This is a genomic window from Porphyromonas sp. oral taxon 279 str. F0450, from assembly GCF_000292995.1.
GTDB classification, from domain to species: Bacteria; Bacteroidota; Bacteroidia; order Bacteroidales; family Porphyromonadaceae; genus Porphyromonas; species Porphyromonas pasteri.
In genome coordinates this window covers 1-115,343 of record NZ_ALKJ01000013.1, presented here as the reverse complement: position 1 = coordinate 115,343, position 115,343 = coordinate 1, and the positions used below count along the sequence as shown (strand labels likewise).

The window sequence follows — 115,343 nt, the reverse complement described above, 5'->3', positions numbered from 1 at the left end:
TGGATCTTATCCGAGTGCTTACGCAGGGGGATGGAGTCGGTGAAGATCATTTCCTTGAGCGCCGAAGCATTGATACGCTCGGTAGCAGGATCACTCAGTACTGCGTGGCTGGCTACAGCGCGGACGCTACGAGCGCCATTCTGCATCATCAGGTCAGCCGCCTTACAGATCGTCCCTGCCGTATCAACGATATCGTCCACGAGGATGACGTCCTTATCCGTGACATCCCCGATGATCGTCATCTCAGCGACTTCGTTGGCCTTAGCACGGCTCTTGTGGCAGATGACCATGGGCACGCCGAGGAACTTAGCATAGGAGTTAGCACGCTTAGCACCACCGACGTCTGGCGTAGCGATGACCGTGCGCTCAAGATCAGACGTCTGGCGCAGGTAGTCGATGAAGACCATAGAGGCGTAGAGGTGATCCACAGGCACGTTGAAGAAGCCCTGGATCTGGTCAGCGTGCAGGTCCATAGTGATGACGCGCGTGACCCCTGCCGTGCTCAGCAGGTCTGCCATGAGCTTCGCCCCGATAGATACACGGGGCTTGTCCTTACGGTCCTGACGAGCCCATCCGAAGTAAGGGATGACCGCAGCGATGTAGTGTGCGGAAGCACGCTTAGCAGCATCGACCATCAGGAGGAGCTCCATGATGTTGTCCGAAGAGGGATAGGTGGACTGTACGAGGAAGACATCCTTACCACGGATACTGTCCTTGTAGTAGACAGAGAATTCGCCGTCAGCGAAATGCTCTACCTGCATATCACCGAGGTTAATACCCAGGGCTTCGGCGATCTTTCCTGCCAGTTCCAGCGAAGCAGAGCCTGCGAAGATGGCGATGTTCTTTGTGTTGATACTCATTTGACGTGTAAGTTGATTGGGGCTCACCACTATGGAGAGTCATTTAATTGTTTGTGTTACGCTTGATCACGAGAGCCGTACGTGCGGGGAGGTAGAGGCGCAGCGGAGCCAGAGCTGGACAGGCTGCAGTCCCAGCCTTCTCGGCAGGCTGCGTGGCATAGATGAGACTGTCGTCAATAAGGCCATAGCCACCAAAGGCCTTGCAGTCGGTATCAATGACGACGGTGTATGCGCCCTCAGGGACATTGATAGGATAGTCGACGTGAGAGCGTGTGGGGTGGAAATTGAAGACGAAGAGATAGTCCCCACGCCCGAAGGCCAGAGTCTTATCCTCCTCATGGATGTGATATTGCTCAATATGGAGCGAGTTGAAGGTCTTCACCGAGTCGATGAAGCGAACCATCGCACGGTCGAACTCCTGCAGGTCGTGGTAGAGGAGATCTGCATTATCTGCGAGGCTCCACTGACGGCGGGCGTAGTGGTAAGACCAGCCATTACCTTCGCGTGGGAAGTCAATCCATTCGGGGTGACCGAACTCATTCCCCATGAAGTTGAGGTATCCACCATTCATCGTGGTGGCAGTAGCAAGACGAATAAGCTTATCCAAGGCGATAGCGCGGTCCGTGATGAGCGTGCGACTTGAGCGGCTCATATGCCAGTACATATCGGCGTCAGCGAGGCGGAAGATGAGCGTCTTGTCGCCCACGAGTGCCTGGTCATGGCTCTCAGCATAGCTGATGGTCTTCTCATCTTCACGACGATTCGTGAGCTCATGCCAGATCGCACCTGGGCTCCACTCCTCGTCGGGGTGATCCGTGATGAGCTTCGTCCAGAAGTCGGGGATATTCATCGAGAGGCGATAGTCAAAGCCAAAGCCTCCGTCCTCGATAGGAGCAGCGAGACCAGGCATACCACTCACCTCTTCGGCGATCGTGATCGCATCGGGGTAGACGCTATGGATCAGCTTATTAGCCAGCGTGAGGTACGCCATAGCATCGGCATCCTGATGACCATTGAAGTAGTCGGAGTACGAGGTGAAGCACTCGCCGAGGCCGTGGTTGTAGTACAGCATCGAGGAGACGCCGTCGAAGCGGAAGCCGTCAAATTTGAAGACCTCCAGCCAATACTTACAGTTGGAGAGGAGGAAGTGGATGACATTGTTGCGCCCATAGTCGAAGCACAGCGAGTCCCAAGCGGGATGATCACCACGAGGACCTTCGTGGAAGAAGAGCGTGCGCGAGCCGTCATAGCATGCCAGCCCTTCGACCTCATTGCGCACGGCATGGCTGTGCACGAGATCCATAATGACCTTGATACCAGATGCGTGAGCTGCGTCAATGAGCGCCTTCAGTTCGTCGGGCGTACCGAAGCGGCTACTGGGTGCAAAGAAGCTTGAGACATGGTAGCCAAAGGAGCCATAGTAAGGATGCTCCTGGATGGCCATAATCTGAATGGCATTATACCCGAGGTCAATAATACGGGGAAGGACCGTCTCTTGGAACTCACGATAGCTACTTACCTTGCCTTCCTCTGACGACATACCGATGTGGCACTCATAGATCATGAGGGGCTCTTCGGTACGAGCTGGACGTGCGTGACGGAAGGTATAGCTATCCTCGGGTGCCCAGACCTGGGCGCTGAAGATACCCGTTGAAGGGTCTTGTACTACACGAGTAGCCCAGGCAGGGATGCGCTCACCACTCCCATAGCCCCAGTGGACAAAGAGGCGATAGAAGTCACCGTGACGCATTGCCTTGTCTGAGATACAGATCTCCCAGTTGCCATAGTCATCGACACGCTTGAGCTTCCACACCGACATCGTCTGCCAGTTGTTGAATGAGCCAATAAGGTGCACACTCTGAGCTCCAGGGAGGAACTCACGGAGGATCCAGCATCCCTTCTCCTTATCATGGTGTAGGCCATAGTGAAGATAGCCGTCGGCAAACTGCTCCAAGGGAATATCTCCACCTTGAGTGATCGAGCGCTCACGGGCATGAGTGAACTCCATGCGGCGGCGGATACGCTCTTCGTAGGGCTTAAGCCATGGGTCATTTGCTGCTAACTTCGTCATAGTCTTTGTGCGTTGAGGCCAGTTGCTGGCGTGAAGTGATGAGGAGTGGACCTATTTGAGATTGAGTATCAAGGTGGAGGGAAGCTGTGCAAGGAGCTCTTCACAAGTATCAAAGGACTCCTGCCAATAGGTGTAGCTGACGACCACGAGGTCACACTCGGCGGGGACAGAGCAGAGCTTATCTGTTGTGATAATCTCTTCTCCTGGATGAGAATTGAGGCTCTCACGTGCGACTCCGGTGGAGAGGACAATGCGCAGTGTAGCCTGATTATTTTCGGCCATCGTGCGGGCATAGGGCAAGAGACGCAGGTCGCTGGCGCTACGCACATACACGAGGATATGCTTCGGTGAATCAAAGGAACGGCTCAGCAGGATACCTACTGAGCAGGGGGCACGGTGCACGAAGAAGGCCATCTTGTCGCGCAGCATACTATGGATGGAGAGGAGGCTCTCCGTGGTGCGCATCGGCAGCGAGCCCATGAAGCGGCTCATCTGCTGACGCATCGAGCTGGCCTCACGGTCATCTTCATCCGAGGAGAGACGTACGCCAGCCCCTACGATCAGGAGGTTGTAGCGCTCCGAAGTGAGCTTATTCAGCACGGCACTCTCTACCTCATCAGCTACGATATAGTCGGTCTCGAGAGGCTGCTCCAGCTCTTCGGCAGCACGGAGGATGGGGCGGAAGCTGTCTTGGTAGAACTTATCTGCCTCGATGGGATTGATATCCTTGTCGGTAGTGATGTGCAGGGCCGTCACATTGGGGTGAGCGCCACCACGGCGTAGGAGCTGATTCGTCAGATGCAACAGCGTAGCCCCCGAGGAAGGACGACCAAAGGAGAGGAGCACCTTAGCTCCTGCCTGCTTATCAATAGTCTCGATGTGGTCACGCTTACGCTCCCTCATGCGGATGAAGACATTGATCAGGCGCACCATCGGCATCGTCATCACTGTCGTGATCACCGTCATCAGCACCAGTACCGCATAGATCGTCGGGGGAAGGATCTTCATCTCATAGCCGATACCCAAGACGACGAGCTCCATCAGCCCACGCGTATTCATAAAGGCCCCGAGATAGATGCTGCTCTTAGGGCTTTCGCCAGAGAAGCGTGCAGAGACATAGGTACCACCGACCTTCCCGATGACAGCGACAAGTGTGAAGAGCCCGAGGAGCACCCAGGTAGCAGGGCTATCGATGAGTCCCAGCTCGGTCTGCAAGCCGCTCGACACGAAGAAGAGCGGAAGGAAGAGCATCAGCGAGACGTCCTCAATCTTGTCGGTGAGAATCTTGCGGAAGGAGAGATCCTCTGGCATGACGAGCCCGAGCATGAAGGCCCCGAAGAGGGCGTGCATACTCAGCAGCTCGGTGATGTAGGAGGAGAGCAGGAGGAGGATGAAGATCACCCCGACCATACCATGGCTGATGACCTCCGTATTGTTGTACACCTTCCCCGCTACACGGAAGAGCGGGCGGATGATGCCAAACATCACCAGCAGGTATACAATGAGGAAGAGTAGGTTGTAGCCTGTGCTCAAGATACTCCCACTCTGTGAGATCGCGATGATCGCAGCGAGCATGAGCCAAGCGGTGATATCGCCAGCAGCAGCCGTAGAGAGGGAGAGCTTCCCGAGGTGCGTGCGCTGTAGATGGTTCTCCTGGATGATACGTGCCAGTACAGGGAAGGCCGTGATACTCATGGAGATCCCGATAAAGAGAGCAAAGGGCGTGAAGTCCGTTAGGCTCGAGGCATACTCCGTATATATAGCGTAGCTGAGTGGTAGGGAGAGTGCAAATGGGATGAAGATCCCAGCATGGCTGATGATAAGGCTACTCTTGAGCTGACGGCGGATATCCCCTAAGCGAAGCTCCATACCGATGGCAAACATAAAGAGAATCAGCCCAAAGTTGCTTAGCAACTGGATATTAGGAAGGCTCTCCGCTGGGAAGAGTGCACCAAAGAGCTCGGGAGACACACGCCCGAAGAGCGATGGCCCTAAGAGAATCCCTGCGACGATCTCCCCGATGACGGCAGGCTGACGCATCTTGCGGAAGACCCACCCCATAATACGGGCGGCCAGGAGGATAATAAGGATCTGGAGGAGGAGCACCCCGATGGTAGAGTGTATATGGTGCGTGACGCTGGCGCTGAAGTCTCCGAAGGCAGAGGAGAGCGTCGCGACTTCTTCTGCGGGACGCAATGCCGTAGGGGTAAGTGCCTCACCTAACTGGAGCGTCCCCCAAAGGGCAGCCACAGAGGCAAGCAGTATCACGATGTAGAAGACATAGGGAAGGGCTCCCCGTTCTTTAGGCATGCTGTTCCGTTGTGTTGTAAGCGCGAGCTGCGGCAGATGGAGGGTACTCGTCCTCATCAGCCAAGCCCATACGCACCGCCAAAGATACAAATTCTTTAGGAGGTAGGCAGTAGGTCACATACCTCCAGAGGGGGATCTTACCTACGGTACATCCTCCTACTCAGACACGCATAGCACACATTTCTCAGCACACCTTCATAAGCATTATATATACGTCCATAGAAAGGGCTAGTGATTAAGGTTGCATTTTATGATTATCTTTGCAAGAGATTACAATTAATACTTAGAACGTAAAGCAAAACAAGCAATGGGAAAGTTCATCCAAGAGTTTAAGGAGTTCGCCCTCAAGGGTAATGTCATGGATATGGCTGTGGGTATCATCATCGGTGGTGCCTTCGGTAAGATCATCACTTCGCTGGTCAATGACATCATCATGCCTCCTATCGGCCTCATCACGGGCAGCAGCTTCAGCGATGCTAAGGTCGTCCTGCGTCCCGCAGAACTCGATGCTGCTGGTGAGACTGTCAAGGAAGCAATTGAGCTGAACTGGGGTAACTTCGTCCAGACGACTGTGGACTTCTTCATCATCGCCTTCTGTATCTTCCTTATGATTAAGGCTATGAACGCCTTCCGCAAGAAGGAAGAAGAGCAGCCCGAAGCTCCTGCAGCTACGCCTGAAGATATCGAGCTCCTCCGCGAAATCCGCGACGAGCTGAAGCGCCGCGGCTAAGCTTCCCTTCCGCCCTCTGTGGCTGGTACAGCATCAAGCCCTTCTCTGAGCACATCGCTCGGAGAAGGGCTTTTCACTTTCCTCCCCTAAGCTGGCAAGTTAGCGACTAAGAGTAGAGCATACACGAGGCAATATAAGTGGAGGATGTAAACCACTATTCGTATGGAGGGCGAACCAATAGTGGTACAGCATACAAACCAATAGTGGTCGATGAGTGAACCAATAGTGGTCACGACGTCGACCAGTATTGGTCCGAAAGCGAACCTATATTGGTCGGAGCGGTGACTAATATGAGACTGTTCCTTAGAGTCCTGTCCTCTATTTAGAGTGCTAAGGCTTCGCACACCCAGCTCCCCGATATGCCTCTCTGAAGTGGCCGAGCAAGCCCTCCGCCTTATCGTGAGTATTCCTCTTATCCAGCGAAGGGAAAAGCATAATTCTCATGAAGAAAAAGGCGCCTTCACGTAGTGGTTTTCATCTATGCACGTAGTCTTAAAGACCAGGTACGTAAATCCAAATATCCACGTACGTAGATATTAGAGCCACGTACGTAGTCCAAACTTTTCTGCCACTCATCCATAAGTTTTATCCCTACGCGGAGCAACAACCTAATATAGATCACGTCACAAAGCTATATAGCTTTCTTCGCCATACCTATATAGGTCAACTCACGCAGCCATATACCTATATGAGAACATTGCGCAAGACGAGCTCTTCATTACTCGTACCTTCTCACCTCGAAAATTGGAGGCTTTAGGCTGAGAAGTTCGAAGGAGGAAAGTGCAAGCTGTGAAGAAATGGCCTTGGCAATGGTCTCCATATAGGTTAATCTCCCTCCCTTCGGAAGTATGCTCTATGGCCTACCCAAATGGAAGCCTCCTTGATCACAACTCGAGGAGCGAACTATCTGAGGATAACCTCCCAATCAACAGAGTCCAAAAAAGTTGGCGTATCTTTGATAATCCACTCCTCTCCTCTCCTCATGGGGAGAGGCACTCATCTGAAGGCGTCTCGCCTCCCTACCCTACCAAGAATACTTATGAGTAATAAGCGTACCATCCCCACCTCTGAGCTCATCATCAATGGTGACGGCTCTGTCTTCCACCTTCATCTGCGTCCCGAGCAGCTCGCTGACCGCGTCTTCCTCGTCGGGGACCCCGCACGAGTTGACATGGTCGCTTCACGCTTCGACTCCATCGAGTGCAATGTATCGAGCCGTGAGTTCCACACCATCACAGGCTCTTACAAGGGCAAGCGCATCTCCATCGTCAGCCACGGCATCGGCACGGACAATATCGACATTGTCCTCAATGAGCTGGATGCCCTGGCGAACATCGACTTCGAGACCCGCCAAGAGAAGGACACCTTCCGTCAGCTCACCCTCGTACGTGTCGGCACCTCGGGCGGACTGCAGGACGAGACTCCTATCGGCACCTACGTTGCAGCCGAGCACTCCATCGGCTTCGATGGTGTGATCTACTTCTACTCGGATACGGCACGCATCCGCAATCGCGCCTTCGAAGAAGCTCTCATCAGTCAGCTCGACTGGAAGATCGAAGGCCTGCGCCCCTACGTCGTCGCTGCAGACAAGAGCCTCATCCAGCAGATCTGTCAGGACGACGTCCTGCGAGGAAACACCATCGCTGCTAATGGCTTCTACGGCCCCCAAGGTCGTCAGCTGCGCCTCCCTCTACAAGATCCCAAGCTCAATGAGAAGATTCAGGGCTTCAACTTCGAGGGCTACCGTCTGACGAACTATGAGATGGAGAGCTCCTCTCTCGCTGGGCTTGCTGCTCTCATGGGGCACCGTGCTATGACTGTCTGCTGTATCATCGCTGGGCGTAAGGCACAAAATATGAATACCGACTACAAGGGCAGCATCGAGGGGCTTATCGACCTCGTCCTCGAGCGTATCTAAGCCCCTTCACTGCTAAAATGGAGGCACTTTCTCTCAAGGCCCTATTATACATCTTCATCGGAGGAGGCTCAGGGAGCCTCCTCCGTTACCTTATTGGCTGGGGGACAGCACAGCTCCTCGGACGGCCTACCCCATGGGCGACCTGGGGTATCAACCTCTTGGGCTCCCTTCTCATCGGGCTACTCTTGGGGCTGATGATGCGCCCTACGGGGCTCAGCTCTGACTACCGCCCGCTGCTCATCATCGGATTCTGCGGCGGCTTCACGACCTTCTCTACCCTCTCGGCTGACCTCGTGAACTACCTACGTAGCGGGGAGCTTCTCACAGCTCTCGCCTACCTCAGCCTTAGCCTCATCGGGGGCGTCTTACTGGCTTACCTCGGCCTTCGCTGGGGGCGCACCCTCTGATAGTATCCTCATCCTACGCTATGCATAGATCTCTACGCTTTCTCACCCTACTCCTTTCCCTCACAGCTCTCACAGAGAGTGCCCTTGCTAAACCCATCGACCAAGCGACAGCCTCGCAGCTGGCACGCCAAGTCCTCCGCGTCAGCAATACCTCCGCACGCAGCCTTCAGCACCTTCAGCTCACCGAGCGCCCTACCTACTACATATATAATGTAGGGGGAGGTGGAGGCTTTGCACTCATCGCCAAGGACGATACAGGGGGAGCTATCATCGGCTACAGCGACCGTGGGAGCTTTGACCTGGAGCACATGCCCCAGGAGCTCAGAGCACTTTTCTCTACTCTTGACCAACCTCAGCCCGCCGCACAAGACAAGAGCGAAGCACGCGCCTTTGCCTATCCACCCAAGCACGGGAAGGTAATAGCCCCCTTAGTTAGCTCGCGCTGGGGGCAAGGCCATCCCTATAGCCTCGGCACCCCGACCTATACCGACAGCGATGGCGACCAGCAGCACATGTATGCTGGGTGTGTAGCCGTGGCTATGGCTCAGGTGATGTCCTATCATCAGTGGCCTGCTCAAGGCACTGGATCCAAGACGCACAATCAGCTCGGCTATCGCGACTTCTCCGCAAGCCACTACCGCTGGGGCGATATGCGCCCCGTCTATGGGAACGATGAGCGCTACATCGGCTCGGGGAACAATCGTCGTGTACGCCCCGATGATGATCCGATCTTCACCTCGGTAGCCCAACTCATGTCCGACCTCGGAGTCGCCGTATCTATGGGCTACACCCAGTACGCCAGTAGCACCTCCTCCGAGCAGGCTGCCGCAGCACTCTCGACCTACTTCAGCTATGATGCTACGCCTGCTCTATCGGCCTCGGTCCTTGGGATGAGTACCATTGAGCGTCTTCTGAAAGAAGAGCTTGAAGCGGGCTTCCCCATCTACGTCAGTGGGATGAATCGGAGTGGAGGCAAGCTCTATGGTCACGCTTGGGTCGTGGACGGAGTAGATGCCGACGGGCTCTTTCACATGAACTTTGGCTGGGACGGGCAAAGCGATGGCTACTATTCGCTCCGACGTATTGCCCCTGGGCAAGCAGGGAATGAGTTTGCTGGTCGCAAGGTCGACTTCTCCCAAGGGATACAAGTCATCTTAGCCCGTCCCAAGCGCACGGGTACAGCTCCACTCTCTGATGAGGTGAAGGGCATGGGATCAGGATTAGCAAGTCACTACTCAGCCTTCCTCCGCCTGCATGGAGCTGGAGGCATGAAGCGTGCTCGCAAGAAGGGCATCGATGTAGACCTCGCTGGCTTCATCAACAAGGGGCTTCCCTTCAAGGGTGACTACGGCTATGGACTCTACGATAGCGAAGGGCATCTCCTGCGTATCTATCCCTCCAAGTACCACAGTGCAGGGGGCTTCACCAAGGTCAAGCTCTATGGACAGATGGTCGATGGGCAGTACATCAGTGAGGAGATGGCCGAGACGGACCGCTTAGCTATCGAGGGCCTCTCAGCGGGTATCTATGCCCTGCGTCCGATGAGTTCACGCCTCCAAGAGGATGGAAGCTGGACTCCCTGGCAGCTCATCCTGGATGCCCCCACCCTGGGTCTTCGTCTCACTGATAGTGAGGTGGAGGTCATCGAGGAGGACGGCTTCGACCGAGGCTTCCAGATCATGGAGCCCCTGCAGCAGCCCGCACTCTATCCTGGTGATGAGGTCCGTCTTCCCCTCGTCATCAAGCATCTCGCTGCCACCAGCCGCGACACCCAGCTCGTCCTTCGTCTCTATGACGAAGCAGGCAAGCTCGTCAAGGGCTTCCAAGAAGCAGCACCGCTTGAGCTGGAGTTCACGCCTATGGAGACACGTCTTGTCTACCTACCTCTCACCCTCCCTGCTGGGATACAAGCAGGGCGCTATCGTCTCTCGCTTGAGGTAAAGCACGGTGATGGCAGCAGCACCTATCCGACACAGCGCTACCAGCTTCGTGAGGAGACCTATCTCACGGTATCAGCTCCCATCACGGGACGCGTACAGGCCGTAGGAGCTCTAATCACAGACGCCGCAGGGCAAGAACTCAAGAGCTATCCAGTAGACCTCACTACAGGTAGTAGCTCATACCTTGCTGTCAGCGTGAAGACTCCTTCATCTAATACGTCTCTCGGCACGATACGCCTCTACCTCGAGGATCCCACGACAGGGAGCCGTACACTCTGTGCAACACGTACCCTCACTCACTCGAGCTTCTACACGATGACCAACATCATCAAGAGCGATGCCCTCACCCAGCAGCTTCTCGGCAACCTCATCACAGGTAGAGCCTACCGCGTCGTGGCAGAGGTCACACAGGGTGAGACGGTGTACAGCGCTTGGGCACCTAACGAGCCTGCCGTCTACGTGACCTTCATCACAGGACGAAGCCCAGAGACGCCACCGACAGCTGAGGTCCGTCCAGCCGAACCCGCAACTGATGAGCAACCTGAGCCTGAGCCAGCACCTACACCTACTCCGACACCTCAGCCACAGCCTCAGCCACAGCCTACGCCCCAACCGACTCCGAAGCCGACGCCTCAGCCCGTGCCTGACCCCAAGCCAGAGCCTAAGCCGATACCGACACCAAAAGAAGAGGAGCATCAGGAAGGGCAACTTCGCTACTTCCCCAGCGAAAGCCGTGTCGAGGTCATCGGCAAGCAGCTCCTTCGTCTGGAGGTCTTTGACCTGGCGGGTAAGCGTCTTATCCTCCATACCCTCACAGGTACGACGCAGGCAAACCTCTCGCTTAGCACCCTGCCACGCGGGCTCTACCTCGTCCGTGTGCTGGATGGGACGAGCTACTCGACGCACCGTATCGCCCGATGATCAGGCGAGCGGTATTGGCTACAACGGATATTATCACTACCTTTGCCACACAATTACAGAAGCCTTGCCCATGGGCAACATGCTTCACACAGGCGGCTGTGGTGTAATTGGTAGCCACGTCAGACTTAGGATCTGATGCCGCGAGGCGTGGGGGTTCGAGTCCCTTCAGCCGCACTGAAAGCAGGCGATCTACTCTATCGATGAGTAAGACCGCCTGCTTCTCTTTTATACATGGGACGCTATTTGTTTGGTAAATGCCCTACCTTGGCTTACCTTTGCGCCCGAAAGAACTAAGGACAAAGGGGTGCTCACCGCACATGATGGTGAGCTGAGATGATACCCTCAAGACCTGACCCAGATCATGCTGGCGTAGGGATTGTTCATCGACCATTATCTACCCTTTCCCCTTCAGCTCTGCATTACTATGCAAATGAATAAGTATTGTATGATGAAGAGAAAAACAACGCTCCTCTCCACCGTGGTCCTCTCGGCCACAGCTACCTTCCTAGCCTCTCCCTCCGTAGCTACAGCTACACAGCTCGCAGATAGTCTCAGCACGCACCGCCTCGAGGAAGTGCAGGTAACCGCTACACGCGCTTCGGCAAAGACGCCTATGTCTTTCTCCAACGTCTCGAAGGGCCAGCTGCTGAAGTCAAACCTTGGGCAAGACGTCCCCTACCTCCTTCTGCAGACACCTTCCGTCGTAGCGACGAGCGAGCCTGGTATCGGTATCGGCTACACCTACCTGCGAGTACGTGGGGTTGATGCAGCCGGCATCAATATCATGACCAATGGCGTGCCACTCAATGACTCAGAGAGCCAAGGGGTCTTCTGGGCAAATATGCCGAACTTCTCCTCCAGCATCCAGGATGCTCAGCTCCAGCGTGGCGTCGGGACATCATCTAATGGCTCTGCTGCGTTCGGTGCCAGCCTCAACCTCCGCACCGACCACTTCTCCATGACGCCGACCGCCTCCCTCACCCTCCTCGGTGGGTCTTACAACACCTTCCGACGTGACGTCCATGCCTCTACAGGGCGCATCGCAGGGCATTGGGCCTTAGAAGCTCGCCTGGGGAAGACGACCACGGATGGCTACATCGACCGCAGTGGTACGGAGGGCACCTCGTACTTCCTGCAGGGAGGCTACTTCGGAGAGAATACCATCCTCAAGCTCCTCTCCTTCGGTGGCAAGCAACGGACGGGGATCGCTTGGAACGGACTTAGCCCCGAGAAAGAAGCCGTCTACGGCCGACGCTACAACTCCGCTGGGCACATGAATCCTGGTAGCACGCCTCAAGATGCTCGCTACCGATATAATACGGACAACTATGAGCAGTACCACTATCAGGCGCAGCTCACCCAGCGTCTGAGCGAGGGCTTGATACTCAATCTCACGGCACACTATACCAAGGGCTACGGCTTCACCGACGAGTACCGCACGGGACGTGAGCTCAAGGAATACGGCCTGAAGGAATTCATCCTCCGTGATGAGAATGGCGCTGCTATCCTCGACAAGAATGGCAAGGAGCAGAAGATCAAGAAGATCACGCTACTTCGCACCAAGTACCTCGACAATGATTTCGCAGGGGGTATCGCGACGCTCGACTATAAGTCCGATCGTCTGGAGCTCACCGCTGGGCTATCAGCCAACCACTATACGGGCGACCACTACGGCGAGCGCCTTCCCGTCACTCCCTACCCTTACCTCGTAGAGCCTAATGAGCGCTACTACGAAGACAAGGCCAATAAGACCGATCTCTCAGGCTTCGTCAAGGCGAACTATGAGGTAGTGACTGGCCTCAACCTCTTTGCCGACCTCCAGTACCGCTTCATCGACTACCGCATCGCAGGTACTATTGACCACTTCGTGAAGAATAGCCAGGGAGCGATGGTAGCGCAAGAGATCGACCTCAAGAAGACCTTCAACTTCCTCAATCCAAAGGCAGGGCTCTTCTATCAGTTCGCTCCCCAGCATCACGTCTATGGCTCGGTCGCAGTAGCTCACCGAGAGCCCAATCGTAAGAACTACACCGAAGTCAGCCCCAAGGACTACCCCCGTGCTGAGCGCCTCACGGACTACGAAGTCGGCTACGGCTTCCGCAGTCGCACCTTCACCGCTGGGCTCAACCTATACTATATGGACTACCACGATCAGCTTGTGCTCAATGGTAAGCAGAGCGATGTCGGCGGTAAGCTCAGCGAGAACGTAGCCAGCAGCCACCGCATGGGTGCCGAGCTCAATGCCTCATGGAAGATCTGCCCTGTGCTTCGCTGGGATCTGGCTGGTGCCGTCAGTAAGAACCAAATCAAGCAGTACCACCTCTACGCTTGGAGTGATCAGGCAGGGGCCGAAGTGCTCACGACCTACGACCGCACTCCTATCGCTTACTCACCCCAGCTGGTCCTAAGCAATACGCTGACCTTCGCGCATCGTGCCTTCGAAGCGGCCCTAACCTCGCAGTACGTCGGTATGCAGTACCTCGACAATACGGGGAGCCGTGAGCGTAGTCTCCCCGCCTATCACGTAGCGAGCTTACGCCTTGGCTATGAGCTCCCCGTACACTTCGTGCGTAGCTGGAGCATCAGTCTGCAGATCAACAATCTCTTCGATGCACGCTACTCCAGCAATGGAGGTGCAGGCTACACCTTCGACAAGAATGGTGCGATCAGCAGCTACACGTGGACCTATCCTCAGGCTGGTATCCACGCCTTCCTCGGCACAACCATCACAATATAATCTCTACCTTTACGGTCTATGGATCTGACCGCTCTCCTCTCCTTCCTCTCCTCGCACGTCCTGGAGCTCGTCACGCTCGTCGTGTCACTCATCTGGCTGTACCTTGAGTACCGCGCCAGTATCTGGCTCTGGCCCGTAGGTATCATCCTGCCCTTGCTATGGATACCGATCTGCTATCAGAGTCATCTCTACGGCATGCTCGCTATCAATATCTACTACCTCGTGACCAGCATCATCGGCTGGATAGCGTGGCTACGTAAGGGCAATGCCGAGGGAGAAGAAGTCCCCATCTCTAATATTCCAGCGAAGGCTGGGGCGATCTACCTCGCCCTGGCCTTCGTGGGTTACATCGCGCTGCTCTTCCTCCATCCCTTCATTCCCGAGTGGAAGCTCCCTTGGGCGGACGGACTCATGACGATAGCCTCGGTCATCGGCATGCTTTGGATGGCACGAAAGTGGCGTCAGCACTGGCTCTGCTGGATCATCGCGAATGCAGCAGGCTTCATCGCCCTTTACGGAGCCGAGGACTACATCTCCTCCTTCGTCTACGTCGTGAACTTCGTCACCGCCTTCTTCGGCTACAGCAAGTGGGGGCAGCTGATGAAGCAGCCCGACAAGCACACCGTCTAAGTAGTCCCCCGTACCATGCGCACCTACCCTCGCTTCACTCAGGAGACCCTCCCGCAGACACTCGTCCTCGCGAACGGGGCCTTCCCCACCGCCCCCACGCCCCTTGCGCTCATCGACGACTGGATACTGGGCAAGGAGGGCTACAGCCTCACCTGCTGTGACGGAGCCGTCAATAAGCTCCGTCGCTATACCGACCGCCTTCCCGACGCTGTCATCGGGGACCTCGACTCGGTATCCCCTGCGCTCAAGGATCTCCTGGCGGGGCGTATCCAGCACTTCCCAGATCAGGAAACCAACGACCTGACGAAGACCTTTACCTATCTCCATTCGCGCTACGGGAAGCAGGCCATCACCCTCCTCGGTGCCAGTGGCGGACGCGAAGACCACATCCTTGCGAACCTCGCACTCCTCCCGACCTATGCGCCCCTTGTCAGGGACCTCGTGATGCTCACCGACGAAGGCTACTTCCTCCTCATCACCGAGCCCTCCACGATTGATATCTTGATCGGGCAGCAGATATCGATCTTCAACTTCCAGCGGACGCCCATCAGCCTCGGTGGCGTGCGCTGGCCCCTTGTGGAGGCTACGCTCCCAGCACTATGGTGTGGCTCACTGAACTGCGCCATCGAGAATCAGATCACCGTCCACACCACCGCCCCCATCCTCATCTATCTGGCCAATGTCTGAGCAGGAAGCCCTCACCATCGTCCTCGGTGCGCTGGATCAGCTCACGCCACGGCGCACCGATCCGCCCACACTGATGGAGCTGACTCTATGCCTTGGTTATAGTGAGTCTGAGCTGGACGAAGCCTTCACGACCCTCTTTGCCTGCCGTGCAGACGAAGCTCTCGCGCTCTTCTCTCAAGAAGCACTTCGTCTGCGCCCCACGGAGCTCCTCTCCGACTACTCCACCCGCTTGACCCTCGATAGTAGCTACACGGGGCCCGTCTCCTACTGCTTCTTCCCCTACCACTTCGGTGAACTACTTTTAGCCACTACGCCACTCGGGCTATGCTACAGCAGCTTCACTCTCGGTGACTGGCAGGGGGCTTACGCTGAGCTACGCCAGCTCTACCCCCAAGCTACGCATGACCTCAAGGTCGAGCACGAATACCTCCAGCAGGCTATTCGCTACCTCAAAGCCCCGACGACGGAGGCTCTTCCCCCACTCCACCTCATCGGCACGCTCTTCCAGCGGAGCGTCTGGATGAGTATGCTCCTCATCCCTGAGGGGAGCCACACCAGCTACCAAGGCCTCGGCGAGACCTTCGGCATGCCTCAGGCGGCCCACGCTGTCGGGTCAGCCGTAGGAGCCAATCCCTTAGCTCCCTTCATTCCCTGCCACCGCGTCCTGCCGAAGGAGCACACCATCGGCCACTATCACTGGGGTGTAGCGCGCAAGGCAATCCTCCTCTTACCCGAGCTTCTCACACCGCAGGCATAGTCCTCTGCTCCCTTATCACGCAAAGCCCCCGCATCGGTTGCCCAAGATGAGCACGATGCGGGGGCTAACTATTTATATCCAGTCCACGAACAAGGAAATCGCACATGGTAAACTATCTGATGCTTAGGCGTGTTCTCCTATTGCCTATTTATTTAAGTATTTAGTAATATACCCCGATGAGTATCAATCTACCTCCATCTTCTCTTCCCCGCGTCGTCATCGCTGGCGGGGGCTTTGCTGGTCTCAAGCTGGCACAAGCCCTTGACTCTTCGCTCTTCCAGATCATCCTCATAGATCACCACAACTACCACCAGTTCCCCCCGCTCATCTATCAGGTAGCCTCATCGGGTCTGGAGCCCAGCTCCATCGCCTTCCCCTTCCGTGCTGCCTTCAAGCGCAAGAAGAACTTTATCTTCCGCCTGGCGAACGTCATCGGTGTTGAGCCCGAGCAGAAGCAGCTCATCACCTCGGTGGGCGAAGTGCCCTACGACTACCTCGTCTTGGCATGCGGTGGTACGACGAACTACTTCGGCAATGAGCAGGTCGCCAAGCATAGCCTGCCGATGAAGACCCTCTACGAATCGATGAATCTGCGCAACGTCCTCCTGCAGAACATCGAGAAGGCACTCGTCTCCGACAATCCCCAGACCCGCGAAGCCCTCCTCACGGTAGTGATCGTCGGTGGCGGTCCTTCAGGCGTAGAGATCGCAGGGGCGCTGGCAGAGATGAAGCGCTATGTTCTACCGAAGGACTACCCTTACATGGAGACGGACCAGTTCAAGATCCACCTCATCGACGCTTCACCCCGCCTCCTGCAGGCGATGAGTGAGAAGAGCTCTCGCACCGCCGCCGAAGGCCTTACCTCTCTTGGCGTCGAGATCCACCACAACATGATGGTCACCGACTACGATGGCCGCGTGCTCACCCTCGGTGATGGGACGAAGATGAATACCCGCACAGTCATCTGGGTCAGCGGTATCGTCGCCAACACCGTCGAGGGGATCCAGGCCGACTCTCTCGGTCGTGGCAAGCGCATCCTCGTCGATGGCTACAACGAACTGCAGGGCGTACCCGACGTCTTTGCTCTCGGTGACCAGTGCCTCATGACAGCTGACCCAGCCTACCCTCAGGGACACCCACAGATGGCTCAGGTCGCTATCCAGCAAGCAGCCCTGCTGGCAAAGAACCTCAAGGCACGCCTCACGGGAGGAAAGCAGCAGACCTTCCGCTACAAAGACCTTGGCTCGATGGCGACCATTGGCCGAAATCGTGCTGTCGCTGAGATTGGCAAGGCCAAGTGGGGTGGCTTCACCGCCTGGCTCCTCTGGCTCGTCGTCCACCTGCGCTCCATCCTCTCGGTGCGCAACAAGGTCATCGTCCTCCTCAACTGGATCTGGAACTATACGACCTACGACCGCTCGCTCCGCCTCATCCTCAAGCGCAACGTACCCGTCGATCCCTACCAAGCCCGCCAAGAGCGTCTCGCCAACCGAGACACCCATGTAGAGTAGGTAGCTGGCATTCCCTCTTACTGATAAGGCCCACCCTGTACGCTACAGGGTGGGCCTTATTGCACGATGTCACCACAACCAACACAAGTCAGCAGGCGAAGCCACATAGGTTGCGAAGTCAAGCCATATAAGACTGTTGCCGAGAGTCCTATCCCCGATATACCGCTCCGAAGTGGTACGCAAGCCCTTCGCCTTATCGCGCGTATTCCTCTTATCCAGCGGAGGGAAAAGCATCGTCCTCGCGAAGAAAAAAGTGCCTTCACGTAGTGGTCTTCCTCTGTCCACGCACGTAGTCTTAAAGACCAGGCACGTCAGTCCAAATATCCACGTACGTAGATATTAGAGCCACGTACGTAGTCCAAACTTATCTGCCACTCATCCACAACTTTTATCTATACACGGAGCAACAACCTGATATAGGTTCACACCTCACACCTCTACTCATTCACTCCACACACCGCTATTCGTTCTTGCTCTTCGCCTTCATCAGATGGTGGTACCCATGGCTACGCCTTGCATCTACCCCTCATAGAGCCACGCTCTCGAGTCCACGCTCTTTACCAGCTTGTCCCAAGCGTAGCACGGACACTTACCCCATCAGGGATGGAGCGAAAAATATGGGGCGCATTCCCTTGGAAAGTCGTATCTTTGCCCGCGAGGCTCAATATATAAGAAGGAATTGGGCTGTGATGAGATATTACATATGATCAAAAGACTTTGTTTGGCTTGTGCAGGGCTCCTGCTCCTCTCTTCATGTGGTGAGTACTACCGCGTGCAGAAGTCCACGGACCTCGGGGAGCGCTACTCCTTCGCCAAGAAAAGCTATAATGAGAAGAAATATGGGCGTGTCGTGAGCCTCCTCGAAGACATAGTCCCCCAGCTCGTCGGTACGAACGAGGGGCCTCAGAGTACCTATCTCTTGGCCGATGCCTACCTCCAGCGGGGCGATGAGAGCGAAGCTTCACGCTACTTCCAGAACTACTATACGAGCTACCCCAAGGGACCCATGGTCGAGGAAGCCCGCTTCAAGGCTGGCTACTGCCTCTTCCAAGCATCGCCTGACCCACGACTGGATCAGAGCGCTACCATCGGGGCGATCAAGGAGCTCCAGTCCTACCTCGACTTCTACCCCAAGGGCAAGCATAGCTCAGAGGTCGAACTGATGCTCTTCGAGCTGCAGGACAAGCTCGCCTATAAGGAGTTCCTCGCTGCCAAGCTCTACTACAACCTTGGCCTCTACCTCGGCAACAACTACGAGTCGTGCATCATCACGGCGCAGAATGCTCTGAAGGATTACCCCTTCACCAAGCACAAGGAAGACCTGACCTTCCTCATCCTGCGTGCCAAGGCCGAGATGGCTGACCTCAGCGTCCCCGAGAAGCTGCAGGAGCGTCTCCGCGACGTCATCGACACCTACTATGCCTACCTCAATGACTTCCCCAACGGGACGTACACGAAGCAGGCACAGAAGATCTTTGACCGCATGAACAGCAAGAAGGTCAGCGAATAACCCACCCACGAAGTATCATAGAGAATAAAGAATATGCCTAAGTACAAAAAGAATGTACCGACCAACACGATTAGCCGTGACATGGTCAGCCTCAGCAAGGACACGGAGAACATCTACGAGACCGTGATGATCATCGCCAAGCGTGCCAACCAGATCGCTCAGGAGACGAAGCAAGAGCTCGAAGCTAAGCTGCAGGAGTTCGCAGTCTACACCGACGATCAGCAGGAGATGGTCGAGAACGAAGAGCAGATCGAGATCTCCCGTCAGTATGAGCGCATGCCCAAGCCTACGCTCATCGCTGCTAAGGAGTACGAAGACGGCGAGCTCTACCACAACATCGCTGGGCGCACCAAGAAGTAAGTCCCGACAAGCTCTCTACCGCTATGTGGCAACGCATACAGACCGTATGGCTCCTCCTCGTGGGGCTCATCATGATCACCTTTGCCCTGCAGGACGTCGCGGTCTTCACCCTCCCCGAGGGGCAGGCTTGCGTCCTCGACAACTGGCGCATCTATAGCGCTGTCGACAGCACGACGCTGCACAGCACCTGGGCCATCGGTGTACTCAGCATCCTGACGGGCTGCGCATCACTCGGACTGATCTTCCTCTACAAGCGAAGAATCCTGCAGATGCGCCTGACGATCCTGACGATGCTGGTCATTATCGGCGAACTCGTCTACATCGCTTGGGCCAGCTATCAGTTCTGCTCAGCGAACGGGGCGACCTTCGCCATCCGCTTCCCCCTGGCTCTGCCGATCATCTGCCTGCCTCTGCTCTACTTAGCCTCCCGCCGTATGATCTACGACGAGACGCTTATCCGAGCCTCACAGCGCCTACGATAATCCCACCAGCGAAGCACCTCCCTCTACATATGTGAGACGGGAGGTGCTTCGTTGCTTTCTCCCCCTTCCCCTCCTATCACATCTATTACTCTGCAATCATGCAATTCGATTCGCTACAAGCTATCTCCCCTATCGATGGGCGCTACCGCGGCCAAGTAGAGGCACTCGCCTCTTACTTCTCTGAGGAAGCCCTCATCCGCTACCGCGTACGTGTAGAGATCCTCTACTTCATCGCCCTCTGCGAAGAGCTCCCCCACCTCCGTGGTATCCTCAGCAAGGACCGCACAGACCGCCTCCACGATATCTATCTGAGCTTCACCACCGAGGATGCCCTCCGAATCAAGGAGATCGAGCGCGTGACGAATCACGACGTCAAGGCCGTCGAGTACTTCATCAAGGAGAAGTTCGATGCCCTCGGCCTGAGCGATGAGAAGGAGTTCGTCCACTTCGGGCTCACCTCCCAGGACATCAACAATACGTCCTTCCCTCTGATGATCCGCGAAGCTGTCGAGCACGTCTTCTTGCCTGAGTTCGGTGGGCTGGTCGATCAGCTCCAGTTCTATGCTACGGAGTGGGAGCACGTATCGATGCTGGCACGTACTCACGGGCAGCCAGCCTCCCCCACGCGCCTCGGCAAGGAAATCGAGGTCTACGTCTACCGCCTGCAGGAGCAGCTCAAGACGCTCGAAGCACTGCCTCACACAGCGAAGTTCGGCGGAGCTACGGGGAACTTCAACGCCCATGCCGTAGCTTACCCTCAGCATGACTGGAAGCGCTTCGCAGCAGACTTTGTCCGCAGCCTCGGCCTCGAGCGTGAAGCCTTCACCACGCAGATCTCTAACTACGACCAGATGGCAGCCCTCTTCGATGTGCTGACGCGTATCAACGTCATCCTCATCGACCTGGCGCGCGACTTCTGGATGTATATCTCGATGGACTACTTCAAGCAGCAGATCCGTGCTGGCGAAGTGGGCTCATCGGCCATGCCTCATAAAGTCAACCCCATTGACTTCGAGAATGCAGAGGGTAACCTCGGCATCGCAAACTCCATCTATGGCTTCCTCGCTCGCAAGCTCCCCATCTCGCGCCTGCAGCGTGACCTCACCGACTCCACGGTACTGCGCAATGTCGGTGTACCCTTGGCACACAGCCTCATCGCCCTGAAGAGCCTGCGCAAGGGTCTCGGGAAGGTACTCCTCAACAAGGATGCCCTCTACCAGGATCTCGAGCACAACTGGGCCGTCGTAGCCGAAGCTCTTCAGACGATCCTCCGTCGCGAGGGCTACCCCAAGCCCTACGAAGCGCTGAAGGTGCTCACGCGTACCAACGCTGCCATCACGGAGAAGTCCATCTACGACTTCATCGAAGGCCTCGCTGTCAGCGACGCGATCAAGGAAGAGATGCACCGCATCTCTCCCCACAACTACACGGGGCTTTAAGCACCCACCCAGCTTCAGCAGACGCCCCCGCCCGCTGAGCTCATAAGACAAGTGTGCCCCCGAGCAGCTCTATCGCTACTCGAGGGCACACTTTTATATAATGTAGAGGGCCGTCTTCGAGCCCCAACCTACTAAAAACGAATAGGGACTGTCTCCCGACAGCCCCTACTCTCTGTTAACCTTAAATCTAATACCATGAAAAACACACTACAAAGGTACGACATTTTTTTATACTACCAAACAAATCTATAAAATTGATTAAACTTCTTTGGTGAAGGACTACCATTACCACGTAGACATAGCGCATTCTTCACGTGTGCATATAGAGACTACGCTTTGTATATCAACAGATTGCATCAGAAGAACAAGGAAAACCCATCTCCATACGAGGAGATAATACCTTCACAGATGAGCACAGAAAATTTTTCTTGATAACGAGAAAGAGTACCGAATCCCTCCCTTTTTCCTGCGTTGCTCCCCCTATCAGCGGACGATTTTCTTCACTTCTGAGGTAATAGAACGTATAAAAGCACCACAGGCCTACGGCTAAAAGAGCGATCCCCACTATGGTCTGGTGATCATAGTGGGGAGCGCTTCATTGTACCCAGAGCCGGGATCGAACCGGCACGAACTTTCGTCCATTGGTGTTTGAGACCAACGCGTCTACCGATTCCGCCATCTGGGCTTATCGGATCGGCTGCAAAGATACGACAATTATTAGAAGTAGCCGATACAGATTCATTGCACTACACTATGCGGAGCATTCCACTACGGCTCCATGCGCGAAGCACTATTGCTTTCCACTCGTAGCACTACTGGTTCACACCGCAAGCAATAGTGGTTCATACCGCATACCACTATTGAGACCATTGCTTTGCGCAGGGATAAAAGCTGTGGACGAGTAGCAGATAAGTTTGGTCTACGTACGTGGCTCTAATATCTACGTACGTGGATACTTGGACTGACGTGCCTGGTCTTTAAGACTACGTGCATAGATCAAAGAAAACCACTACGTGAAGGTGCTTTTTCTTCACGAGGACGATGCTTTTCCCTCCGCTGGATAAGAGGAATATGCGTGATAAGGCGAAGGGCTCATGTATCTCTTCGGAGAGGCATATCGGGGAGATGGGCGTGCGATGCCTTAGCACTCTAAATAGAGGACAGGACTCGCAGCAACAGTATCCTATTGATATGAGTCTGTCTGTATGAGTCTCCGGATAAGCCCTTGTAGCTTATCAAGATAAGCGCGTTCTACTTCACAAGATCCCTACGAGTAGTGTGAGAGCCCCTACAAATATATCGCTTCCGATGCAGCCCCATACCCAAATAGCGATACATCGGATAGACTATTTCCTTATATTTGCAATAGCATACAAGCATACATTTAACAAAGGCGGCCATAATATACGCCACCAACTTACAGAAAAGAACCTAATCAATGAGCAATATTTTCTCAAAAATCGCACAGCTCTTCTCCAGCAACAAGGAAGGGCGGCGCGCACAAAGTACCGAGACACAGGCATCATCTTCTCAAGCAACGGCCTCCCAAGGCGTAGTCTCTTGCTCTCGCCCTGCAATTAACTTGACACACATTGACCTACCCACCGCCCCCTCTTTCGACACACGCAGCCTCGAAGAAGTACGGGCGGCAGCTGAAGCTGGCGATGCCGAAGCACAGTACCTCCTCTTTGACTACTACGCCTCAGGGCATGGGGAAGGTAGCGATCGTCCTGCCTTCGAATGGCTAACTAAGGCTGCAGAGCAAGGCTATCCCTTAGCACTCTATACCAGCGCTCTTATCCAGATCGAAGAAAAGGAAGGAGCAGCTGTACCTCCACAGGCGCTCTTCTATCTCCAAGCCTCTGGAGAGCGAGGCTTCTCCGATGCCTATCTCCAGCTCTATCATCTCTATCGTGATGGGAAGGGTGTCGAGGCCAACGAAGACACAGCTATCAACTATCTCAGAAAGGCTATGGAAGCTGGTTCGGGCACAGCCTATCTGATCGTCGCCAAGGGCTTCCTCCCTGGCAATGGTGGGGGGCCCATTGACTACGATGCTGCCTACTACTATGCAGAGCAAGCAGCGCACCTTGGCTGTCCTGAGGCGGTGGAACTCATCATCCATCTGCTCGAAGAGAACCTTGCCTCTGGCGACCACACGGAGCTCCTGCGCTACTGGCGCCGTCAGCTTCGCCCCACACATTAGCTATAACTCAAGCTCGATGAGCTGACACACTACAAGAACCCCTATACGTGCAAAGGGTACTCTCCACTTAAGGAGAGTACCCTTCTATTTTATTAGTCCCCTGTAGATAGAGGACAAGTAGGCTATATAGTAGAGGGACTTTATTCCTCTGCCTCATCAGGCCACCCTTGAGCACGCAGACGAAGCTCTGCACCATCGGGGGTAACGAGGTAGCAGCCCTGCCCAGGACTGGTCACATGACCGATGATATGGATACCATCCAGCTCCTTCAGGCGATCCAGCTCAGCAAGCGGAATGGTGAAGATGAGCTCAAAGTCTTCGCCGCCATTCATCGCTACCGTCGTCGTCGACATATTCAGCTCCTCAGCCATACGATGCGTCTCGATATCGATCGGCAGACGCTCCTCATAGATACGCACCCCTACACCACTCTCCGTAGCGAGGTGGAGGAGTTCGGAGGCTAAGCCATCCGAGCTATCGATCATCGACGTGGGACGCAGTCCCTTCTCTCGAAGAGCAAGGATGATATCTTGGCGGGCTTCGGGGCGAAGCTGGCGCTCGAGGATGTATTCATGCTCGGCAAAGTCAGGCTCGAAGTCTCCCTTCTCCCCTGCGAAGACGCGCTTCTCACGCTCCAGAAGCTGGAGTCCCATATAGGCGGCACCGAGATTCCCGCTGACGCAGATGAGGTCGGTGGGCTGAGCACCACTACGATAGACGATCTCCTCTTCGCGAGCAGCCCCCAGACAGGTGATGCTGATGCAGAGTCCCGTGAGGCTTGCCGAGGTATCTCCCCCAACTAAGTCTACCCCGTAACGGCTACATGCAAGGCGAATACCGGCATAGAGCTCCTCAAGGTCCTCCACAGCGAAGCGAGCCGAGACACCGACCGAGCAGGTGAGCTGCTGTGGATGCCCGTTCATCGCATAGATATCAGAGAAGCTTGCGACAGCAGCCTTATAGCCTAAGTGTCTGAGCGGAGTATAAGTCAAGTCGAAGTGAATCCCCTCAAGAAGGAGGTCAGTCGTCACGAGCGTCTGCAGTCCTTCGGGGTAAGCGATGACGGCAGCATCATCGCCCACACCACGGCGGGTGCTCTCATGCTGTATGGGGAAGTCTCGGGTCAGGCGCTTGATGAGCGCAAATTCGCCGAGCGAAGAGATCTCTGTTCGTTGCATATAGATATAGAATACTTGGGATAGGCACCGCAAGCGCAGCACCTTCGATGGGAGAGGAAAAGCTCCTTAGCGCAGCCCTTGCAGGGAGGGTGGTAGGGAGTTAGCCGCCTTGCATATCATCTCACGAAACTCCTGCGGCTTGTAGAGTATCTGCGTCTCGATCGGGAGGAAGTACAGCTGCTTGACCAGCTCTTCAGGGAGTTCTCCAAGGCTATCGGTGAAGCGTACCGCATCCTTCTCCGTACAGACGATGTAGACAGGACGCCCCGAGTGCTGCTCACACAGCTCCTGCCAGCGCTCAGTGATAGCAGTGAAGTCCTTGGGGCGAAACTGATGATGATCGGGGTAGACAAGCTGGTCAATCAGCTCATACCGCTCACCTAGGTAGGTAAAGAAAAGCCCTGGCGAAGCAATCCCAGAGAGGGCGATGATGAGTGCATCCTTAGGAAGCGGACTACCAATATCTCCGAGAAGGGTACGCACTGCGCGTGGATGCTGATAGTGGATGCGTGAGAAGAAGATCTCCTGATGCGCATAGAGATCAAGGTTGCGCTGCATTATACGTAGCTTGATCGGCTGCATATCATGTGGGCACTTCGTCAGGATGATGCAGTCAGCACGATAGCGTGCCGTAGCAGGCTCGCGCAAGCCTCCGAGGGGGAGAAGCTCATCATCATGCAGCTCACGCTGGGCATCGATGAGCAGGATATTGAAGGAGGGCTGCACGTAGCGGTGCTGGAAGCCATCATCGAGGAGGACCACCTCGGGGCGCTCTTCCTCATGGAGTGCCAGTAGGTAGCGCATAGCACGGCGACGATTGCCATCGACAATGAAGCGCACCTCGGGATACTTCTGCTTGATTTGCTTGGGCTCATCTCCGACTTCTTCAGCTGTCGAGGTCAGGGTCACCTCCCTCAAGCCACGGCTCTTTCGCTTGTAGCCACGACTGATGACAGCGATACGATATTGCTTATGAAGGATCGAGATGAGTAGCTCGACATGGGGCGTCTTCCCTGTCCCTCCGACGGTGATATTACCGACACAGATCAAGGGAATGGGATAAGCCTGCTGCTTGAGTATACCTTGGTTGAAGAGAAAGTTGCGCAGGCCTACCCCCAGACCGTAGAGCCAGGAGAGCGGATAGAGGAGCGGATTATTACTTTTCTTCATTACACCGAGGTGAGGAGAGGGAGGGTGCGAGCGATGCTTGTGCCCTCCCTGTGATTAGTAGGATGTATATTCGTAGGGCAGACGTGCGAGGATCCCCGTATAGCGGTAGCCTTCGCGGAAGAACTCACGGATCTTCTTCTCTTCGTCTGTCATAAAGAAGTCACGTAAACGTGCAGTGAAGCGCTCGGAGGTCTTTGAGGCAAAGAGCTCTTCAAGGAAGCTTGTAGACGTGGTGCCGTAGTCTACGGCATAGCCCTCATGAAGGCCTGCGAGGCGTGCAGCAAGGCGGATAGCCGTCTCCAGCCCCCCAAGCTCATCGACAAGCCCAAGCTCCTTCGCCTTAGCACCGAGCCACACGCGACCCTGACCGACGGAGTCTACTGCTTCAACAGACATATCACGGCCGATAGCGACGCGGGAGAGGAAGGTCTTATATCCACGCTCTACCTCCATTTGGATCAGCTGTCCCTTCTCAGGAGTCAGCGGACGCAGAAGCATAGCCATCGGATCACTCATACTCATATCTGCATAGGGCGAAGTCTGCACGACATCAATGCTTACCCCGACCTTACGTCCAAGCTCAGACGCATCGGGCAGGATACCGAAGATCCCGATAGACCCTGTGAGCGTCACGGGACTGGCGACGATAGCATCAGCTGCCGAAGCAATGTAGTAGCCACCCGACGCCGCTACGTCCCCCATGGAGACGACGACCGTGCGCGACTGACTCAGCTCACGTACCTCATGCCAGATCTGCTCCGAGAGGAAGGCACTCCCCCCTGGCGAATTGATGCGCAGGACGACAGCCTTAGCCGTAGGGTCATCACGCAGCGCACGAAGGTCACGTGCCAAGTCGCTCGTGATACCATCGCTACTAAGCGGACTCTCTGTGATCTCCCCTTCTGCGAAGAGTACCTTCACAGCATTGTCCTTATCGGTACGTCCCTTGTCCAGCGGATCAGGCTCCATAAGGAAGTCCGACAACGTCACCACAGGGATATCATCAGCCGAGGCGACATCGAGGCGCTGCGCCATGAGGTCTTCTACATCGAGGCGATAAGCCAAGGTATCGACGAGGTGAGCACGCACGAAGGTCTCAGCCTCACCGAAAGCGCGACCGCTATCAGCGAAGGCACGCAGGCTATCGACGGGCACCGAGCGCGAAGCCGAGATCTCACGAAGCATGAAGTCCCACAGCCCGTTGAGGTAGACCGAGATCTGCTCACGATTGGGCTCACTAAGCTTATCGAGCATGAAGGGTTCTACAGCCCCCTTATAAGTACCGACCTTAAAGATATGCGCCTTGACCCCGAGCTTATCCAAAGCCTGACGGTAGAAGGTAGGCGCTGAAGCCAGCCCGACAAGCCCCACCATACCCTGAGGGTTGAGGATGACCTGGTTCGCTACAGATGAGAGGTAATAGGCCTTCTGGTCATAGGAGTCAGCGTAGGAGATGATGAACTTCCCCGAGGAGCGGAAGTCCTTGAGTGCCTCACGCAGATCTGCCGTCGAAGCCATACCCCCACTATAGCCCTCGACATTGAGGTAGATACCTCGTATGCGAGAGTCCGACTTCGCCTTACGGATGCTGGCGAGGGCCTGCGAGAGTGAGATCGGCTTCTCGTCCGAGGCCATCCCAGGGATGAAGCTTGAGAGTTCGTCCGTAGTGACGATCTCGGAGATCGAGCTAAGATCGATCTTCAGCACGCTTCCATCACGGATCTCGGTCGGAGTAGAGCCTGAGGCCAAAGCACCTACGACGATGACGATGAATAGGAAAAAGGCGAAGATCGAGCAAAGGATATTTGCTGCGATGAAGCCAACGAAGGAGGCCAAGACGGTCTTCCAGAAGCCCAAGGGCTTTTTGGGTTGTAAGGGTTCTTCCATTGGGGTGTGAAGCCAGAGTGGGAGGTGATAGATAGTGCAGGGAGTGCACTTAGGCACTTACCCCTTTAGGACAAATATAGTGAATCCTCACTATTTGACTGTCGGAGCGCCAGAGCCTGCACATCAAAGTCAGAGGGGCATATTGAGGATATCTGAGGGACTATCTACCAGCACGGAGCAAATCCTTCAGCAAAATCCACCCTGTCAGGAGCCCCCTGTACTTCTCATCTTTATACCATACGCGCAATATGCAAGCTCCAAATTAATAGTACCCAGGCACGCCCAGCTCCCCGATATTTCCCTCCGAAGTGATACACAAGCCCTTCGCTTTATCGCGAGTATTCCTCTTATCCAACGGAGGGAAAAGTGTCCTTCTCGTGAAGAAAAAGCGCCTTCACGTAGTGCTTTTCCTCTGTCTACGCACGTAGCCTTAAAGACCAGATACGTAAATCCTAAAATCCACGTACGTAGATATTAGAGCCACGTACGTAATCCAAACTTATCTGCTACTCGTCCACAAGTTTTATCCCTACGCGGAGCAACAACCCAATAGAGGTCACTTCACAAAGCTATATAGCTTCACACCGAAAGCTATATAGGAATCCAAGCAAAGCTATATAGGAATCAGTCCAAAGCTATATAGCTTTCTTCGCCATCCTATATAGCTCTACCCACGTACTCATATAACAATATGAGACCATTGATACGGTTAGCCTACGGAACCCCTTGTATATTTCACGCTCCCAAGAGATAGAAAATCACCAGTCCACGACCTGACGGCTGAGAAGAAGGATCGCTATAAAAGTGGTACTTTTGCCCTAGCTAAGCCCTTGTGAATGGGCGAAGCTCCCCAAGACTTCAGTACATTATAATGCAAGCTCTCTATTCGTGGCTACACGATGTCTTCATCAGCCCCTCGGTGCTGGAGACCCTTGTATGGCTCACCCTCGTCTCTGCCGTAGGCATCCTGCTCGGCAAGCTACGCGTGGGTAAGATATCGCTCGGCATCACCTTTGTATTCTTCGTCGGGATCCTCTCCGCTCACTTCGGCGTGCGAGTTGACCCCGAGATGAATAGCTTTGCCCAGACCCTTGGCTTAGCACTCTTCGTCTACGCCCTCGGTGTCGAGGTGGGGCCGTCCTTCTTCCCTTCGCTCAAGAGTCAGGGTGTGCTATATAATACGTTAGGCCTTATGGTCATCGGCCTCGGCCTCACCGTCGTGGTCGCCCTACATTATATATTCGGTATTTCGATGCCGAATATGCTCGGGATCATGGCTGGCGCTGTGACGAATACACCGATGCTCGCAGCCGTACAGAGCACGATGCAGGACGCTCTCGGCTCAGCTGGTGCCCGCCAAGTCGCTGACCTTGCGCTCGGCTGCGCCCTGACCTACCCTCTCGGCGTCGTCGGGATGATCCTCGCCATACTGACCCTCAATATCCTTGATCCGAAGCGCCACAAGCGTAATGAGGAGGAGAACTCCCGCAACACTTATATCACCGAGCTGGAGCTCACGAACGAAGCTCTCTTCGGTAAAACCATCCTCGAAGCCGTACGCCTTGAGGAAAAGCACTTCATCATCTCGCGTATCTGGCGTGGTGATACGCTGATCATTCCCTCCTCACAGACGGTACTCCACGAGGGTGACCACCTCTTGGTCTTGGTACACCCTGAGGACGTCGAGGAGATGGAGCAGTTCTTCGGTCGCCGTGCTGAGAGCCGCGACTGGAATCGCCCCGACATCGACTGGGACGCTATCGACTCCCAGCTCGTCAGCAAGCGCATCATCATCACAAACTCCAAGGTCAATGGCGCTAAGCTCGGTGCTCTACGCCTGCGCAACCAGTACGGGATCAACATCACCCGTATCGATCGTGCTGGTATCGAGATCCTCGCTACGCCCGACCTACACTTGCAGCTCGGTGACCGTCTCTCGGTGGTAGGCGAAGCGCAGGAGATCGAGCGTGCCTCGAAGTTCCTCGGGGACTCGATCAACGTCCTCGACAAGCCGAAGCTCTTCAGCTTCTTCTTCGGCCTCGCCGTAGGCTGTATCCTCGGCTCGATCCCCTTGGCTATCCCTGGACTGAGCATGCCGATCAAGCTCGGGCTCGCTGGTGGGCCTATCATCGTGGGTATCCTGATGGGTGCCTTCGGTGCACGCCTACGCATCGCTACCTACATGAGCAATAGTGCCACGCAGCTCATCAAGCAGCTCGGCATCATCCTCTATCTCGCAGGGCTGGGTCTGGCCAGTGGTGAGCACTTCTTCGAGATGATCATCCACGGAGATGGCCTGCTCTGGATTGGCTTAGGCTTCCTCATCACCTACCTCCCGACGATGGCTGTCGGGCTTCTCTCGCTCTTCGGCTATAAGAAGACGCATGCCGAGACTGTAGGGATGCTCTGCGGCGTGATGGCGAACTCCATGGCGCTGGACTATGCGATGTCCATCAACGAGTCACGCTCCAGCTCCGTAGCCTATGCTATCGTCTATCCCGTGGGGATGTTCGTACGTATCATATCTGCTCAGATCCTCCTGAGCTTCTTCCTCTAACTTCGACTATATGCCTCAGCAAGACGGACTCATCGTCCTCTCGGGAGGGATGGACAGCGTCACCCTCCTCTACGAATATCAGGCGAATATCGCGCTGGCCATATCCTTCGACTACGGGTCGAAGCACAACGCACAGGAGATCCCCTACGCCCGCCTGCACTGCGAGCGCCTTGGTATCGAGCACTTGACGATCCCTCTCGGCTTCATGGGTCAGTACTTCCGCAGCGCCCTTCTTCAGGGTGGCGGTGACATCCCTAAGGGGAGCTATGACGAGGAAAATATGGCTGCGACGGTCGTCCCCTTCCGCAATGGCATCATGCTCTCCATCGCTGCTGGTCTCGCTGAGAGCCGAGGCCTAAAGCGCGTATATATCGCCAATCACTTCGGTGACCACGCTATCTATCCCGACTGCCGTGCCTCCTTCATCCGCCCGATGCACGAGGCTATCGCAGCCGGTACGAGCAATGGCGTCGAGGTCACAGCCCCCTATACCGATATAAATAAGGGTGAGATCGCTCGCCATGGCAAGGCACTCGGCATCAACTACGCCGAGACCTGGAGCTGCTACGAAGATGGCGACGTGCAGTGTGGCCAGTGTGGCACCTGTATCGAGCGCCGTGAGGCCATGCTCGAGGCTGGCATCGAAGACCCCACCACCTACAAAGACTAATCACAAAGAACTCCTATCCGAATGAAGTTCATCTCCTGGAATGTCAACGGCCTGCGCGCCGTCTTCACCAAGGGTTTTCCCGATATCATCAAAGAATTAGATGCTGACTTCGTCTGCCTACAAGAGACGAAGATGCAGGCGGGTCAGCTTGATGCCGACCTGCCCAGCTACATTAGCTACTGGAACTATGCCGTGAAGAAAGGTTATTCTGGTACCGCTATCTACACCCGCCACGAGCCTCTCAGCGTCAGCTACGGCATCGGTATCGAGGAGCACGACCAAGAGGGTCGCGTCATCACCCTCGAGTATCCCGAATTCTTCCTCGTTACGGTCTACACACCGAATTCGCAGGACGACCTCCGTCGCCTCGACTACCGCATGACCTGGGAGGATGCCTTCCGCTCGTACCTCAAGGGGCTGGATGCGAAGAAGCCCGTCATCATCTGCGGCGACCTCAATGTAGCGCACAAGGAGATCGACCTGAAGAACCCCAAGTCCAACCGCCGCAATGCGGGCTTCACTGACGAAGAGCGCGGCAAGCTACAGGAGCTCCTCGACGCAGGCTTCATCGATACCTTCCGCTACTTCTACCCCGACCAAGCGGACATCTACTCGTGGTGGTCGTACCGCTTCAAGGCCCGTGAGCGCAACTCAGGCTGGCGTATCGACTACTTCGTCGCCTCCGAGCGCCTCGCTCCCCGCCTGCAGGGTGCCGCCATCCATACGGAGATCTACGGCTCTGACCACTGCCCCGTAGAGCTCATCCTCGACTAATCTACCCAGAGATAGATCCACTATCCCCTATGATCCTTTGTATAGAGACCTCCACGACAAAGTGCAGTGCCGCCCTCGGTCGTGGTAAAGAAATACTCGCTTCACGCGAAGCTGAGTCCCCCGAAGGTGGGCACGCTGCAGCCCTTGCCCCCATCGTCGACGAGCTACTTGAGGTACTCCGCAGTCACGAAGGAGCTTCTCTCTCGGCTATCGCCGTGAGTGCAGGCCCTGGTAGCTACACGGGACTGCGCATCGGGGCTTCGCTTGCCAAGGGCCTCTGCCTCGGCTATCGCGTCCCCCTCATCGCTATTGACACGCTGGAGCTGCTGGCACATCAAGCACAGTGCGCACTCCCCGAGGGGCGTACCGCTACGCTCTTCCCTCTGCTGGATGCCCGACGAATGGAGGTCTATGCTACAGAGTTCACCCACACGGGGGAGCGCAAGCAGGATGACTTCGCAGCGATCCTCTCCCCCGAAGCACCTATCTTCGGCACTGCCTCAGACCCTATACTCATCGGTAATGGCGCGACGAAGGCCCGTGATCTGTGGCCAGAGCACAGCTATGAAGTATGGGACGAAGGCTTTGCCCCCACGGCGAAGGCCATGGTCGCCCTTGCCACGGCATCCTTCGAGCGTGAGGAGTTTGTCGACACAGCCTACTGGACGCCCAACTACCTCAAGGACTACGTCGCTGTCATCGCGAAGAACAAGGTCCTCAACCGCTAAGCACTCATGCCCCAACTCCCCCCGACCAATCAAGTCATCCTCACGGGTGAGCTCACCGAAGAGCCGAGCGTACACTATCTGGCGCCCGACTTCCCCGAGGTGCGCCTGCGCCTCAAGACCGAGGAGGAGGTCACGGGGCGCGAAGGTGGCCGTCCCTACCTCCAGCGACTCTACCATAGGGTCATCGCTCGCGGTCAAGCAGGGATAGCGCTGGAGCATCTGCACACTGGAGCACACATCTCCATCGCTGGTCGTATCGAGTACGTGCGTGAGACTGACCGCGAAGGGCGAGTAAGCACCAGCACGGAGATCGTGGCGCTCAGGGTACGCATCCATCAGACGTGCCCCGCTCCCGACCACCAGGGAGGAGCAAAACCAACCGTCCCCTCTTTCGATGCCCAGCGCTACAAGCCCACCGAAGATGAGGATCCGCTGAGCTAATCACTCCCACACAAGATAAGAGGCACACCAAGGTATAGGTCAGATGACCAGCCTTGGTGTGCCTCTTTTTCGTAGATGGATATACCACATAGGATACTCACCATTCTCCATTCACCCAGGCAGATACTACACTCTAATTATCATATATATAGGACACCTCCATAGAGCTATCCCCTTCGCGAACATACGAGGGGCAGATGTGAACCTATATTGGTCGGCGAGCTGACCTATATTGGTTGCGTTGGTGACCTATATTGGTTGCACCGATGACCTATATAGGTCAGCTCGCCGACCAATATAGGTTTCCTTACCTTCTTCGATAGGGATGAATTTCCCCCTACCGAAAATCATTCCAGACTGCACCTCGGAGGTAGGATGCCCCTTCCCTTTTCCTATGTCTATCCCCACCCCTAATAGGCGGGCCGAATTCCCTAAATTAAACCCAGACAACGCAGCCATTTCCTTAAATTATATAGGATATAAGCAGCTATCGAAAAGGAATACAACGTATTCTCTTTTTATTTACATTTGCTATTGCACCTCACCCCAGCCCTATTCTTTATATAAAGGGAGTGAGATGCACTGAAGCACTAACCTACCAATGTCTCTACAGATTATGGGAACCCAGCTACGTAACCTCATCGTGAGTCTGATGCTACTCATCGGCTCCGTGACGGCCGTTTGTGCCCAGACGATCCTTGTCCAAGGGAAGGTACTTGACTCCAGAGGTACGCCTCTGCCGAAGGTATCTGTCACGGTCAAGCTCGACAACTCCAAGCACACGACGACCGACAAGGAAGGGAAGTTCTCCCTCCAAGTCCCGGAGAAATCCGTCCTCGTCTTCACCCTCGCGGGCAAGAAGACCACCGAAGCCCCTGCTACAACTACCCCCCTCGAGATTACCCTCGAGGATGGTGAAGAGCAGCAGAAGGGCTCTACGGTGACGACCATGCGTCAGACGACCTCTATCCAGACCAAGTACTATCCGCTCTGGGTCATCGATGGTGTCGTCTATAAGCAAGACAGCACGTTCAACACCGCTGACCTCGCCTCCACCGACGCCAAGCGCCTCATCGCCGCGGCTCTCCCTGGGCTCTCCGAGCGCGATATCGAGAGCTTCACTGTCATCACCGATGCCTCGGCGACGGCTCTCTATGGGAACCAAGCTACCGGTGGTGTGATCTCCGTGCGCACCCGCCATGCAGGCCAAGGCATCAACCGCTTCACCTATACCTCACAGCTTACCTACCGCTTCATTCCCTCCTACCGCGAGTTTAACATCCTCAACTCGCAGGACCAGATGTCGGTACTCAAGGAGCTTGAGGGTGGTGGTAGCCTCTCTCCCGAGACCGTGCTCTACCAGACGCGCTACGGGGTCTACGGGCTGATGTACGACAACGCGATCAAGTATAAGAATAAGGAGTACCTACAAGACAACACCCTCGAGGGCCGCACCCGCTACCTACAAGAAGCAGAGATGCGCAATACCGATTGGTTCAAGGAGCTCTTCCAGCACAGCATCCGTCATCAGCACACCGTCTCGCTGGCATCTGGCGGACAGGTATCGAACTTCTACGCCTCCCTCGGCGCTACGATCGACCCAGGGTGGGCTAAGGTACAGTCGGAGAATACCTACTTCTTCAACCTCAACGCCACCTTCAAGCCCCACAAGTACTGGACCTTCGGGACGATCGTCAATGCATCCTACACCCGCGATCATGACGGTGGGGACTTCACGCCCCTCTCGGTAGCACAGACGCTCTCCCGTACGATGGATCCCACACAGTACTACCTCTATGAGTTCGCTCCCTACAACATCAAGGAGGAGATGAACCAGAACTACCGCGATGTCGATGCTGTGAACGTCCGTCTGCAGGCCTCGATAGCCTACCGCCCCTCGACGAAGTTCAACGCTTCGCTCCTCGGTTCGATCCAGTATTACAATGACCTGACGGAATTCATCCGCACCGAGAAGTCCAACGCCTCTGAGCGCTTCCGTGCGATGAATAAGCGTCTCATCCGCGACCGCAATAGCTACCTCTACAAGCCTGCCGATGATGTCTATGCCGTACCACGGGTCGTCATGCCTCATGGGGGCTACCGCACCATCCAGGAGTACGCTTCACGCCGCTTCGACCTGCAGGCCCGTGCTACCTATACCGACACCTTCGCTGAGGGCAAGCATGCTCTGACGCTCGTCGGGGGTACAGACCTCTACGATTACCTCGAGCGTAATGGTTGGCACAATGAGTATGGGGTAAACTTCGAGATCGGTCAGCTGAGCACCTTCGACCCGATGCTCTTCCACTGGCTCCATGATCGTCGAAACAACTACTACTCGCGCTCGACGACGATCTATCGTAATGTCTCCTTCCTCGGGAACCTCTCTTATAGCTACCTCGGTCGCTATACCCTCGATGGCTCCTTCCGCTACGAAGGGACGAACCGCTTCGGGAAGTCTCGTCTGGTACGCTGGATCCCCACTTGGAACGTAGCCCTCGGCTGGGACGTCTCAAGCGAATCCTTCTTCCCCAGCCTCAGCCCCCTCTCCTCACTCTCCACGCGTCTCTCCTACGGGATGACTGGGACACTCCCCTCTGTCTACAACTCCTACCAGCGTATCAAGGGCTACCTACCTTTCCGCCCAGGCGACCACAGCTCCCCCTCGCTCTATATCAGTGAGCCCGCTAACCACGACCTCACCTATGAGAAGATGTATGAGCTGAACTGGAACCTCAACTTCGGACTCCTGAAGGACCGCATCGGCGTATCGCTCAGCCTCTTCTCACGTCAGGGCCGTGACCTCGTAGACATCTCCTACAATCAGGGTACGGGTGGCTTCTTCAAGCCCTACGGCAACGTGGCCTCCATGGAAGCTAAGGGTGTCGAGCTCTCGCTGACGACGCAGAACGTCAAGACGCAGAACTTCTCTTGGACGACGTCCTTCTCCTACGCTCGCAATACGAATAAGGTGACGAAGCTCCTCTCGCAGTCAGACGTCTCCACGCTGGTAAGCTCCTCAAGTGGTGCTGCCCGCGAAGGCTATCCTCTGGCATCGGTCTTCTCTATCCCCTTCTACAAGCTGTCAAGCGAAGGCTTCCCCCTCTTCTACAATAGCAAGGGGCAGATCGAGCGTGACCACATCAACTTCAGCGCGACGGAGGATCTTGACTACCTCAAGTACTCGGGTACACTCACACCTACCGACCAAGGTGGTCTCAACAACAGCTTCCGCATCGGCAACTTCACGCTGAGCGCCTATATCCTCTACTCCTTCGGTAGTATCAAGCGCCTGCCAGCTGAGTTCAGCACCACGTACTACGACTACGAGGTCCTCGGGCATGAGTTCAACCGCCGCTGGAAGTCCCCTGGTGATGAAGAGCACACCAACGTCCCCTCCATCCCCACGGCAGATCAGCGTAACCGCTACCCCAATCTCTCGCAGGCCTACACGACCTACGACTACTCCGACGTGCGTATCGCTCGCTGCGACTACATCCAGCTGCGTGACGTATCACTCGGCTACTCTATCCCCAAGAGCCTCCTCACGAAGAGCTTCCTCTCCTCTGTCGATCTGAAGCTGCAGGCCTCCAACCTCTTCCTCATCTACTCGGATAAGAAGCTCAACGGTGCGCTCCCCTACGCCTATACTCCACACTCGCTCATCTTCACCTGCACGGTGGGTATGTAGTCATCGAAATACTTAGAAGCTATGAAGCCAATCACGATTCTAAGCCTTGGTGTCACGCTCGTCCTGTCGATGACATCATGCAACAAGTTCCTCGATGAGAACCCCTACTCCTCGCTCGTCGAGCCCGACAATGCGAGCAAGATAGAGAAGCTCCTTGGTAGCGCTTACTCTACCTCTTCGATTGCGTACCTCACGGAGCTCTCCTCCGACAACATCCAGGATGACGGGGTGAATAACCCTTACACGAATCAGTTCTGTGAGAAAGCCGCCTACTGGGAAACCATTGTGAACTCCGATGGGCTCTATGATGCGCCCTACCTCATCTGGCAGAATACCTATAACTCCATAGCGCATGCCAACGAAGCGCTGGAGGATATAGAGGCTCTCGGGGGGGATAAAGAGGAGCTACAGGGTATCAAGGGGGAGGCTCTCTTGGCTCGTGCCTATGGACACTTCTGTCTGGCCAACCTCTTCTGCCTGCCCTACGACCCCTCGTCCAGCTCCACGGATCCTGGCATTCCCTACATCAAGAAGCGCGTAGTCAACCTCCAGCCCAACTACCCTCGCGGTACGATGGCGGAGACCTATGAGCAGATCGCTGCTGACCTTGAGGCAGGGATTCCACTTCTGGAGAAGTATTCGAACTATACGGACAAGGAGAAGAAGTTCCACTTCACCGCAGCCTCTGCCCATGCCTTCGCCGCACGCTTCTTCCTCTACTATCAGAAGTGGACGGAGGCGATAGCACATGCAGACAAGGTGCTGGGCCCCGATCCTAAGCTCGTCCTACGCAACTGGAAGGCCTTCTACAGCATCCCTCGTACCGATGCCTCCTTCGCACTGGCCTACTACGACATCAGCAACCCTGCGAACCTGCTTACCGTCCCCACCTACAGCTACTACCCATGGCTCGTGACAGGCGGGACGGCCTACTACAATACACGCTTCACGCAGTCGCAGGAGCTGACGCTCACCGAGACCCTCTTCGCGAAGAACATCTGGGGTACTAAGGATCCCTACTGGTTCCAGCCCTTCATCTACACCGAAGGGAATATCAACAAGACGGTCCAGCCGAAGCTCCCCACCTTCCCCAGCAATAGCATCCAGACAATAGAGACACCCTTCACCACCGACGAGACGCTGCTGGTACGTGCCGAAGCTAAGCTCCATCTGGGTAGCAGTCACTACGCCTCTGCTATCGAGGATATGAACCTCTGGACGACGAACTACCTCAACGACGGGGAGAACAACTCACGTCAAAAGACCTTCACCCAGCAGGAGATCGTCGCCTTCTACTCTGCTCTCCCCATCGACTCCGAAGGGAAGGCCTCAATCCGCAAGGCGTTCAATGCGCACTTCACAATCGCTTCGGATGAGGAGAATGCCCTCCTGCAGCACCTCCTGCAGTGCCGCCGCATCCTCACCATGCACGAAGGTCTGCGCTGGCAAGATATCAAGCGCTTCGGTATCCCCATCTACCGCCGCCTCAATAATGGCTACCGCTACATCGTCCAGGACAAGCTCCCTGGTCGCGATCCTCGCCACGCCATCCAGCTTCCCAGCCAGGCGACGAAGGGCGCTATCACTCCCAATCCGACTACCAACTAATTGACTACGCGCTATGAAGAAGCTATTTCTCCCCCTTGCAGCCCTCGCACTCACAGGGCTCACGGGTTGCGACGCTGATATAGACTCTGTACAACCCAGTCGGCAGGTCGTCGCGAACACGACGGTCAGTAGCTTGCCTCGCCTCGACCGCTATATCCAGCAGGCCTTCGCGAAGAAGTACAATGTCGATATCGCCTACCGCTACGATGACAAGGTCACAGACCGCCGCTATCTCCTCGCTCCAGTCAAGGAAGAGAAGGCGCTGGAGTACCTCAACCTCATCGAGTATATGTTCTTCCAGGTCTACGAAGCCTCTACTCCCGAGGGCTATCTACAGACCCATACGATCAAGTATCTGAACCTCTTCGGCTCCTCAGGCTACGCCATCGACCGCCGTATGGCTGGTGCAGCTCCACAGGGGATGATCTGGATCTACAACATCAATGAGCTGAATACGCAGTACACAGGTACCGTGCGTGCGGACTACATCAGCGTACTCTTCCACGAGTCGGCTCACACGCTCCACGAAGAGCGAGCTTACCCACCTGAGTTCGATAAGCTCTCCGCTCTTGAGTACCAGAAGCAGGATGCCTTCAGCTACTGGTGGCGTACGGGGCAGAATGCGAGCTACGCGGGCTTCGTCAGTGACTACGCCAGTACCGATGCCGACGAAGACTTCGCCGAACTCTTCGCCTACTACATCCTCGACAGCGACAGCGAGTGGGCAGATCGTCTCAAGGGTGCCGAAGGCAAGAACCGCTCCGACGCCAAGTATACCGGTCGCGAGATCATCGAGAAGAAGGTGGCTATTATGAAGGAGTACCTCCGCTCCGAGTACTCTGCCGACCTCGATAAGATACGTGCCGAGGCTCAGAAGCGCCTTCCTCTGGTCGCATCAATGGACTTCACCAAATATCCTAACGGCTACTAACTATGCGCTACTACCATATCTTGGCCTTAGGCCTCTTCACGCTCTTCACATCCTGCCGGATGTACGAGGACATGCCCAGTGGTGATAACTACGTCTCGACAGCTATCGCCAGGGACACCCAGAGCCTACGTCAGCTCCTACGCTCCAGTGAGCATGGCTGGATGCTGACGCTCGTCCCGGGAAAGGGACAATACGGTGGGCTCAACCTCAGCCTCAAGTTCACCTCCGACAACGAGGTCACGATCTTCTCCGAAGAGTCGCAGACTCCTGCTACCTCCAGCTACCATTTCTCTCAGAATGGTGGGGTACGCTTGACTTTCGACACCTTCAATGATGCTCTGCACCAGTACTCCAACCCTCAGTGGGGGATCCCTGTAGCTTACGATGGCGACTTTGACTTCACAGTCCTACGCGTCAGCGAAGATGGGCGGACGATCACCCTACGCGGTGGACATACGCAGGGAGAGATGCAGCTGACGCGCGTCGATGAGAATCCTAATAGCTACTTCACCAAGATCACCGAGAGCCAGCAGGCTCTGAAGGGTAAGGCACTTGCTCCTCTTCAGCTCGGAGGCAAGGAAGTCGCTGTATCGATCTTCGGCTTTGCACGCCAGCTCTGGGTACGCTATGACAATGAGCAGAAGCTGCTACCCTTCGCCTTCACAGACAAGGGGCTACGCCTGCTGACGCCCTTCACCATCGGCTCAGACACCCTCCGCACACTGGAGCTCAATGCTGATAAGACGGCCGTCACGACGCAGGATGGCAAGCAGACCTCCAGCCTCTACACAGGGACGTATGACCTCTCGGAGCAGTACACCATCCTCTCCTATGCGAGCTCTACGACAGCTGGTACCGACGCGCTGAACCTCTTCACTCAGGTGCAGGAGACGCAGCAGGGTGACGTGTACCCTGGTAGCTTCGGTACGGACGTGTACTTCGGTCGCACGAGTGCCATGATGCCGAAGATCTCGCTCTTCTTCCAGATCACCTACTGGCTGGATAAGAGTTGGGGGAGCTACTACATGGACTTCACGTCGATCTACGGACAGCCCTCGCAGTTCCATACGACGCGCATCATCCAGAAGGATATCTCTTGGCTCTTCGGTCACCGCGCCTTCGACTGGTACTTGCAGTCTGTCACGAGACACTCGCCCTATTCCATCGAGCCGATCTCGGGTGATGCAGACCATGTGCGCATCAGCTCGGTAGCCTCACCCTCGACCTACTGGATGCAAGCAAGTGTCCCCACGCCCCACTACTAATCAGTAGAGACGCCTTCACATAAAAAGCCGAGGCGGTGCCCCATGTGTGGGGCACCGCCTCAGTGCTTTTTAGAGAGTCAGGAAAGGACTACTTGAAGGGCACAACCTTGTAGATCGAAGCTTTATTCTCAAGAAGCTCTTTGACCCCCTTCTCTATATCTTCTGCAGTACCATATGTATCTTCGGGATCAAAATCCTTACAGCCAGCGAGGAAGTCATCGAAGTAAGCATTCCAGTCTGCATACTTGGCCTGTGCCAGAGGTACGAGCGAAGAGATGTAAGCATCGACTTCTTCGCGAGTCGTGTAGCCAGCACGCAGACCAGCCCATGCGATATAGACGCCACGCCCCCAGTCCCAAGCCTTGTGTTCACCTTCTGAAGATTTAAGGTTCTCCAGCAGCTCCTTTAGGCCTACGCTATCGGTGACGCCCCAGTCTTTGTGTAGCATCGTGACGACAGAGTCGGCACTTTGACCTTTATATGGGTTGATAAAGTATTCCTTATAGCCTTCAAGCTTGCTGAGAGCTTCACTCTTGATCTGCGCATCGAAAGCATCTACACCATCGTGATCACTATAGAAGTACACACCGCCCAGCAGCGTGGGACGCAGTGCATCGTAATCAGCTGTGTTGTTGCTACACGAAGCGAGACCACAGACAGCGGCTACAGCCAGGAGGGCTAACTTGAAGAAATTCTTGAGCATACGCAAAATAGCATGAGTGTTATTTTGGCTATCTCCACCTTGGAAATAGCTCTACATAGAGGAACAAAATTAATACTAACGGCGGCACTTAGATATTTCTCCTCTCAGGAGGGGCGGCTTGAGGGAGAACCCTAAGCATACATAGAGTTCTATTCCTTGTGATCAAGGAGACGCCCTGCACAGCCCTGCACCCTACTCCAATCAGTAGAGACGCATTCACATAAAAAGCACTGAGGCGATGCCCCATGTGTGGGGTACCGCCTCGGTGCTTTTAGAGAGTCAGGGAAGGACTACTTGAAGGGCACGACCTTGTAGATCGAAGCTTCTTTGTCGAGAAGATCCTTGACAACCTCTTCAAATTGTTCAGCACCACCGTATTCATCCTGGGGATCCCATGCCTTACGACCAGCGAGGAAGTCCTTGAAGTAAGCATTCCAGTCTGCATACTTAGCCTGAGCCAGAGGGACCAAAGATGCATTGTAAGCATCGACCTCTTCACGGGTTATGTAGCCAGCACGAAGACCAGCCCATGCGATGTTTACGCCACGAGCCCAGTCCCAAGCCTTGTACTCACCTTCGCCAGACTTCAGCTTTTCGAGCCATTCCTTGAGACATATCCCACAGCGTCTTCTGCGTATAGGTCAGCATCAGGTAGGAGTGAAAGGGTAGCGAGCCCTTGAGCATACGATAGCGGATACTCAGCTGGAACTTCGCATCGGCCGTCTTACTCGTGATCGGCCTGTCAAAAGGTAGCCCCATGATGAAGTAGTTACCACGATACATGCCGAAGTTATCCTCGAGATCCAGCTGGCGATCGATCTCCTCCTGAGTCATCTCTAGGTGCTCTGGGCGGAGAATAGCAGTCGTATCCTGAGAAGAGGTCCAAAGCTGCTGCGTGTAGCCACTCTGTGCTCAAGTAGAGAGGGAGAGAGAGAGCAGCAGGAGAGAGGAGTAGAATAGTCGTTTCATCATATAACCCACTGATTTTTCCGCATCTATAGGAGTCAAAGAGAAGTCGAGATACCGATACATGATGTATGCGGTATCTCGACTTCTTCAGTTAGGGAGGGGGAGCGAGTTGGAGGCCAGAGCCTTACTCGCCGTAGTACTTAGCCTTGAGCTCAGCGACCGTAGGATCGACGATGTAGTCATCGTAGTCCATGATCTTGTCGATGATGCCACCAGGAGTGAGCTCGATGATGCGGTTAGCTACCGTCTGGATGAACTCATGGTCATGGCTGGTGAAGAGGACGTTGCCCTTGAAGGTCTTGAGCGTATTATTGAACGCCTGGATCGACTCCAGGTCAAGGTGGTTCGTGGGGCTATCGAGGACGAGCACATTCGCATTCTTGAGCATCATGCGCGAGATCATACAGCGCATCTTCTCACCCCCAGAGAGGACTGAGGCGCTCTTGAGAATCTCTTCGCCAGAGAAGAGCATACGCCCAAGGAAGCCCTTGAGGTAAACTTCGTTGGTGTCGGCTGCGAACTGAGAGAGCCACTCGACGAGGTTCATATCCGTATTGAAGTACTCCGAGTTATCCAGTGGCAGATAGGCTTCGGTGATGGTCTGCCCCCATTCGTAGGTCCCTTCGCTGGCCTTCTCTACCCCATTGATGATCTGGAAGAGGGCAGTCATCGCACGAGGGTCACGGCTGATGAAGACGATCTTGTCGTCCTTCTCTACGTTGAAGTTCAGATCACGGAAGAGCAGCGTGCCATCATCGGCATAAGCCGTGAGGCCCTTGACTTCAAGGATCTTGTTCCCTGGGTCACGGTCTGGCGTGAAGATGATACCTGGATAGCGACGGCTACTGGCCTTGATCTCTTCGATGTTGAGCTTCTCGAGCATCTTCTTACGGCTCGTGGTCTGCTTGCTCTTAGCGACGTTGGCACTGAAGCGGCGGATGAATTCTTCGAGTTCCTTCTTCTTTTCCTCAGCCTTCTTATTCTGCTGCTGTTGCTGACGCAGAGCGAGCTGGCTGGACTCGTACCAGAAGCTGTAGTTACCAGCGAACTGCTGGACGCGGCCGAAGTCAATGTCCACCGTGTGCGTGCAGACCGAGTCGAGGAAGTGACGGTCGTGGCTGACGACAAGCACCGTCTGCTCATACTCGGAGAGGTAGTTCTCCAGCCAAGTGACCGTCTCCAGGTCAAGGTCATTGGTAGGCTCGTCGAGGAGGAGGTTGTCGGGCTTACCATAGAGTGCGCGTGCCAGGAGGACACGCACCTTCTCCTTACCGCTAAGCTCCTTCATGAGCTTGTAGTGCTGGTCTTCCTTGATACCGAGACCGCTCAGGAGCATGGCGGCATCGCTCTCAGCGTTCCAGCCTTCCATCTCTGCGAACTTATCTTCCAGCTCAGCGACGCGATTGCCATCCTCATCGTTGAAGTCGGGCTTAGCATACAGCGCGTTCTTCTCCTCCATGATTGCCCAGAGGACGCTGTGCCCCATCAGGACGGTATCCATAACGGTGAAGGCATCGAAGGCGTGGTGATCCTGGCTAAGGACCGAGAGACGCTCACCAGGACCGAGGGTGATGCTACCGCGCGTAGGCTCAAGCGCCCCACTGATGGTACGCAGTAGGGTTGACTTACCAGCACCGTTGGCACCGATGATACCATAGCAGTTGCCTGGAGTGAACTTGAGGTTGACGTCTTGGAAAAGGACTCGCTTACCGAACTGTACGGCGAGGTCGCTGACTGTGATCATATTGCTTCTGGTTTATTTCTTCTTATCTGCTTTAGGAGAGGGGGCGCGAAGTAATTCAGGGGATTCGCTACGTAAACCCTACTATATAGTAGCTACGGTAGGTTATTTATGCCGAGGAATGCCCCTCGTACTCCACTAATACGGGTACGCAAAGGTAATACTTTGCTTTTGAATCGCATATATTTACACTACGGGCTTCCGTACCAAGCCCCCTACTCATCAGCAGGCCGTATTGAGGCGGGGTTGATTTGCAAACGACTACTCGTTGGGAGTGCGACCAATATGAGCCTGTTGCCGCGAGTGCTGTCCTCTATTTGCTCTGCTAAGCATCGCACGCCCAGCTCCCCGATATGCCTCTCCGAAGTGATACGCAAGCCCTTCGCCTTATCGCGAGTATTCCTCTTATTCAGCGGAGGGATAAGCATCGTTCTCATGAAGTAAAAAGCGCCTTCCCGTAGTGGTATTCTTCTATCTATGTACGTAGTCTTAAAGACCAGGCACGTAAATCCAAATATCCACATACGTAGATATTAGAGCCACGTACGTAGTCCAAACTTATCTGCTACTCGTCCGCAACTTTTATCCCTACGCACCGCAACAACTTAATATAGGATGAGGGTATGAACCTATACTGATCCGTGCGACGACCATATAGGTTGACTCAGCAAGCAATATAGGTTCGCCCCGCCCATCACAGACATAAGTATCCTCCCCACTGTAAGGGAAGCCTATCAGCCGAAGGAGCACAGGCCACTCAGTGCTACATGATAATGTAGTACCTTTGCAGGCACGACCCAAAGCACGGGGAGCGTTATACGAAAGGAGGGCGCTGGGCACTCCATCGACACAATAATTATATAAGAGCAAGTCAAGGATCGTAGGGCATGCGCCATTGGCAGGTCAATCGTCATTTCCTCAAGGTACTGAAGGTAGTAGCATGGATAGCTGCTACCCTCTTCGTCTTACTCTATCTCCTCCCTCTCGGACTCTTCCGCATCCCTGCTGTACAGAAGGAGGCCGCCAGCCGTGTAGCAGGCCTGCTCACCGAAATCTTTGACAGCCCCGTACAGCTGGAGCGTGTCGAGCTTATGTCCTGGACGAATATCGAGGCACATCGCGTCATCATCCTCGACACCGCTGGGCGACGTATGCTCACCGCAGACCGCCTCATCGGCGGGATCTCCCTGAGCGACCTCATCACCCAGCAGGAGGTACGCATCACCTCTGCCCGACTCTTCGAGGCGGATCTTCGGCTCATCCGTGACCCTAAGACAGGACGACTGAATATCCAACACACCATCGATCACCTCTCCAATCCCAAGAGCTCCAGCAAGTCGATCCCCGTAGACATCAATAGCATCATCATACGTGACATGCGTCTCTCCCTCAGCGAAGCCGAGCGGGAGCGCCTCGTCATCAACAAGCTCTCCACTCGTATCCGCCGCCTGCGCTTCTCAAAGGGCTATATCGGTGGCGCCATCGATGAGCTGAGCTTCACGACAGACAAGGGCTTCACCCTCTCCTCGCTCACAGGACAAGGAGAGCTACAGGGGAGCCTCCTCACCCTATCCAATCTCCAGCTTAGCCTGCCAAAGAGCTCGCTCTCCATCCCACTGGCGCGCCTTGAGACACAGCGCAAGGGGCTTGCCCTCCTCGAGGAGCTGGAGCTGGGCGATACGCAGCTCACGCTCTCTGACCTCAGCATCCTCTCCCCTGCGCTCAAGGATCGCAACGAGCAGGCGACCCTGCAGGCGACCTATTGCCGCGAAGGGCTTGCAGCCGGACGTGCGAACTTCTCCCTACGCCTCCCCCGTCACATCATCCTCGAGGGTAGTGGCCGTGTCACGTGGGACAGCGCAGGCGAGGTCACCAGCATCTCGACCGACATCACCGATGCCGAGGTAAGCTCCGCTGTCGTCGGCTTCATACGCCCTCACCTCCCCGCCTCTTCCCTCCCCCTCATTGAGCGTCTCAGCCGCCTGCAGAGCATCCGCCATGCGGGGAAGACGCAGTTCGTCCCTGGGAAGTCCTTCTCAGGAAAGGGCTACATCGGCTCAGCACAAGGACGCTGGGACTATGACATCACGGGAAGCCTTGAAGGCAAGAGCCTGCGCAAGCTCACGGGGAAGGCTTCGACCCAAGGTTTCGACCTCGCCCCTATCATCGGCGATCTAGCACCCTTAGGCTCGGTAGCCACAACCATTGACCTCGATGCCGTCAGCAGCACCGGCACCCTAGAGGATTGGCAGGGCACGCTACAGATGGCACTTCCTTCAGTCACCTATCGCGGGCAGACCCTCCGTGGCACACAGCTCGCCGTCACCCCCGTCGGTGCACGTCGTCATAAGGTGCACCTCGAGGTCGATGACCCAGCAGCCTCCCTCGCTCTCGACGGGGTGGCGACTTTCTCGGGCCGTGCCCTGCATGCCGTAGAGGCTGACCTACAGGTGCGCCACCTGCAGACCGACCTCTTTGGGCTCAATCCCAACAGCCCCCGTCAGACACTCTCGCTCACGGGGCGCTTCAACATGGACGAGCTGAACATCGACCGCGGGCAGGGACGTCTCGCTATCGATCATATCTCGCTGACCTCACCACAGCGCACCCTCTCACTGGACGAGCTGAACATCCTCTTCTCGGGCAACCCCGAGGAGACGCGTATGATTTACCTCCGCTCGCCCTACCTCTCTGCTACCCTACGGGGGCACTATGTGCTGAGTGCGCTGATCCCTGACCTGCGTCGCACGCTCTATCATCACTTCCCCTCGCTCGACCTCGCTCAAAGAGGAGGCGCGCATAGCAGCGAGATCTCAGGTACAGACTTCGACCTCTCCCTCCAGCTGCACAAGATCCCCGAGGAGTGGCAACAGGCTCTCAAGCTGCCTATCGGCCTCGAGGAAGGTGCAGATGTACGTGCCTCCTATATCGGTGCGAGCCACTCGCTGGGTCTGCAAGCCTCCGTCCCTACCCTCCGCCTGGGTGGTCATGAGCTACGTGGAGCAGCTCTGAGCCTTGAGGACGGGGAATTCAAACTCACGGGTGAGGCAAGACTAGCAAGTGGCGCACAGATACAGGGCTTCGCCATGATGACGAAGATCCTCACCGATAGCCTGCACGTCCAGCTTGACCTGGGGCGTGAGGTCAAAAGTAAGCTCCACAATGGCTTCCTCAATATCGGTGCGTCTCTGCACCAATACACACAGAGCGAGAACGGCCGTCCAGCACTCGGCTTCGACGTCACGCTCGACCCCTCGACCATCCGTGTACACAGCGACACCTGGAGCGTCGCACCCGCGCATCTCTCCCTCCGAGGCAAGGAGCTTCGCGTCGAAGGTCTTGATCTGGCCTCCTCAGAGCGTCGTATCAGCATCAGTGGAGCACTCAGCCCCAATCCCGAGGAGCACCTCAATATCGCCCTCAAGAAGATCAACCTCCTCTATATCCTCGAGTCAGCAGGCGTGGGCTTCAATATGATCAATACCGACCTCACGGGCTCAGCTACGGCAAGTCTCCAAGGCGGGAAGATCATCGCTACGGCTGCTGTCACCTCGCCGGCACTCCATGTCAAGGGCATCGACGTCGGCGCACTGAAGGCTGACCTCACCTTCGACAGCGGTGTCGGAAATATCATGATCGATGGGGACGTCAACCAGAGCGAAGGCGGGCACAGCCATGTCACGGGCTACATACGCCCAGCTGGTGGTGCAGGTATCAACCTTACGTTTGAGGCGGAGCGTCTGCGCGCCGACTTCATGGGTAAGTTTATGGACACGCTCTTCGACCATGTACAAGGCCGTGCCACGGGTAAGGTGCGCCTCTTCGGGGTCTTCGAAGAGGGCGTCACCGTAGAGGGTGAAGCCGACGTCGAAGATGGTAATATCGGTGTGCGCCTCCTCGGCACGAACTACAGCTTCTCGCACCGCCTGACCTTTACCCCCACCTCGATCATCTTCTCTAAGATCCCGATGCGAGATGATGAGGGTCACACGGGTATCGTCGATGGGGTGATACGTCACCGCTTCTTTGATAACTTTGATCTTGACCTCACCGCCTCAGAGATGCGTGGAGTGAAGGTCCTACAGACCGCTACGAAGCAGGCACTGCCTATCTATGGCACAGCCTACGGTACTGGTACGGCCCAGATGAAGGGTAAGCTCCCCAAGCTCCTCCTGGATGTGAACCTCCGCAGTGCTCCTGGTACGGACGTCGTACTCGACTTCAACAAGACGGACGTACGCAAGGACGAGCGTCTCTTCACCTACCGTCCTCTACGTCCTCTCTCTACACAGGATAGCCTTGCCTTCGCAGACACCGTCGCACGCCCAGCCGTCGCAGCCGAGACAGAGGTCACGATGCGTATGGCCCTTCACGTCACACCCGATGCACGCCTCTCCTTGCGCCTCGGGAGTAGCCAGAGCATGCAAAACGATATCGTCACACGCTGCGAAGGGGACCTAACGATCGAGGTACCCCACTCGGGTTCGCCCACGACCTATGGTAGCCTGACGCTGCGCGAAGGGCAGTACACCTTCAACTTCGAGCAGTTCGCCCGTAAGCGCTTCACCCTCAAGGAAGGTGGGCGCCTTGACTTCCGAGGTGATCCCATGGCAGCTATCATTGACCTTAAGGCCGCCTACGACCTGACGGCGAATATCGCGGACTTTGATGCGGGACTCTCTACCCTCACTCAGCGCACCAGCATACCCGTGAGCTGCACCGTCCAGCTCAGCGGTGTGATCACGCGTCCAGACATCAAGCTCGGCGTCGAGCTCCCAGGCTCAGAACCCGAGATGGAGCGCCGTATCCAGTCGCTCCTCACGTCGGAGGACGAGCGTAACCGCCAGTTCCTCTACCTGATGACCCTCGGGAAGTTCTACACCACCGACACGAAGCAGGGCACGACGACAGTCTCCAACAACCTCACCTCCTTCGCGACGACGACACTCTCCGACCAGCTCTCTCGACTGCTCGGTAACTTCTCGAACGATATCCAGATCGGCGCAAATATCCGTACAGCCAATAGCGCACTCGACAACACCGACATTGAGCTACTCTTCTCGGGTAGCTGGCTCGATGACCGCCTCCTCATCAACGGGAACGTCGGCTACCACGACAACCCATTCCTCTCGGGGAAGTACATCGGCGAATTTGACCTTGAGTACAAGCTCAATGCTGCTGGTACACTCCGTCTCAAGGGCTACAGCCACTACAACAGCATGTACCAGTACGTGCGTCAGTCACTGACGACGCAGGGCCTTGGCTTCATGTTCCAGCGTCGCTTTGACTCGCTTCAGGAGCTCTTCTCACGCAGGAAGAAGAAGCCCCAGCCCGACAGCACGGCACGCCCTCAAGAGGGCGATAGTCTCCGCAAATAGGAGCGCCTCCGCCCTACTCCCCAGCACACGCCGTGGGAGCGAGAGATGTATGCGCCATTTCCCCCTTGGCAATCGCAGAGAAAAGGCGTACATTTGTGAGACAAGAGAAACCCTCAACCAAATCATAAATATCCAATAGTTATGAGCTTCCTCACACAAGACAAGCTGACGATCGTAGGTGCCGCTGGCATGATCGGCTCGAACATGGCCCAGACTGCTGCCATGATGTCTCTCACCCCCAACATCTGTCTCTATGACCCCTTCCCCACCGGCCTCGAAGGGGTAGCCGAAGAGATCCGCCACTGTGGCTTCGAAGGGCTCAACCTGACCTTCACCTCTGATATCAAGGAGGCACTCACTGGCGCAAAGTACATCGTATCCTCGGGTGGTGCTCCCCGTAAGGACGGTATGACTCGCGAAGACCTCCTGAAGGGCAACGCCGAGATCGCCGCTCAGCTCGGTAAGGATATCAAGGCTTACTGCCCCGATGTTCGTCACGTCGTCATCATCTTCAACCCTGCTGACATCACAGGTCTCGTGACGCTGATCCACTCTGGTCTCCGTCCCGAGCAGGTCACCACACTCGCTGCTCTTGACTCTACGCGTCTGCAGAGCGAGCTGGCTAAGCACTTCGGTGTAGCTCAGAGCGAAGTCGTCGGTGCACGCACCTACGGTGGTCACGGCGAAGCTATGGCTGTCTTCTCCAGCGGTGTCACTGTCGCTGGCGAGCCTCTCTCCTCACTCATCGGTAGCGCTAAGCTCTCCGCCGAAACGTGGGAAGACATCAAGCAGCGCGTCACCAAGGGTGGTGCCAACATCATCAAGCTCCGTGGTCGCTCTTCCTTCCAGAGCCCTGCATACGTCTCTATCGAGATGATCCGTGCTGCTATGGGTGGTGCTCCCTTCCGCTGGCCTGCTGGCTGCTACGTGAACATCCCTGGCCTCGACCACGTCGTTATGGGTATGGAGACCGTCATCGATAAGGATGGTGTACACTACAGCCACGAGATCAAGGGTAGCGAAGAAGAAAAGGCTGCTCTCAAGAAGAGCTACGAGCACCTCGTGAAGATGCGCGACGAAGTCATCTCTATGGGTGTCATCCCCGCAGTAGCTGACTGGAAGACCGTCAACCCTAACCTCTAAGTCGAAGCGCGCACGCCGCACACTCCGACTAACGGAATCTAAAGCGCAAGGCGACTACTACAGCTTCTCCCCTGAAGCATGTAGTAGTCGCCTTCTCTTTTGCCTTACCATGAAGCATCGCTACACAGCCTTATTTTCCCTTGCCTTTCTCCTCCTCACGCTACACATTTCCTCGCCCCAGCTATGGGCGCAGAGGAAGGTGCTGCGTGTGATGAGCTACAACGTGGAGAACTTCTTCGATACCGAAGATGATCCCACCCACGACGATGACAGCTTCCTCCCCACGGGAGAGCACCACTGGACGCACGCACGCTACCAGACGAAGATCCAGCATATCGCTGAGGTCATCAGTGCCGTCGGGGGAGAAGCCTTCCCCGACCTCATCGCCCTCATAGAGGTAGAGAATGCCACCGTACTCAGCAACCTACTCCATCGCACCGCCCTCGGGGAGAAGGCAGGCTACCGCCATATCATCACGCACGGAGAGGATAAGCGTGGTATCAATGTAGCGCTCCTCTATTCTCCCGAGACCTTCCGCCTCATCGCTTCCGAGGAGATCCCTATTCACTTCCCCTTTGATTCGCTGCGCCGAACGCGCTCCCTACTTCGTGTCACGGGTGAGGTACCCTCGGGCGACACACTCCACGTCTTCGTCTGTCACCTCCCTTCGCGCCGTGGCGTAGCACTGGCCTCAGCTCGTTACCGCAGCTACTGCTGCACGCGCCTTCGAGAGCAGGTCGATAGCCTGATGGCGCAAGGTGGAGATAGGACGCACTGCCTGCTCCTCGGGGACTTCAATGGCGATCCCGAAGAAGCCTCCACCAGCGAAGCCCTGTGCAGTCGTCCCTACACAGCGGATATGGCGGTGCAAGACCTCCCATCCGAGAGCCTTCTCGCCCTCCTTCATCGGAAGGTAAAGCAAGAGCCACCTGGGAGCTACTGCTATCAAGGCGTATGGTCCCAGCTCGACCAAGCCCACCTCACCGCCTCGCTCCTTCAGCAGCGGGGACGCCTTCGTTATGTAGCAGGTAGTGCCGAAACCTTTTGCCGGCCGTTCTTCACGGCGCAGCTCAGCGGGGGCGGTGCAGCTGTACCTTGGCGCACCTACGGGGGCAACTTCTATCGGGGTGGGTATAGCGATCACTTCCCCATCCGCCTACTCCTTGAATACGAGTCGCAGAGGGAAGGCGAGGGGGAATAAGCAAAACGGCATTGCTTCGAGTGAAGCAATGCCGTTTTCTATTTGCTGAGCCGAAAGCCGGACTCGAACCGGCGACCTATTCATTACGAATGAATTGCTCTACCAACTGAGCTATTTCGGCGCACTATCCTGAGGGGCGTCCCTCAAATGCGTTGCAAAGGTAGGGAATTATTTTAGATCTTCCAAAAGTTCGTCCAAGAAACGATCCAGCTCTTCACCTACACCATCCAGCAGGGGGGGCTCGATCTTGATGAGGTCTTCATCAAGGAAAAGGAGGTCTTCGATGACGGAGAAGTCGGGGCGGATAAGCTCGATGGAGAAAGGACGTGCGAAGCAGGGACGATCCCAGAAGCCCTTTTGCTCGAGGCGTGTCACCAGCTCGCGGAGCGTCTCGATAGCGACCTCTGAGGGCTCACTCTCTGTACCGGTCTCAGCCCAAGCGAAGACGGAGACGTGGCTGATCTCCTTATCCTCGTCATCATAGAGATGTAGCGTGCCCGTAGCACAATCGGCTAAGAGAAAGAGATCGGTGAGAGGGCGACTGATGATCGGCGACTCTTCGCTGACCAAGGAGAGGAAGTGCTTTCTCAGGAGCTGTAGCTCACGCTCGTTGCTTTGCGACATAATGCTTCGTGTTCGATTAGGAGAGGGTCCGCACTGCGGAAGCCCCCTTGTATTAATCACAAAGGTAAGCAGGAATCTCCATTCCCCCACATGCACGCCCGTGCGCGCCGAGCTTTTCTCTCTCCAGCCTCTAACAAGGGCGCTACGGAGCTGTGCCCTGAGCGCACTAACACCGCCTTTATCAGAAGCTCTATAACGAGAGATAGAACTCACAAATAGAGGGATCTTCCCCACCCTCCTACAAAGACAGAACTACCGTCCTCTATAGCCCCATGGGCGAACCTATATTGGTCACTGAGTGAACCACTATTGGTCAACCCGCGAACCAATAGTGGTCGAAGCGCGGACCAATAGTAGTTCACTCACGAAGCAGTAGTGGATTGAAGCACGTACCAATACTCGTTTGATATGTGAAGCAATACTGCTTCACACCACTCCTCTATGAGGATCCTGCAGTAGCCTCTATCACATATAATATGAGACTGTTGTGGCAGAGTCCTATCCTCTATTTAGAGTGCTAAGGCATCGCACGTCCAGCTCCCCGATATACCTCTCCGAAGTGATACGCAAACCCTTCGCCTTATCGCGAGTATTCCTCTTATCCAGCCGAGGAAAAAGCATCGTTCTCGTGAAGGGAAAAGCACCTTCCCGTAGTGGTTTTTCCGCATCTATGCACGTAGTCTTAAAGACCAGGCACATAAATCCAAATATCCACGCACGTAGATTTATCGTCCACGCACGTAGTCCAAACTTATTAGCCACTCGTCCACAACTTTTATCCCTACGCGGAACAACAACCTAATATAGGTCACTTCACAAAGCTATATAGGAATCAGTCCAAAGCCATATAGCTTTCTTAGCCATCCTATATAGCTCCACCCACGCACCCATATACCTATATATGACATTGTATAAGCCCACCTCTCCATTACTCGTACCTTCTTCTTTCAAAAATCGGTGGCTTTAGGTTAAGAAGCTCGTGCAAGCTGTGAAAAGATGGTCTTGCGCAATGGTCTCCTATGGGTGCATCAATATAAGCTCACTCGCGAAGCAATATAGGTTTGAAGCACGTACCAATACTCGTTTGCACTCCGACCACTATTGGTCCGCACCACCTCCCCTTACAGATGTTGTAACTACCCCATATCCAAGATATCAAACACTAAACTAAGCACACAATACCTCTGCCTCTTCTTCTTGCTTTTATGCAAGAGAAGGGGCTTACTTTTATTATGCGGGATGGCTATTGTGAGGGTGAAATATAGGTGCTATATTTGCAATGGGACTATTGACAAACACTACCAAATTATGTTATGAAGAGCTCTACCATTATTAATATTGGACTCGGCCTACTTGCAATTATGATATTCGGCTGTCGCAAGCTAGATCCAGCCGAGGTTCTCAAACAAAAAGAGCAACAAATCTCTGAGCAAGCTAGATCTTGGCGAAATGCCATTGATTCTGTGCTGGCTTTAGGGGGTGAACTACCTCACCAGGCATTACGCGAGTTCTCGCCCAATGAACAAATCCACGATATTCTTGTCGGTGGTCAGAAGGTCATTGAGCACAAAGCAGCGGGAAGCCCAGATGTCATTTCCGCTGGCTACTACCGTAAAGTTCGACGAAGCTTTGACCTCTCAGGCTATGAGCTCAGCAATAAGTATACATCCAATCTCAATGGAGCTGTTGTCTGGCCTGGTAATCTCATCTATGCCAATTCAGTCAAGACAAACTCCCTTTCGGGGATCTCTGGACTTAACACCTACCGTAAGCCAGGACGTATTACGATGGCATTGCTCAATGGCAATACAGAGCTTACTCGTGAACTCACAGACTATCGCTATTCTGAGGTAAACAAGCAACTCAATGATCTGGTTGCTTCCGCCAAGGGAGAAATTCCTGCACAGATTACCTACAGCGTCCACTCGGTTCGCTCTCTAGGAGAAGCAGCCTATTACTTGGGCATCTCTAAGGAAGAGATTGAGAAAGACGATCGCTATCGTGAGTTCAGAGATGTACGTTGGTCAAGTAATACCTTTAAAGCTGTGATTAGCTTTTCACAAGATTTCTTCACAATCGTCTATGATGACCCAGAGGATGGACCATATGGGCTCTTCACATCCGATCTTACACCAGAACTGCTTGGACGCTATACAAGCCGAGGGAATCCGCTTGGGTATATATCGTCGGTAACCTATGGTCGTCGGTTCTATGCAATCATAGAGGAGACACGCCGTACCTACCAAGAGGGAGAGCAACTCAAGAAGGGAGTAGAAGCTCTACTTACCCAGACTCCTGCTGTCAAATCCTCCGAAAAGAATAAAACAGGAGACAGAGGAACCCCAGTCGTATCTAGTCCCTCTAAATCTGAACTACGAAACATCAAGATTCATCTCAAGTTAGCAGGAGGGAAGGATATCTTTTCAACCAATGTTAGCACGATTCCCACGATGAAGGAACTACAAGACTTCATCACAGCCTCCTCCAAAGAGGTTCAGACTAAATATGGGCTTCCCGTAGCTTGTACGATTAAATACCTGCATGGACTCAAGCCACTCTCCGTCCCCCGAGTGATCCAAGGAAAATATGAGTTCATAGACTACATCCCCGAGCAAGATGACAATCAGATCACAATATCAGGGTTATGGCTCAAGGGAACAGCAGCGGGGGACTACACTCGGGGAGGTGACTATAAAAATATCAGCAACCACTCAGGCATCTACTTACGCGAGCTATACATATCATATAGTCTAGACGGAGGTTCTGAAAGCCATATTGATCTTGGAGCACCTTACAAAGGGCGCGAACTCAGCTATAAGAATGGTCTCAACATACGCTTCCCTAACCAAAAGCTTCCAGCCTTCGGAAGCACCCCCAACGGGCACATACGTATCCTGATGCACTTAGACTATGATATTCATCTCTGGGGAGGGGGACGTGATAACTTCAAATACTCCGTAATACGTGAGGTCATACTGAGGTACAACAAGGACCAAGGGTACTGGTACATCAGCCACGATAATTATATCGATCCTCAGGATCTTGATTTCCACCGATTCGGTCGATGGGTATCTCTTAGAGGCTGCCCCATCGAGGTAATGCTTCACTACCGTGTTGCGACTAGACTCAAAGGCCCTATTGAATAATCAAAGAAAACGACATCACACTTATATAAAGACTCTTATGAAGAAGATCACACTTGCACTCGCCCTGCTGACAGGACTCTGCTTCGCTTCTTGCGACAAGACTCCCAATGGTGGAGGTGACACACCCAATCCAGGTCCCGACTCCAGAGAGCCCAAGAACATCCAAGAAGTTGGGCAACTCCTTCGCTCCGCTGGGCACGTCTCCGAGGCTGCCGAAGACAAGCTAATAGCCAGACCGATAGGCGCACCAACTTCAGAGGCAGCTCCTAGGCAGACTCTGGAGTCCTCTGGACTTATCGTTGATTGTGACAAGGTGACTCAGACCATGGAGTATGACTTTACCTCCAACTCTGAGGACTTCGCTATCCTTGATCCTTGGGCAAGCATTCTTTGGCCAGGCTGTCTCATCCAGGGAAAATCAATCCGGGGAAAGAATATACCGACAGCTATCCCCATCATAAGTAAGCGCCAGCCAGGACGTATCAACCTACAGGTCATCTCAGGAGCACGGTCAGCTGGTGATGATGGCGAAGGACTTTGGTACGAAGAAGTATCAGAGATGCGTGAGAGCAACGTCATCCAAGCCCAGAATAAACTCATCCGTCGCTTTCAAGAGAGTGGAGTACCTGCAAGTACCTCATTCACTATGGAAGTCGTACACAGCGCTGAGGAAGCCATCATCGCCAGTGGGCTAGATATTGACAAGAGCTGGGGAAAAGTCAAGGCTTTCTTCGGCACAGGCTTTGACAAAAGAAAAAGCCACGTACTCGTTAAGCTCTACCAACGCTTCTACACTCTCAGTTATGAGGACCCCGATGGAGGATTCAAGGGAGCCTTCAAGCCTACAATCGAGCATAGTGACTTAGCTCCTTATACAGGTCCAGGAAACCCTATCTGTTACATCTCCTCAGTATCCTACGGACGTGTATACTACCTTCTATTCGAAAGCAGCCATACATCAAGCGAACTGATAAGTGCACTTAGTACCAGCTTCACAGGCATTAAGGCAGGGCTAGGAGTACAGAAAAGCAAAGTGCTTGAAGAGAGCCGAGTCAAAATGATTCAGCGAGGAGGGGATGCCTATGGGGGGCTTGTTGCTGCGATCTCTCCGGCTCAGGTCTTCAAGTTCATTGAAGACGGAGCACTTCCTTCCACGAAGAACGTTGGAGCCCCCATCTCCTTTACGATTAAGCATCTTTATGATGCATTACCCGTCCGCATGTCTAATACGCTCAAATACTCTTATGACAAGGTAACCTTCATTCCCAAAACCAAGAATAACAATATTTCCATACTCCTTAGAGATATCGTTGTTGAAACTAGCTCAAAGGGGAAATGGAAAATATCACATAGAGGACACGTTAAGATCCTTGATGCAAACGTCAGCTATGACAAGATAGAAGATAAGGGTATACACTACAAACTATACTTATACGATAACAAGAATGGTAATACAGTGTCTCAAGCTGGTCTGCGAAGCACAGCGTATCTCCCTATCTATGGGCGCACTAATTACAACTGCAAACCTGAGGGGATCAACCATGTGACCTTATCTATAGACATCGAAATTCGCCCCGAAGCATATTCAAGTTGGAGCAGATCTGGACAGAGCAACCAGAGAGTAACCCTCACACGAAGCTTCCATTACGACGAAGCGCAGCGACAATGGAAGGCTCTTAGTGATGACACGGGCACGAGTGGTGATGCCTACCGCACGCTATCGGCTACGCGTACCTTTGAGGATCTCACCTTCAATATACGCACTAACTTCTCTTTCTTCGTTGACAATAGCCTCATCGAATAAAGGTATTTCCTCTATTATAGCATAAAGTCTTCCCCACCCCGCAGCTGTGAGATGGGGAAGACTTGCTTTATGGGGTATGGGAGATCTGCATGGGGTAAGCGTTTTTCCTTAGCTTTGCGCTATGAATAAGATCACAACAACCCTCCTTGGTCTACTCCTCATGATACTCGGCAGCTCCTGTCGCTCCACACAAGCGGTCAGCGAAAACGACTACGACCTCATCGCTATCCTCAGCTTTGATCCGACAGTCGACTCAACTGCACAACCGAAGTATCTCATCAAGAATCTCGATGGCACGCCCTTCGATACGCTGGATATGAATGCCGAGTATAACTTCTTCAATGACTTCGGCAGCCCAAAGCTCAGTGGAAAGATTGTATTCTTCTTCCCAGGGGAGGTTCGCTATCACTTCTTCTGCAAGAAGCCCGAGGAGGGGAAGCCCTTACAGATCCTCATCGGTGATGAATGGAAGACGATCGAGTCTACTCCACAGATCAAGGTAGATAGTACCCGCCACTTCTTCACAAAAGAATTCGTCTTCCTCCCAATTGTAGACTACGGGCAGGATCTACCTATAGCCTTCTATCCCACTCCCAAGGAAGACCCTGCCAAGCGCATCACCCTGAAGCAAGACAAGCTGAACGATGTAAAGGTGTTCTTCATGCGCGATATTCAGGGCGAGTGGATGAAGCTCCAGCTATGCGTCGACCTCTCGTCGAATGGGCTTTTCCGTGATATAGACAGCGCGTCTTATGACTGCGAATTTAGAGACTGGGACCAGCTCAGCAAGGTGAGCAAGGACAATCCTACCTACTGGATCCGCTGGCGTGATGGGAGCAAGGTCCTGATCCCACAGGACTATCTGGAGTACAGAGACGTCGAATGCTAAGCGTAGCGCATATCCCTTATGTCCGCACGTCTTCCCCATCCCGCAGCTGTGAGATGGGAAGACTTGTCTTATGGGCTATGGGAATGCTATCAATTATAAGGCAAGCGTTTTCCTTAGCTTTGCTCTATGAAGAAGCTCACGACAGTCCTCCTTGGGCTACTCATCCTTTTCAGCTCCTCCTGCCGCCTCCTCAAGCCAAGCAAAGACATGGGATATGACTTCGTCGCTACGCTCTTCAATGGCGAAATAGGAGCCGATGGTATGCGCTACTTCATCAAGAATCTTGATGGGACGATGTACAATAGCAACGTAGCCCTTGTAGACGGCGGCCCCAGCGTAGACTCTGCCCTCGGTGAGAAAATATTTATCTACTACTGGGCGAATGAGGCCTACGGCTTCTTCTGCAAGAAGCCCCAAAAGGGGAAGCCTCTCCAGATCCTTGTCGGTGACGAGTGGAAGCTCCTAAACCATACCCAGTCTGTCCGTGTCGATAGCACCGTCAAGTTCTTCCAGCGCTACATGATAGCCCGAAGATAAGGGGCAGGAATCGCGTCTGGTCAACGTCTACCTCGTCCCACGAGAAGACCCATCACAGCAGTTTGAGATACGACAAGATAGCTCTGAGATCAAGCACTTCTTCATACGCGAGATCCGTGCTGAATGGATGAAGCTCCAGCTATGTATCGACTACAGCTCCTACTTTACCCACTATGTCGGCGAGATCGGGTTAGAGAGTTGGGAAGAAATATCCCAGCGCAGCTCAACCTATCCGACCTACTGGATCCGATGGAGGCAGGGGACGAAGCTACTCACGCCACTCTCGGACTTCTACGACAAGTACGCCTATTGGTAGGATAGCTCAACCGCTATGAAGCTCCCCCTTGCGGTACTAAGCAGGCTACCTCGTCGCGCTATCGATAGGCGGCGATAGGAAGGAGCGACAAGTGAACCATGGGTTTTCCTTAGCTTTGCAGCATGAATAAGATTACGACAGCCCTGCTTGGGCTCCTTACACTCCTGTGTGTATCCTGCCGCTCTACGAAACAAGAGCAAAGCAATGACAGTGGCTATGACTTCATCGCCTCACTCTTTTATCCCTCGGAAACCGATACCAACGGCATATCCTACGTCCTCAAAAATCCTGATGGCACGGTCTATTGCAATATCGGCTACTCCTACGAAAAGGGCTTCTACGAAGAGGGCTTCAGCGACTCGCTGCTCTCCGGAAAGATCTTCATCTACTTCCCCGATAACGGGATCTATGGCTTCTTCTGCAAGAAGCCCGAGGAGGGGAAGCCTATCGAGGTACGAGTAGGCAATGAATGGAAGATCCTTGAGAGCGCCCCCAGCATTCACGTTGATAGCACGTCGAAGTACCTGCAGGACTATATGTTCTCTCCCTTGGGTCTACAAAACGAGCCCTTTGACATCGACTTCTATCCCAGCCCGAAGGCCGACCCAGCAAAGAAGATCACCCTCATGCAAGACAGCGTCGGCATGAAGGACTTCTTCGTGCGTGAGATCCAAGGCGAGTGGATGAAGCTCCAAGAGTGCATCGACTACGGCCCACTCTATGCCGAAGATGCTATCGTCGATGAAGAGGGCTGGGAGAAGATCTCCAAGCTCAGCGAAAAGAATCCCATCTACTGGATTCGCTGGAGAAAGGGAGACAAGATCCTCACACAGACGGGGTTCTACTTCAAGTACGGCTGCAGCATATAGCTAACACATCAACACAAAAGCAAGGCTTCCCTATCCCTCAACGACGAGGCGGGGAAGCCTTCCTTATTTAGTTCCTCCCTCTACGAGATGATAGTGTGGTAGAGCTTTTTCCTTAGATTTGCCGTATGAATAAGATGACAACTGCCCTACTTGGGCTCTCCACACTCCTCGGCATCTCTGGTTGCGGAGCAAAGCAAAGCAATAGTCAACAGACTATGAATGAGGATGACGGCTACACATTCGTCGCTACGCTCTTCTGCTCCATGGATGGCCCCAACAGTAGCCCCGCACACTACTACCTCAAGAATCCTGACGGTACCCTCTACCTGGATATCCATAACGAGGAAAACGACCTTACGCCCGACTCCCTACTCGACGGTAAGATCTTCGTCTACTATTGGAATGTCGTGAGCTACGCCTTCTTCTGCAAGAGACCAGAAGCGGGCAAGCCTATCGAAGTACGCGTCGGAGATGAATGGAAGACCCTCGAGAGTAGTGCCCATATCCAGATCGACAGCACGGGGAAGTTCCTCCAGCAATATACGTACGTGCCGAGAGGAGAGGAAGGCGAACGTCTCCCTTTGGACTTCTACCCCAACCCGAAAGTTGCCCCAGGAAAGAAGATCACCCTCATACAAGACAGCTTCGGGAGAGGATTCTTCATCCGCGATGTCCAGGGTGAATGGATGAAGATACAGGGTATAGACTACAGTGCATGCCCCGACAGAGAAGGAGTCATCGAAGAGGAAGAATGGGCGAAGGTCTCCAAGGCCTCCGAAGTCAATCCCAGCTACTGGATTCACTGGAGGGAGGGTAGCAAGATACTTATCTATCCAAATGAGTTCATCCACAAATACAGTGTATAGTCAAGAAATAATCTTACCTTTACACTGTTCATACATATATTAATCTCTAATCGAACAAAGATTATGTCTAAGTGCTCAAATGGAAACGGAAACTTCTTCCTCGGTGTGCTCATCGGCGCAGCCGCAGGGGCAGCCGCAGCTTACTTCTCCGATCGTCGTAAGCGCGAAGCTTTCTCTGATAACTTCTCCAGCAGCGTAGAGCGCGCTCGCGACAGCATCGTCGAAGGGTACTACGAAGCGAAGGACCGCTATAATCGCTACCGCAACAAGCTCACCGAAGAGACCCACGATCTGCTCGATGAGATTCAAGACAACGATTAGTCTTCGCACGCGAAGTCAGTCCTAAAAGGCCGAGGCGAATACACGAGGGCAGCGCTCCCCACAGGGAGGTCTGTAGCTCTGTGTATTCGCCTCGCTTTCTTCTCCCTCCATATATTCTAAGTATACATAGCGCATATGAAGTCTAAGCAAAGTGGATTCTCACTACCTAAGTTCGTCTATCATCTCGGTCACCTCAGCCGTGAGCGTATCGATATCACGGCCCTATCACTGGGAGGATCGATAGCCCGTGGCACCGCGAAGATCGTCTTCTGGGTGCTGATTGCTTTCCTTTTCTTCTTCCTCTTCCTCGCGCTGAATATCGCTCTGGGCTTTATGCTCGGCACATGGAGTGGCGAATCCCCTGCGATAGGCTTCCTCTATCTGGCAGCTGGCTATGTCGGGCTCATCTTGCTGATAGTGCTCCTGCGCCCCTTGATCACCAAGATCGTACGTGATATCGTTGCCCGCCGAGCACTCGCTCAGACACAGCGTCTGAATGTGCGTCTCGACCTCATCCCCACCTTCCGCAAGCAGCGCTACAATAGTCCCTCCCGCACTATGCACCAGCGTGGCTCGTACCTCGTCCTTGAGCAGGCTCGCCATCAGACGCTCCTACTGCAGGATGAGACTTTCCCCGAGGTCGCACGTGGCTTGACTTATATCCGCGACCACGGCTCTGAGCTGGTCACCTCCTATGTCCGAGGCGAGGCGATCAACTATGCTACGACCATCCCCGTCGTCGGCACCATCCTCAACAAACTAGGCTATAAGTCCACCCGCCATCAGCGCGTCATCGGTACAGGTGGAGCTGACTCTACCCATGGGAAGCTCGGCAAGTACAGCAAGTACATCCCCTATGTACTCTCCATCTGGGAGATTTTCGCCCCCGCTCTCATCGGTGTGGCTGCATCTCAAGCACAAGGCTTCTTCCTACGACTCTTCACCAAGAGAGCCACGAACGTCACGAAGACCAAGAAGCCTTTCTGGCGCCGATAGCCCCTCCTTCATCCGATCCATCCACACACTATCTATTGACTCTACCCAATGAAGAAGTATACTATCGTCGGCATCGGTGAGCTGCTCTTCGATGTCTTCCCTGACCGCAAGGCCCTTGGTGGCGCACCGACCAACTTTGCCTTCCACTGCCAGCAGCTCGGGCACGAAGCCATCTCTGTCAGCGCTATCGGACATGATGCCTTAGGCGAAGAGATCAAGGCCGAGCTCCAGGCACGCCAGCTACCGGCCATTCTACAAGAGACGGACTACCCCACCGGCACGGTACAGGTCACCCTCTCTGCTACGGGAAGCCCCACGTATGAGATCTCCGAGGACGTTGCGTGGGATCATATCGCCTTCACCGACGAGCTGCGAGCTTTGGCACAGCGCACTGATGCCGTCTGCTTCGGTTCGCTCGCTCAGCGCCACGAGGCATCTCGCACGGCGATCCTCAGCTTCCTCAAGGCGATGCCCGAGGGTAGCCTACGTATCTTCGACATCAACCTCCGCCTGCAGTACTATACCCGCGAGACGATCCATACGTCACTGGAGCACGCAGATATCCTGAAGCTCAACGATGAGGAGGTACCCATCGTCGCACGCCTCTTAGGGCTCGAGGGCGATATGGAGGCCGTCTGCCGCCAGGTGCTCACCGACTACGGCCTGCGCGCAGTGATCCTAACCCGCGGAGCAGACGGATGCTCGATCTATCATGAGAAGGGAAGTGTCTTCCATCCATCGGCCTGTATCGAGGTAGCCGATACGGTAGGTGCTGGCGACTCCTTCACCGCAGGCTTTGTCTCAGCGCTATTAGCAGGAAGAAGTCATCTGGAGGCTGTCGCACTTGCCACACGTGTCGCCGCCTTCGTCTGCAGCCATCACGGTGCTATGCCCACGCTACCGAGCGAGTATCGCGTAGTCGAGGCATAGGTATAAAAGCTGACCTGGCCATCTCTCCCGAGATAGCCAGGTCATTCGATTTATCACTTAAACGGTTTACTATTTACAAGAGTCAATTGCTTCTAAAGCCGTATCACTCTCACAATGCAAAGGTAGACCAACCCCAAAGAGGCCACAATACCCATTTGTAATGATTATCTGCGCCCCATCTACCTAATTAAGTGGATTGTACTCGGTAGGATAATGCTCTACCTTTGCCCTACATTCATCGGGCTAGCCTCCAAGCACAGCCTCCACAGCATCCCTCAACGACTTGATCAATGAACTCATACAGACACCTCCAAGGTCACACCTACGTCACGCCCTTCACAGCTCATACCCGCATCAGTGACGTCATCTTAGGCAGCGCCAGCGCACTGCTCATCACCTCGCGCTTCGGCATCCCCTTGGGCTTTGGAGACCAAAGCATCGGCCAGGTATGCCAAGAGCATGGTGTCGATGTCAAGACCTTGCTTCTCCTCCTCAATAGCTCGATCATCGATGGATATGAGCCCACGCCCGAGCTCATCGCCTCGGTGCATCTGGATAGCCTGCTGAAGTACTTGATCAATTCGCACTCTTACTTCCTCGACTTCCGCCTACCGCTGATCCGCCAGCGCCTCCTCTCGGCGATGTCGAACTGCCCCCAAGACCTGATGTATGTCATACGCCGCTTCTTCGATGAGTACGCCGAAGAGGTGCGTAAGCACATGAACTACGAGGACCGAGTCGTCTTCCCCTATGCCCGCAAGCTCATGGCGGGCGAGCGCGACAGCAACTACAACATCGGTATCTTCATCAAGCGTCACGACCAGATCGAGCTCAAGATCACCGAGCTCAAGAACCTCCTGATCAAGTACTACACCGCTCCGACGGGCTACGAGATGACCGCCGTGCTCAACGATATCTTCGCCGTCGAAGTCGACCTCGCTGGTCACAACTATATCGAGGATGCGATCTTCACTCCCTTCATCGAATATCTGGAGAGCCAGCAGGCCTAAGGTCACACCGCCTACTCGCGCTCCCCACAGCGGGCATCACTAGAGACCAAGGGCCCGCTCTACTCTACCCTACCCAAGCTGATATATCCCATGGTCACGCCTATCAAGATAGCTGTCGCAGAGCCGTCCTCCATCGTCCGATCGGGGCTGGAGGCTCAGCTGCGCAAGCTTCTCCACTATAAAGCCCAGATCATCTACCTCCTCGATGACAACCGTCGTGAGTGGCAAGACATCGCTTCGGTCATCTCTGCGGATATCTTCATCATCAATCCCCTCCTGACAGGTCCCACCCCACGGGCTTGCCTCCCTCATCTCCCTGAGCACACGAAGCTCATCGCGCTGTGCTACGGGCTCTATGATGCGGGCATCCTCAAGGAGTTCGACGCTGCGATTCACCTCGCAGACTCCCCCACGCAGATCTCCGACACCATCGACCAGCTCCTGCAGAGCGAGCCTTCAGCAGCTCCTCTCGCCTCGGACTCACAGACCCTCACACCACGCGAACGTGAGATCATCATCTGCGTCGTCAAGGGCATGACGAACAAGGAGATCGCGGGCCAACTCTACCTCTCGACCCACACCGTCATCACCCACCGACGCAACATCTCGAAGAAGCTCCAGATCCACAGCCCCAGCGGTCTGACGATCTATGCGATCATGAATAAGCTCGTCGAGCTGGAGGACATCAAGCAAGACCTCTAAGCGTCACGCCCCACCGAGCGTAAGTTCACCTCCATATCTCAGCGCTCCCCAATAGCGATTCCTTCCATTAGGACGCTATTGGGGAGCGTTCGTTTAGAGGCACTTCGCCATACCACTTGGCACATCATTTCTCTTGAAGAAAAGCTCCAAGTCACCTCGAAGAAAGCCGTATTTCAGCTCAGGAAAAGCAGCAGAGCAGTAGTGTAAAACCTTCGTCTACGTGCGTAGTCATAAAGATCACGCAGGAGGATCATAAGATCTACGCACGTAGATTTAAAGACCAGGCACGTAGACCAAAGAATAACCGTAGAGCTTCAGGGAAACAGCTCCTTGAGAATGAAAGAATAGGAGCTATCCGGATGACTTTTCTTTGGTGCATTGCTGAGCGCAAATAGGGCGGAAGCTTGAGGCATCGCTATGGTGCGGCGGCGGTGTAATAAGGCAGTAAAAGGAAGCCCCTTCGCACGGAGGCTCAAGGAGGGGGCGTGGCTGACGGCGCACCTCTCGTAGCATAGTGCTGATCCAGCGGGAATTCCGTATATTTGTGTACTACAAAAATTACATTCGCACAGCATGAAATTTACTGTCACCAGCAACGACCTGCTCCTGCAGCTCCAGGCTGTAGCCAAGGTCATCAATCAGAAAAGTGTAGCAGCAGTCCCCGTACTCGAAAACATCCTCTTCGAGCTTCAGGGCAACATACTTACCCTCACCGCCGCAGACCAGAGCAACCGCCTGACCTGCGCTCTCGAAGTCAACAACCTCGGGGAAGATGGCTCCTTCGCCGTACGAAGCAACATCATCCTCGACGCTATCAAGGAGCTCTCCGACCAGCCTATCGAGATCGACGTCGATAGCGAAGGCGGGAAGGCTACCATCACCTATAGCAACGGGCACTACAGCTTCCTCTCTACCTCTGCGGACATCTATCCTCAGGGCATCGAGCTTGACGAAGCTCGCACCATCGTCATGCCCGCTCAGAGCCTGCTGAAGGGCCTTGAGCGCACCCTCTACGCTGCCAGCGATGACGATACGCGCCCCATCATGACGGGGGTCTATCTCGACTTCTTCCCTGAGAAGCTCATCACGGTAGCCTCCGACGGCCGTATCCTCGTGCGCTACACCGACTCCAACATCAAGTGCGGTGAGACGGCATCCTTCTGCCTCCCCGCTCGTATCGCACAGCTCCTGACCCGCGGGATCCTCGCGAAGGAAGCAGGCGAAGTCACGATCAGCTTTGACGGGCGCAATGCCAGCTTCTCTATGCCCAGCGGCTCGCTCACGGCACGTCTCCTCGAAGGGAAGTTCCCCAACTACAACTCCGTCATCCCCACCAGCTCGGTACACAATATCATCGTCGACAAGGATCAGCTATTCTTCGCGTCGAAGCGCGTCTCGCTCTTCTCGAACCGTGCCAGCAGCCTCGTGATCCTCGACTTCGCTGATGACTCGATCCGCATCACTGGTCAGGACCTCGACCTCTCGATCGCAGCTGAGGAGACGATCTCCTGCTCGGGCCAGCAGGCTGGTACGCGCCTGCGCATCGGCTTCGACTTCAGCTACCTGCAGCGCCTCCTGCAGAACGTAGCGAGCGAGCAGATCCAGTTCAGCCTCAACGACCAGACGCGTGCTGGTGTCATCACCCCGCTCACCAGCGACGAAGGTATCGACATCACCGCCCTGATCATCCCCATGAAGCTCTTAGGCGAATAGTAGCCGAGGAGCACTACACCTATTGCATACATGAAGCTTAATCTACAGCGCCCGATCGTCTTCTTCGACCTGGAGACGACGGGCGTACAGATCACTCGTGACCGCATCGTCGAGATCTCGATCCTGAAGATCAGCCCCGACGGCGAGCGCGAGACCAAGACCCGACGCATCAATCCCGAGATGCCCATCCCCGCAGAGGCCTCTGCCGTGCATGGCATCACGGATGCCGATGTCGCTGACTGCCCCACCTTCGCGCAAGTAGCACGCAGCCTCTACACTTGGCTGGAGGGCTGTGATATCGCGGGCTTCAACTCCAACCGCTTTGACGTACCGATGCTCATCGAGGAATTCCTCCGCGCTGGCGTCGCTGTGGACTTCGACGACCGCCACTTCGTCGACGTGCAGACGATCTTCCACAAGATGGAGCGCCGCACACTCGAGGCTGCTTACAAGTTCTACTGCGACAAGACGCTGGAGAATGCCCACTCGGCTGAGGCGGACACGCTGGCTACCTTCGAAGTCCTCGAAGCCCAGCTTGACCGCTATCCCGAAGACCTCAAGAACGATATCCCCGCGCTGGCAGAATTCTCTACCCACGGGCGTCGTGTGGACTTCGCTGGGAGCCTAGCGTACAACGACAAGGACGAGATCGTCATCAACTTCGGTAAGTACAAGGGTGTCCCCGTCACGGAGGTCTTCCGCAAGGACTCTGGGTACTACAACTGGGTCATGGGCGCACAGTTCCCGCTCGAGACGAAGCGCTGGTTCTCCCGCCTCTACCAAGAGACACGCAAGCTATAATGGGCATCCTCAGCGGTAAGCACATCGTCCTCGGCATCTCGGGGAGTATCGCGGCATACAAGGCCGCCGTCTTGACGCGTCTTCTCGTGCGCAAGGGTGCGGAGGTACAGATCGTCATCACCCCTGCGGGGAAGGAGTTCATCACGCCCATCACCCTCTCTGCACTGAGCTCACGCCCCGTCATCAGCGAGTTCTTCAGCGGACGTGACGGCACGTGGAATAGCCATGTCGATATCGGTCTATGGGCAGATGCTATGGTCATCGCACCCGCTACCGCCGCCACCATCGGGAAGATGGCGCACGGTGTAGCGGACAACATGCTCCTGACGACCTACCTCTCGATGAAGGCTCCCGTCTTCATCGCCCCAGCGATGGACCTGGATATGTTCGCCCACCCCTCGACGACGGACAACCTCGACCTGCTGAGTCAGCGTGGCAACTTCATTATCGAGCCTCAGTCAGGTGAGCTTGCCAGCCACTTGGTCGGCAAGGGTCGCATGGAAGAGCCCGAAGGTATCGTCGCTGCACTCGAAGACTTCTTCTCCTCTACCCTCGACTATGAGGGGCGTCGCGTAGTCATCACGGCTGGGCCGACGCACGAGCCTATCGACCCCGTGCGCTTCATCGGCAATCACTCTACGGGCCGTATGGGCATCGCTCTGGCGGAGGAGTTCGCACGTCGTGGTGCAGAGGTCGATCTCATCCTCGGCCCTTCGTCACTCAAGCCCTCCGAAGCTGTACGCACTACCCATGTGACGACGGCCGAAGAGATGCTACAGGCTACGGAGGAGGTCATCGAGGAGGCTGATATCGCTATCTTCTCGGCTGCCGTCGCCGATTACCGCCCACGCTATCACCACACGGAGAAGATCAAGCGTGAGGGACAGGCGGAGATGGAGCTTGAGCTCGTCCGCAATCCCGACATCGCTGCTACGCTCGGCGCCCGCAAGCGCCCCGAGCAGTTCTTCGTCGGCTTCGCCCTCGAGAGTAATGCCGGTGTCGAGGAGGCTAAGCGTAAGATGCACGCCAAGCACTTCGATGCCATCGTGCTGAATAGCCTGCAAGATGCTGGTGCTGGCTTCGCCCATGAGACGAATAAGGTCACGATCTTCGACCGTGAGGGCTCTATCGAAGCCTACGAGCTGAAGAGCAAGGATGCTGTAGCCCACGACATCGCGAGCTTCATCATCAAGCGCCTCGGCGAATAGCTATCCCCTTCGTCCGCCCCATCAAGTCAAGCCTGATGCGTCTACTCCACCTCGTCCTACTCGTCCTCACGCTGGGGCTTCTGCCACTACAAGCGCAGGAGCTACGAGCGAAGGTAGAGCTACGGACAGAGGCGCTGGGTAGCGAAGGGCAGATACACTACGAGGGTCTGCGTCGCCAGCTCACCGACCTCCTCGGTCGCACGCGCTGGACGGACCTTGCCTACAAGGAGGGTGAGCGTATCGATGTCTCCTTCATCTTCACCTTGCACGAGCGCAGCGAAGCGGGTGAGTACAAAGGCGAGCTGGTCATCTCCGCCCGTCGACCCGTCTACGGCACGGACTATATGAGCCCGACGCTTCTCCTGCGCGATCCCAGCATCACCTTCACCTACCTACCAGGCGACCCACTCACCTATCAGGAGACGGAGCCCGAGCATCCGCTGGTGGCGCTCTGCTCCTTCTACGCGCTGTACGTCATCGCGAGCGACCTTGATAGCTTCTCTCCCCTCGGAGGTAGTCGCCTCCAGCCTCGCCTGAGTGCCCTCGTGGCCTCAGCTATGAGTCACCCCGACTGGAAGGGCTGGAGCAGTACCGAGCGTGGTCTGTCACGCACGCGACGCTTGGAGTACCTGACCTCGCAGGAAGATGAGCGCTACCGCCAGTGCTGGTACCGCTACCACCGCGAGGGCTTAGACCGCCTCTCCTCCAGCCCTGAGGAGGCCCGTGAGGTCCTCCTTGAGGTCACTAAGGAACTCGTGGAGCTTCGCAAGATCCGTTCCCGCTCGGTCGTACTCTCCGACCTTGAGCAGACCAAACTCCCCGAGCTTATCCAGCTCTTCCGCTCCGCACCCCAGAGCGAGCGTCTTCTTCTCTCTGAGCGCCTTCGCCAGCTCTTCCCCACCGCGGGAGACCAGCTGCAGGCACTCCGCTAATCCCCGCTTCTCTCAGTTATGCTTCAGAGTCTCAGCATTCGGAACTTCGTGCTCATCGATGAGCTCACCATCCAGTTCACCCCGCACTTCTCCGTCATCACGGGTGAGACGGGTGCTGGTAAGAGTATCCTCCTCGGTGCGATCGCCCTCCTGATGGGGCAGCGTGCCGATAGCTCCACGATCCGTCCTGGGGCTGAGCGCTGCGTCATCGAAGCCCGCTTCACCCACCTTGACGCAGCCGTGGGGGCTATGCTCGAGGAGGAAGATATCGATAGCGACGAGGAAGAGTGCATCGTGCGCCGTGAGATCACGGCCAAGGGTAAGAGCCGCGCCTTCGTCAACGATACCCCCGCCTCGCTCCAGCTCCTCAAGCGTCTGAGCGAATACCTCATAGACATCCATTCGCAGCACAAGAACCTCCTCCTCGGTGACGCAGGCTTCCAGCTCTCCGTCCTCGATCTGTACAGCGGGGAGCTGCCCTTGCTCAGCGAATATCAGGCAGCCTTCCGCACCTTCCGCAGTGAACAGCGTGCCTACGAAGAGGCTTGTCAGGAGGCCGAAGAGCTGAGACGCGAGCAGGACTACCTACAGTTCCAATACGACCAGCTGGAGGAAGCCGAAGTAGAGTCGGGCGAACTCGAATCGCTCGAAGAGGAAGAGCGTCAGCTCTCCCATGCCCAAGAGATCCGTGAGGAGCTCAGTAGCGCCGCCTCCGCCCTCGAGGATGACGAGCACGGTGCCCTACCTGCTCTCTTCCATGCCCTGCGCTCCGTCGAGAGCATCCGCCGCTACCACACGCCCGCTGCTGAGTGGTGCGAGCGTCTGGAGAGCGCACGTATCGAGCTCCAGGACCTGGCAAGCTCGATGAGCGACGAGGCGGAGGAAGTGACCTTCAGCCCGAAGCGTCTGGCGAAGGTCGAGGCTCGCCTGGATCTCATCCGTGGGCTCCTGCACAAGCATAGCCTCACGAGCTGCGACGAACTCATCGCCCTCAGGGATGATCTCTCCAGCCGTCTTGAGCAAATCAACTCCTCTGACGAGCACCTCACTGCCCTCTCCGAAGCCCTCAAGAAACGCGAAGCCGAGGTTCTCCGCCTCGGGAAAGCCCTCAGTAAGACCCGCACCAAGGCTGCTCGCACTATCGAAGGCGCCCTCATCACCACGCTCCACGAGCTGGGCATGCCTCATGTGCGCTTCGTCATCCGTCAAGATGTCTTAGACGCTCCCACCCTTCACGGTCTGGATCACGTCACCTTCCTCTTCTCCGCGAATAAGGAGATCGAGCCCGAGCCCGTAGCGGAGATCGCTTCGGGTGGGGAAATCTCCCGCCTCATGCTCGCTATCAAGGCACTCATCGCTGACCGCCGCAGCCTCCCCACGATCATCTTCGACGAGATCGATACGGGCGTCTCGGGCGAGACAGCCGAGCGCATCGCCACGATCCTCCGCCGTATGGGCGAGAGCATGCAGGTCCTCGCGGTGACGCACCTCCCTCAGATAGCCGCAGCGGGCGAAGACCACTTCTACATCTACAAGGAGCACGGCGAGGCAAGCACGCGCAGCTACATCCGCCACCTCTCCTCCGAGGAGCGCATCGATGAGATCGCGCGTATGCAGAGCGGTAGCAAGCTCACCGACGTCACCCGTGCTGCAGCTAAGGCACTCTTAGAGACTGCGCAAAGCTAAGCTACCTCCCGATACCATCCCCTTCACTTCATACGCCTCCCGCTGCAAGACTCTCATAGGTCTGCAGCGGGAGGCGTATCTCTATACCGCACATGGATGTAGAGGTAGAGATATTGACCTATATTGAGACTGGGGCCGAGAGTCCTGCCCCCTACTTATTGTAGCACACCCAGCTCCCCGATATGCCTCTCCGAAGAGATACACAAGCCCTTCGATTTATCGCGCGTATTCCTCTAATTAAGCGGAGGGAAAAGCATCGTTCTCGCGAAGAAAAAACCGCCTTCCCGTAGTGGTTTTTCTGCATCTATGTACGTAGTCTTAAAGACCAGGCACGTAAATCCAAATATCCACGTACGTAGATATTAGAACCACGTACGTAGCCCAAACTTATCTGCCACTCGTCCGCAACTTTTATCCCTACGCCGAGCAACAACCTATATTGGTCAGCGGGCGAACCTATATAGGTTGGGATGACGACCTATATAGGTCACGACAGCGACCTATATAGGTTCGCCCGCTGACCAATATCGGTTCATACGCCACCACCTATGGTATGCGAAGGAGAGGGCCATAGCTTGGAGCCATCACCCTCTATTGAAGGGTATACCGCCCACGCCCACAGCCCTCTATCTGACTCAGGCAGTCAAAGGGCTGCAACGCAAGTAAGTCCGACAATTTGTGTACCTTGGCACAGTCTTTGTACATCGTACATCAAGAAGTAAGTATTCACTAACCTCCGTCGTCTTGTCGGGATATACTCCCCTAAGACGGCCTAAAACAGTAAGCAAACAATGAAATTCCCTAAGTGGGCTATCGCAGTAGCTGTTATCTTCGGCTTTAGTATCCTCATCATCAGTGGCTTCGCCATCTGGGGGATCTCTAAGTACAACGGCCTCGTCACTATTGACCAGAATGTCAAGAACAAGTGGAGCCAGGTAGAGAACCAGTACCAGCGTCGTAGCGACCTCATCCCCAATCTGGTGAATGTCGTCAAGGGCTATACTTCTCACGAACGTGAGACCCTCGAAGGCGTCATCAATGCCCGCAGCAAGGCTACCTCGACGACGATCAATGCCAACGACATGGACGAAGCTGCGCTGAAGCGCTTCCAGCAGAATCAGGATGCCCTCTCCTCGGCCCTCTCTCGTCTGATGGTCGTCGTAGAGAAGTACCCCGATCTGAAGGCTAACGAGCAGTTCCGTGACCTCTCCTCACAGCTCGAAGGGACGGAAAACCGTATCGCTACGGCTCGCCGCGACTTCAACGACGCAGCTCAGGAGTACAACACGCACCGCAACAAGTTCCCCACCGTCATCGTCGCAGGGCTCGCAGGCTTCCGTGAGCGCCCCTACTTCACGGCTCAGGCTGGTAGCGAAGTAGCACCCACCGTCGACTTCTCTACGGAGAAGTAATCCCCACTTAAACGACTATGCGCTACAGGATGGATAGAGCGCTCCGACATCTCCTCCTGCTCGCCCTCATTAGCCTCTTCCCACTCGGTCTCTGGGCCGAGGGGAAGGTCTATACGCCCGAGCTCGTACCGAATGTCTTCACGACCGACAGCACCCGTCTGCTCTCCGACCCCGAGGGCTACATCAGTGCTGAGGGGCGAGAGCGCATCGATGCGGCACTCTACGAGATCCGTCGCACGACGGGTGTAGAGTTCGCCACGGTCATACTTCCGAGTATCGGGGAGCGAGATATCGAGAGCTTCTCCACGGACCTCTTTAGGCTATGGGGCTTGGGCTCGAAGACCCGCAATGATGGGCTCCTGCTGCTGGTCGTCATGGACCAGCGTAAGGTCCGCTTCGAGACGGGCTATGGGATGGAGGGTATATTGACCGACGTCCGTGCCAGCCGTATCCAGCGACAGTACATCATCCCGCTGATGCGCGAAGGGGACTATGACGGAGCTATATATAATGGTGTAGTAGCCGTAGGTAAGGTGCTCCAAGGAGAGGAGTACACCTCCGACCGCAGGACGGCACGTGGCGAAGGGGAGTCCTTCACCTTCATGCTCTGGCTCCTCTACGGTGTCTTGGTATTCTCTGCTGGATATAGCGCCTTCTCCAGCCTCTATGAGGAGAAGCTCCGTAGCCGCACACCGCCCTTAGCCAGAGAGCGCCTTCCTCTGATCGAAGCCCGAGCTAAGACCCACCCCATCCTACTCTACATCATCTGCCTGCCCGTAGGGCTACTCTATCACTTCTATGCACGTCGGGTGCTGAACGAAATACGCCACCTCGCCAGCTCCTGCCCGCAGTGTAGACAGGATAAGATGGCGCCCCTTACTTCGGCTGAAGGGTGGCGCTATCTGACACCTGCTGAGCAGAAGGAGATGGAGATCGGCTCACGCCTCTACTCGGTCTATCAGTGTAGCCACTGTCACTATGCGGAGACCGCTGGACGTGATATCAGTGACGCATGGACACGCTGCGAGCACTGTGGAGCCCGTACGGTAGCCCTTGAGCGTACAGAGCTTATCGATGGAGGGCGCTATGAGCGCCGACACTACCGCTGTCGCAACTGCGGGCACGATTCGCATAGCGACCACCGCCGTCAGTCGGATAATGACGAGCTCTTGAGAGGCATGCTCCTCGGCGCTCTACTCAACTCAGGCCGCAATCGAGGCGGCTGGGGTGGCGGGGGCTTTGGCGGCGGCGGCTTCGGTGGAGGTAGCTTCGGTGGAGGCTCCTCGGGTGGTGGTGGTGCCACCGGTGGCTGGTAGCCTCAAGCTCCATACCCCTTAGATACGAATTAGCCCCTACGACTCGCAGTGAGTCGTAGGGGCTAATTCATTTAGTCAGTGCAGAGAGCCCTAAGGATTCTGCTGACAGAGAGGATTAACCTTGATCTCTGAGTAAGGGATCTTGAACTGCCAGTTCTTATCGTCGGGCGTCTTAGGCATTGTCTCGAAGGATGCATTTTGGTTCTTCGCGATAGCCTCCTGGTACTTCGTCTCACCACCACCAGGACCGGCGAAGTCCTTAATGATCTGGAAGTTCTTCGCTGCAAGGCGATTGGGCACGATACCCAGGCGCTTCATATCGAAGAAGCGTACCCCCTCGAAGAGGAGATCCAGGCGCTTGTGCAGGAAGATCTTCTCGATCAGGGCATCCCCCGTCTCCGTGGGCTGTACGAAGTCGGCATCACGCGTCTTCACTACCGTGTAGAGCATCGTCTGAGCTGCCGCACTCTTACCCTGGCGAGCCTCAGCCTCAGCCTGGATGTAGTACATCTCACCGAGGCGCATGATGAGGACGTCGCCCTTACTGGAAGCGTGGTTCTGCACACGGTACTTCATGCACTGCCCCGTGATCTCAAAGCCTGGCACTCCACTAATCAGAGGGAGGTAGCCAGCATCGACATCCTCTGGGATATTCTGATCCAGGTCATAGCAGTACCACCACTTGCGACGTACGTCATTGGGGCCCAGCTGGTCGAAGATATTTCGATTCACAGCGAAGCGGAAGTGGTCCTGCCAGCCGTTATCGAAATTCGTCGAGTACTGGGCGAGGAAAGTACCGTAGCCTTGGTTCTGCGTCTCTGCATAGCGGTAGCCCCACATCCACTCATTGGCATTGTAGTCGTTGAAGCCATCGAGGAGCTCTTCACCCTCCTGGAGCTTAGAGTTAGCGTTCGCTATGGCCTCCTTAGCATAGGTCTCAGCAGCAGCCCAGTCGGACTTGCAGAGAGCCACGCGAGCAGCTATACCACAGACCGTCGAGTAGCGCAGATGGTTGCGCGAATTCTTCTGGTCCAGCTCCTTGAGCGTCTCCATAGCCATCTTTAGGTCTGACTCGATGAGCGCATAGGCTTCAGCGACCGTACCACGGCGAGCAGGCTCATAGAGCTGAGCGTTAGTCGCTTCATCAGTACGCATGACGACCCCAGGATCGCTGGCTGCCGTCGAGGCATTGTAGCGCTTAGCATAGAGCTGGACAAGCTGATGATAAGCATAGGCGCGGAAGGCATAGGCTTCCCCTACGGAGTAGCGGATCTTCTTATCCTTACGCTCCTCTTCTGTCAGGGTTTTCTTGAAGCCTCGGATAGCGATATTCGTGTGCTGGATGAGGGTATAGTAGAAGTCCCAAGCCCGGAAGTTGATGACGTCATCCCCACGCTCATTATGCGCTCCCAGATAGGTGTACTCTCTTAGGGAAGCAGGCTGCGTATTGATGACATCGTCGCTCATCAGGTCAAGGCGTAGGTTGAGCGAAGGTGCTCCAGCCCCGAAGCCCTGACCAAAGTTATAGGCGTACATCATACTATGTAGCCCATTGACGATCCCCAAGAGCCCTTCTTGGGTCCCTTCAGCTTGCTTGTCCCCCAGTGAGGTGGTGGAGGACGTTTCGAGGAAGTCCTTCTTGCATGCTGGGAGCGTGAGCAAGGTCACACCAGCAGCTATAGCAAGGTATTTATGCAATCTCTTCATGATCGTAGGCAAAGATTAGAAGGTGACATTGAGAGTCGTAGTGAAGGTGCGGGCAGCAGCATAGCCAACAGAGTTATGGACTCCAGTGTAGCCGCTGAAGGGGTTGAGCCCTTTTCTCTTGGAGAGGATAAAGAGGTTCTCAGCAGCGAAGGTGAGGCCAACACCATCGACCCCGAGCTTCTTAGCGAAGCGCTTGGGGAGATCGTAGCTCATCGAGATACTCTTCAGTGCAAGGGCAGTCGAAGAGATGAGCCAGCGGTCAGAGGTCATCGTCGAGAAGTTCTGTGGGTCAGCATCGAGGCGAGGGACGCCAGTGACCTGCCCAGGCTTGCGCCAAGCATGATAGAGGTCAGGGTGCATAGCTGTCCCCGTAGTAAGGTCACGTGACATCATGCTCTGATAAAGACCATCGTAGGACTTACCACCGATCTGATAGGCAAAGACGAAGTTGAGGCCAATATCCTTGTAGCGGAAGTTCGTGGAGAAGCCACCATAGACATCAGGGATAGATGAGCCCGCATAGTGCTTGCGAGCCTTTTCCCCATTCTTCGTGTAGGTAGCGCGCTCACCCGTAGCTTCGAGACCAGGCTCATCGGGATACTTCTCCCGGTCGAGACGGTACATAGCCTTACCATCAGCTGGGTCTACCCCGAGGTATTCGTAGAGGTAGTAGTCATAGAGACTACGACCTTCCAAATACTTCTTCGTCCCGACGATGATACCATCCTCACGATTAAGGTCAGGGAGCTTGACGATCTTATTCTTCAGCCACGTAGCGTTAGCGCGCAGACTCCAGGAGAAGTCACCGATACGCAGGATCTTAGCGCCGAGCTCGAGCTCGAGACCATAGTTGCGGACCTTACCAATATTACGGTCGATGCTGGCGACACCCGTCGAGGCAGCGAGCTCATACTGGAAGAGCAGGTCCTTCGACTCCTTGTTGAAGACTTCGATCGTACCATCGATTCGGTCAAAGAGGCCGAATTCAAGAGCTACGTCAGAGGTAATCTGAGTTTCCCACGTCAGGTCGGTATTCCCGACATGTGCTACACGCAGACCAGGCTCATCGAGGTTATTGCTGGATCCGTAGGTAGTCTGATAGGGATAGTAGCCAGAGAGCCCATCATTCCCCGTCTGCCCATAGGAGCCACGGAGCTTGAGGCGGTTGACCCAAGAGACGTTCTTCATGAACTTCTCGGAGTTGATATTCCACCCAGCACCCACGGCCCAAAAGTTCCCCCAGCGGCTATTCTTATGGAAGCGGCTGGAGCCATCTCGGCGGTAGGCCAGCGAGAGGTTGTAGCGGTCGCTGTAGTTGTAGTTGAAGCGACCGAAGTAACTTTCCTTGCGATAGACATCGGTGCTGGAGTTGACCGAGCGTACCTTGGTATAGTTGGAGAGCTCATCGATGACGATGAACTTCAAGAATTCCTTCGAGCCCGACATACCGAAGTTCTCGAGATCATAGCTCTCATGGGCGATGAGCCCTTCGAACTCATGATCCTTACCCAGCTTCTTCGTGTAGTTAGCGAGCTGTGTGAAGGTCAGAGTCGTGCCACGACCTACATCCACATTGAGCACACCCTGAGGATTATCCCCCGTCTTGTTGTTGTAGCGGACCTTAGAGCGGCTATTCGTTTGGTCGTAGGCTACCTGAAGCGAGAGCTTAAGCCCGTCGATAGGCTTAATATCGAGATGTGCACGGCCCATCAAGGCATCACGCAGCGACTCATTGTGGTCGAGGTAGGCCAGCTCAATGGTATTGTAGTTCTTACGATAGGGACGGGTGCCGCTGTGGTCGTAGATCTTATTCCCACGGTCATCGAGGACGTATGCTCCCGTGAGCGGGTCGTGGACATGGATAGGATAGATAGGAGCGACAGTCTGGGAGAAGTGTGCACCATTGGCAGAAGCACCGCCGAGCGAGCGAGGACCTTCGGAGCGTGTGTGCGTCAGCCCAATATTCGTACCGAGCGTCAGCCAGGGGCGGATATCATACGAGAGGTTAGCACGGAGGTTGTAGCGCTTGTAGCCTGACTCGATCATGAAGCCACGCTCGTTGAGGTAGTTCAGCGAGAGGTATGACTGGAGCTTATCGGTACGGAGCCCCCCGCTGAGCGTGTACTCACCACGATGGCCCGTGCGGTAGAAGGCATTGTACCAGTCGAGGTCATCGCCATAGAGGAGGCCATTGATCTCGGGATTCAGCTCACCGGTAGGAAGGAGGATACCAGGATAAGCACCCTTAGCAGGGCCACCCTTAGAGAGGTGATAGACCCCATTGGCGTCCTTACGATAGTAGGAGTCGATACCACTATAGGGATTGTACTTCAGCGCTTGATAAGTCTGGAGGGCTGCGATCGTACCGAGCTCTTCATCAGTCTTATTCTTATTGCGTTCGTTGTAGCGGAGCGTGTTGTACCACTGCTGCCAGCGGACCTTGTAGTGATCCATGGTACCGATCTTATCGTACTCAGGAAGCCCACGGACAGAGAAGCCTTGGCTGGTAGAGAAGGTAAAGTGAGGCTGACCAGCCTGCCCAGCATTGCGCTTCGTGGTGATGAGGATAACCCCATTACCTGCACTGGAGCCGTAGAGGGCGGTGGCAGCAGCGTCCTTCAGCACAGAGATATCAGCGATATCCTGCTGAGCGATATCCGAGATACGGCCCGTATAGACGGCACCGTCGACGACGTACAGAGGGGCTGAGGAAGCATTGACCGAGCCGAAGCCACGGATACGGATATCTGCTTCGGAGCCAGGCTGACCCGATGAGGTCGTGACCTGCACCCCTGCGGCAGCACCGGCCAGAGCGTTCGAGGCATTAGAGATAGGTCGGGCTGCAAGCTGCTTGCCACTGATCGAGGCTTGTGCCCCGACGAGGCTCTGCTTCTTCTGCGTACCGTAGGCTACGATGACGACCTTGTCGATGGACTGCTCATCGTTGTCCAGGAGGATGCGAAGTTCTTTGCCCGTGATGGCGACGACCTTACTGACATAGCCGACGCTCGACACACGTAGCGTGCGAGCTCCCTCGGGGAGGTGAAGGGTGAAGCGTCCCTTCGGGTCGGTCAGCGTACCGATATTAGGATAGTCTACAGACTGGACTGAGGCCGGGACGATGGGCTCTTTGTCCTCCACAGCGAGGACGATCCCCTTGACGGTGATCTGCTTCTTTTGAGCCCATGCTACTCCTATCGAAAGAGTTAGGAATAGGAGTAAGAGTAAACTCTTCTTCATTTGCGTCTTTGGGTAACTAAGGTGAAACGGATGGGATCTGACGACGGGTAGAGTGGACCTCATCCGCCCCCTGCTGGAGGGTGATGAGATACACATCAAGGTGTGTACTAAAGGCTCTCCCCTACTCGTGTAGGTTGGTGTTCGCACCGGGAAGGGAGGGTCTGAGGGAGGATGGTACGGCTGTGCGGGTCTACTCGGAGTGCCTACTCTTACTATAATGAAAAGGTACTCAGGGCATGTGTTTAAGACTATCGCTCAGCCATAGGGAGGAGGTACGTCGGTGAGGGAAATGCGTTGGTCGGAGAGGATCGCGTGGGTGTGTCGGTGTGTCTCTCCTTGTCTATCTTTGCGGTAAAGGTAGGAAACTTCTTATTAAATACCAATCTCTCGATACCAGATAATACAAAAAGCCCCGCCGCAGGGATCTGCGACGGGGCTTCTGTCTATATATCTGCTGGGAGGACAGCGAGGCTTAAGCCTTCTTGTCTTCACTCATCAGCTTGTTGAAGTCTTCGGGAGATACTTCCTTCTCAGTGACGGTGATCGCTTCCTTAGCGATAGCAGCGAGCTTGGAGTCAGCGACGCGGTCGATGAGGTTCTCCTTCGTGCGCTCGTCCTTGAGCATGCTCTGAGCGTAGTTCTCGAGCAGTTCGTCGGGCACAGAAGTCATGCCGTACATAGCGAACTGGTTCTTAGCTACGATAAGGGCGAACTTATTGAGGTCCTCATCAGAGATCTGCACACCAGCAGCTTCAAGGAGCTGACCCTTGATGCGGTCGAAGGTGATGTCATCGAGGATCTGTGGCATGTCACGATCGAGATCTTCGACCTTAGCCTCAGCGTTGCGAGCGAGGAAGATGCGCTTGAGCAGAGCTTCGTCGTAAGCTACCTTGCCAGCCTTCTTCAGAAGGAGAGCACGCAGGTCACGCGTAAACTTGAAGTCGCTCTCGGTAGCGAACTGCTCAGCGAAGCTCTCCTGGATGTTCTTACGCAGAGCTTCTTCGCTGCGGATGTCGCTACCTTCGCCGAAGGCTTCGGTGAAGAAGGCATCGTTGAGCTCAGCAGCTTCGCGGCGTGAGATCTTCGTGATCTGGTAGGAGAAGGCTACACCATCGAGGGCGGGGACAGCTTCCTTCTCGATCTGGAGGAGTGAAGCGATCTCAGCAGCCTGACCGTCATAGAGAGCGAAGGGCTCGAAGGTAATCGTATCACCGAGCTTAGCACCGATGAGCTTAGCCTTCTCAGCTTCACTCTTAGTGAAGCGGGGGAGGATCAGCGCCTGAGCAGCTTCGATACCGCCTTCCTTAGTCTGACCATCAGCGAGCTCGATGGCACGGCCGTAGACGACGTCGTTGTCCTCTACAGTGTCAGCTTCGATCTGCTTACCAGCGTTCTCAAGCATACGCTTGATCTGCTCGTCTTCCATTTCCTTGGTAGCGACGATGCGGTAGTAGGTGAGCTTGTCCTTCTTCTCGAGCTTAGCTTCGATCTTAGGAGCGAGGGCTACGTCGTAGGAGAATTCGAAGTTCTCTTCCGTAGCGAAGTCGTACTCCTTAGCGTCCTCTACGGGCAGGGGATTGCCGAGGATCTGGAGCTTCTCTTCGTCGATATAGCCGAAGAGGGCGCTGACGACAGCACGGTTGATCTCCTCGACCTTGACCGAGGTGCCTACCTGCTTCTTGATGAGGCCGAGGGGCGCGTGGCCCTTACGGAAGCCAGGGATAGAAGCATTCTTCTGATAGTTCTTCAGTGCCTTATCTACTTGGGGTTGGTAGTCTGCTGCACTCACCTGGACGGTGATGACAGCTGCTACATCGGAGGTCTGCTTAATCGATACAGCCATTCGTCTTTTATTATTTTAATGTATACTATGCGGATCGTAATATCTGTCGGGTCGGGCAAGGAGGTGAGATCTCCGTCCACAACACCCTAACAAATTGAGTGCAAAGGTAATCTAAATAGACTACTTAGACAAGCTACCGCAAGCCAGCACCACGGGCGATCCGCTCACGAAGGATCTCGGTAGACTTCGGGTCGTCGAGGATCTCGCCGAGCAGGGAGAGGAACTTCGTCACACGCGTCTCAGGGGTCAGCATCTCCTCTACCGGCAGAGGAGCCGACGAAGGAGCATCTCCCGAGGGTAGGACGAGCGCCGTCAAGAGCACCTGCGTCACGAAGAATGTGAAGGGCTGCATCTCGGGGGGGAGGAAGTCCTGACGCTCACGAAGGGGGAACATCGGGCGGTACGTGTGGATGAACTTGTAGAAGGGCCCGATGATGAAGGGATTGATGTGCTGCAGGATCGAGGAGAGCTGCACAGGTGTGAAGTGCTGAAGCGTCTCGACATGCATGTAGAGATGCTTGATCTCAAGGCGCTTGATGGCGAGCGAGACGGGGTTCTTCCACTCCTTCAAGCAGTCGGCATCATTGACGTAGACAAAGGTTGCCTTCGCCCCCTGCTGTATGGGTTGCTTGAGGAAGGTCTGCTGTGAGACCACCTGCACAGGCAGATGGATGTACTCGCTGTACTGCAGGAGGATGGATTGCCAGAGTAGGACATCGGTCTCATTCCCTACGATGATATAGCCTTTGTTACGCTCAACCTCACCCTGATAGACCTCCTCGACGAGGCGGGCCAAGAGGTGCATGTAGAAGGGATGCTTGAGGCCGACGATGAAGCCAAAGCCATTCAAGCAAAGGTCATAGAGTAGGTGCTCGACCTCGGAGTAAGCAGGGTTGATCTGCTTCTTATCCCAGGGGATGGCCTTCTCGGGATAGGCAGAGCTGAGCTCGGTCTTCCACTGATGGAGCTGGGCACACTCCTCGGCGAACTCCTGCACATCCTCGTAGCAGCGGAAAGAGGATGAGATCGCCAGTGCCTCCTCACAGATCTGCTCAAGGAGGTGATAGTTGCTCTCGGGGAGGATCCCTTCGGGAGAGAAGTACTTCTCCTTCAGACGCTCGTACTCGGCACGGTACGCATCGCCTACACGGAGGCGGATGCTACGCCCGCCCTTGTAGCTGACATAGATAGAGGAGTATTCGGCAGCATAGCTCAGGCCAGCCCAGGGGTAGCCTGGGACGTGCTCCTCGAGGAAGAGCGATACCGCCTCGAGGTGCTTACACGTACCGAGACCATTGGTACGGAAGTCCAGACAGGAGCAGAAGTTGCGATCGCTCTGTACGCCACGGAAGGCGACACGGTAGCGGCCGGTGCTGCTACAGACGAGGTAGTCACCCCAGATGCGGTTCTTGTCGAGGTGCTCCACGGTGAAGTCACTCTCGCGTGCGTTCTCACGGCGGAGGGCTACCTGCCACTCCTCGATCGTCATGTTGTCGGGACAGATCTTGTTGGATAAACGGTTTCCAAGTTTCATGGGTGTGGTGGTTATAGTGTTAGGGGTAAGGGTTTATTCAATACAACATACTATTACTATTTGTGTGAAGCCTTCTTACGGCCAGCAAGCTTGAGTTCGTCGGCGAGGAAAGGTGCCGTAGGGCTGTCCTTGACCTTTGCCAAAGCCTCGGGAGTACCAGCGAAGAGCAGCTGCCCACCGTCCTTTCCACCCTCGGGACCGATCTCGATGATATAGTCAGCACTCTTGAGGACATCGAGGTTATGCTCGATGATGATGACGGTATTCCCGCGATCGACGAGGCGATTGAGGATGCCGAGGAGGACACGGATATCCTCGAAGTGCAGACCCGTAGTCGGCTCGTCGAGGATATAGACGGTCTTACCCGTGTCGCGCTTAGCGAGCTCGGAGGCCAGCTTGATACGCTGACTCTCTCCGCCAGAGAGGGTCGTCGAGGACTGCCCGAGCTTGATATAGCCGAGGCCTACATCCTGCAGGACCTGAAGCTTCTTGAGGATATGGGGGACGTGGGCGAAGAACTCCACCGCCGCATTGATCGTCATGTCGAGGACGTCGGCGATGGACTTACCCTTGAAGCGCACCTCGAGGGTCTCTCTATTGTAGCGACGTCCGTGACAAGCCTCGCAGGGAGCGAAGACGTCGGGGAGGAAGTTCATCTCGATGGTCTTGTAGCCATTCCCTGAGCAGGTCTCACAGCGCCCGCCCGAGACGTTGAAGGAGAAGCGTCCAGGCTTGTAGCCGCGCATCTTACTCTCGGGAAGCCCCACGAAGAGGTTACGGATATCGGTGAAGACGCCCGTATAAGTCGCGGGATTGCTACGGGGCGTACGGCCGATAGGCGACTGGTCTACGGCGACGACCTTGTCGACGTACTCCAGCCCCTCGATGCTATCGTAGGGCAGTGGATCCTTCAGCGATGAATAGAGGTGCTGACTGAGGATAGGCAGCAGGGTCTCATTGATGAGCGTGCTCTTACCACTCCCCGATACCCCAGCGACACATATCATGGTACCCAGTGGGAGGCTGACATCGATACTACGGAGGTTATTGCCACGCGCACCTGTCAGGCGGAGCTGACGCTCGGTCATCGGACGACGCTCAGGGGCGATCTCGATGGTCTCGACACCGCTGATATAGCGTGCCGTCAGCGTACCTGCACGCATCATCGCCTCAGGCGAGCCTGAGAAGACGACCTCACCACCGAGGCGGCCAGCCTTCGGCCCCATATCGATGATATGGTCTGCCTCGAGCATCATATCCTTGTCATGCTCAACGACGATGACGGTATTCCCCAGATCACGGAGCTTCTGCAGCGAATGGATGAGGCGCACATTGTCTCGCTGGTGGAGGCCTATGCTCGGCTCATCGAGGATATAGAGCACCTCGACAAGCTGAGTACCTATCTGCGTCGCCAGACGGATACGCTGGCTCTCGCCCCCTGAGAGGGAGGCGGTCATGCGGTTCATAGAGAGGTAGCCGAGGCCCACATCCAGGAGGAAGGACAGACGGGTACGGATCTCCTTGAGTACCTCGGTAGCGATGGTGCGCTGCTGATCCGTCAGCTTATCCTCCAGCCCCTCAAGCCAAGAGGCCAGGTACGTCAGCTCCATCGAAGCGACCTCACCGATATTCTTCCCGCCGATGAAGTAGTGCAGGGCTTCCTTGTTCAGGCGTCCGCCATGGCACTCGGGGCAGACCTCTGTGCGGGTGAACTGTGCCATCCACTTCTCCGCATCTCGGGGGCTCTCCTCCTCTTCGCTCTGTGCCATAAGGTAGGCACCGAGGCCATCATAGGAGAGGGGTACGCCACGCAGCTCTGTGAAGCGGTCGTCCAGCAGGACTAAGTCCTCTTCACTACCCTCGACGATCTCTGTGAGTAGATCATCGGGCAGCTGGGAGATAGGATCCTTGATCGAGACCTCATACTTAGCGCAGAGGGCTTCGATCTGGGCGAAGACCAGCGTACGGCGGTACTTCCCTAAGGGGAGAATGCCCCCAGCATAGATGCTCTTCGTGCGGTCGGGCACGATGCTATCGAGGTCGATGACACGCACTTCGCCGAGGCCCTTACAGCGCGGACAGCTGCCGTTGGGCGAATTGAAGGAGAAGTTGTGGGGTGCGGGTTCGTTGTATGACAGCCCCGTCTCGGGGTCCATCAGATGGCGGCTGAAGTAAGCGACCTCGCCTGTGGCGATCTCCTGGAGCATCATCACCCCGTCGCCCTCCTTGAGGGTCAGGCGGAGGCTGGCAAGTAGGCGGTCGCGGTTCTTCTCCGCTATAGTGAGCTTGTCGGTCTGTACCTCGACGCTATGGAGCTTGTAGCGGTCGAGCTTCATGCCGTAGGTGATCTCTCGTAGCTCCCCGTCGACGCGGACGGTGAGGAAGCTCTTCTTACGAAGCTGCTCGAAGAGCTCTTTGTAATGCCCCTTACGCTGCTTGACGACGGGGGCCAAGAGGAGGACCTTCTTTCCCTCATAGCGCTCCAGGAGGAGCTCCAGGATCTGCTCCTCGGTATAGCGCACCATAGGCTTGCCCGAGAGGTACGATATAGCGGTACCTGCGCGTGCATAGAGGAGGCGAAAGAAGTCGTAGATCTCCGTGACGGTCCCGACGGTAGAGCGGGGATTGCGGTTCGTGGTCTTCTGCTCGATAGATATGACGGGGCCGAGGCCTGTGATCTCATCGACATCAGGGCGCTCGAGACCTCCACCAAGGAAGCCTCGGGCATAGGAGCTGAACGTCTCGATATAGCGGCGCTGACCCTCAGCGTAGATGGTATCGAATGCCAAGGAGGACTTCCCGCTACCACTCAGGCCGGTGAAGACTGTCAGCGAGTAGCGAGGGATGTGAGCATCCACGTCCTTAAGGTTGTGCACGCGGGCACCACGAATATCTAAGTCTTGCATCTAATAAATGAAAGGAAGACCCGAGCAGAGCCTACCATGAAAGAATGTATAGTACACAAAGTTACGAATAAATCGGCTCTCTGTCTCGCCTTTGACAGCCCCCTCATCCCCACTAAGCTAAGAGACTTCTCCATGAGCCTATCGTACCACCTCGCATAAGGGAGTGTTACCGACCTATATTGGTCGGCGGGCGAACCTATATAGGTCATCACACGGACCAGTATTGGTCATCGCACGGAGCAGTATAGGTCACGACGTCGATCTATATAGGTCTGAGCATTGACTCATATTAGGTTGTTGCTCTGCGTAGGGATAAAAGTTGCGGACGAGTGGTAGATAAGTTTGGGCTACGTACATGGATCTAATATCTACGTACATGGATATTTGGATTGACGTGCCTGGTCTTTAAGACTACGTACGTAGATAGAGAAAACCCACTACAGGCAAACGCTTTTCTCTTCACGAGAAGGACACTTTTTCCCTCCGCTGAATAAGAGGAATACTCGCGATAAGGCGAAGGGCTTGGGTATCTCTTCGGAGAGGTATATCGGGGAGCTGGGCGTGCGATGCCTTAGCACTCTAAATAGAGGACAGGACTCGCTGCAACAGGCTCATATAGGTCAGCAGACCTTGCCGAAGAGGCTCTGCCGACAAGGCGCTCGATAGGATAAGCATCTATATAATAATAATGTACTATTTTCGCAGGGTGAGCCTTGGCACCAACCTACGCACTTGCCCTCAGGCTCCCCTCATACAGCTCAACTGAATCCACAATTTATAATGCCTATGGAGCGAATCCTACTCACTATCCTTTACGCCTTCCTCGCTTGGCTACTCTATTATGCAGAGTCCGCTGGTGACAACTGGAAGGATCGTCTTCCCAGTCTCTTTCTCTTCATACTCCTCGTCGGAGCTATCCCCGAAGGGGTACGCCTCACGCGTCGCCTCCTCCATCGCTTGCGTAGAGACTGGCACAGCCATCGTAGTATACAGCACTAAGCTGTAGCTCAGAGACAGCGATGCCCTAAGAGCAGTGAGCCCCGCAATGCAACCGCATTGTGGGGCTCATACCTATATATTATGGAGAGATTCGCTGTACCTTTGCGGGGCAAAAGAAGCCCTTAGCTCCCCAAGCAAGAGCTCGGCATATAAGCCCTCCCCTACATTATTATATATACCCCTCTCGTCATGAGTGCAAGTGATACCCTCGACCTACCCTACCTCAGTGAGCTCAACGAAGCCCAACGTGCTGCCGTCGTCTACAACGATGGCCCTGCACTGGTCATCGCTGGCGCAGGCAGCGGCAAGACCCGCGTCCTCGTCTACAAGCTCCTCTATCTCTTAGACTCGGGCTATCACCCCGCAGGTCTCATGGCGCTGACCTTCACCAACAAGGCCGCCCGTGAGATGCAGGCACGTATCTCCCGCCACGTCGGCTCGGTAGCTCGGCAGATCCATATGGGCACCTTCCACTCGATCTTCGGGAAGATCCTCCGCCAGCATGCTCCCCTACTCGGCTACACCTCGGACTACTCGATCTACAACACCTCCGACAGCCGTAGCCGTATCAAGGCCATCATCAAGCAGCTCGGTCTCGACGACAAGGTCTACAAGCCCAATGTCGTGCACAACCGCATCTCCTCGGCGAAGAACCGCCTCATCACCGCCAGTGCCTACGCCTCCTACACTGACTTCCTCAAGTACGATGCGAAGAGTGGCCTGCCGAAGCTCTACGAGATCTACCAGCACTATGAGGCTGAGCTCAAGCGCTCCAATGCGATGGACTTCGATGACCTCCTGCTGCAGATCAATATCCTCTTCCGCCAGCATCCCGATGTACTGAAGCTCTGGCAGGACCGCATCGACTACCTCCTCATCGACGAGTATCAGGATACCAACTTCGCCCAGTATATGATCGCACGCCAGCTGATGCAGGACAAGGGTGCTATCTTCGTCGTCGGCGATGATGCCCAGAGTATCTACTCCTTCCGCGGGGCGAACTTGGACAATATCCTTAGCTTCGAGAAGACGTTCCCCAACGCCCGCACCTTCAAGCTCGAGCGCAACTACCGCTCCACGCAGACCATCGTCAAGGCTGCGGGGCAGATCATCGCAAATAATGAGTACCAGATCCCCAAGGATGTCTTCTCGGAGGAGTCTGTCGGTGAGCCTATCACCGTACATGAGGCGCTCACGGGTGACCTCGAAGCTCTCTGGGTCTCCGACGAGGTGCAGCGTCTTCATCGTGATGGCAATCCCTACAGCTCGGTGGCTATCCTCTACCGCACCAATGCGCAGAGCCGTACCCTCGAGCAGGTCTTCCGCCGTGTAGGACTCCCCTTCCGCATCTATGGCGGGCGCTCGTTCTTCGACCACAAGGAGATCATGGACGTCGTCGCCTACTTCCGCGTCTTGGTCAACGAGCTGGATGAGGAGGCTCTCCTGCGTATCATCAACTACCCCAAGCGAAGCATCGGCGACACGACTGTACAGCGTGTACGTCAGGCCGCCTCACAGCAAGGCCTGCCGATGATGCAGATCCTCCGTGATCCCCTCGCCTATGGTGTCGAGGTCAATAAGCCCACCGCTGCCCGACTACAAGCCTTCGCTGCCCTCCTCGATGACCTACGCACCTACAACCAGCAGGAGGATGACCTCTATGCGATCGCTGAGCGCGTGATCAATGAGACGGGCATCCTCGCCGACCTCAAGAGCGACACCACCAGCGAAGGCAAGGCTCGCGTGGAGAACATCCAGGAGCTGCTCGGTGGTATCGACGAATACATCCACGCCGCTCTCGAGGCCGATCAGACGCCCTCACTCGGTGTCTACCTCAGCGAGATCGCGCTGATGACCGACCAAGACAAGACGGGCAACGATGAGGACTGCATCACACTGATGACCGTCCACTCGGCGAAGGGGCTGGAGTTCCCTCACGTATTTATTGTAGGGCTGGAGGAAGATCTCTTCCCCTCGATGATGAGCAATACGGGCAAGGAGCTGGAGGAAGAGCGTCGACTGTTCTACGTCGCCCTGACGCGTGCTGAGAAGACTTGTCATATCGGCTATGCGAGAGAGCGTTTCCGCAATGGGCGCACGGAGTTCAGCCGTCCCAGCCGCTTCGTCCGTGAGCTCCCCAAGGAATTAGTGACCTTCGACTCAGGGCTAAGCAGTCACGCCTCGCCCTGGGACCGCCCCAAGGCAGTACGTCCCGCAGGTGGTGACCTCCCGACGGACTTCTCCGACCACCCTGTCTTCCGTTCGGCGCCTCCCGCTCCTTCGCGCCGTGTCCTCATCGAGCGCAGAGAGGCGAGCGACACACCTGAGGAGAAGCACAAGCGTATCGGTGCGCTCGCTGTCGGCGGACGCGTCGTGCACAAGCGCTTCGGTGCGGGTGTCATCGACGAGCTCGAAGGTCGTGGCGACAATGCCAAGGCTACCGTCACCTTCGACACCGGCGAAACGAAGAAGCTCCTGCTGCGCTTCGCCCAGCTCGAGGTACTTTAGGGAGAGGCTATACCTATTATTATATAGATGCGTAGGACTGTCAGTTGACAGCCCTGCGCATTTATTTTCCTCTCACGAGAAAGCTATACCTTTGCGACAGCCTCGCGGGAGGGAGCTCCCAGCACGTGAATGCGTGCACTCCTATCCCCAGCAGACGCCAAGCCTATTTATACAAACCAAAACCTGTACATCATGAAGCGATTTATCTGCCTCATAGCGCTGGCGTTACCTATGACGCTGGCAGGCCAGACTACAGACTCAGCCGACTCGGCTCAGGTCATCGGCGAAGTCGTAGTACGTGGTGCCCGTGTGATGGCACCGAGTACAGTCGTCAAGATCCCCGCTCCACGCCGTGAGATCCCCCTGACGACGAATATCCTTCCTCTTGAGAAGCTCCGCCTCTTAGGCTACACCGATCCCGCACAAGCTATGCAGACGGTCCCAGGTGTAGGGGCATTCAAGGACTATGGTGGCTTCCATATGTTCTTCCTCCGAGGCTTCTACGAGTCCGTCGTCCTCAACGATGGGATGCGCGACGAGCGTCATGCGCTCTGGCAATCAGCACCACTCACGGGGATGGCAGCGGTAGACCACATCGAAGTACTCAAGGGTGCTGCCTCGATGAGCGTAGGTCACTCCGCCCTCGGTGGTGTCATCAACATCATCAATAAGCAACCTAAGGCCCGTCCAGCCTTCGACGCGAGCTACACCATCGGCTCGTACGGCACGCATCGTATCACTGCTGGCGGGACAAGTGCGATCTCAAGCAAGGCGAATGCACGCGCCGACGTGGAGTATTCGACCAGTGATGGCTGGCGTGGTAACTACACGAAGATCGCCAATGCACATGCCGCTATCGACATTAAGCTTTCGCCCAAGCACAAGCTTGGCTTCGCTGCGATCATCAGCCATGACCAGTTCCGTGGCGATTATGGTCAGCCTCACCTCAAGTGGGACGTCTATGATAGCACAACCGATGAGCTGGCTTACAAGCGAGGTACCTTCCCCAGCAGCGAACCTGCCTCGAGAGCTTACACCGACCCCAATGAGTTCCTGACGAATAAGACGGTCAAGTTCCACGCCAAGTACAACTACGCGATCGATGAGCGCTGGAGACTCTCTGAGCACGCTTTCTTCGCTTACGATAGCCTCAACTACTACTCTACCGACGGGCTGAACTATCTCACGGGAGCAAAAGCCACCGGTGCCAAGCACTATTACCTCAACGGCACGACGAAGGTACCTGTACTCATCGACCGCGTAGAGCGTGATGGCTTCGGCTTTGCCTACGGTACGATGACGGCACAGAATCAGATCGAGCTGACGGGACGTCTACGTTGGGGGAATACCAGCCACGCGATCCTCGCCGCTCACAACTTCTCCTACATGGATCTTCGTCGCTCTGACCGCGCACTCTATACCGGTGCTGGCGTCGGATCTATCGTGACGCTGAAGGATCCTATCCTCGATCAGGGCCCGATCTATATGAAGTACCGCCGTATGCAGGTCTTCAAGGACCTGGTCAATGGGGTATCTCTGCAGGACTTCATGACGTGGCAGAATCTGCGACTCCTTGCGGGGGTACGTATGGACTTCTTCCGTCGTGACTTCGGCATCTACAATACGGATGACCGCAAGCTCCTCGATCGCACCACCGACCAGATACTTACGAATGCCGCACTGACCTATCGCCTCGGCGCTGTGTACAACATCACGCCCAGCTTCAACGTCTACGGCTCCGTGTCCTCCTTCTTCAAGCCCCAGCGCATCACCCTCTCACCCGAGGTAGTCTATATGGCTGCTGACGGACATGAGATGAGTGCCGAAGAGCTCAAGAGCTTCAAGCCGCTGACGGGTCGCCAGTGGGAAGCCGGCCTACATCTGGATCTCGGCGACCAACTCTCACTTCACGCCGCCGCCTACCATATCACGCTGAACAATATGGTCCGCACCAACCTCGGTGTAGCTGCCGACGGCCGCAAGATCGGTGGTCCTATCGGTAAGTCCATCAGTAAGGGTGTCGAGCTGGAGATGAATTACGCGCCCTCTTCTGCCTTTGACTTCAACCTCGGCTATTCGCTCACCGACGCGCGTATCGCCGAATACACGTCGAGCAACTTCACGCAAAACGTCACCGCTGGCAATCGCCTCAAGCGCGTCCCTCGTGATAAGGTCTCCGCTTGGGCCTTCTACAATGCTGCTTTCAGTAGCGAGACCGTCCTGAGACTGGGCTTCGGTGCGATCCACACGGGCAGCTTCTACTCCGACGAGACCAATATCTATAAGATCGATCCCAGTACGATCTTCAACACCGTCGTAAGCTTCTCGCCTATGAAGGCGCTGAGCCTGCAGCTGAATGTCAACAATCTCTTCGACACCGTCTACTACAGTACGACGATCAACAGTACGCAGTTCATCCCCGCCGAAGGGCGCAACGTCCAGTTCACCGCTTCGCTCTCCATCTAATTCAGCTCATAGCGCGGCTGAAACAGCGCTTTTCCTTCCCCTTCCTTCGCTCTCGGGCGAAGGGAGGGGAAGGCGTTTTTTGTCGGGTCAGAAGACAATTCGGGAGGACTCTACAAAGCCTGTCTACACAAAGCTTTCGGAGGGGCTGGAAAAAGTAATATAACTTTCGCTGAAAAGTAATATAACATTCAGTGAAAAGTAATATAACTTTTGAGTGAAAGTAATATAACTTCTGAGGCGAAGTCATATCACTTCCAGTAGCTTCGTCAGGTAGCTTCGGCGGGATCTCCCTTCGGGAGGCTGCAGAATCAACCAGAGGAATTATCTTTGTGAGAGAAACATCTACCTCATACACTATGCCTACCGCTCCGACAACGAAGAAGCAGCTCCTGCTCGATGCCTTTCTCATCGTCTTCGGCTCTTTCATTTTGGCCATTGGCTACAGTCTTTTCCTCGCCCCAGCACATATTAGCCCGGGCGGTGTCTATGGTTTAGCGCTCGTCATCCGCGAGGTCGCTCGCAGCCTCTTTGAGCTGGAATTGGGACTTGGTACCATTGCACTCGTCTTCAACATCCCGCTCTTCCTCCTGGCAATGAAGGGACTTGGGAAGATCACCGCAGTCAAGACCGTCGTGACCTTCGTCCTCGTCGCTCTCTTTTCTGACCTCATCGAGACGTGGTCAGGCGGTCGTCCGCTCGTCGAAGAGTCTATTCTCTGTAGCTTCTACGGCGGGGCCCTGCTCGGAGTAAGTGTATGGATGATCTTCACGGCACAAAGTACCTGCGCTGGTACCGATACCTTGGCACGCGTACTATCTCGTGCGTTCAACACGAAGGTCAGTACCCTGATCATGCTCATCGACTCGCTGATCGTCCTCTTGGGGCTGTGGGTCTTCCAAGACTGGCGTGTCCCCCTCTATTCGTGGATCGCTATCTTCGTCTACAGCAAGGTCGTCGACGCACTCCAGCCTCAGAATCCCCACAAGTCGGTCTTCATCATCTCGGACAAACCGCAGGAGCTTCGCGAGGTACTCATCGGACAAATCGGCGTGCGTGGCACCTTCCTCCACGGCCAAGGGATGTACTCGGGCACGCCCCGTGAGGTGCTCTTCATCATCATCGAGCGTAAGCACTTCGCTATGCTCAAGAAGCTCGTCAAGGATCTTGACCCCAAGGCCTTCATCACCACAGCTGATGCGTCCAACGACAGCATGCCACTCCTCCCCTAATCTCACACATCACACACTCCATGCGACAGCTTTTCCGCCCCTTACTCGCGCTCTTCTGTGCCCTTAGCCTAAGCTCTATCGTCAGCGCACAGAGCGAGCAGCGCCCCCAGATCCTCGTAGAGACGACGAAGGGTAACTTCATTATCGAGCTCTTCAACGAGACGCCTGTCCACCGTGACAACTATCTCAAGCTCGTCAGACAACATGCCTTTGACGGTGTACAGTTCCACCGCGTAATCAAGGACTTCATGATCCAAGCTGGGAACTTAAAGACCCGTGGCCTCTCCCGCGAGAAGTCCCTCCCCGGCGACTCCGACGAAGCGACGATAAAGGCAGAGATCATGCCCGAGAAGTTCGTCCACGTCCGTGGCTATATCGGTGCTGCCCGCGAGGGAGATGACACCAATCCCAAGAAGAAGTCCTCCTTCAGCCAGTTCTATATCGTCACGGGGAAGTACTATACAGACATGGATCTGGACGAGATGGAAGCTGGTCGCTCGTGGAAGTACACGCCCGAGCAGCGCGAAGCCTACAAGCTCCAGGGCGGTGCAGCGCATCTGGATGGCGGATATACCGTCTTTGGCCGTCTGCTTGATGGCTGGGCCACCGTGGATAAGATCCAGCGCGTCGAGACGGATGACAACAACCGCCCGCTGAAAAACGTCATCATCAAGAGCATGCGTCTCTACACCCCGAAGAAGTAGCCTGCACTCCCTACCAAATACAAGCCGACGCCCCGCACCAAGTACTTGATGCGGGGCGTCGGCTTATCTATTCATTCCGCTCCAAGACAAAGTACCAAGAGCCGTGGCTGTATGCGTACTTATTCGTATATTTGACCACGTTAAAGCTTCAATTGAGTGGCTTTCACAGCCAACTAACTACAAACTAACGATGCAGCAGAATAAAGCCGGGCTCTCCCATGAGGCCTTTCGTGGAGTTGTAGACGGTAAAGCCGTCCAGCTCTACACTCTGATCAATAAGGCAGGAGCCGAAGCGCACTTCATCAACCAAGGTGCTAAGCTCGTCTCACTCGTGGTCCCCAGCCGCACAGGTTATACAGACGTCGTCCTCGGTCACGACAGTCTCGACGAATATATCCACAGCGAAGAAGCCTACTTCGGTGCTATCTGCGGGCGCTATGCGAATCGTATCGCCCGAGGTCACTTCACCATCGATGGCACAAGCTATGAGCTCCCCATCAATAATGGCCCCAACAGCCTGCACGGTGGACTCAAGGGCTTCAATGCCGTCATCTGGGATGGCGAAGAGCTGGCTCCTAACAAGGTCGCCTTCACCTACACTTCCCCCGACGGCGAAGAAGGTTACCCAGGCCAGCTCACTGTACGCGTCGTCTACACGCTCACCGATGACGGCGAGCTCTGCATCGAGTATGAGGCTACCACTACGCGTCCTACGGTAGTGAACCTCACCAATCACGCCTACTTCAACCTCTCAGGCGAAGGCGATCCTTCGGTACACGATCACACCTTAGAGATCTTCGCTAAGGAATACCTCCCCACCGACGAGACGGCTATCCCCTATGGCGCTCCCGCTGCAGTAGCAGGTACGCCCATGGACTTCTCTACGCCCCACCTCATCGGCGAGCGTATCGACACGGATACCGACCAACTTCGCTGGGCACGTGGCTATGACCACACCTATATATTGGACAAGGAGCTGGGCAAGCTCGCTATTGCCTCGCGCTGCTCTTCACCCAAGACGGGCATCGTCATGGAGGTCTACACCGACCAGCCTGGTGTACAGCTCTACACGGGCAACTGGATGAGCGGCAACCTCCGCGGGAAGCACGATCACCGCTATCCGGCACGTGCCGCACTCTGCTTAGAGACGCAGCACTATCCCGACAGCCCCAACAAGCCCGAATACCCTTCGACGCGTCTGAATCCCGGAGAGACCTTCCGCTCGACGACGATCTTCCGATTCACGCTCGAAGCTTAGCCAGCTAACAAACAAAATCCATTCACATAAACAGTAAGCAATGACACAACAGAAACAGACTCAGAGCTATCTGGTGCCGTTCATCATCATGGTCGTGCTCATGGCCCTCGTCGGTCTGATCACGAACCTGAACGGGCAGTTCCAAGCACCTATGCAGGCCGCTTTCCTGCAGAAATCGGGCTCGCTCACCAATGCGCTCACCACGCTGATCACCTTCGCTTTCTTCCTCGGCTACCTTGCTATGGGTATCCCCAGCGCCAAGTGCATCGAGAAGAAGGGCTATAAGAACACCCTAATCACGGGTCTCTTTGGGCTGATCGCTGCCTTCGGACTGTATGAGCTCTCAGCCTATGTCTTCGAGTCAGTAGACCTCGTAAAGTTCCAGGCTGCTACGGACGATCCTAACGTCGTCATCATCCCCGTGGCCTACTACATCTTCCTTCTGGCTGGCTTCGTAGCAGGCTCTGCTATGACCTTCCTGCAGGCAGTACTGAACCCCTACATCGTCGCTTGTGACGTGAAGGGTACTACGGGTGTCACGCGTCAGTCTATCGCTGGTACGGCCAACTCTACGATGGCTACCATCGCTCCTATCCTCGTGGCTTCGGTCATCTTCGCAGGTAAGAGCGGTCTGGACATCGCGCTGAGCTCGCTCTACATCCCCTTCCTCGTACTCATCGTCCTCGTCGGTGGTCTCATCGCAGCGCTCTCGAAGCTCCACCTCCCCGCGATCGCAAGCACGGAGAAGAAGGAAGGCGAAGTCCTCGAAAAGAGCGTATGGAGCTTCTCACACCTCGCCCTCGGTGTCGTCGCTATCTTCATGTATGTCGGTGTCGAAGTCTGTATCGGGAACAACATCAACCTCTATGGTAAGAGCCTCAACTTCGAGCCTTCGGATGCAGCACTTCTGGCTACCATCTACTGGGGTCTGATGCTCGTCGGCCGTCTCTGTGGTAGCTTCCTCAGCAGCATCAGCGCCAGCAAGCAGCTCCTCATCACCTCTCTGGGCGCAGGTCTCCTCGTCCTCGGCGGTATGGTCCTGAACAATCCTTACCTCCTCGCTGGTGCTGGTCTCTTCCACTCCGTCATGTGGGGGGCTATCTTCTCTCTGGCTATCGACAAGCTCGGCAAGTATACGTCCGCTGGCTCGGGTGCCCTGATGATGGGTATCGTCGGTGGTGCTATCCTGCCCCTTGTACAAGGCTTCCTCGCAGACAGCCTCGGCGGTTGGCAGTTCACCTGGATCATCGTCCTCATCGGTGAAGCTTACCTCCTCTACTACGCTCTCGTAGGTCACAAGGTTCGTCAGCTCCCTTAGTCCTCTAAGGACAATCCCATCAGTCCCCCTCCCGCACCCCATCGGTGCGTCAGGGGGACTGCTATCATACCACGTTTACTCACTCCTATCAAGCCCATCACTCAGATGAATACACAAGCTATCCGCGACAAGTTCGCATCTCTCTACGGCGAAGCCGGTACCCTCTACACGTCTCCTGGCCGTATCAACCTCATCGGTGAGCACACCGACTACAACGGCGCCTTCGTCTTCCCCGGCGCTATCGACAAGGCTATGGTCGCTGAGATCCGCCCCAATGGTACGGACCGCGTCCGTGCTTTCGCACTCGACCTCGGCGAATCGGCTGAGTTCGGCCTCAAGGAAGAGGATGCACCCAGCCAGTCCTGGGCACGCTACATCTTCGGTGTATGCCGTGAGATCCAGAAGCGTGGCGGCAAGATCGCTGGCTTCGACACGGTCTTCGCAGGCGATGTACCTCTCGGCGCAGGGATGTCTTCATCGGCTGCACTGGAGAGCACCTTCGCCTTCGCTCTCGATGACCTCTTCTCTCTCGGCCTCTCTAAGTGGGATATGGCGAAGATCGGTCAGGCTACCGAGCACAATTACTGCGGTGTGAAGTGTGGGATCATGGACCAGTTCGCTTCGGTCTTCGGTAAGGCTGGCAAGCTCCTTCGCCTCGACTGTAAGAGCTTCGAGTACGAAGAGCACCCCTTCGATCCTAAGGGCTATTGTCTCCTGCTCGTCGACAGCTGCGTCAAGCACGAGCTCGCCAGCTCCGCTTACAACAAGCGTCGTGAGAGCTGCGAGAATGTCGTCGCCGTCCTCGCTAAGCGCTACCCCGAGATCAAGTTCCTCCGCGATGCTTCCTTCGCTCAGCTCGAAGAGGTGAAGAATGAAATCAGCGAAGAGGACTACAAGCGTGCTGCCTACGTCATCGGCGAAGTCGAGCGCGTCCTGGCTGTCTGCGAAGCCCTCGACAAGGGTGACTACCAGACCGTCGGTGAGAAGATGTACGAGACGCACCACGGTATGAGCAAGCTCTACGAAGTGAGCTGCGAAGAGCTCGACTTCCTCAATGACCTCGCTCGTGAATTCGGAGTCACCGGCTCACGCGTCATGGGCGGAGGCTTCGGTGGCTGCACGATCAACCTCCTCAAGGAAGAGCTTCACGACAGCTTCATCGCCGAAGTCAAGAAGCGCTACGAAGCCAAGTACGGCATCCAGCCTAAGTTCTACGACGTCGTCATCTCTGACGGTGCTCGCCGCCTCTAAGGCTTAGCCTAACTCCATACATACGACACCCCGCAAGGGACTTGCCTTCTCTGGAGGCAGTCACCTTGCGGGGTGTCGTCGTATAGATACGTAGAGGTCGGCGGAGGGAGTAAAGGAAGGAGGCGAAGGGAGTAAAGGAAGGAGGCGAAGGGAGTAAAGGAAGGAGGCGAAGGGAGTAAAGGAAGTGCGTGAGTAAAGGAAAGGAGCTTGACGACGAATGCAAAGGAGCTTCGCGAGCGAACTTCCTTGAGTACACCGTCATTCAAGCGGTCGTAGCTGGTAGTTCATTCGGTCGATCAAGCAAAATCGATCGGTCGAATCTTGCAATTCGATCGGTTGATTTCATGAATTCGATCGGTCGATTTTGGGAAATCGACCGATCGAATTACGGAAGTCAACCGAAGTATTAACCAAACTCGACCGAAGTAGGTTGCACCTTCGACCGAAGCTAACTATATTTGCTCAAGGAATAAATCTCGCGAACTGAAGTACCTTACCTCAGGCACTTCAGTTCCTTCGCCCAACCACGCAATATACTATGTCAAGCAAAACACTTCAGTACGTCGTCTTTCAGAAGAAGATTACCTTCGGCAAGCACCGCGGGAAGACCATGCAGATCGCCCAGCCCACAGGCCGATATCAGGTGGACTTCGAGCGCTTCTGCTCGCTCGTCGCCCGCAACACTACCCTCAACTATATGGAGGTGCAGAGCGTCCTCAACCTCGCCGCAGACACCGCGCGCGACCTCGTCTCGGAGGGCGCCATCGTCGACTATGGTCGGCTGGGACACCTCATGGCCACCTTCAAGTGCCGCGCCGTAGAAGAGGGAGAGAAGTTCAACCCCACCGTCCACATCGAGGAGGTCAAGGTGCACCTGCGTCCCTCGAAGCGCTACTTCACGCTCGAGGATATCCACTTCCGCAAAGCCCCACGCAAGACGAAGAAAAGCAAGGCGTAGCGGAGACAAGACAGAGTTTTTTCCTACCTTTATTAGGGCAAAGCGGGAGCCCTCCCACACCTTTGCCCTACCCCATACAAATACATTCACCCCTTGGACCCATACCTATTATGAGCCAGATCAAGAACTATATCCGCGAGCACGAAGCTCGCTTCCTCGAGGATCTCTTCGAGCTCATCCGCATCCCATCGGTCAGCGCCAAGAGCGAGCACAAGCCCGACATGCAGCGCTGTGCAGAGTACTGGCGTGACCACCTCAAGAAGCTCGGCGTACAGACCGTAGAGATCTACCAGACGGCAGGTAACCCCATCGTCTTCGGGCACTATGAGAAGGACCCTTCCAAGCCCACGATCCTCGTCTACGGACACTATGACGTCATGCCCCCCGAGCCCCTTGAGCTGTGGAAGAGCGAACCCTTCGAGCCCGAGGTACGTGACGGCTACATCTGGGCACGCGGTGCTGACGACGACAAGGGTCAGTCGATGATCCAGATCAAGGGCTTCGAGACGGCTCTGGCTCTCGGACTCGTCGAGTGCAATGTGAAGTTCCTCCTCGAGGGTGAAGAAGAGATCGGCTCGACGCACCTCGAGCAGTTCTGCCGTGAGCACCTCGAGATGCTCCGCGCTGAGAACATCATCGTCTCCGACACGAGCATGGTCAGCGCCGAGACGCCTTCGCTCACCACGGGCCTGCGCGGTCTGGCCTACTGGCAGATCGAGGTCACGGGTGCCAACCATGACCTGCACTCCGGCCACTTCGGCGGTGCTGTCGCTAACCCCATCAACGAGCTCTGTAAGCTCATCGCTCAGGTCCAGGACAAGGACGGGCGTATCACCATCCCCCACTTCTACGATGACGTCGTGCCCCTCTCGGATGAAGAGCGCGCGATGATCGCGAAGATCCCCTTCAGCGAAGAGGAGTACAAGAAGTTCCTCGACATCGATGACCTCTTCGGCGAAGTCGGCTACCACACGCTCGAGCGTAATAGCTGCCGTCCTTCCTTCGACGTCTGCGGCATCTGGGGCGGCTATCAGGGCGAAGGCTCGAAGACCGTCCTTCCCTCCAAGGCCTATGCTAAGGTCTCTTGCCGCCTCGTAGCCAACCAAGACCACCACAAGGTCAGCCAGGCCTTCATCGACTACATCGAGAGCATCGCTCCGAAGTACGTCCGCGTCAAGGTCACGCCTATGCACGGCGGCGAAGCCTACCTCTGCCCCATCGACCTGCCCGCCTATCAGGCAGCCGAAGAGGCTGTCGCAGTAGCCTTCGGCAAGCGCCCTCTGGCGGTACGTCGTGGCGGTAGTATCCCCATCATCGCAGCCTTCGAGCGCGTCTTCGGCGTGAAGACCATCCTCATGGGCTTCGGTCTGGAGAGCAACGCCATCCACTCGCCCAACGAGAATATGCCCCTGGATATCTTCTACAAGGGTATCGAAGCCGTCGCCGAGTTCTACAAGATTTACCCCAAGCGATAGGCTCTCCTCACCCCGAATAGATATCTATGACCTCTATCCTAATAAAGAATGTCCTCCACGGGACGACGACTACCGACGTCCTCATCGAGGGAAACCTAATCACTCGTATCGCCCCAAGTATCTCCGCTCCCGTAGGAGCGGAGGTGCTTGACGGCACAGACAAGGCGATCATCCCCGGCTTCATCAATACGCATACCCATGCGTCGATGACGCTCTTCCGTGGCTACGGCGATGACCTACCGCTGATGACGTGGCTCGAGGACTACATCTGGCCCGTCGAGGCGCAGATGACTCCGCATGACGTCTATGTCGGCGCCAAGCTTGCCTGCCTCGAGATGCTTCGCTCGGGCACGACCTGCTTCCTCGATATGTACATGCACCCGCTGGAGACCGCCAAGGCTGTCGAAGAGATGGGGCTACGTGCACATCTCTCCTACACGCTCTTCGACCAAGGCAACCCCGAGCGTGCTGCACTCGACCGCAAGCGTAGCTACGAGTACATGGAGCGCTTCGGCAAGTTCAGTGACCGCATCACCTTCACCCTCGGCCCACACGCCATCTATACGGTGAGCGGTGAGCAGCTGCAGTTCTGCCATCAGTTTGCAGTAGAGCACGGCGTGAAGATCCACCTGCACCTCTCTGAGACCAAGGGCGAGGTAGAGGAATGTATCCGTCAGCACGGCCTCAGCCCTGTGCGCTACCTCGAGAAGCTCGGCATCCTCAGCGAGCATCTGGTACTGGCGCACGTCGTCTGGGTAGATGATGAGGAGATGGACCTGCTGGCCAAGCACAACGTCTCCGTCGTGCACAACCCAGCCTCCAACATGAAGCTCGCCAGCGGCTACACCTTCAAGTACGAGGAGATGAAGCGCCGTGGCATCCGTATCGGTATCGGTACGGACGGTTGCTCTTCGTCGAACAACCTCGATATGGTCGTAGCGATGAAGCTCGCTTCCTTCCTCGGGAAGGCTTGGCGCTTCGACAGCACGGCGTGCAAGGCTGATGATGTCTTCGCCTCTGCTACGGCTGTGGGTGCAGACATCCTCGACCTCAACGCAGGGCGCATCGAAGAGGGACGCCTGGCAGACGTCTGCCTCGTCGACCTCAATACGCCTGAGCTCGTGCCGCTGAATGACCTCACGTCGAACCTCGTCTATGCTACCTCGGGCAGCAGCTGCATCGACACCGTCATCGTCGATGGGCGCATCCTCATGTGCGACAAGCACGTGCCAGGGCAGGAAGCTATCATCGCGGAAGCCCGAGAGGTAGCCCAGCGTCTCTTCAGTAAGCACAGATAAATGCGGGGACTTCCCTCCATACTTCACCGAGTAGCACACGCAGCCCTCGGCAGGCGACTAAGCGAGCGTCTTTGGCTCTTCGTCTTAGTCTTCCTCGCCCAGCTACGTGTGCTACTGGCTTATCTACCCTATCAGACCGAGGTGCCCTCGGGCGAAGTGCTCCCGCTGGTCCTCAGCCAGCTTCTTCGCATCGGGGGCTGGGCGAGCCTCCTGACCCTCCTCTTCGCCCTCTCCCCTTGGAAGTGGATGACCCGCACGCTCGGGCTCCTCTTCTCCGTCGTCGTCCTCACCCTCTCCGCCTACGAGCTCTACCTCATCGGGCTCTACCATGTGACCTACAACATGGACTTGGCACAGATCATGCTCTCGACCAACTGGCGTGAGGGCAGTGAGTTCCTCGACAGCATCACCGCCGAGCAAGCCCTCCGCGTGCTCTGCCAGCTCACACCTGCCGTCGTCATCGCCTTCGTAGTATCCCTCGTCTTCAGGAAGAAGTATCCCTCCTGCATCACCCTGTGCTGCAGCCTTACGATTACACTTCTCTCCCTCTTCGTGGGTCTCGAAAACATCTATAGTAACCTCCGTCTATGTCGTCGGCATTACAACTTCGGAGGACTCGAATACGCTGGTATTGATCGCACGATCTTCAATACCCTTAGTGCTCACAAAGCGATGAAGCATATCGCTGCAGAGCTGGATATGATACGCCGCTCCCAGCACAAGCTCAATAGCGTCGTCATTAACCCCATATCTAAGGCTCCACTCAACATCATCCTCATCCTCGGAGAATCAGCCCGTCGTAGCAGTATGCACTGCTATGGCTATCCTCTGCAGGACACCCCCTATGCAGACAGTCTAATTCAGGCTCAGGAGCTTATTCCATTCTCCAATGTTGTCTCGCCAGCCTCAGCAACGATCCTCTCCAATACGCGCTCACTGACCTTCTACACTCAGGAGCAAGGCGAAAAGCCCTGGTATAAGTTCCCTTCGATTATTAATGTGCTTCGCCAAGCAGGGTATGCTACAGCCTGGATCGCAAATCAAGAAATCACAGGTAAGTACTCGATGTCTAACCTACTGGGTAGACAGGCAGATATCCTCACGGGCAATCCGGCCTTCTTCAAAGGACTGGGCGGAGAAGGTGTAGCAAATCGCCCCGACTTGTTTGATGAAGTCATACTCCCCTTTCTCCTTCATCATCGAGACCTATCAGATAGTCTCCGAATGAGCTCCCCCAGAGGACTCTTCCAGATCGTCCATCTTATGGGTTCGCATATGACCTACAAAGAGCGATACCCCCAAGCATTCAACAAGTTCACATCCGATAGCCTACCCATCCACAAGGGAGAAGCTAAGGATCTGGTCATCTCAGCCTACATCAATAGCCTTCTCTATACCGACTACATCATCCACGAGATCATCGAGCGCTACCGCGAGGAGAATGCCCTCGTCATCTACCTCTCCGACCACGGCGATGCGCTCTTCGACGAAGACTACCCCGAGCTGATGGGCCATGCACTCGTGCCCCGAGCCGTAGAGATCCCGCTCTTCGTCTACTTCTCCCCGCAGCTCCGTGAGGAGCGTCCCGACCTCTGGCGCCAGATCAGCCGTCAGCGGGATAAGCGCATCCTCTCGGATCTGCTCACACACGCTCTCGTAGATCTCCTCGGCATCCATACCGAGTATACACAGCCACGCTTCAACTTCTTCGCGCCCACCTACGACGACCATCGTACTCGCATCGTCGTCTCCCCCACGTCGAATAAGAAGATGGTGATGGAGTAGCCCGCTTCACACCAAGCCTCCCCTATATATTCATCAAGCGATCATGGCATTTTAGATGCTAGCTATCTCCCTATATATTGGGTATATCGCTCCGCTAAATCTGCGTACACTTTTTCTCTACTTTTACAGCGTCAAAAGACGAACGAACAATAGATCCTATATGAAGCGATTGCTCTATATACTCGCCATACTACTCGCACCCGTCCACGCGTCGGCACAGATGCTTTTCTCTGAGAATCTGACGATGAGCATCGATAGCACGAAGACACTCCAGGGTACGATCAGCCCTTCACTCAACTTCCAGACCGAGAAGGAGGAGGTATTCACCTTACGCAATAGCGCCAATATCAACCTGCTCATCAAGCGTAGCCGAGTGATCAACCTCATGAATAAGTTTGAGTTCTCCTCCTATGGCAAGAAGGTAACTCTCAGTGGCGGGTACATCCATGCTGAATTCCGCTACTTGCTGGACCATGCCTTTGAGGTCTACCCTTACGCGGAGTCTCAGTGGGCTGCGAGTAGAGGGATGGCCTTTAAGTTCTCTACGGGGATTCAGTCGCGCTATCGTCTGCTGAATTCCTCCACGACCCTCATGTTCGCTACACTGGGTTTATTCTACGAATACGAAGAGTGGGAGCGCCCGATGCCCGCTGCAAATGGCCCCAAGTATGCCTACAGCCACCGCATCAAGAGCCATCTCTCGCTCAGCATGCGGAATAAGATCGGCGAGCACTGGGAGCTCACGACGACCGCCATCCATCAAGCGACTCCCGACACTTACTTCAAAAAGGCCCGCTTCGGAGGTGCCGTTGATCTCAAGTACAACATCACGCCCACCATCGGGATACGAGGCGCCTACCGCCTGATCTATGATACAGACCCCATCGTAGACATACGTAAGGACTACAATGTAGTCGATGCCGGCCTCGACATCTCATTCTAACAGCAGTCTAATCAATCTCACCTCATTCATATAATATGACAGCACTTTCCTACCTCCAGTCGGATGACCTCTTCTATCTGAACGTCTTCCTGAAGCTACTCCTGGGCTTACTTGCCATTGTCCTCGTCATCAACAAGTCCGGCAAGGGCAATCTGGCACCAACCTCTGCGATAGACCAGGTGCAGAACTATGTACTCGGGGGTATCATCGGTGGGATCATCTATAGCCCAGCCATCTCGATCCTCCAGTTTGCAGCCGTCCTCGCTATCTGGGCCTCCCTCATCATCGGCCTGCGACGACTCAAGACGAAGAACCATAGCATCAAGAGATTCATCGATGGTGCTCCCGTTGTCCTCATCAAGCACGGGGTCCTCGATGTAGAGGCCTGCCGCAAGGCTAAGATCACAGCGAACGAAGTAGCATTCAAGCTACGCCGCGAGGGGGTCTACCACATCCGCGACGTGAAGCGAGCTGTCTTCGAGCAGAATGGAGAGCTCATCATCGTCCTGAGAGGCGAGGAGAACCCCAAGTACCCTGTCATCACAGATGGCATCGTACAGACCAGCGTGCTGGATGACGTAGACCGCACCGAAGAGTGGCTCGCCGAGGAGCTGCAAAAGATGGGATATGAGTCTGCTGCAGATATATTCCTTGCCGAATACGAAAGCGGGGAGCTGAAGCTGGTACCCTACAACTCCACCGTGCAAGAAAAGGAGTAGATAGCGCCGTCTCCCTTCCCCGATTATTGCTATATTTGTTTTGCCCCTGAGGCAATTACTATTCGCAATATTCGGCAAGATATATCCCTATTATTATGCTCGACCAACACTATCACGAGGCGGCCAACTACCTGGCATCACGCCTGCCAAAGGATATCAAGACCGCCATCATCCTCGGTAGCGGCCTTGGCAAGCTCGGCGACATGCTCGAGAATCCCACCATCATCCCCTACACACAGATCCCCCACTTCTCACACTCTACGGCTATCGGCCATAAGGGGAATCTCATCGCTGGTACCCTCTCGGGCGTAACCGTGCTGTGCATGCAGGGGCGCTTTCACTACTACGAAGGCTACCCCATGGAGCAGGTCACCTTCCCCATCCGCGTGATGAAGCTCCTCGGCATTGAGAACCTCCTCGTCTCCAACGCCGCAGGTGGTATCAACCAGACCTTCCGCGTAGGTGATCTGATGATCATCCGCGACCACATCAACAACCTCCCCAACCCACTCATCGGCCCCAACGTCGAGATGTTTGGCCCTCGCTTCCCAGATATGACGCGCCCTTACGACCGCGAATTCATCACGAAGGCTAAGGCCATCGCTCAGGAGCTCGGCATCCACGTCCACGAAGGTGTGTACGTTGGCCTCACGGGTCCCTCGTATGAAACTCCTGCCGAGTACACCTTCTGGTCTCGCTCGGGTGGTGACGCTATCGGTATGAGCACCGTGCCCGAAGTCATCGTCGCACGCCACGCTGGTATCCGCGTCTTCGGTATGTCGGTCATCACCAACGAAGGCTGGCACTTCGATGATGACTTCGTCAACGATGGTGACGATGTCGTACGTGCCGCCAACGCAGCCTCCGACCGTATGGGCCGCATCTTCAGCGAACTCGTACGCCAGCTGTAAGTATGACTCCATAGCACAAAGACATCAGCCCCAGTGTAAGTGCAGACACTTACACTGGGGTTGCTTTGTAGCTACCTTAAGGGGCAGTGGCACAAAGTCCCTCCCCAATCAGATAAGTATCAGCATATCGCAACAATTCGCAGACCTGCGGGGGCACTAAGAAAGTCCGCTGATATTGGACTCTCATCGTAGCTCTGACTCCGCGGAGAATTATATTTAGCCCTGTATAGATTAAATAGCCGTGAGGCTACGTTCCTTTTATAGAGGTAGGTACATCTAAATTAGATCTATCGGCTTCAGTCTTCCTCGGCGTACGCACTTCGCAGTGCTTCGCTATCATCATCCTTTTCCTCAAGTAGTATATGTCTCATCAGTCGGCGGTATCTTCTGATTCGTCTGGATCGATCAATCTCAATAGCCAAGTCTTGCGTGGCCTAGCGATCCTCTCGATCATCCTCCACAACTATACGCACTGGATGCATGGAGCGATCTTCGAGAACGAGTTCACGTACCAAGCTTGGCACGTCTCAAAGCTCCTGAACTACCTATCGCACACCGACGGAAGACTCCCCCTACAGCTTTTCTCCTTCTTTGGGCACTATGGTGTCGTGATCTTTGTCTTCCTCAGCGCCTACGGCCTGGAGAAGAAGTATGGACGCACTACCAAGGAAATCCGCCCCCTCCCCTTCATCTGGACGCACTACCTCAAGCTCCTCTCGATGTGTATCGTGGGGTATGCGGCATACCTCCTACTGAATGCTCTTTATGAGAGCTACCCTCCCACACTTATCTATGGGATCCTGAGCCAACTTTCTATGCTCAGCAATCTCAATATCTTCTCGCACAACACCTATGCCTCAGGGCCTTACTGGTACTTCGGGATCATGCTCCAGCTTTATGTGGTCTATCGTCTGCTCCTTTTCCGTCGCTCGTGGGGCGTGATCGTCGGAGCGATCCTCGTATGTAGCATCGCACAAGCCTTCGTCATACCAGATGGAGCCACCATGACATGGCTACGAAATAACTTCGTCGGGAGTATCCTTCCCTTCGGTCTTGGTCTCCTCTATGCGCGCTATGAAGAGGATATCCAGCTGAGCAAGACGGCATACGGAATCATTGCCCTGGTCTCGGTCGCACTGATCTTCGTGACAAGCCTCTCTTTCCTCCCTTGGATCACAACACCGATCTTTGCCTGTGCTCTCGGCATCTCATGCACCCAACTCCTTCCGCAGAGTGTGAATAAACCTCTCGCTTGGGTCGGTGGTATCTCCGCTGCGATCTTCGTCAGCCACCCGATCGTACGCCAGCTGGGGCTTGCACTGGCAGAGAAGCTCCACTTCTCCCCCTACCAGAGCGTCGTGACCTTCCTCATCAGCGCTCTACTGCTCGGAGCACTTTTCCAGCCCATCCTCAATCGCTCATCCAAGCTTTTCATGAAGCTGGCTAAGCACTAACCAAGAGCAAGGCAAAAGATAAAGCACGGGGGGTGGACCAATATTGGTCCACCCCGCGTGCTTTATTAGGAGTCCCCAACTACATATAAGGAATGGGGGTGTGGCACAGGACGAAATTACGTACCTTTGACAAAGGAAAGCGCGAGTATGGGGACGACCTTATCCCGTGCCCCTTTACCACCGACACAAAACAAGCACTATTCAAAGCAAGCGATATGGACATCAACGAAGAGCTTCTACACCACCCAGAGAATGATCCAGCCTACCTCGGGCTCAAGGTCAATCAAGGCGTGGCAGCAAAGCCTATGGTCAATCCCAACCTACGACGCGTAGCTCGCCGCACCTATACGGTGGACGAATTCGTCGAAGGCATCCTCCGCTCCGACATCACCTGCCTCAGTCAGGCCGTGACACTCGTCGAGAGCAACCGCCCCGACCATCAGGCCATCGCCCAGCAGATCATCGAGCGCTGCCTCCCCTACGCAGGGAAGTCTATGCGTATCGGCATCACGGGGGTACCAGGTGCAGGGAAGAGTACCTCGATCGACACCTTCGGGATGCACCTCGTCAAGCAGGGTCGACGCCTGGCAGTCCTCGCTATCGACCCCAGTAGCGAGCGCTCTGGTGGTAGTATCCTCGGGGATAAGACCCGTATGGAGCAGCTCTCCCGCGAGAAAAATGCCTTCATCCGCCCCAGCCCTTCGGCAGGGTCACTCGGTGGCGTAGCTCGTAAGACGCGTGAGACGATCGTACTCTGCGAGGCCGCAGGCTTCGATACGATCTTCGTCGAGACCGTCGGCGTCGGTCAGAGTGAGACGGCTGTACACTCTATGGTAGACTTCTTCCTCCTCATCCAGCTGGCTGGTACGGGTGACGAGCTACAGGGGATCAAGCGCGGTATCATGGAGATGGCTGATGCCATCGTCATCAACAAGGCCGATGGTGATAACATCGACAAGGCTAACCTTGCGGCCACCCACTTCCGTAATGCCCTCCACCTCTTCCCCCCTACAGAGTCGGGTTGGCGACCCAAGGTCCTCACCTATTCCGGCTTCTACGGTCTTGGCATCAAGGAGATCTGGGATATGGTCGATGAGTACCGACACTTCGCCACGGACTCGGGCTACTTCGAAGAGAAGCGCCAGCGCCAGGCCAAGTGGTGGATGTACGAGAGCATCAATGAGGCTCTGAAGAGCTCCTTCTACCAGAGTGAGGCTATTCGAAGCCTACGCCCCGAGGTAGAGAGCGACATCCTCTCCGACCGCCTTTCCTCCTTCGTTGGAGCTCAGCGCCTCCTTGACGCCTACTTCAAGAGCCTCAAGTAAGCAAGTAGAAGGTAAAATAAAGTATAAGGGAGCGGGGTGGAGGTGCAGTCTCTACCCCGCTCTCTGATGCTAAGTACACCTTGCATATTCGAAGATTTACCGTATATTTGCAGGGCAAAAAGAATGATATTCATACAATTAAAATATTTCATCAACTATGACGAAAGCAGAAGTGGTGAGCGATATCGCCAAGAGCACGGGAGTAGATAAAGAGACTACTCTGGCAGTGGTAGAGGCGTTCATGGAGTCAGTCAAGGACTCTCTGGTACGTGGAGAAAACGTCTACCTCCGTGGCTTCGGTAGCTTCATCATCAAGGAGCGCGCAGAGAAGACTGCTCGCAATATCTCGAAGAAGACTACGATCATCATCCCCAAGCGCCGCATCCCTGCCTTCAAGCCCTCGAAGCTCTTCGCCTCCAAGGTCAAGTAGTGGATCGAAAGCCGAACTATAGTAAATAATCATATAATCAAAAGCAGCTATGCCAAGCGGAAAGAAAAGAAAGCGCCATAAGATGGCTACGCACAAGCGTAAGAAGAGACTAAAGAAGAACAGACATAAGAAGAAGTAATGTCACATGCGCGGGGGTAGGGCAGTTCACAAGACGTATGCCTTGCCCCCGTACACTTTATACTACTTCCTTTTTTACTCTACTATCATTAACGAATCCGCCAAGTGAACAGTGAACTGATCGTCGACGTCTCCGCCAAGGAGATCTCGATGGCTCTACTGGAAGACCAACGACTGGTAGAGCTCCAGCGCGAGCGTCGTGACCTGGCATTCGCCGTCGGAGATATCTATCTCGGACGCGTCAAGAAGGTGATGCCTGGCCTCAACGCAGCATTCGTCGATGTAGGATATAAGAAGGATGCTTTTCTTCATTACCTCGACCTGGGGATGATCTACCAAGCGCAGCAGCGCTTCCTCGAGCAAATCGAGAAGACCAAGGCAGTACCCTCCTTGAGCAAGATCCCCACCTTCCCTGACCTACCGAAGGATGGGAAGATCGCTGACTACCTGAAGGCTGGGCAGAATGTCCTCGTCCAAGTCGTCAAGGAGCCTATCTCCACGAAGGGGCCACGCCTCTCGGCTGAGATATCCATCGCAGGGCGAAACCTCGTCCTCGTCCCCTTCTCCGACAAGGTATCCGTCAGCGCTAAGATCGAATCACACGAGGAGCGAGCACGCCTCAAGCAGCTCATCCTCAGCATGAAGCCTAAGAACTTCAGCGTGATCATCCGCACCTCGGCCGAGGGTAAGCGAGCCAGCGAGCTCGATCAGGAGCTCAGCCGTCTGCTCAGACGCTGGGAGGAGAGCATACAGAAGCTCCCCAAGATCACCAAGACCCCAAAGATCGTCTACGAAGAGTCCAGCCGTGCCCTAGGCATCCTGCGCGACACCTTCAACCCCTCCTTCCAGAGCATCCACGTCAACGACAAGGCCTACTACGAGGAGATACGCGAGTATGTCCGTCAGATAGCCCCTGGGCGTGAAGACATCGTCCGCCTCTATACGGGGAACCTCCCCATCTTCGATGAGAAGAATGTCACCAAGCAGATCAAGGCGTCCTTCGGGCGTACTGTCACCTGCAAGAGTGGTGCTTACCTGATCATCGAGCAGACCGAGGCCATGTACGTCGTGGACGTCAATAGTGGCAACCGCTCCCGTAAGAGCACCGAGCAGGAGGGCACAGCGATCGATGTCAATCTCATCGCAGCCGAAGAGCTCGCTCGCCAGCTCCGCCTGAGAGATATGGGTGGTATCATCGTCGTCGACTTCATCGACATGCATGACCAGAAGAATCGTCAGCTCCTCTATGAGCACATGGTCAAGCTGATGGAGAGCGACCGCACGCGACACAATATCCTACCGCTGAGTAAATTCGGCGTGATGCAGATCACCCGTCAGCGTGTGCGCCCCGCCACCCAGATCAATACGGATGAGACGTGCCCCACGTGCCTTGGCACAGGGAAGATGAAGTCCTCTATCCTCTTCACCGATCAGCTCGAAGAAAAGCTCCGTGACTTAGCTCCACGCTTAGATACGTCCTACATCAACGTCCACGTACATCCCTACGTGGCCGCCTACCTCACCAAGGGGTTCTTCATGTCCATCGCCCGCCGCTGGAAGCTCCAGATAGCTCGCGGTATACGTGTGACCCCCAATCAGAGCCTCGGCTTCCTCGACTACAAGTTCGTAGACAAGGAAGGCAACGAAATCGAGGCCCTCGAAGAATAACCTGCGATAAAGCCCGTAGAAGCTCCCTACCCTATCCCATAGCGATAGTACTCAGGGTATCTTCTGCGGGCTTTATCTCTACTGAGAGCGAGACCCGATACGATGAACGCCTACCCGTCCAAGCTCGTCGAGCGAGCCGTAGAGCAGCTCTCTACCCTACCAGGGGTAGGGCGCAAGACCGCTCTACGCTTGGCACTACACCTGCTCTCACGCCCCCCGATCGATACCCATACCTTCGCCGATGCCCTCGTAGAGATGCGAGATGGTATCGTCTACTGCCGGCAGTGCTACAACATCAGTGATACCGAGCTCTGCCCGATCTGCTCCAGCCCCCAGCGTGATAGCTCCACCGTCTGCGTCGTACAGCACGTAGGCGATGTGATGGCTATCGAGAATACCGGTCAGTACCGTGGTGTCTACCATGTCCTCGGCGGTGTCATCTCCCCTATTGACGGCATTGGTCCCGACGATCTGAAGATCCCCGAGCTCATCGAGCGGGTACGTAGTGGCAGTGTCCGTGAGGTCATCTTGGCGCTGGGCACAACGATGGAGGGGGACACGACGAACTTCTTCATCTACCGCAGTCTCGCGGGGCTGGACGTACGCCTCTCGGTCATCGCCCGCGGTGTAGCCATCGGAGATGAGATCGAGTACGCCGACGAAGTGACGCTCGGCCGCTCCATCCTCACCCGCACGGACTTCGATCAGTCGCTAAGCTTCTGACCCCATGCACACGCAGGCTATCGGCATCCCAGGCGAGCACATACAGCTCCGCGCCCTGTCACAGGAAGATCTCCCGCTGCTACTCAGCTGGGAGAACGACCCCGAGGGCTGGTACTCCAGCGGCACGATCAATCCCCTCTCCCCCGACTTCATCCAGCGCTACATCACGGCCTCGGGCACGCATATCCTCGAGACGGGCTCCATGAGCCTCATCATCGAGGGGCTCAAGACTCACACGGCACTGGGGCATCTCGTCCTCTATGACTACAGCCCCATCCATCGCCGTCTGGGCATCGGTATCTATATCGATCGTGAGGCTCGCAAGACGGGGATAGGCTCCGAAGCCATCCGCTTAGCCCTACGCTACGCCTTCGACAAGCTCCGCTGTGAGCAAGTCTATGCCGAGGTCTTGGCTTCCAACGAAGCCTCCCAGCAGATGCTCCGCAGCATCGGCTTCGAGCATACCGCCACGCTCCCCCGCTGGCACTGGCAAGACAACCACTACGAGGACCTCCATTACTATCAGATATGTCACCCATAGCCACAGAGATCCAGCGACTACGAGAGGAGATCGAGGCGCACAACTACGCCTACTACGTCCTCTCCGCTCCCACCATCTCGGACTACGACTTCGACCAACGGCTCAAGCAGCTGGAGCGACTGGAGGCGGAGCACCCCGAGCTCATCACACCCGACTCGCCTACGCAGCGTGTCGGCCGTGACCGCACCGAGGGCTTCACTCAGGTAGCGCACCGCTACCCCATGCTCTCGCTGGGCAATACCTACAGCTACGACGATGTACGGGAGTTCTACGAGCGCGTCTCGAAGGACTTGGGCGGTAAACCCTTCACCATCATTGCGGAGCTGAAGTACGACGGGCTCTCGATCTCCCTGACCTATGAGAAGGGACTACTGATCCGTGCCGTCACCCGTGGCGACGGACAGATGGGCGATGATGTGACGGCTAATGTGCGCACGATCCGCTCCATCCCCCTCCGCCTGCGTGGCACGGGCTATCCTGAGAGCCTCGAGGTGCGTGGGGAGATCCTCTTGCCCTTCGTGGAGTTCGACCGACTGAATGCCGAGCGTCATCGTGCTGACCTCCCCCTCTTCGCTAATCCTCGCAATGCCGCCAGCGGTACGCTCAAGCAGCTCGATCCTGCGATCGTAGCTGAGCGCCGACTTGATGCCTACCTCTACTACGTACCTGGGCAGCCCAGTCTCCCCGACAGTCACTACGAGCGTCTGCAGCTCTGCAAGAGCTGGGGGCTGAAGATCTCGGAGGCTACCCGCCGCTGCCATTCACTGGAGGAGGTACTATCCTTCCTCGACTACTGGGAGCAGGCACGTGCCGAAGCCCCCGTCGCCACCGATGGCGTCGTGCTCAAGGTCGACTCCATCACCGAGCAGGAGGAGCTGGGCTATACGGCGAAGACCCCACGCTGGGCTATCGCCTACAAGTATCAAGCCGAGCAGGCTAAGACGCGTCTCATCTCCGTAGACTTCCAAGTCGGGCGTACGGGTGCCGTCACGCCTGTGGCCAATCTCGATGCCGTGGCCCTCTCGGGCACGACCGTGCGCCGTGCCTCGCTTCACAACGCTGACTTCATCGAGGCCTTCGACCTGCACATCGATGATCAGGTCCTCGTAGAGAAGGGCGGTGAGATCATCCCGAAGATCGTCGGCGTCGTCACGGAGGAGCGTCCCAGCGACGCTCAGCCCGTCATCTTCCCCAGCCACTGCCCCGCCTGTGGCTCTCCCCTTGAGCGAAACGAAGGGGAAGCCGCCTACTACTGCACGAACCAAGCGACCTGCCCCCCACAGCAGACGGCTCGTATCGAGCACTTCTCTGGGCGCAAGGCTGCTGACATACGCCTCGGAGCGGAGACCATCGACCTCCTCTTCACCCACGGACTCGTGCATAATATCGCCGACCTCTACCGCCTGAAGCTGGAGGATCTCCTGCAGCTCCCTGGCTTCAAGGAGCGCAGTGCTACTCGCCTGCTGGAGAGCATCGAGGCCTCCAAGGAGCGCCCCTTCCGTGCCCTACTCTTCGGGCTCGGCATCCGCTTCGTGGGCGAGACGGTAGCGAAGACGCTCGTGCAGCGCTATGCGGATATCCAGGCCTTAGGCGCAGCGACCTTCGAGGAGCTCACGGCTATCCCCGACATCGGTGCAGTTATCGCCGAGAGTCTCGTTCACTACTTCGCCTCACCCGAGAATAGGGAGTTCGTCTCGGAGCTCCAGCGTCTAGGGCTTCCTCTGAGCCGTCGCCCCGAGGAAGAGCCGCTCCCGACGACCGATCATGCTGCGATCTCGGGCAAGGTCTTTGTCATCAGTGGCGTCTTCACCCACCACTCTCGCGAGGAGTACAAGGCGCTCATCGAGAGCCTCGGGGGGAAGATCGCTTCATCTATCTCCAGCAAGACCAGCTACGTCTTAGCCGGTGCCAACATGGGCCCAGCAAAGCTCGCTAAGGCCACCGACCTCGGCATCACCATACTCTCCGAGGACGAATTCCTCGCCCTCATCGAGCCCCACGAAGGAGAGCAGCCCGCCGCCTCCACTGACGAGGCGGACACGGCCGACCTCCCCCTCTTCTCTAATCCCTCCTAATTCCCTCTCCACGACGATCACGAATCCTATCAGCTATCTGTAATGGACATTATCTTTATCTGTATCCTCGCCTTCTTGATCATCCTCGCCTGCTTCGACCTCGTAGCAGGGGTGAGCAATGACGCGGTGAACTTCCTCAACTCCGCTATCGGGGCGAAGGCTGCCCCGTTCAAGGTCATCCTCGGCGTCGCTGCCGTGGGGATCTTCCTCGGAGCCTCCCTAAGTAATGGGATGATGGACGTAGCGCGCAATGGGATATACAACCCCGCCTACTTCACCTTCCAGGAGGTCATGACCATCTGCTTGGCCGCGGTAGTCACCGACATCATCTTGATCAACATCTTCAATACACTCGGGCTGCCGACCTCGACGACCGTCTCCATGGTCTTTGAGCTCCTCGGGGCTTCCTTCTGTATGTCGGTGCTCAAGGGTTTTGACGACCCCAGCCTCCAGGTGCTGGAGATGCTGAATGCCTCCAAGGCCCTGCAGGTCATCATCGCCATCTTCCTCTCGGTAGCTGTGGCCTTCTTCTTCGGCTCGGTGGTGCAGTGGATCACGCGTGTGTGCTTCTCCTTCAACTATAAGAAGACCCTACCCTACCTCGCTGGTATCTTCGGGGGGATCGCGCTGACCTCTATCGTCTACTTCATGCTCATCAAGGGGCTCGAGGAGTCGACCTTCGCCTACAAGGACTGGGTCAATGCCCACACGCTGGAGCTCGTCATCGGCTGCCTCATCAGCTTCTCGATCATCATGCAGGTCCTGCACTGGTGCGGCGTGAATATCCTCAAGATCATTATCCTCGCCGGTACGCTGGCTCTCTCACTGGCCTTCGCGGGCAATGACCTCGTGAACTTCATCGGGGTACCTCTCTCGGGGCTCTCCGCCTATCAGGACTATATGGCCAACGGGAATGGGGCCTACGACACCTACCTCATGGGTGCGAATAACCTCCCCGCCAAGACGCCCTATATCTTCCTCCTCGGCTCGGGTATCATCATGACGCTGGCTCTCTTCTTCTCTAAGAGCGCGCAGAATGTCATCAAGACCTCGGTGAACCTCTCCCGCCAAGACGATGGTGAAGAGACCTTCGGCTCATCGCGTATCGCCCGTGGTCTGGTACGTACCAGCAGTGCTATCGGCTCCTTCCTCGAGCGTGCCGTACCGCAGAAGGCGCGTACGTGGATCGACTCCCGCTTCAATAAGCAGGAGCTCACGATGGAGCCTGGTGCAGCCTTCGACCTCGTGCGTGCCTCGGTGAACCTCGTCCTCGCTGGGCTACTCATCGCCCTCGGCACCTCGCTCAAGCTCCCTCTCTCCACGACGTACGTCACCTTCATGGTGGGTATGGGTACGTCGCTGGCTGACCGTGCTTGGGGTCGTGAGAGTGCTGTCGGTCGTGTGACGGGTGTGATGTCGGTCATCGGTGGCTGGTTCATCACGGCTGGTGCGGCCTTCATCATCGCGATCATCATCGCTACGATCATGCGCTATGGTGGCTTCATCGCTATGATCGCCCTCATCGCGGTGGCACTCTTCCTGCTCTTCAATAGCCATCTCATCCGTCGCAAGAAGGGCGATGCTGATGATGAGCTCTTCGTCGCCATCCTCAATGCCGAGGATCCTACGACGATGTGGAGCCTGCTCTCTGAGCACGTCCGTCAGAATCAGATCGGCCTGCTTGACCACGTCAGCCAGGACTACCTCGACATGACCAATGGCCTCTTCAGCGAAGATCTGCGCCGTCTGAAAAAGACCATGCACCATCTCGACGAGCACAAGCGTGCCTTCAAGACGATGCGCCGTAAGGAGACCATCGGCCTAAGACGCATGGCCAGCGACGAAGACATGCTGGAGAAGAACATGTGGTTCCACCTCGGTGCCAATACCTGTCTGCAGATGATCTACGCCCTCGAGCGTGCTACGGAGGTAGCGGTAGAGCACGTAGACAACAACTACAACCCCATCCCCGAGGAGTACTGCGCTGAGTTCGCCCCCATCCGTGACCGCGTCATCGACTACATCGCACAGGTCCACCAGCTCATCTCCAGCGAGCGCATGGAGGACGCCAAGAAGGCGAAGAACATGGGTAAGGAGCTACGTGCGATCGTCAAGGATATGCGTAAGACCCAGATGAAGCGTGCCCACAAGGGCCGTCGTGAGGACCTGCGTGCCTCGATGGTCTACCTCAACGTCCTCATCGAGACCAACGAACTCCTCGGCAACCTCCGTCACTTAGTCGGCTATAGCCAAAACCTCCTCGACGAAGAGGCCGAAGACTAAGCCCACCCCCCTCGCCTTCGCCCTTCTGCAGGCGAAGACCAAGAAGCCACGGGCGCGCTACTTCA

Annotated in this window: 83 protein-coding genes, 3 tRNA genes, 1 pseudogene and 1 riboswitch (1 of these 88 running past the window's edge); of the genes and pseudogenes, 69 read left to right on the top strand and 18 right to left on the bottom strand. The window is 55.5% G+C overall.

Going from position 1 to position 115,343, the window contains the following annotated elements:
* The 3 genes in view from HMPREF1323_RS02065 to HMPREF1323_RS02055 are tightly spaced (at most 51 nt apart) and all read right to left on the bottom strand, a layout consistent with a single transcriptional unit that may run on beyond the window.
* Positions 1 to 860, bottom strand: partial view of a ribose-phosphate pyrophosphokinase gene (locus HMPREF1323_RS02065; protein ID WP_009432499.1) — the 5' portion only. It extends 85 nt beyond the left edge of the window; the window shows 860 of its 945 coding nt (coding positions 1-860); the start codon lies at positions 858 to 860; its stop codon lies off the left edge, out of view.
* Between the two features lie 43 nt (positions 861 to 903).
* Entirely contained in the window at positions 904 to 2,931 is a 2,028-nt protein-coding gene (locus HMPREF1323_RS02060) for an alpha amylase C-terminal domain-containing protein (RefSeq protein ID WP_009432458.1), read from the bottom strand.
* 51 nt (positions 2,932 to 2,982) lie between these two features.
* Positions 2,983 to 5,241 (bottom strand): cation:proton antiporter, encoded by a 2,259-nt coding sequence (locus tag HMPREF1323_RS02055; protein ID WP_009432428.1) that lies wholly within the window; start codon positions 5,239 to 5,241, stop codon positions 2,983 to 2,985.
* Between the two features lie 307 nt (positions 5,242 to 5,548).
* Here HMPREF1323_RS02055 and mscL point away from each other — a divergent pair, with 307 nt between their 5' ends.
* The 14 genes from mscL (at position 5,549) to purB (ending at position 21,270) form a co-directional block, all read left to right on the top strand.
* Positions 5,549 to 5,971 (top strand): large-conductance mechanosensitive channel protein MscL, encoded by a 423-nt coding sequence (gene mscL / locus HMPREF1323_RS02050; RefSeq protein ID WP_009432451.1) that lies wholly within the window; start codon positions 5,549 to 5,551, stop codon positions 5,969 to 5,971.
* A 1,039-nt stretch (positions 5,972 to 7,010) separates the two neighbouring features.
* Positions 7,011 to 7,889, top strand: coding sequence for a nucleoside phosphorylase (locus tag HMPREF1323_RS02045; protein ID WP_009432482.1), 879 nt, complete (start codon positions 7,011 to 7,013; stop codon positions 7,887 to 7,889).
* A gap of 17 nt (positions 7,890 to 7,906) precedes the next feature.
* On the top strand, positions 7,907 to 8,296 hold the full coding sequence (gene crcB, locus HMPREF1323_RS02040; RefSeq protein WP_009432478.1) for a fluoride efflux transporter CrcB: 390 nt from the start codon (positions 7,907 to 7,909) through the stop codon (positions 8,294 to 8,296).
* 20 nt (positions 8,297 to 8,316) lie between these two features.
* Positions 8,317 to 11,157 carry a thiol protease/hemagglutinin PrtT gene (locus HMPREF1323_RS02035; RefSeq protein WP_009432464.1) on the top strand — a complete coding sequence of 947 codons (2,841 nt, stop codon included), beginning with the start codon at positions 8,317 to 8,319 and terminating at the stop codon, positions 11,155 to 11,157.
* Positions 11,158 to 11,249: 92 nt separating this feature from the next.
* Positions 11,250 to 11,331 (top strand) — tRNA-Leu (locus HMPREF1323_RS02030).
* Between the two features lie 116 nt (positions 11,332 to 11,447).
* A riboswitch (TPP riboswitch) is annotated at positions 11,448 to 11,550 on the top strand.
* A 37-nt stretch (positions 11,551 to 11,587) separates the two neighbouring features.
* Positions 11,588 to 13,894: a TonB-dependent receptor gene (locus HMPREF1323_RS02025; protein ID WP_232203975.1), complete on the top strand. Its 2,307-nt coding sequence runs from the start codon at positions 11,588 to 11,590 to the stop codon at positions 13,892 to 13,894.
* Between the two features lie 18 nt (positions 13,895 to 13,912).
* On the top strand, positions 13,913 to 14,524 hold the full coding sequence (gene pnuC, locus HMPREF1323_RS02020; RefSeq protein WP_009432454.1) for a nicotinamide riboside transporter PnuC: 612 nt from the start codon (positions 13,913 to 13,915) through the stop codon (positions 14,522 to 14,524).
* A gap of 15 nt (positions 14,525 to 14,539) precedes the next feature.
* Positions 14,540 to 15,211, top strand: a complete 672-nt coding sequence (locus tag HMPREF1323_RS02015; RefSeq protein WP_009432445.1) for a thiamine diphosphokinase — start codon at positions 14,540 to 14,542, stop codon at positions 15,209 to 15,211.
* Entirely contained in the window at positions 15,204 to 15,968 is a 765-nt protein-coding gene (locus HMPREF1323_RS02010; RefSeq protein WP_009432487.1) for a methylated-DNA--[protein]-cysteine S-methyltransferase, read from the top strand. The genes HMPREF1323_RS02015 and HMPREF1323_RS02010 overlap by 8 nt, the downstream gene beginning before the upstream one ends.
* Before the next feature lie 176 nt (positions 15,969 to 16,144).
* The gene (locus HMPREF1323_RS02005) at positions 16,145 to 17,479 is read left to right on the top strand and encodes an NAD(P)/FAD-dependent oxidoreductase (protein ID WP_009432489.1); all 1,335 of its coding nucleotides are present in this window, start codon (positions 16,145 to 16,147) and stop codon (positions 17,477 to 17,479) included.
* A 703-nt stretch (positions 17,480 to 18,182) separates the two neighbouring features.
* Positions 18,183 to 18,989, top strand: a complete 807-nt coding sequence (locus HMPREF1323_RS02000; protein WP_044123896.1) for an outer membrane protein assembly factor BamD — start codon at positions 18,183 to 18,185, stop codon at positions 18,987 to 18,989.
* A 33-nt stretch (positions 18,990 to 19,022) separates the two neighbouring features.
* Complete coding sequence (locus tag HMPREF1323_RS01995) at positions 19,023 to 19,349, top strand: DNA-directed RNA polymerase subunit omega (RefSeq protein WP_009432420.1); 327 nt, start codon at positions 19,023 to 19,025, stop codon at positions 19,347 to 19,349.
* A gap of 23 nt (positions 19,350 to 19,372) precedes the next feature.
* Positions 19,373 to 19,831, top strand: coding sequence for a DUF4293 domain-containing protein (locus HMPREF1323_RS01990; protein ID WP_009432443.1), 459 nt, complete (start codon positions 19,373 to 19,375; stop codon positions 19,829 to 19,831).
* A 98-nt stretch (positions 19,832 to 19,929) separates the two neighbouring features.
* Complete coding sequence (purB, locus tag HMPREF1323_RS01985; protein WP_009432438.1) at positions 19,930 to 21,270, top strand: adenylosuccinate lyase; 1,341 nt, start codon at positions 19,930 to 19,932, stop codon at positions 21,268 to 21,270.
* Between the two features lie 601 nt (positions 21,271 to 21,871).
* Here purB and HMPREF1323_RS01980 read toward each other — a convergent pair.
* Positions 21,872 to 21,955: transfer RNA gene (locus HMPREF1323_RS01980), tRNA-Leu, on the bottom strand.
* Between the two features lie 753 nt (positions 21,956 to 22,708).
* Between HMPREF1323_RS01980 and HMPREF1323_RS08940 the strand changes: the two genes are divergently transcribed.
* Positions 22,709 to 23,476, top strand: a complete 768-nt coding sequence (locus tag HMPREF1323_RS08940; RefSeq protein WP_009432433.1) for a tetratricopeptide repeat protein — start codon at positions 22,709 to 22,711, stop codon at positions 23,474 to 23,476.
* 140 nt (positions 23,477 to 23,616) lie between these two features.
* Here the strand turns inward: HMPREF1323_RS08940 and thiL are convergent, their stop codons facing one another.
* The 3 genes from thiL to sppA form a co-directional block, all read right to left on the bottom strand.
* On the bottom strand, positions 23,617 to 24,654 hold the full coding sequence (gene thiL, locus HMPREF1323_RS01965; RefSeq protein ID WP_009432495.1) for a thiamine-phosphate kinase: 1,038 nt from the start codon (positions 24,652 to 24,654) through the stop codon (positions 23,617 to 23,619).
* Between the two features lie 66 nt (positions 24,655 to 24,720).
* A complete protein-coding gene (gene lpxK, locus HMPREF1323_RS01960) occupies positions 24,721 to 25,824 on the bottom strand; it encodes a tetraacyldisaccharide 4'-kinase (protein WP_009432429.1) in 1,104 nt (367 codons plus the stop codon).
* A 54-nt stretch (positions 25,825 to 25,878) separates the two neighbouring features.
* Positions 25,879 to 27,711 carry a signal peptide peptidase SppA gene (sppA, locus tag HMPREF1323_RS01955; RefSeq protein WP_009432440.1) on the bottom strand — a complete coding sequence of 611 codons (1,833 nt, stop codon included), beginning with the start codon at positions 27,709 to 27,711 and terminating at the stop codon, positions 25,879 to 25,881.
* An 871-nt stretch (positions 27,712 to 28,582) separates the two neighbouring features.
* On the opposite strand from sppA, the gene HMPREF1323_RS01950 reads away from it, so the two are divergent.
* The 9 genes from HMPREF1323_RS01950 (at position 28,583) to HMPREF1323_RS01905 (ending at position 40,376) form a co-directional block, all read left to right on the top strand.
* Positions 28,583 to 30,268 (top strand): putative transporter, encoded by a 1,686-nt coding sequence (locus HMPREF1323_RS01950; protein WP_009432425.1) that lies wholly within the window; start codon positions 28,583 to 28,585, stop codon positions 30,266 to 30,268.
* Between the two features lie 10 nt (positions 30,269 to 30,278).
* Entirely contained in the window at positions 30,279 to 30,938 is a 660-nt protein-coding gene (gene queC / locus HMPREF1323_RS01945; protein WP_009432496.1) for a 7-cyano-7-deazaguanine synthase QueC, read from the top strand.
* A 21-nt stretch (positions 30,939 to 30,959) separates the two neighbouring features.
* Positions 30,960 to 31,712 carry an exodeoxyribonuclease III gene (locus HMPREF1323_RS01940; RefSeq protein WP_009432485.1) on the top strand — a complete coding sequence of 251 codons (753 nt, stop codon included), beginning with the start codon at positions 30,960 to 30,962 and terminating at the stop codon, positions 31,710 to 31,712.
* Between the two features lie 29 nt (positions 31,713 to 31,741).
* Positions 31,742 to 32,440, top strand: a complete 699-nt coding sequence (gene tsaB, locus HMPREF1323_RS01935; RefSeq protein WP_009432460.1) for a tRNA (adenosine(37)-N6)-threonylcarbamoyltransferase complex dimerization subunit type 1 TsaB — start codon at positions 31,742 to 31,744, stop codon at positions 32,438 to 32,440.
* Between the two features lie 6 nt (positions 32,441 to 32,446).
* Positions 32,447 to 32,881: a single-stranded DNA-binding protein gene (locus HMPREF1323_RS01930; protein WP_009432435.1), complete on the top strand. Its 435-nt coding sequence runs from the start codon at positions 32,447 to 32,449 to the stop codon at positions 32,879 to 32,881.
* Between the two features lie 616 nt (positions 32,882 to 33,497).
* Positions 33,498 to 36,572, top strand: coding sequence for a carboxypeptidase-like regulatory domain-containing protein (locus HMPREF1323_RS01920; protein ID WP_044123892.1), 3,075 nt, complete (start codon positions 33,498 to 33,500; stop codon positions 36,570 to 36,572).
* Positions 36,573 to 36,593: 21 nt separating this feature from the next.
* A complete protein-coding gene (locus HMPREF1323_RS01915) occupies positions 36,594 to 38,180 on the top strand; it encodes a RagB/SusD family nutrient uptake outer membrane protein (protein ID WP_009432488.1) in 1,587 nt (528 codons plus the stop codon).
* Positions 38,181 to 38,193: 13 nt separating this feature from the next.
* Positions 38,194 to 39,111, top strand: coding sequence for a substrate import-associated zinc metallohydrolase lipoprotein (locus tag HMPREF1323_RS01910; RefSeq protein WP_009432446.1), 918 nt, complete (start codon positions 38,194 to 38,196; stop codon positions 39,109 to 39,111).
* A 2-nt stretch (positions 39,112 to 39,113) separates the two neighbouring features.
* Entirely contained in the window at positions 39,114 to 40,376 is a 1,263-nt protein-coding gene (locus HMPREF1323_RS01905) for a DUF4302 domain-containing protein (RefSeq protein ID WP_009432444.1), read from the top strand.
* A gap of 88 nt (positions 40,377 to 40,464) precedes the next feature.
* On the opposite strand, the gene HMPREF1323_RS01900 is transcribed toward HMPREF1323_RS01905, so the two are convergent.
* The 4 genes from HMPREF1323_RS01900 to HMPREF1323_RS01885 all read right to left on the bottom strand — a co-directional run bounded on the left by HMPREF1323_RS01900 (position 40,465) and on the right by HMPREF1323_RS01885 (position 43,792).
* Positions 40,465 to 41,079: a DUF1266 domain-containing protein gene (locus HMPREF1323_RS01900; RefSeq protein WP_156795174.1), complete on the bottom strand. Its 615-nt coding sequence runs from the start codon at positions 41,077 to 41,079 to the stop codon at positions 40,465 to 40,467.
* A 290-nt stretch (positions 41,080 to 41,369) separates the two neighbouring features.
* A complete protein-coding gene (locus tag HMPREF1323_RS01895) occupies positions 41,370 to 41,615 on the bottom strand; it encodes a DUF1266 domain-containing protein (RefSeq protein WP_232203976.1) in 246 nt (81 codons plus the stop codon).
* A gap of 34 nt (positions 41,616 to 41,649) precedes the next feature.
* Entirely contained in the window at positions 41,650 to 41,913 is a 264-nt protein-coding gene (locus tag HMPREF1323_RS01890; RefSeq protein ID WP_009432490.1) for a phospholipase A, read from the bottom strand.
* A gap of 259 nt (positions 41,914 to 42,172) precedes the next feature.
* Positions 42,173 to 43,792 carry an ABC-F family ATP-binding cassette domain-containing protein gene (locus HMPREF1323_RS01885; protein ID WP_009432471.1) on the bottom strand — a complete coding sequence of 540 codons (1,620 nt, stop codon included), beginning with the start codon at positions 43,790 to 43,792 and terminating at the stop codon, positions 42,173 to 42,175.
* Positions 43,793 to 44,676: 884 nt separating this feature from the next.
* Between HMPREF1323_RS01885 and HMPREF1323_RS01875 the strand changes: the two genes are divergently transcribed.
* The 3 genes from HMPREF1323_RS01875 (at position 44,677) to HMPREF1323_RS01865 (ending at position 51,511) form a co-directional block, all read left to right on the top strand.
* Positions 44,677 to 49,167, top strand: coding sequence for a translocation/assembly module TamB domain-containing protein (locus tag HMPREF1323_RS01875; protein WP_009432422.1), 4,491 nt, complete (start codon positions 44,677 to 44,679; stop codon positions 49,165 to 49,167).
* A 141-nt stretch (positions 49,168 to 49,308) separates the two neighbouring features.
* Entirely contained in the window at positions 49,309 to 50,310 is a 1,002-nt protein-coding gene (locus tag HMPREF1323_RS01870; protein ID WP_009432455.1) for a malate dehydrogenase, read from the top strand.
* A gap of 109 nt (positions 50,311 to 50,419) precedes the next feature.
* A complete protein-coding gene (locus HMPREF1323_RS01865) occupies positions 50,420 to 51,511 on the top strand; it encodes an endonuclease/exonuclease/phosphatase family protein (RefSeq protein WP_009432432.1) in 1,092 nt (363 codons plus the stop codon).
* A gap of 48 nt (positions 51,512 to 51,559) precedes the next feature.
* On the opposite strand, the gene HMPREF1323_RS01860 is transcribed toward HMPREF1323_RS01865, so the two are convergent.
* Positions 51,560 to 51,632 (bottom strand) — tRNA-Thr (locus HMPREF1323_RS01860).
* Positions 51,633 to 51,679: 47 nt separating this feature from the next.
* Complete coding sequence (locus tag HMPREF1323_RS01855; RefSeq protein WP_009432506.1) at positions 51,680 to 52,135, bottom strand: hypothetical protein; 456 nt, start codon at positions 52,133 to 52,135, stop codon at positions 51,680 to 51,682.
* Positions 52,136 to 53,448: 1,313 nt separating this feature from the next.
* On the opposite strand from HMPREF1323_RS01855, the gene HMPREF1323_RS01850 reads away from it, so the two are divergent.
* The 19 genes and pseudogenes from HMPREF1323_RS01850 to HMPREF1323_RS01760 all read left to right on the top strand — a co-directional run bounded on the left by HMPREF1323_RS01850 (position 53,449) and on the right by HMPREF1323_RS01760 (position 73,589).
* Positions 53,449 to 55,281, top strand: coding sequence for a thiol-activated cytolysin family protein (locus tag HMPREF1323_RS01850; protein ID WP_009432426.1), 1,833 nt, complete (start codon positions 53,449 to 53,451; stop codon positions 55,279 to 55,281).
* Positions 55,282 to 55,318: 37 nt separating this feature from the next.
* A pseudogene (locus tag HMPREF1323_RS09335) lies at positions 55,319 to 56,461 on the top strand (thiol-activated cytolysin family protein); the annotation flags it as partial.
* A 745-nt stretch (positions 56,462 to 57,206) separates the two neighbouring features.
* On the top strand, positions 57,207 to 57,974 hold the full coding sequence (locus HMPREF1323_RS01840) for a hypothetical protein (protein WP_009432505.1): 768 nt from the start codon (positions 57,207 to 57,209) through the stop codon (positions 57,972 to 57,974).
* A 126-nt stretch (positions 57,975 to 58,100) separates the two neighbouring features.
* Positions 58,101 to 58,511: a hypothetical protein gene (locus tag HMPREF1323_RS01835; protein WP_009432468.1), complete on the top strand. Its 411-nt coding sequence runs from the start codon at positions 58,101 to 58,103 to the stop codon at positions 58,509 to 58,511.
* A 127-nt stretch (positions 58,512 to 58,638) separates the two neighbouring features.
* Positions 58,639 to 58,827 carry a hypothetical protein gene (locus HMPREF1323_RS01830; protein WP_044123887.1) on the top strand — a complete coding sequence of 63 codons (189 nt, stop codon included), beginning with the start codon at positions 58,639 to 58,641 and terminating at the stop codon, positions 58,825 to 58,827.
* 122 nt (positions 58,828 to 58,949) lie between these two features.
* A complete protein-coding gene (locus HMPREF1323_RS01825; protein ID WP_009432462.1) occupies positions 58,950 to 59,696 on the top strand; it encodes a hypothetical protein in 747 nt (248 codons plus the stop codon).
* A 125-nt stretch (positions 59,697 to 59,821) separates the two neighbouring features.
* Complete coding sequence (locus HMPREF1323_RS01820) at positions 59,822 to 60,562, top strand: hypothetical protein (protein WP_009432484.1); 741 nt, start codon at positions 59,822 to 59,824, stop codon at positions 60,560 to 60,562.
* Positions 60,563 to 60,625: 63 nt separating this feature from the next.
* Complete coding sequence (locus HMPREF1323_RS01815; RefSeq protein WP_009432436.1) at positions 60,626 to 60,883, top strand: YtxH domain-containing protein; 258 nt, start codon at positions 60,626 to 60,628, stop codon at positions 60,881 to 60,883.
* 135 nt (positions 60,884 to 61,018) lie between these two features.
* Positions 61,019 to 61,879, top strand: coding sequence for a hypothetical protein (locus HMPREF1323_RS01810; RefSeq protein WP_009432424.1), 861 nt, complete (start codon positions 61,019 to 61,021; stop codon positions 61,877 to 61,879).
* A gap of 48 nt (positions 61,880 to 61,927) precedes the next feature.
* A complete protein-coding gene (locus HMPREF1323_RS01805) occupies positions 61,928 to 62,809 on the top strand; it encodes a carbohydrate kinase family protein (protein ID WP_009432430.1) in 882 nt (293 codons plus the stop codon).
* Between the two features lie 290 nt (positions 62,810 to 63,099).
* Positions 63,100 to 63,819 (top strand): hemerythrin domain-containing protein, encoded by a 720-nt coding sequence (locus HMPREF1323_RS01800; RefSeq protein ID WP_009432453.1) that lies wholly within the window; start codon positions 63,100 to 63,102, stop codon positions 63,817 to 63,819.
* Between the two features lie 90 nt (positions 63,820 to 63,909).
* The gene (locus HMPREF1323_RS01795; protein WP_009432459.1) at positions 63,910 to 64,521 is read left to right on the top strand and encodes a helix-turn-helix transcriptional regulator; all 612 of its coding nucleotides are present in this window, start codon (positions 63,910 to 63,912) and stop codon (positions 64,519 to 64,521) included.
* Positions 64,522 to 65,094: 573 nt separating this feature from the next.
* The gene (gene dnaN / locus HMPREF1323_RS01790; protein WP_009432475.1) at positions 65,095 to 66,234 is read left to right on the top strand and encodes a DNA polymerase III subunit beta; all 1,140 of its coding nucleotides are present in this window, start codon (positions 65,095 to 65,097) and stop codon (positions 66,232 to 66,234) included.
* Positions 66,235 to 66,264: 30 nt separating this feature from the next.
* Positions 66,265 to 67,035: a 3'-5' exonuclease gene (locus HMPREF1323_RS01785; protein ID WP_009432472.1), complete on the top strand. Its 771-nt coding sequence runs from the start codon at positions 66,265 to 66,267 to the stop codon at positions 67,033 to 67,035.
* Positions 67,035 to 68,243: a bifunctional phosphopantothenoylcysteine decarboxylase/phosphopantothenate--cysteine ligase CoaBC gene (gene coaBC / locus HMPREF1323_RS01780; protein ID WP_009432483.1), complete on the top strand. Its 1,209-nt coding sequence runs from the start codon at positions 67,035 to 67,037 to the stop codon at positions 68,241 to 68,243. The genes HMPREF1323_RS01785 and coaBC overlap by 1 nt, the downstream gene beginning before the upstream one ends.
* Before the next feature lie 35 nt (positions 68,244 to 68,278).
* A complete protein-coding gene (locus HMPREF1323_RS01775; protein WP_009432427.1) occupies positions 68,279 to 69,175 on the top strand; it encodes a type IX secretion system protein PorD in 897 nt (298 codons plus the stop codon).
* 18 nt (positions 69,176 to 69,193) lie between these two features.
* On the top strand, positions 69,194 to 70,861 hold the full coding sequence (gene recN / locus HMPREF1323_RS01770; protein ID WP_044123885.1) for a DNA repair protein RecN: 1,668 nt from the start codon (positions 69,194 to 69,196) through the stop codon (positions 70,859 to 70,861).
* Positions 70,862 to 71,652: 791 nt separating this feature from the next.
* Complete coding sequence (locus tag HMPREF1323_RS01765; protein ID WP_009432470.1) at positions 71,653 to 72,273, top strand: LemA family protein; 621 nt, start codon at positions 71,653 to 71,655, stop codon at positions 72,271 to 72,273.
* Between the two features lie 17 nt (positions 72,274 to 72,290).
* Entirely contained in the window at positions 72,291 to 73,589 is a 1,299-nt protein-coding gene (locus tag HMPREF1323_RS01760; protein WP_083845321.1) for a TPM domain-containing protein, read from the top strand.
* A 90-nt stretch (positions 73,590 to 73,679) separates the two neighbouring features.
* Here HMPREF1323_RS01760 and HMPREF1323_RS01755 read toward each other — a convergent pair whose 3' ends face one another.
* From HMPREF1323_RS01755 to uvrA, 5 genes are all read right to left on the bottom strand, one after another.
* Positions 73,680 to 75,296 (bottom strand): RagB/SusD family nutrient uptake outer membrane protein, encoded by a 1,617-nt coding sequence (locus HMPREF1323_RS01755; RefSeq protein ID WP_009432486.1) that lies wholly within the window; start codon positions 75,294 to 75,296, stop codon positions 73,680 to 73,682.
* Positions 75,297 to 75,311: 15 nt separating this feature from the next.
* Complete coding sequence (locus tag HMPREF1323_RS01750; protein WP_009432481.1) at positions 75,312 to 78,536, bottom strand: SusC/RagA family TonB-linked outer membrane protein; 3,225 nt, start codon at positions 78,534 to 78,536, stop codon at positions 75,312 to 75,314.
* 472 nt (positions 78,537 to 79,008) lie between these two features.
* Entirely contained in the window at positions 79,009 to 80,379 is a 1,371-nt protein-coding gene (gene tig, locus HMPREF1323_RS01745; RefSeq protein WP_009432461.1) for a trigger factor, read from the bottom strand.
* Between the two features lie 133 nt (positions 80,380 to 80,512).
* On the bottom strand, positions 80,513 to 81,913 hold the full coding sequence (locus tag HMPREF1323_RS01740; protein WP_044123881.1) for a hypothetical protein: 1,401 nt from the start codon (positions 81,911 to 81,913) through the stop codon (positions 80,513 to 80,515).
* A gap of 56 nt (positions 81,914 to 81,969) precedes the next feature.
* Positions 81,970 to 84,819 (bottom strand): excinuclease ABC subunit UvrA, encoded by a 2,850-nt coding sequence (uvrA, locus tag HMPREF1323_RS01735; protein ID WP_009432439.1) that lies wholly within the window; start codon positions 84,817 to 84,819, stop codon positions 81,970 to 81,972.
* Between the two features lie 786 nt (positions 84,820 to 85,605).
* On the opposite strand from uvrA, the gene HMPREF1323_RS01730 reads away from it, so the two are divergent.
* From HMPREF1323_RS01730 to HMPREF1323_RS01620, 23 genes are all read left to right on the top strand, one after another.
* Positions 85,606 to 85,818: a hypothetical protein gene (locus HMPREF1323_RS01730; protein WP_009432502.1), complete on the top strand. Its 213-nt coding sequence runs from the start codon at positions 85,606 to 85,608 to the stop codon at positions 85,816 to 85,818.
* Positions 85,819 to 86,007: 189 nt separating this feature from the next.
* Positions 86,008 to 88,326: an ATP-dependent helicase gene (locus tag HMPREF1323_RS01725; protein WP_009432450.1), complete on the top strand. Its 2,319-nt coding sequence runs from the start codon at positions 86,008 to 86,010 to the stop codon at positions 88,324 to 88,326.
* Positions 88,327 to 88,518: 192 nt separating this feature from the next.
* Positions 88,519 to 90,792, top strand: a complete 2,274-nt coding sequence (locus tag HMPREF1323_RS01720; RefSeq protein ID WP_198004361.1) for a TonB-dependent receptor — start codon at positions 88,519 to 88,521, stop codon at positions 90,790 to 90,792.
* A 356-nt stretch (positions 90,793 to 91,148) separates the two neighbouring features.
* Positions 91,149 to 92,021: a YitT family protein gene (locus tag HMPREF1323_RS01715; protein WP_009432503.1), complete on the top strand. Its 873-nt coding sequence runs from the start codon at positions 91,149 to 91,151 to the stop codon at positions 92,019 to 92,021.
* Positions 92,022 to 92,041: 20 nt separating this feature from the next.
* A complete protein-coding gene (locus HMPREF1323_RS01710; RefSeq protein ID WP_009432447.1) occupies positions 92,042 to 92,725 on the top strand; it encodes a peptidylprolyl isomerase in 684 nt (227 codons plus the stop codon).
* A 190-nt stretch (positions 92,726 to 92,915) separates the two neighbouring features.
* Complete coding sequence (locus HMPREF1323_RS01705) at positions 92,916 to 93,983, top strand: aldose epimerase family protein (RefSeq protein WP_009432492.1); 1,068 nt, start codon at positions 92,916 to 92,918, stop codon at positions 93,981 to 93,983.
* A 40-nt stretch (positions 93,984 to 94,023) separates the two neighbouring features.
* Entirely contained in the window at positions 94,024 to 95,301 is a 1,278-nt protein-coding gene (locus HMPREF1323_RS01700) for an MFS transporter (protein ID WP_009432457.1), read from the top strand.
* 105 nt (positions 95,302 to 95,406) lie between these two features.
* A complete protein-coding gene (gene galK / locus HMPREF1323_RS01695; RefSeq protein WP_009432476.1) occupies positions 95,407 to 96,552 on the top strand; it encodes a galactokinase in 1,146 nt (381 codons plus the stop codon).
* 538 nt (positions 96,553 to 97,090) lie between these two features.
* A complete protein-coding gene (locus HMPREF1323_RS01690) occupies positions 97,091 to 97,510 on the top strand; it encodes an HU family DNA-binding protein (protein ID WP_009432442.1) in 420 nt (139 codons plus the stop codon).
* A gap of 110 nt (positions 97,511 to 97,620) precedes the next feature.
* Positions 97,621 to 98,985: a dipeptidase gene (locus HMPREF1323_RS01685; RefSeq protein WP_009432456.1), complete on the top strand. Its 1,365-nt coding sequence runs from the start codon at positions 97,621 to 97,623 to the stop codon at positions 98,983 to 98,985.
* 26 nt (positions 98,986 to 99,011) lie between these two features.
* A complete protein-coding gene (locus HMPREF1323_RS01680; RefSeq protein ID WP_009432477.1) occupies positions 99,012 to 100,283 on the top strand; it encodes an amidohydrolase family protein in 1,272 nt (423 codons plus the stop codon).
* Positions 100,284 to 102,068 (top strand): phosphoethanolamine transferase, encoded by a 1,785-nt coding sequence (locus HMPREF1323_RS01675; protein WP_009432491.1) that lies wholly within the window; start codon positions 100,284 to 100,286, stop codon positions 102,066 to 102,068.
* 160 nt (positions 102,069 to 102,228) lie between these two features.
* A complete protein-coding gene (locus HMPREF1323_RS01670) occupies positions 102,229 to 103,011 on the top strand; it encodes a DUF481 domain-containing protein (protein ID WP_009432480.1) in 783 nt (260 codons plus the stop codon).
* Positions 103,012 to 103,046: 35 nt separating this feature from the next.
* Entirely contained in the window at positions 103,047 to 103,730 is a 684-nt protein-coding gene (locus HMPREF1323_RS01665; RefSeq protein ID WP_009432467.1) for a DUF421 domain-containing protein, read from the top strand.
* 95 nt (positions 103,731 to 103,825) lie between these two features.
* A complete protein-coding gene (locus tag HMPREF1323_RS01660) occupies positions 103,826 to 104,641 on the top strand; it encodes a purine nucleoside phosphorylase I, inosine and guanosine-specific (protein WP_009432479.1) in 816 nt (271 codons plus the stop codon).
* Between the two features lie 362 nt (positions 104,642 to 105,003).
* Positions 105,004 to 106,095 (top strand): acyltransferase family protein, encoded by a 1,092-nt coding sequence (locus tag HMPREF1323_RS01655; RefSeq protein ID WP_009432437.1) that lies wholly within the window; start codon positions 105,004 to 105,006, stop codon positions 106,093 to 106,095.
* Positions 106,096 to 106,310: 215 nt separating this feature from the next.
* Positions 106,311 to 107,420: a methylmalonyl Co-A mutase-associated GTPase MeaB gene (meaB, locus tag HMPREF1323_RS01650; RefSeq protein ID WP_009432448.1), complete on the top strand. Its 1,110-nt coding sequence runs from the start codon at positions 106,311 to 106,313 to the stop codon at positions 107,418 to 107,420.
* A 157-nt stretch (positions 107,421 to 107,577) separates the two neighbouring features.
* On the top strand, positions 107,578 to 107,850 hold the full coding sequence (locus HMPREF1323_RS01645) for an HU family DNA-binding protein (RefSeq protein ID WP_009432465.1): 273 nt from the start codon (positions 107,578 to 107,580) through the stop codon (positions 107,848 to 107,850).
* A 243-nt stretch (positions 107,851 to 108,093) separates the two neighbouring features.
* Positions 108,094 to 109,656 (top strand): Rne/Rng family ribonuclease, encoded by a 1,563-nt coding sequence (locus HMPREF1323_RS01640; RefSeq protein WP_009432449.1) that lies wholly within the window; start codon positions 108,094 to 108,096, stop codon positions 109,654 to 109,656.
* Positions 109,657 to 109,758: 102 nt separating this feature from the next.
* Positions 109,759 to 110,379, top strand: coding sequence for a recombination mediator RecR (recR, locus tag HMPREF1323_RS01635; protein ID WP_009432452.1), 621 nt, complete (start codon positions 109,759 to 109,761; stop codon positions 110,377 to 110,379).
* A 4-nt stretch (positions 110,380 to 110,383) separates the two neighbouring features.
* Positions 110,384 to 110,920 (top strand): GNAT family N-acetyltransferase, encoded by a 537-nt coding sequence (locus HMPREF1323_RS01630; protein WP_009432474.1) that lies wholly within the window; start codon positions 110,384 to 110,386, stop codon positions 110,918 to 110,920.
* A complete protein-coding gene (ligA, locus tag HMPREF1323_RS01625; RefSeq protein WP_009432501.1) occupies positions 110,908 to 112,995 on the top strand; it encodes an NAD-dependent DNA ligase LigA in 2,088 nt (695 codons plus the stop codon). Before HMPREF1323_RS01630 ends, ligA begins: the two co-directional genes overlap by 13 nt.
* A 42-nt stretch (positions 112,996 to 113,037) precedes the next feature.
* Positions 113,038 to 115,278: an inorganic phosphate transporter gene (locus tag HMPREF1323_RS01620; RefSeq protein WP_009432498.1), complete on the top strand. Its 2,241-nt coding sequence runs from the start codon at positions 113,038 to 113,040 to the stop codon at positions 115,276 to 115,278.
* Positions 115,279 to 115,343: the final 65 nt, after the last annotated feature.

Excerpts from the sequence above, each read along its gene's own strand:
- HMPREF1323_RS08940 (WP_009432433.1), top strand. The coding sequence starts at position 22,709 with ATGAGCAATATTTTCTCAAAAATCGCACAGCTCTTCTCCAGCAACAAG.
- HMPREF1323_RS01885 (WP_009432471.1), bottom strand. The coding sequence starts at position 43,792 with ATGATCACAGTCAGCGACCTCGCCGTACAGTTCGGTAAGCGAGTCCTT.
- queC (WP_009432496.1), top strand. The coding sequence starts at position 30,279 with ATGCCTCAGCAAGACGGACTCATCGTCCTCTCGGGAGGGATGGACAGC.
- HMPREF1323_RS01690 (WP_009432442.1), top strand. The coding sequence starts at position 97,091 with ATGTCAAGCAAAACACTTCAGTACGTCGTCTTTCAGAAGAAGATTACC.
- crcB (WP_009432478.1), top strand. The coding sequence starts at position 7,907 with ATGGAGGCACTTTCTCTCAAGGCCCTATTATACATCTTCATCGGAGGA.
- ligA (WP_009432501.1), top strand. The coding sequence starts at position 110,908 with ATGTCACCCATAGCCACAGAGATCCAGCGACTACGAGAGGAGATCGAG.
- HMPREF1323_RS01765 (WP_009432470.1), top strand. The coding sequence starts at position 71,653 with ATGAAATTCCCTAAGTGGGCTATCGCAGTAGCTGTTATCTTCGGCTTT.
- galK (WP_009432476.1), top strand. The coding sequence starts at position 95,407 with ATGAATACACAAGCTATCCGCGACAAGTTCGCATCTCTCTACGGCGAA.
- HMPREF1323_RS02005 (WP_009432489.1), top strand. The coding sequence starts at position 16,145 with ATGAGTATCAATCTACCTCCATCTTCTCTTCCCCGCGTCGTCATCGCT.
- HMPREF1323_RS02060 (WP_009432458.1), bottom strand. The coding sequence starts at position 2,931 with ATGACGAAGTTAGCAGCAAATGACCCATGGCTTAAGCCCTACGAAGAG.
- HMPREF1323_RS01815 (WP_009432436.1), top strand. The coding sequence starts at position 60,626 with ATGTCTAAGTGCTCAAATGGAAACGGAAACTTCTTCCTCGGTGTGCTC.
- HMPREF1323_RS01680 (WP_009432477.1), top strand. The coding sequence starts at position 99,012 with ATGACCTCTATCCTAATAAAGAATGTCCTCCACGGGACGACGACTACC.
- thiL (WP_009432495.1), bottom strand. The coding sequence starts at position 24,654 with ATGCAACGAACAGAGATCTCTTCGCTCGGCGAATTTGCGCTCATCAAG.
- HMPREF1323_RS01620 (WP_009432498.1), top strand. The coding sequence starts at position 113,038 with ATGGACATTATCTTTATCTGTATCCTCGCCTTCTTGATCATCCTCGCC.
- HMPREF1323_RS01645 (WP_009432465.1), top strand. The coding sequence starts at position 107,578 with ATGACGAAAGCAGAAGTGGTGAGCGATATCGCCAAGAGCACGGGAGTA.
- HMPREF1323_RS01665 (WP_009432467.1), top strand. The coding sequence starts at position 103,047 with ATGACAGCACTTTCCTACCTCCAGTCGGATGACCTCTTCTATCTGAAC.
- HMPREF1323_RS01660 (WP_009432479.1), top strand. The coding sequence starts at position 103,826 with ATGCTCGACCAACACTATCACGAGGCGGCCAACTACCTGGCATCACGC.
- HMPREF1323_RS01900 (WP_156795174.1), bottom strand. The coding sequence starts at position 41,079 with ATGCTCAAGAATTTCTTCAAGTTAGCCCTCCTGGCTGTAGCCGCTGTC.
- HMPREF1323_RS01940 (WP_009432485.1), top strand. The coding sequence starts at position 30,960 with ATGAAGTTCATCTCCTGGAATGTCAACGGCCTGCGCGCCGTCTTCACC.
- HMPREF1323_RS01760 (WP_083845321.1), top strand. The coding sequence starts at position 72,291 with ATGCGCTACAGGATGGATAGAGCGCTCCGACATCTCCTCCTGCTCGCC.
- HMPREF1323_RS02025 (WP_232203975.1), top strand. The coding sequence starts at position 11,588 with ATGAATAAGTATTGTATGATGAAGAGAAAAACAACGCTCCTCTCCACC.
- HMPREF1323_RS01820 (WP_009432484.1), top strand. The coding sequence starts at position 59,822 with ATGAATAAGATGACAACTGCCCTACTTGGGCTCTCCACACTCCTCGGC.
- HMPREF1323_RS01710 (WP_009432447.1), top strand. The coding sequence starts at position 92,042 with ATGCGACAGCTTTTCCGCCCCTTACTCGCGCTCTTCTGTGCCCTTAGC.
- HMPREF1323_RS01865 (WP_009432432.1), top strand. The coding sequence starts at position 50,420 with ATGAAGCATCGCTACACAGCCTTATTTTCCCTTGCCTTTCTCCTCCTC.
- HMPREF1323_RS01670 (WP_009432480.1), top strand. The coding sequence starts at position 102,229 with ATGAAGCGATTGCTCTATATACTCGCCATACTACTCGCACCCGTCCAC.
- meaB (WP_009432448.1), top strand. The coding sequence starts at position 106,311 with ATGGACATCAACGAAGAGCTTCTACACCACCCAGAGAATGATCCAGCC.
- pnuC (WP_009432454.1), top strand. The coding sequence starts at position 13,913 with ATGGATCTGACCGCTCTCCTCTCCTTCCTCTCCTCGCACGTCCTGGAG.
- HMPREF1323_RS01655 (WP_009432437.1), top strand. The coding sequence starts at position 105,004 with ATGTCTCATCAGTCGGCGGTATCTTCTGATTCGTCTGGATCGATCAAT.
- HMPREF1323_RS01740 (WP_044123881.1), bottom strand. The coding sequence starts at position 81,913 with ATGAAACTTGGAAACCGTTTATCCAACAAGATCTGTCCCGACAACATG.
- HMPREF1323_RS02000 (WP_044123896.1), top strand. The coding sequence starts at position 18,183 with ATGATCAAAAGACTTTGTTTGGCTTGTGCAGGGCTCCTGCTCCTCTCT.
- HMPREF1323_RS01810 (WP_009432424.1), top strand. The coding sequence starts at position 61,019 with ATGAAGTCTAAGCAAAGTGGATTCTCACTACCTAAGTTCGTCTATCAT.
- HMPREF1323_RS01950 (WP_009432425.1), top strand. The coding sequence starts at position 28,583 with ATGCAAGCTCTCTATTCGTGGCTACACGATGTCTTCATCAGCCCCTCG.
- sppA (WP_009432440.1), bottom strand. The coding sequence starts at position 27,711 with ATGGAAGAACCCTTACAACCCAAAAAGCCCTTGGGCTTCTGGAAGACC.
- HMPREF1323_RS01750 (WP_009432481.1), bottom strand. The coding sequence starts at position 78,536 with ATGAAGAAGAGTTTACTCTTACTCCTATTCCTAACTCTTTCGATAGGA.
- tsaB (WP_009432460.1), top strand. The coding sequence starts at position 31,742 with ATGATCCTTTGTATAGAGACCTCCACGACAAAGTGCAGTGCCGCCCTC.
- HMPREF1323_RS01775 (WP_009432427.1), top strand. The coding sequence starts at position 68,279 with ATGCGTCTACTCCACCTCGTCCTACTCGTCCTCACGCTGGGGCTTCTG.
- HMPREF1323_RS01850 (WP_009432426.1), top strand. The coding sequence starts at position 53,449 with ATGAAGAGCTCTACCATTATTAATATTGGACTCGGCCTACTTGCAATT.
- HMPREF1323_RS01785 (WP_009432472.1), top strand. The coding sequence starts at position 66,265 with ATGAAGCTTAATCTACAGCGCCCGATCGTCTTCTTCGACCTGGAGACG.
- HMPREF1323_RS01800 (WP_009432453.1), top strand. The coding sequence starts at position 63,100 with ATGAACTCATACAGACACCTCCAAGGTCACACCTACGTCACGCCCTTC.
- HMPREF1323_RS01855 (WP_009432506.1), bottom strand. The coding sequence starts at position 52,135 with ATGTCGCAAAGCAACGAGCGTGAGCTACAGCTCCTGAGAAAGCACTTC.
- HMPREF1323_RS02035 (WP_009432464.1), top strand. The coding sequence starts at position 8,317 with ATGCATAGATCTCTACGCTTTCTCACCCTACTCCTTTCCCTCACAGCT.
- HMPREF1323_RS01705 (WP_009432492.1), top strand. The coding sequence starts at position 92,916 with ATGCAGCAGAATAAAGCCGGGCTCTCCCATGAGGCCTTTCGTGGAGTT.
- HMPREF1323_RS01905 (WP_009432444.1), top strand. The coding sequence starts at position 39,114 with ATGCGCTACTACCATATCTTGGCCTTAGGCCTCTTCACGCTCTTCACA.
- recR (WP_009432452.1), top strand. The coding sequence starts at position 109,759 with ATGAACGCCTACCCGTCCAAGCTCGTCGAGCGAGCCGTAGAGCAGCTC.
- HMPREF1323_RS01870 (WP_009432455.1), top strand. The coding sequence starts at position 49,309 with ATGAGCTTCCTCACACAAGACAAGCTGACGATCGTAGGTGCCGCTGGC.
- HMPREF1323_RS01755 (WP_009432486.1), bottom strand. The coding sequence starts at position 75,296 with ATGAAGAGATTGCATAAATACCTTGCTATAGCTGCTGGTGTGACCTTG.
- recN (WP_044123885.1), top strand. The coding sequence starts at position 69,194 with ATGCTTCAGAGTCTCAGCATTCGGAACTTCGTGCTCATCGATGAGCTC.
- HMPREF1323_RS01830 (WP_044123887.1), top strand. The coding sequence starts at position 58,639 with ATGAAGCTCCAGCTATGTATCGACTACAGCTCCTACTTTACCCACTAT.
- HMPREF1323_RS02010 (WP_009432487.1), top strand. The coding sequence starts at position 15,204 with ATGTCTGAGCAGGAAGCCCTCACCATCGTCCTCGGTGCGCTGGATCAG.
- HMPREF1323_RS01700 (WP_009432457.1), top strand. The coding sequence starts at position 94,024 with ATGACACAACAGAAACAGACTCAGAGCTATCTGGTGCCGTTCATCATC.
- HMPREF1323_RS01825 (WP_009432462.1), top strand. The coding sequence starts at position 58,950 with ATGAATAAGATTACGACAGCCCTGCTTGGGCTCCTTACACTCCTGTGT.
- HMPREF1323_RS01910 (WP_009432446.1), top strand. The coding sequence starts at position 38,194 with ATGAAGAAGCTATTTCTCCCCCTTGCAGCCCTCGCACTCACAGGGCTC.
- HMPREF1323_RS01715 (WP_009432503.1), top strand. The coding sequence starts at position 91,149 with ATGCCTACCGCTCCGACAACGAAGAAGCAGCTCCTGCTCGATGCCTTT.
- HMPREF1323_RS01835 (WP_009432468.1), top strand. The coding sequence starts at position 58,101 with ATGAAGAAGCTCACGACAGTCCTCCTTGGGCTACTCATCCTTTTCAGC.
- dnaN (WP_009432475.1), top strand. The coding sequence starts at position 65,095 with ATGAAATTTACTGTCACCAGCAACGACCTGCTCCTGCAGCTCCAGGCT.
- HMPREF1323_RS01915 (WP_009432488.1), top strand. The coding sequence starts at position 36,594 with ATGAAGCCAATCACGATTCTAAGCCTTGGTGTCACGCTCGTCCTGTCG.
- uvrA (WP_009432439.1), bottom strand. The coding sequence starts at position 84,819 with ATGCAAGACTTAGATATTCGTGGTGCCCGCGTGCACAACCTTAAGGAC.
- HMPREF1323_RS01720 (WP_198004361.1), top strand. The coding sequence starts at position 88,519 with ATGAAGCGATTTATCTGCCTCATAGCGCTGGCGTTACCTATGACGCTG.
- HMPREF1323_RS01805 (WP_009432430.1), top strand. The coding sequence starts at position 61,928 with ATGAAGAAGTATACTATCGTCGGCATCGGTGAGCTGCTCTTCGATGTC.
- HMPREF1323_RS01930 (WP_009432435.1), top strand. The coding sequence starts at position 32,447 with ATGCCCCAACTCCCCCCGACCAATCAAGTCATCCTCACGGGTGAGCTC.
- HMPREF1323_RS01685 (WP_009432456.1), top strand. The coding sequence starts at position 97,621 with ATGAGCCAGATCAAGAACTATATCCGCGAGCACGAAGCTCGCTTCCTC.
- purB (WP_009432438.1), top strand. The coding sequence starts at position 19,930 with ATGCAATTCGATTCGCTACAAGCTATCTCCCCTATCGATGGGCGCTAC.
- mscL (WP_009432451.1), top strand. The coding sequence starts at position 5,549 with ATGGGAAAGTTCATCCAAGAGTTTAAGGAGTTCGCCCTCAAGGGTAAT.
- HMPREF1323_RS01840 (WP_009432505.1), top strand. The coding sequence starts at position 57,207 with ATGAATAAGATCACAACAACCCTCCTTGGTCTACTCCTCATGATACTC.
- HMPREF1323_RS01730 (WP_009432502.1), top strand. The coding sequence starts at position 85,606 with ATGGAGCGAATCCTACTCACTATCCTTTACGCCTTCCTCGCTTGGCTA.
- HMPREF1323_RS01675 (WP_009432491.1), top strand. The coding sequence starts at position 100,284 with ATGCGGGGACTTCCCTCCATACTTCACCGAGTAGCACACGCAGCCCTC.
- HMPREF1323_RS01920 (WP_044123892.1), top strand. The coding sequence starts at position 33,498 with ATGGGAACCCAGCTACGTAACCTCATCGTGAGTCTGATGCTACTCATC.
- HMPREF1323_RS01795 (WP_009432459.1), top strand. The coding sequence starts at position 63,910 with ATGGTCACGCCTATCAAGATAGCTGTCGCAGAGCCGTCCTCCATCGTC.
- HMPREF1323_RS02015 (WP_009432445.1), top strand. The coding sequence starts at position 14,540 with ATGCGCACCTACCCTCGCTTCACTCAGGAGACCCTCCCGCAGACACTC.
- HMPREF1323_RS01875 (WP_009432422.1), top strand. The coding sequence starts at position 44,677 with ATGCGCCATTGGCAGGTCAATCGTCATTTCCTCAAGGTACTGAAGGTA.
- HMPREF1323_RS01990 (WP_009432443.1), top strand. The coding sequence starts at position 19,373 with ATGTGGCAACGCATACAGACCGTATGGCTCCTCCTCGTGGGGCTCATC.
- HMPREF1323_RS01630 (WP_009432474.1), top strand. The coding sequence starts at position 110,384 with ATGCACACGCAGGCTATCGGCATCCCAGGCGAGCACATACAGCTCCGC.
- HMPREF1323_RS02055 (WP_009432428.1), bottom strand. The coding sequence starts at position 5,241 with ATGCCTAAAGAACGGGGAGCCCTTCCCTATGTCTTCTACATCGTGATA.
- HMPREF1323_RS01890 (WP_009432490.1), bottom strand. The coding sequence starts at position 41,913 with ATGACTCAGGAGGAGATCGATCGCCAGCTGGATCTCGAGGATAACTTC.
- coaBC (WP_009432483.1), top strand. The coding sequence starts at position 67,035 with ATGGGCATCCTCAGCGGTAAGCACATCGTCCTCGGCATCTCGGGGAGT.
- HMPREF1323_RS01725 (WP_009432450.1), top strand. The coding sequence starts at position 86,008 with ATGAGTGCAAGTGATACCCTCGACCTACCCTACCTCAGTGAGCTCAAC.
- lpxK (WP_009432429.1), bottom strand. The coding sequence starts at position 25,824 with ATGAAGAAAAGTAATAATCCGCTCCTCTATCCGCTCTCCTGGCTCTAC.
- HMPREF1323_RS01995 (WP_009432420.1), top strand. The coding sequence starts at position 19,023 with ATGCCTAAGTACAAAAAGAATGTACCGACCAACACGATTAGCCGTGAC.
- tig (WP_009432461.1), bottom strand. The coding sequence starts at position 80,379 with ATGGCTGTATCGATTAAGCAGACCTCCGATGTAGCAGCTGTCATCACC.
- HMPREF1323_RS02045 (WP_009432482.1), top strand. The coding sequence starts at position 7,011 with ATGAGTAATAAGCGTACCATCCCCACCTCTGAGCTCATCATCAATGGT.